Here is a 115,343-nt window from a genome sequence, read left to right as displayed (position 1 = left end):
CTTGTGCAATAGATGAACCATAAGAAGCAACAGCACCAGTAAGCTCAAGGTTTGCACCAATTTTAATTACATCGCTATCTCCACCGTTTGAAGAAGAACCATTGTCTGATGAAGAACTGCTTCCTTGGTCACCCCCAGATCCTCCACTACAACCAGCTAAAGCTCCCACAACTAAAGAAGATGCTAGAAAAAGAGAGGCAAATCTTTTAGTCTTTTTTGATTCCACCATGTAATACTCCCCCCATTTATTTAGATTTTGTAATAAAAACTAATTAGATATTAGATTTTTCAGAAAATAAAAACACTTATTTCAGAATATTAATTTCATAATTTTCTGAAAAGGGTTTCAATCCAATATCTATTTCAAATGTATTAGCTTTCTGTATTGTAAAACATTATTTTTATTTAGTCTAGTGTGATTTTTTTGGAAATTTAAATATTTCGCATTATACAAAATATTTAATTAATAATTAATTGATATTATTATCGATTCAAACTTTTAATATTATCAAATTTTTATATTTTTCCTTTACAAAATTTTCTATAAAAAATTATGAATTTTATCGTGATACTCCCAACCGTTCTCCTATTTCCATGCTTAAATTTTATGCGCCAAAAATACTATGCTCTTTTGAATCATTTGAGTCCCATTTTTTTTCTTTACGCATACACTATTCAAAGAAATGGAGGTATTCATATGAACATGTATAATGGCTATCCCTATTATTACGTATATGTTCCTGTAAATTATTACTACCCTCCCAATCCTTTATATGTACAACAAACACCGCAACAAAGACCAAGTGAGCAAGAATTGATACAACGTATTCGCACAGAGCATAGCAACTTATATACGCAGCTAGAGCAAGCTGGTGTAAATCCCCAAATGATTGATACCCTCATGCTTCTAACAATTTCGTACTTACGTAATCAACAAAATTTAAATCGCACTCCTACCCAAATTTATAATCAGTTCCAGCGTGATAATCCTTGGTTCCCACTTTTTATCCGTTCAATGAATTTCCCAGAAAGCACAGTAAATCGCATATTAATTCGAGCTATTGAATTGGCTTTAGCTTATATCCGCGGTGAACGACCGGCTCCAGAACCTGGACCTAGGCCAGAAGAGGGTTGGTCCGATTGGGAAAGTTTAGGTGGAACATTATTAAGCGCTCCTAGTGTAAGTTCTTGGGGACCCAATCGATTAGACGTATTTGCAAGAGGTAGTGACAATGCGTTATACCATATTTGGTGGGATGGTAGCCGTTGGAGCAATTGGGAAAGCCTCGGAGGCGTATTAACATCCGCTCCTGGCTCTGTTTCTTGGGGTCCAAACCGAATTGACGTGTTTGTAAGAGGGACAGATGATGCCATGTACCATAAATGGTGGGATGGCACTCGCTGGAGCAGTTGGGAAAGTCTTGGAGGCACATTAACAAGCGGTCCTAGCGCATCTTCTCAACGTGAAAATCAATTAGATGTATTTGTAAGAGGCGCAGGAAATCGATTGTATAAGAGGACTTGGAACGGTTCTTATTGGGAACCTTGGGAAGATCTCGGAGGAAATTTAAATTCTGAACCAGCTGCGATTTCTTGGGGACCAAATCGAATAGATGTTTTTGCTAGAGGAGTAAATAATGATTTAATTCATAAATGGTGGGACGGAAACCGCTGGAGCGATTGGGAAAGCCTTGGCGGTACATTAACAAGTGCGCCAACCGTTTCTTCTAAGCGTCCAAACCATCTTGATGTCTTTATAAGAGGCGTAGGAAATCGATTGTTTAAGAGAACTTGGAATGGCACTCGTTGGGAACCATGGGTAAGCTTAGGCACTACTCAAATTACAAGCGCACCAGCAGCAGTATCTTGGGGACCAACTAGAACAGATGTATTTGCCAGAGGACAAAACAACGATTTAATTCATCGTTATCAAGGAAATTAAATAAATTAGGTTTGTCAAACTCCCTATTAGGTAGATAAACATTCCTAATAGGGCTTTTCTTTATACCTACCATTTGGCAAATATTTTTACCAGTATAACTATTATCACGTTTTTGAAAAGTGAATTTTCCTAGTTACCATTATTGCATTATTCCATCAGTATTACCTGTATATATATTGGATAACGTGTTTAAATTTTGATTTATTGGCTATTATAATTTGCAATTCTAAAATGGAAATCATATAGTTCACTCACCCGATATTTTCTGTAACATAATTACATACTTTATGACTCAACTGAAAGAACAATATATAATAAAAATTACCATGCAGAACTGAGTCTAGGAGTGAAGACATGACAACAAAAATTTATTTCAATAACGAAAAATTTATTGCTGGCATCACGTTAAAAAATGAAAAAGAGTTAGAACAGCATAACATGGCCCTTCATGTTTGCGATAATGAAGAAGATGTCGTTCAAAATCGTCAAAAGCTTGCTGCATACATCGGTTGTGATATCGAACAATTTGTATGTGCCAATCAAACCCATAGCGATAACATATATAAAGTTACAAAAAAAGATTGCGGACGAGGAGCACTTTCAAAAGATACTGCCATTCCAAATACCGATGCCCTTTATACAACAGAGTCCCACATCGTCCTTTGTACTTTTACAGCTGATTGCGTTCCAATTATTTTTTATAGTGAAAAAAGCGGCATTATAGGAGTGATTCATTCTGGTTGGCAAGGAACCGTGAAGGAGATAACTAGAAAAGTATTTGAACACATCCAAAAGAACGAACAATGTGATATTAAAGATTTCCGTGTTCATCTCGGTAGTGCAATTAGCCAAGAAAAATTTGAAGTTGATGAAGATGTGTATGCTAAATTTAAAAATTTAGGTTATGCAAATGAATTTATTTATTTTAACGAAGAGACGGGTAAATATCATATCGATAATCAACAAACGGTTAAAAAACAATGCGAACTTAGTGGTATACCGTCTGAACAGATTACCATTGACTCAACATGCACCTATAAGCATCCTCAAGGATTTTCTTATCGAGAAGATAAAAAGGCTGGACGTCATTTAAGTTTTATTATGAGAAAAGTATAAATAAAAAATAAAGCATACCTCTCTATCCGAGAGATATGCTTTTTTACTTACGTCAACTCTGGTTTTCCACCGATTGTTTCTAACTCTTTTTCTACGACTTTATTTTTCGCTTTTCTGCGCTTGAAGATTCTTCTTTTCGGTTTACCAGTCTTATCTGAATCATCTTTGTTAAAGATGTTTTTCACTTTTTCTGATATGTTATCAATCACGACATACATAACTGGAACGAATACTAAAGTAAAGATTGTAGAAGAAGTTAATCCGAATACAACTACTACAGCCATTGGTTGTTGGTTTTCCGCACCTTCACCAATTGCAAGGGCTAGCGGAATCATCGCTAAAACCGTAGTGAGTGTTGTCATTAAGATTGGACGCATACGGCTTTTTCCTGCTTCTACAATAGCCTCCATTCGCTCCATTCCATTTCTTCTTAAAATATTAATATATTCAACAAGTAAAATACCGTTGTTTACAACAATCCCTGCAAGCATAATTAGACCGATAAAACCTGGTAAACTTAACGGTAATCCTGAAATGAGTAGCCCTAATATTACCCCAATCACCATAGTAGGCATGGAGAACATGATGATAAATGGATAAGTAATGGATTCAAATTGAACAGCCATTACCATATATACAAGGAATATACCTAAAACTAATGCTAATGCTAATTGGACGAAAGATTCCATCATCGTTTCTACTTCTCCACCCATGGAAATTTCATATCCATCAGGTAAATGGATTTGTTTTAATTTCGCATCAATTTCCTTTGAAACCGTTCCTAAATCTCGTCCAATTACATCACTCGTTACGTTAATTGTACGCTCTTGATTATTTCGAGTAATTTGAGAAGGCCCTTGTACTGGCACTATTTCAGCAACTGCAGATAACGGGATATCTTCCCCTTCATTATTCCGAACGACAAATGTTTCTAGATCACGAACAGTCTCCGTTTTATCATCAGGTAAAGCAACCGTTACGTCATATTCGTTACCATCTTCTTTATACCTAGTCGCCACTTGACCGTTAAACGCTACATTGATTTCATTCATAATTTGTTGGTAACTTAACCCAAAAGCAGAAGCCAGTTCACGATTTACAACCACTTGCAATTCTGGACTTCCTTCTTCAACCGAACTTTTCACATTCAATGTTCCATCGATATCCTCTAAAATCCAAACAACTTGCTGTCCTAAATCAGTTAATACATCTAAGTTATCCCCTGAAATCGAAAGCGAGATTGGTGAACCAGTGGACATTCCATGGCTATTTTCCGATATAGTAATTTCTGCCCCAGGAATATCGCTTACTAAATCGTTTAATTGAGCAATGAATTGATCAGTAGTAATATCCCTTTCCGATGAACTAACTAGTTCAATCCTATAGGACGCCACATTTTTACTTCCTGCAGTAATACCATTTGTAGTACCACCAATACTTACATAATTCACTTTAATTATATCTTCAAAGTTTTTTAACCGTTCATTAATTTCCTCTACGATAGATTCCGTTTCCTCTAACTTCGCACCGTTTTGCAACTGTGCAGTAATTGAAACTTGCCCGCTATCTGTTGCAGGCATTAGCTCCATACCCACAACTGGCATTAAAGCTAAACTTCCCACAAAAGCAGCAGTTACGATGGCAATAACTGTTTTCCTTCTACGTAAGGCCTTTTCTAGTACATTTCCATAGAAATTTTTAATTTTGTTTAAAACACGATTAAAGAAGTATTGTCCATTATCCTCATCTACTGAGATTTGAACATTACGCATAAATTGCGTTGATAGCATTGGCACCAATGTCATGGCAGCTACTAGCGATGCTGTCAATGCAAATACAACCGTCAATGCTAACGGACGAAAAATTTGTGAAGCAAGCCCTTCTACGAATACGACTGGAACGAATACAGCTGCAGTCGTCAGTGTAGAGGCAATAACAGCAGGGCCTAATTCCGAAGCACCATGGTATGCTGCCTCTTTAATCGATAATCCTTCCGAACGCTTCTTGTATATGTTTTCTAATATAACGATGGAGCTGTCAACCATCATCCCGATACCGAGAGCCAGTCCACCCATCGAAATAATATTTAATGTTTCTCCTGTGAAGTACATTAACGTAAATGTACTAATAATGGAAATCGGCATTGAAACGGCAATAACTAACGTCGCTTTTAGACTCCTTAAGAAGAGTAATAGGATGATTGCAGCGAGTGATCCCCCTACAATCATGTTATCTAGAACTGAGTCAATTGATGCAGTAATATACACCGACGTATCCATAATCGTTTTTACTTCTAATCCTCGTTCGGTATATTTTTCATTCAATTTCTCAATAACTTTTTTAACTTCTTCTGCAGTTTCAACGGTGTTCGCATCCGACTGTTTCATAATGGTGAAAATTAATGTATCTTTACCGTCCACTCGAGAAATTGACGATACTTCTTTAAATGTATCTTCGACATCCGCCACGTCTTTTACGCGAACGGTATCACCATTATTTAAAGTGATGAGCGTATTTTCAATATCACTAACGGATGTATATTCTCCAACGACGCGTAGTTGCACATCTTGATTTCCTTGTTCAACCGTTCCTGCCGAGATTGTACGATTCTCCGCTTGTAATGCAGCAATCACTTGTGAACCTGTTAGTCCATAGTTTTTCAGCATTGATTGATTCAAATTGATGCGAATTTCGCGTTCTTTTCCACCAACAATGGTAGCAGAGGCAACACCAGGCGCTCGTTCAATTGCCGGTTGAATATCACTTTCTGCAATATCTTGTAATTTTTCCAAATTATCTCCTGAGAGGCTTGCAATCACTACAGGTGTCGCATTTGGATCAAGTCGCATTACCATCGGATCATTTGCACCATCTGGAAGCATCCCCGATATTTGATCGACTTTTTCTCTAACATCGATTAACGCATCATCAATATCCCGACCATAATCAAACATCATTAGTACTAGAGAAGCTCCTTGACTGGATACTGACTGAATTGTATCCATGCCTTCTACCGTACTTACAGCTGATTCAATCGGTTTTGAAATCAATTCTTCTATTTCTTGTGGAGCAGCTCCTTGATAACTTGTAGCAATAACCGCTATTGGCAAATCAATTTTCGGGAATAATTCTACCTTCAATTCCCTTAAAGAGATAAAGCCCAATAGAATAGCACAAATAACAAACATGATAACGCCGACTGGACGTTTAATTGAGGTGTTTACAAGTTTCAATGTCTACTCCTCCTCCATTATACGGACTTTATTTCCATCATCGAGGAGGTTCTGTCCACTGATTACAACTTGTTCGTTTTCTTTAAGTTCTCCCACGACAGCCACCAAATCTGTACTGTATTTGAGAATTTCTACTTCTCTTTGTTCTGCTTTTCCTTCTGAAACGATGAATACAACGGTTTTCCCTTCTTTTTGTACGATCGCTTCAACAGGAATAAGAAGCGAGTTGGCTTGTTTAATTTCTTCCACAATGACGGAAGCAATCATGCCTGGTCGAATTTTTTGTTCTTTATTATCGATATTAATATCAACAGTAAATAGTCCAAATCCTGAACTCACTGAAGAAACATAGGCAACATTTCCTTTAAATGTTCCTTCTAAACCGGCAACTTTCACATCTAATACATCCCCGACTTCGAAGGAAGATAGTTGGTTAGCCGTAATTTTCACACTTAATTTCACTGAATCTTTGGCTACAATCGTTGCAAATGGGTTGGCATTAGAAGCCATTTCCCCTACTTCCCCATTGATTTCTGTAATTTCTCCTGCAATCGTCGCTTTAATCACTTTATCATCTAAACGATCCTTAGCAGCATCTACAGCAAGTTGAGCTTGATCTACTTGTATTTGCGCCTGTTCCACTGCAATTTCCGCATCTTTCATGGAAGTTTGCGCCAGCTCCACATTGATTTGAGCTTGCTCTACAGCTACTTCTTGCATTCTAATGCCTTCATTTTCCGTTGTTTTTTTCGATAGTTCCGCTTGGTCTAAAGCAATTTTTGCGCTTCTCTCAGCATTTTGAGCATTTTCATAATCTTGTAGAGAAATCAAACCAGCTTCATATAAAGCTTTCATTCTGTCTAAGTTTCTTTTAGCTTGTTCCCAAGAATTTCGAGCATTTTGAATTTGAAAATCTAAATTTTTTAAATTCTCTTTTGCTTGTTGTAAAGAAGCTTCAGCTGATTTTAGTGAGGCCTGTGCTTGTTTATAACTGTTTTCAGCTCTTACCTTGCCATTTTGTGCGCTTTTCAAACTAGCCTGTGCTTGCTCTAAGCTTTTTTGCTGCTGTTCCATCGCATTTCTTTCAGCTGTATCATCAAGCTGGGCTAGAATATCGCCCTGCTTTACTTTATCTCCTTTTTTTACATAAATTGCTTTAATTTCTCCAACAGCTTTCGGTAAAACTGCAACCTCATTTTCAGGTAAGATGGTGCCCGATAACTCATTATCATCTGTTAAAGCACCGAAAGTCACTGTCGCAACTTTTACTGGTATTTCTGCTTCAGGAACCTCTGTTTCTTCTGTCGAATTATTACAACCTACTAATAGGATGATAGATGTTAACAATAGAAGGGTCCCTATTATTCCTTTCTTAGTCATCTATTTAAAGCCTCCTTAGCAAAGGAAAAATCCAAAGCCCTGATTATCAATTTCTAACAATAACACCTTTATCCATTAACTCTACTTGTTTTGTGAGTAAATAATATTGGTATTTTGCGTTGTTATAGTTAAATTCCGCTTGTTTTATACTTGTATTGGCTGCATCAAATTCTTGTTTTGAAAGTAAGCCTAAATTGTAGTAAAGCTGTGTATCAGCATAATCAGTTTTTGCTTGTTCTAGATCTTTTTTCGCTTCATTTAACGCTTCATATTGTTTTTGTACTTGATGGAAGGTATTTTTTATAGCCTTTTCTAATTCTACTTGAAGAGCTTCAATTTGCAATTTAGCTACCTCAACATCATTTTCAAGCATTTTTTCTCTTTCTCTTGTACGATTTTCTTCATCATCAAAATCATCTAATGCTTTTTCTTTAATTCGTAAATTTGTTCTTGCATTCACCATGTCAAAGCTATTTTTAATAAGTTCTTCTGTTGATTTTTCCTGTTTTATTAACGCCAATTCCCCTAAGTCCGGTCTTATCAATTTAAAATCTTCATCATATGTAATGCCAATTGTAGTAGCAAATACCGCCTTATCATGTTTAAGTTGCTTTTCAAGTTCAGCAATTTGCGTTTCTAAATCAGATATGTCTCTTTCTGTTTTTTCATAGTCTTTTCTCGATACTAATCCTAGTTCATAACGTGTTTTCATCCCGTTTAATTGGCTTTGTTGTACTTCGAGTGTATATTTCATAAAATCAATTTGCTCTTCAGTTAAAAGCAAGCTAATAAAATCTAATATGATTGGTAGCTTTAATTGTTCACGCATTTGCACACGGTTATTAAACATTTGAGTTCGTTGAATATCTAAAGTATCAAGCATGTTTTTATACTGATTCACTTGGAAATAGAGGTTGCTTAAATTGCTTTTTAGCACATTCAATTGCTCTTTTACTAATTCTCTTTGCTGATATTTTTCATATTCATCCACGTATTTCATGGCATTTTCCAAAAAATTGATTAAATATCTTATTTGTGTTTTAACGATTACATTATCAGAGTCTGAAGGATCGATATCTGGTTCAAGGTCTTCCGGATTGATGTCTAATAATTCTTCTAAAGATCGCTTGAGATTAGTTACTTCTTTCGCTAAATCAACTGTCACAGTATCTTTTGAAGTAGATTCTAAATATTTATTTAACTCTTCTATTTTTCTCTGAGTACTCTCATAAGAACTTTCTGCAACATCGAGAAGATCCTCATACATATCTTCTTGTAATTTTAAGTTTTCAATAGTATACTCCAACTCAATTAAAGAATAGTTACTGTTTAATCCATATCGAATCGCTTCTTCCAACGTTAACTCTTGGACTTTCACTTTTTCGACAAAAGATTTTTCTTCCTCTTTTTTGTTTTTCGTTTTTGCAAATACATGATCAGGAGAATTTGGAGCAGCGGCGACGACTGCTGGTGTAATACTACTTGCCGCAAGAGCGGCAGCTATACCAATAGTCAAACTTTTCTTCACAGGAAAAACCTCACTTTCTAATCATTTATTTTCTATATAAGACATCCACCATCTTCCAAAACAACCGTTAAGCGATAATCCATTTTATTTCCCTCAAACCATTTTATACCGATGGTTCAATTTTTACAACATTATTGCAAAAACTCTACTAGACATTGATATTTCAATTTTAATTATTTTATACTTATAGTATAAAATGTTGTTTTTCTTGCGGAAAGGGTGGCGAAATGAACAAACGTAAAAGGCAAATTATTCAAGCAGCTCGCGAATTATTTATTAAAAAAGGTTTCAACAATACATCCATTATGGATATTATTGAAGCTGCTAATATTTCCAAAGGAACATTCTACAATCACTTCACTTCTAAAAATGAATGCTTAATCGCTATTTTAGAAGAATCAAGAGAAGAGTTAGTCAATGCTCGCTATCAAATAGCTTCAAATAAAGATACCTCTGATATCAATTTACTAATTAATCAAATTGCTATGGGCTTTCATTTAAGTAGAAAACAAAATTTTAATGAAATCTTTTCAACAACCTTTGACTCCAATGATAAGGATATAAAAGAGATTATTGAAAAACACATGGTCATTGAAATAGATTGGTTAGCAAATCGTTTTGTCGATATTTATGGAGAGAAAATCCGTCCTATCTCTTATGAGTGCGCCATCCATACTTTTGCTATCATCGTATTTTCATTGCATTTTATTCATATCGCAACTGGGGTTAAAGTTGCACCTGAATCGATTATCAAAACAGCACTCAATCGCGTCATTGCCATTATTCCAAACATATTAGAAACTGGTGATGTCGTATTTAATGAAGAAATCGTACACGCTTTAAAAGTAAAAGTTAATTCAAAAAAAGTATCTAAAGACTTCATTGTCAAACAGCTTGAAGGATTTGTGAATCAATTAACTAAAAATGATTCAGAAAAAGGAGTAGAATTAGCCAATTATTTACTCGATGAATTGAAAAAGCCAGAAGAAAAATTATATGTTCTAGAAGCACTCATATCATCTTTTAATAGTGCATTTAATAACACATCACATCAAAAAGAGGCGAAAGAAATTTCAAATGCCATTTGGAATTATTTAAATTCAAAAAAACCAACTTCGCGCAATTAATGGATATAGGTAAATTTTCCCCTTAATTTAGTACGTTCCAATATAGAAGTAAGTTTCAAAAAAAAGAGAAAGTCTTCAAAAATGGAAGACTTTCTTTTTACTTAAGCATATGAATTAGCAGTGTGGAACATATAGTGCATTATAAGAATTAGGAAGGAGGCATTCGTCTGAGAATTCATGTCGTGCAGCAAGGAGACACCATTTGGAAATTGGCAAGTATATATCACACAAGCATGAATGCCATTATCCAACTAAACCAACTTCCCAATCCCCGAGAATTACTCATAGGCCAAGCAATCGTGATTCCAGATACAACAACACCACACATCATTCAATTTGGAGAAACATTGTGGTCGATTGCAAGCAATTATGAAGTTTCCGTTCAAGCTATCCAACAAGCAAACCCTACCATCAATCCATATAATTTAATCCCCGGTACAACAATCTATATCCCTCCGCGCTTACACTTGGTTCAACCAGGAGAATCGATGTGGCAAATTGCAGCGTATTACGGAACAACGGCAGAATCCATTATTAAACAAAATGGTCTGCGTAATCCAGATAACATCTACCCAGGGATGGTGCTAATCATACCTAGACCGAAACCATCTATTGAAATCAACGCCTATTCATATCAACAAGATGAAGAAGGGGCAGAGTCTGTTAATGCAGTAGGTAATTTACTTACTTATTTCACACCTTTTTCTTATATGATTAAAGAGGATGGTACGTTAGAACCTTTTGCTGATGAATTAATGCTTAATGCTGCAAAATCTCAACAGGCTATACCGATGTTAGCCATCTCTAATTTTTCATCTACAAGCACTGGCTCGAACCTAGCCCATGTGGTTTTATCCAATCAAGAATTAAGGGAAAAATTAATCAACAGCTGCCTACAAGTAATGGAAGAAAAGGGTTACCGTGGATTGAATATCGATTTTGAGTATGTGCTTCCAGAAGATCGGGAGAATTATAATGAGTTTTTACAGCTGACAGTCAATCGCCTTCATGAAAGGGGATATTTCGTATCTACCGCGGTCGCACCAAAAACAAGCGATGAACAGGAAGGTTTACTATATACTGCCCATGACTATGAAGCTCATGGCCGTTTAGTAGACTTTGTTATTCTAATGACTTATGAGTGGGGATGGAGGGGAGGTCCACCACGAGCCATCTCTCCAATTAATCAAATAAGACGTGTAGTAGAGTATGCATTAACAGTTATACCTGCTCAAAAAATATTTTTAGGATTTCAAATATACGCAAGAGATTGGAAAATTCCTCACGTAGAAGGGGCAATTGCCGAGACATTTAGTCCACAGGAAGCTATTCGCCGTGCAACCCGTTATAAATCTGAAATCTTTTATGACGAAAATGCTCAATCTCCGTTTTTCAGATACGTGGATGAAAGCGGGCAAGCTCATGAAGTATGGTTTGAAGATGCAAGAAGCGCTCGAGCAAAATTTAATTTAGCGAAAGAATATAACTTACGGGGCATCAGCTATTGGGCTTTAGGTTATCCATTCCCACAAAACTGGGCATTATTAAACGATTATTTTGATATTATTAAATTGAATCGTTAACATACTTACATTTGCAGTGCAAACGAAAAATAGATTGTTTGTGCTGCTATTTTTTATGGAGATTTAAGACATAAAGATTCAGTAGATTCAGTACAATTACAAAACTTCTAAACTGTTAACATAAATTTTGGGAAATTTCATGAATTTTGTTTCTTTTTTTTGCGTAAAAAAATAAATAATCTTATAATTAAGTTAATACTTTAACCCTTGGTTTAGTTAACAATTGAATATTTCACCTATCGAACATCTTTTACTTCATTGTATTGGACTCTACCATTACTTCAAGAAGCAACAAAGATGTTTTTTGTTTATTCTTCGGTAAATGGAGGGATTGTACATGAAGAAAATAGCAATTATTTATTGTGAAGGCCAATTTGGTTCAATGGATGGAAAAACCGCTAATGGTCTGATTCGTGAGCCAGGATATTATGAAATAACCGCAGTAATTGATAGTACAAAGAGTGGTTTGGATTCTGGTGAATATTTAGATGGTGTCAAAAATGGAATCCCTTTATGTAAAAACCTCGAAGAAGCATTAACAATTTCCAAAGAAAAACCAACAGATTTTATCCTCGGAATTGCCCCTAGCGATGCCTTTTTAAAAGATGAAGAAAGAGCCGTCATTTTAGAAGCGATGAAGGCTGGCTTAAACATCATTAACCCACTGCAAGAATTTCTAACTGAAGATGATGAAATGATGAATAATGCAAAAAAATATAACGTAACCATTCGCGATATTCGAAAGCCAAAACCGAAAAAAGAGTGGCATTTATTTACTGGTGGAATTTTAAAAATCAATACACCGATTATTGCAGTACTCGGTACAGATGGTGCTTGCGGAAAACGTACAACTGCGAAAGTGCTTGAAAAAGGTTTCAGAAACCGCGGATTCAATCCAATCTTTATTGCCACTGGACAAACAGGTTTAATTCAGGGTGCAGAGTATGGTTTTGCAATGGATGCTTTCCCACTCCAGTATTTAATTGGAGAATTGGAGGGGGAAATATTGCGTGCCCACAAAAATGAAAACCCTGACATTATCATTGTGGAAGGGCAAGGTGCGCTGAGCCACCCAGCCTATGCTAGCTCATGCGGTATTTTAAGAGGTGCAAGACCACAAGCAGTCATCTTGCAACATCCGCCAAAACGAAAAGTGTTAGGAGATTTTCCATTTATGCCAATGCCGGATGTTCAAGAAGAAATTAACTTAATTGAACATTATGGAAATACAAAAGTGATTGCCATCACATTAAATCACGAAAATATGACAGATGAGGAAATCGATCAAACAATTGTAGAATACGAAAATAAATACCATGTACCTGTTAGCGATGTGTTGAAAAAAGGTGATGAAAAAATCATCAATGCAATCATTGACTTCTTCCCATCCTTAAAAAATAAGGATAAGGTCGTGAGTTCAATATGAAACTAAAACCCATTCCTCGAATTGAAATCAATCTTGATAAAATTCAACACAACGCAATCGTTCTAAAACAATTATGCGAAGCAAAGGGGGTGGAAGTGACAGGAGTAGTCAAAGGCGTTTGTGCAGATTTGCAAATTGTCAATGCCTTTGTCCAAGCAGGGATTACGAGACTGGCCGTTTCAAAAACCATTCATTTAGAAAAGTTAAAAAAGGCGAAAATCAACGCAACCCTGATGATGCTTCGGACCCCTGGGATGTCGGAAGTTCCGAGTGTCGTCAAATATGCGGACATCAGCATGAACACTGAACTTACCATCATTCGTGCATTATCAGAAGAAGCTATTAAACAAGGAAAAATCCATAAAATTATGATTATGGTAGAAATGGGTGACCTTCGTGAAGGTGTCATGCCAAAAGATCTACCAGCATTTATTAATGAGGTAATAAAACTCCGAGGTATCGAAATTGTTGGTTTGGCAACAAATTTTGCTTGTTTTGGTGGCGTCATACCGACAGAAGACAAGATGCGAGAGTTCTCTTCTCTTGTTCAGCAAATTAGGCAACAATTCTCTTTACAACTCCCTATCGTATCAGGCGGAAACTCTGCAAATATTAAATGGCTAATGGAAACGAAAAATATTGGTGTAATCAATGATGTACGTCTTGGTGAATCGATTCTATTAGGAAGAGAGACGACTAAAGGCGAAGTCATACCGAAACTTTATCAAGATACATTTAAATTTGTTGCAGAAGTAATAGAGGCGAAACAAAAACCTTCTGTCCCTTATGGTAATCGTGGCAAAAACGGCTTTGGTGAATCAATCGAATTCCATGAACAAGGTTGGATTAACCATATTCTCGTTGGAGTAGGAAGGCAAGATGTATCTGTTTCGGGCTTAACACCAACAATGCCTGTGAAAATTCTTGGTTCAACCAGCGACCACATTGTGTTAGATGGAAAAAAAATACTTTTCAAACCTGGCGACGAGATAACTTTTATCCCCAACTATGGAGCGTTACTTTCCATTATGACCTCTCCATACATTCATAAAACTTATATTGAATTTAAAGGAAGTAAACATGAGAAACAAAACAATGTATACAGTATTTATAAACAAAAAATTATACCACGTCATTAGTTGACTTTTGGGATGCTACTTATTCACGAAGCATCCCAAATATATTGCCCCAAATTGTTGTGCACCAATATAAGCCTCTCAATAAAACTTATTCTTTTCATTCCTCCAATTAATGCTTTTCAATGTGATAAAAAAATCGCATCTTGCCATATTAAGATTAACTATCAAGAAAGGAGATCTAATATGGGAAGAGATAATAAACAAGGCCAAACCAATAATGCAAGTTCTTTGCCACAAACACCAAAACAAGAAAAAATCTCTGCTAGAGCCGCGCAAGAAGAGTTTTCTCGTGAACTATCCCAATTAGAACAGTTAGTGTTGGAAAGAAAAAGAAACAAAAAAAATAAATAACATTGTATGGTGGAATTCACATCATAAAGCAAGGGAATTGCTTATATCTATGTGAATTCCACTTTTTTTAGAAAGTTGCTTAAATGGTTATACTATTGAAAAAATCTATAAGGTGTATTGAATGAAAAGAAACAAGCAAATTTTTATATTGAGTTTATTGGTTGCAATCTTAAACATATTTGATGGTATAGCCACACATTATGGTTTAATGAATCATTTCATAAAAGAAATAAATCCTCTGATGAGATTCTTTTTTGAAGCAAATCCATATTTATTTCTAGGAATTAAATTCAGTCTTTCCGTATTCATTTTTATTGTTTCTAATCTTGTTATTTTAAAATGCATAAAATCATTTCAACGGTTCTATCTTTATGCTTTAACAGGTATTTCAATCTTATATTCTGGGCTTTTTTTCGTACATCTATATTGGTTATGGATGAGTAATTATAGTTTCTAGAATGCATCAAACTTCTCATTCCAAACTTCTCTTAAAGTCTCACGAAATAGCTTATCTAACTGGACAGTTGGATTATTCTTTTCTCCATACAGATTTTTTATATAGTCCTGCAATGAATACAATTCATGTTCGATATAATCATTGAATATTGGAATAGGCCGAATGGTTTCCCGTTTGTCGAAAACTTTAGATTTCACCAACTGCTCAATCTCATTTCTCAATTTACCATCAACCTTCATTTGTGAAAGCAAATGCTGAAAATGTATCGGTGGGATTTCATTGAACTGTTCAATCCATTTACAAGCGAACAATGAGCGCAAAGCGTATAAATAGCTTTTTACCTTCACATTCTCTCCTTGGAGAGATGCATAATTTTGTTTGGCAATTTGTATGTAATGTGAAAGCATCGATTTCGGATTAAAAACCTCATCCTCCAATAAGCGCAACTTAGAAATAAAGCTATATGGTTGTAAATAAATGGGGCTACTTCTCATCCATTCTAAAATAGAAGGATTACATTTTCGGAATAACCTTAAAGCTTTTGTAACTTCCCAACCGCTTATATCAAGATGATCGTGAATCGGTAACTCGATGACATCTCGTTTTTTTCCAATTCCTTGGGGATCGATTGTAAGATACCAGTCTACTGGATGGATATAAATAAAGCGAACATCGTAATCACTTTCTTTTGAGGCAATTCCCCATGCTCTACTACCAGATTCAACAGCAAATAATACTTTTACATGATGACTGCGTTCAATTTGTTTCAGTTGATTGACAATGACTTCATACATTCATTACAGCTCCTCAAAAAATAAGGGACTAAATAGATTAGTCCCCGCAATTTCTCAATGATTGGCCTGCCCATACTTCCGAAAGTCTACTTTTTAGGTCTAAACGTTTTACAGCAAGTTTCTTCTGATGATTTAGCCCTTTCCTCAATCTCTCGGAAGTCTACTTCTGAAGCAAACTCTGACGACTTATCTTTGGAATCTGAATCCGTATCAATTAAAATTTTCTCCGCACCACAGATATTTCCTTTTCTGTGGAAATAGCAATTGGAGACGGTACAGTTTACTTCTACATTCGGCATAGCAATCCTCCTCATTGAGATAAAATGAGAAACAGCATGACTATTTCTCAAATTGTATTTTGCTCATTTTTTCAACCATTTATTTTGAAAAAAAATAACTAAGAAGTAAATAATTGAAGCGCATTATTTGTTTAAAGGGTGCAAAAAAAAGTGTCTAGAAAGTCTAAACTTTCCAGACACTCTTATATAATCAACCTTTGCTCCTTGAGGTAGTTGAAACAAGTATCCTCGTCGCAAAGTGCCGTTTCAAAATGGCTTTTTCAGACGGCCAATTCTAAGTTTATACTTGGGATATTATGGCAGATATTAATTCGTTAATAATTTTTCTAAATCATCTAACATCAAGTTTGCTGAAATTACACCGCCGGAAGTGTTCCAAATTGCATCGCTCACTTCAAAAGCATTACCGTTTTTAACGGCATTTAGATTTTGCCATAGAGGATCACTTGTCCATTCCTTTGCTGTATTTAATGCCTCTTGATCTCCCTGGGGAGCATAAGTGAAGTAGAATAGGTAATCTGCATCCATTTTCGGAATAACTTCTTTTCCTACTTCAACAGCTAAATTGCCAAGTTTATTATCTGAAGTAAACAACTCTTCCTGATGAGCAACACGCTTGAAACCTAATTCATTGAAAATAACCCCTGAAAATGAATCAGTGTAATAAATACGGGATTTTCCAGCCATAAAGCGAACAACAGAAATTTCTTTGTTCACTTTGTCACCAAGTTTTTCTTTCACGTCGGCAACGTGTTGATCGTAATGACCTAATACCTCATTTCCTTTTTCTTCGAGATTTAACGCTTTAGCATATAACTTAAAGTTTTCTTTCCAATCACCACGTAAAGTTTCAGAAAAAACAGTAGGTGCAATGGCATTTAATTGATCATAAATTTTTTCTTGGCGAAGCTTGTTCCCGATAATTAAATCAGGTTTTAACGAAGCAATTTTCTCCACATTTACTTCACTCTCAGTCCCAACAACTTCGACGCCTTCCATATCCTTGCTAATATGTTCATACCAAGGATCACCAAGCCAAGATTGAACCGCACCAACTGGCTTTACTCCTAGAGCCAATAACGCTTCGGTTCCTTCGTTTGTAAGAATAACAACTCTTTTTGGAGTACCTTTGATTTCTGTGGATCCCATTGCATGTTCAATTGTATACGTACTTTCTTCTGTCGTTTTTTGATCTGTTTTTTCAGTTGCTTTTTCTTCTTTGCCGCCACATGCCGCCAGCAATAAAACGGCTATAACAGAGAAAAGAAGCAAAAATGTTTTGAACAGTTTCACTTGTACTGTATCCTCCTTAACCAATTGTAAATGATAATCAATTTCAACAAGCTAATCATAAAGTAACCTATACACCTCTGTCAATATACAATTGAAAATGATTATCAAAGTCATTGACAGCTATGTTTAGTTGTATATAGACTTAAAATAAAAAAGAGAGGTCTTCAAAAAGATGTTGTTGAAAAGGACTTCTTATAAATGGATTGGCCTTTTTGTTACTTTTCTATTAATGATTGGTTTTATGTGTGCCAGTGTTATCTTTGGATATGCAGATACTACGTGGAGAACAGCCATTGATTCTTTTACCCATTACAATGGATCGAATGAACATGTTATTATTCAAAAAGTAAGAATCCCAAGGGCATTAATAGCTGCAGCAGTTGGAGCAAGCCTAGCGATTGCCGGAGTTCTAATGCAGACGTTAACAAAAAACCCGTTAGCTTCACCGGGAATTTTTGGTATTAATGCGGGAGCAGGCTTTGCAGTTGTTGTTGCTATGACAATATTTTCTGTTCATAATATGCAAAGTTTTAACGTACTTGCGTTTCTTGGCGCTGCTCTTGCTGCCTTTAGCGTTTTTATTATTGGTTCTTTTGGGCGTGAAGGGCTGACACCGATGAAGTTAACCCTAGCAGGCGCAGCGATTTCTGCGATGTTTGCTAGTTTTACCCAAGGATTGCTCGTTCTTGATGAAGCACTCCTTGACCAAGTATTGTTTTGGCTGGCAGGGTCTGTTGCAGGGAGAAATCTTGAAACGCTTATTTCAGTTATTCCTTATATGACGATAGCCTGGCTTGGAGCAATATTCATTTCGGGAAAAATGAATATTTTTGCTATGGGTGAAGATGTAGCCAAAGGATTAGGTTTAAATACTGGTTTCATAAAAATTGCGATTGGAGTTTTGGTTATATTATTAGCTGGATCTTCTGTCGCTGTTGCAGGACCAATAGGCTTTGTGGGAATTATCGTCCCACATCTTGCAAGAGCAATTGTAGGAATGGATCACCGCTGGGTTATTCCAATGGCCGGAGTTTTGGGGGCAATTTTATTATTAGCAGCAGATATTGCTGCCAGATACATAGTAATGCCATCAGAAGTCCCTGTTGGTGTGATGACCGCCGCAATTGGAACTCCATTCTTTATCTATATTGCAAGAAGGGGGTTCAATGCGCGATGAGTAAATACAAAAATTTACGTCTCTTTAACGGCAAGATGTCATTACTAATTGATCGAAAAGCTGCATTTATTTATACAACCTTAGCTATTATCGCATTTGTTGTTTTTGTAATAAGCACGGGTTTAGGGGAAATGAAGATCAACCCGTTGACAGTTGTTAAAGTGCTACTTGGTTTAGGTCCAGAGATGGAAACATTGGTTATCACATCATTCCGTCTGCCAAGAATTATCGTCGCCTTAACTGTCGGTATTTCCCTAGCGATTGCTGGCGCCATTTTACAAGGAATGGTAAGAAACCCACTTGCATCACCTGAAGTTTTGGGAATTTCTGGCGGTGCGGCAGTAGCCGTTGTCGGTTTTATGTCCATCTTCAGCGATCAGAACCATTCTTTAACGGTCAGCATAGCTTGGTTGCCATTAGCTGCATTTATTGGTGCTAGTGTGGTGGGGGTCTTAGTTTATTTCCTTTCATGGAAAAATGGGGTATCCCCTATTCGCCTTGTGTTGATTGGCATCGGGATTTCCGCACTTATGCAGGCGTTCACCACATTTTTAATGGTAACTGGACCAATCTATCAAGCAAGCCAAGCAAATATTTGGATTACGGGCTCAGTTTATGGATCGAATTGGACAAACGTTGCAATTCTTGTTCCAGGGGCGGTTATCTTAATTATCCTCGCCATTCTTGCTACTAGACTGCTTAATATTCAGGAATTAGGTGATGATGTAGCAACTGGGCTAGGCGATAACGTTCAAAAACATAGGTTTCTATTATTAATGTTAAGTACAGCGTTAATTGGCATTTCAGTAGCTTTTGCCGGCACGATTGGTTTTGTTGGGCTGATGGCTCCCCATATGGCAAGACGGCTTGTTGGCTCATCCTTCGAGGCGTTGATTCCTACATCCGCATTTATTGGAGGAATACTTGTAATGCTTGCAGACTTAATCGGCCGGACCGTCTTTTCACCTTTAGAGGTGCCTGCAGGCGTATTCACTGCAGGAATTGGAGCGCCATATTTTATCTATCTGCTTTTTAAAACAAAAAATTCTTAAAATGAAGTGAATGAGTATCAGAAGAGATATTTTCTTTGAAAGTGCTTGGAACGAAAGTATTCGAAAACTAAAAATAAAAAGGAGCTAGCAAGATGATGAGTGCGATTGAGACGAAAAATTTATCGATTTCCTATGGAAAAAACCTCATAATTCACGAGTTGGATTTAAAAATACCAAAGGGTGAGATTACCGTATTTATTGGGGCAAATGGCTGCGGAAAATCGACGCTTCTTCGTTCGATCGCCCGTCTGCTGAAGCCAACATCTGGTACGGTTATTCTTGAAGGTAAAGCAATCGCTAAGCTTTCTACCAAAGAAGTTGCTAAACAATTGGCAATCCTTCCTCAATCACCATCTGCACCGGAAGGCTTAACAGTTTTGCAACTGGTAAAACAAGGACGCTATCCTCATCAAACTTGGCTACGTCAATGGTCAGAAGAAGATGAAGAAAAAGTAAACAATGCTTTGAAGGCGACACGACTCGAAGAATTAAAAGAAAAACCGGTAGATGCTCTTTCCGGTGGACAGCGCCAGCGTGCTTGGATTGCCATGACTTTGGCTCAGGATACGGATATCATTTTATTAGATGAACCAACCACTTATTTAGACCTGACCCATCAAATCGAAATACTTGATTTGCTTTTTGAATTAAACGAAAAGGAAAAACGTACGGTGGTAATGGTCCTACACGACTTAAATCTTGCTTGCCGATATGCCCATCATATTGTGGCTATCAAGAATCAAAAAGTTTTTGCCCAAGGGAAGCCGGAGCACGTCATTAATCGAAGTCTAGTAAAAGCTGTCTTTGACATGGATTGTGAAGTAACACCAGATCCTTTGTTTGGAACGCCGCTGTGCATCCCACATGGCAAAGGTAGATGCATTTTAAAAGAGGTAGTTATTTCCCATGGTTAATACATTAACAGAGAAAGAATTACAGATATTGCAAAAATATAGATTAACATCTGAATCGATGCATACTTTCAATGTTTATCAATTAATGGATGAAATTTATCTTAAAGAATTCATTTCAAAAATTGCCGAGATGATTGGTGCCCCTTCAGAAAAAGTTGCAGCTTCCATTTTTATGAAGAGATTTGCTTTCGTTGCAGTTATTTCTTTATTTGCTATGTCTGTTTGGAACAAAAAACTCAATGTTGAACTGAATATGATTGAAATGGAATGGCCAGAGAAAGGGGAAAACTGGATTCCAATAATTAATCTTAAGGATTTAAGCTTTGAGGAATTGAATCAAAACTGTCAAAGCCGTTCCTTTTGGCGGCAAGAGGTTATAAAGGATTTATTTTTAAAAAATATTTCTCCACTCATCGCCATGTTTGAAAAAACGATTGGCATTTCCAAAACGATTTTATGGGAAAATATTGCTGTGTACGTATTTTGGCTGTATGAAATGGAGTTAAAGGAGAATCATCAACAAGCCATTGATGACTTTCACTACATCATTTTTGAAGCAGATGGGTCATTATTTGGTTATCATCATAAAGAAAATCCACTGCGAAAATATTATGGTAAGAAAACATTTATAGATAATGGAGCAGAGCTCAGAATTAGAAAAACATGTTGTTACAACTATCTCCTTGATAGTATGAAGCGATGCAAAACATGTCCTTGCATTTCTAGAAAGATGGAAACAAAATCATTTAAAAAACATTTAATAGAGTGATCGATTATACGCTTTACAATTGAAGTAAAGCGTTTTTTATGGTAATACTTTCACTTAAAAAAAGCTATGGAAAAGTATCCATAGCTTATAAATACTCAATAATTCAAATGGTCAGTCTTAATGCCATGCTGTTCTTTCACTGATTGGTTGTTGTATACGCCCTTTTTCCTTTTGGGAGGTTGTTTCAATTGCCATATCAGAAGCAAATTCTGTTGATTTTTGATTAGGGGATTGGTGAAATTGAAGCTTATTTTTGCGTTGGAACTCGCCTTTATGTTTATTATCCTCAATCGACATAACCATCCTCCTTATTGAGCAAATTGAACAAATCTAATTTGTTCATTATTAAATTGTCCTAAATTCTTCTTTTTATGTAACAATCCTTTTTCATATTAATTCAACGGGAATTCGATTACTGATTACCATACATTGTTCACTTACACTTGTTTCGTAAGCTAAAATTTGCACTCCTTGTTTTGAAGCTTGGCGTAACGCATTTGAAAAGGACGGGTCTGTTTCATGATTAGGTACAAAAAGGCGGCAACCCTCCATTTGAATAATAAATAATATGATTCCTTTATAACCTTCCTCCACAGCTTTCACTAATTCTAGAACATGTTTTGTCCCTCTAGAAGTGGGTGCATCAGGAAACACCGCTACTCCATCTTTCTCTAACGTTACGCCCTTTACTTCAATAAACCCTTTTTCTTCTTGCGTTTCAAAGTATAAATCAAATCGGGAATCTCCATATTTCACTTCTTTTTTTAATTTTTGGACGGTTCCAATTTCAGCAATTTTCCCATCTAATATCGCTTCATAAGCAACAGTATTTGGTGCCTGGGAATCGATATTTACCCACCGTTCGCCTTTTTTCACAGCAATGAGCGAATATTTTGTTTTCCGGTTCGGATCATTACTTTCTTCTAGTAACACTTCTGCATTTTGTATCAACAATTCCTTTAAGCGACCAGTGTTTTTAACATGGACTTTTTCTTTTTGACCATCGATATAAACTTCAGCAACAAAGCGGTTCAATCGTTGATAAAAGATTCCCCTAACCATATTGATGTATCTCATTTATTTCACATCCATATCCTGTTATTTTGCAAGTAATAAAAAACATACCAGATTCCCTTTATGGAGATCTGGTATGTTAAGATTTCATGATTGAATTGTTTCTAATTCTTTCTCTATATTTTCTTTTCCTAAACCTAAAATTTCATCAGTAGAAGCTTGTATTTCTTTGAATAGATCTGGGTTGTCTAGTAATTTTTGACCATAGGATGGGATCATTTCTTTAATTTTTCCTTCCCATTTTTTCATTTCTTCTGGGAAACAGCGATTAATTACATCAAGCATTACTTTAACCGCTGTTGAAGCACCTGGTGACGCTCCTAATAATGCAGCGACAGAGCCGTCAGATGAAGTAATGACTTCTGTACCGAATTGCAATGTACCTTTACCGCCAGTTTCAGTATCTTTAATTACTTGTACGCGTTGTCCAGCAATAATAATTTCCCAATCTTCAGCTTTTGCATTAGGAATAAATTCACGTAATTCTTCAATGCGTTGTTCTTTCGTTAACATAAGTTGTCCAATTAAGTATTTTGTTAACGGCACGTTTTTCGCACCGCAAGCAAGCAAAGTAAATAAGTTATTCGCTTTGATGGAAGCAAATAAATCCATGTAAGAACCAGTTTTCAAGAACTTAGGTGAGAATCCTGCAAATGGTCCGAACAATAAAGATTTTTCACCATCGATATAACGAGTATCTAAGTGCGGCACAGACATTGGAGGTGCTCCAACTTTTGCTTTACCATATACTTTTGCATGGTGTTTTTTAACGATTTCAGGGTTTTTACATACTAAGAATAAACCACTTACTGGGAACCCACCAATGTGCTTACTTTCTGGAATTCCTGTATCTTGAAGTAAATGTAAGCTTCCGCCACCTGCACCAATAAATACAAAATCAGCAGAAACGTATTTCATTTTAATGCTGTCTAAATCGTGGACTTTTAATTCCCAACGGCCGTCTTTTGTGCGTTTAATGCCTTCAACCATATGTTTGTAATGTACTTCAACACCTTGATTTTGTAAGTGTTTCACTAAAATGCGCGTTAATTCACCAAAGTTTACGTCCGTACCTGAATCAATTTTTGTAGCTGCGATTGGTTCTGTAATAGCGCGGTCTTCCATCATTAATGGAATCCACTCTTTTAATTTTTCCGGATCGTCAGTGAATTCCATACCTTCAAATAGATGCAATTTTGACAGTGCTTCAAAACGCTTTTTCAAGAAGGAAACATTATTTTCACCTGTAACGAAACTCAAGTGTGGTAACGGCATTATAAAATCTTGCGGATTCTGAATTAAATTATTTTTTACAAGGTAAGCCCAAAACTGCTTAGAAACTTGGAATTGTTCATTTACATTAATTGCTTTGGAAATGTCAATGGAGCCATCTGGTTTTTCAACTGTGTAGTTAAGCTCACATAGCGCGGCATGTCCTGTACCCGCATTGTTCCATTCATTTGAACTTTCTTCGCCAGGCTTATCAAGTTTTTCGTAAATCGTAATATTCCAATCTGGAGCAAGCTCTTTTAGTAACGTCCCTAAAGTTGCACTCATAATACCGGCGCCGATTAGAACGACATTTTTCTTAGTTTGACTACTACTCATTTTATAACCATCCTTATCTCCCCTATTTTTTCCATAAAGATGTAGACTATTTTTTGTCAACATCTTCTTGTACATTTTGACCTTATTATAGTATAACACTTTTAATTTGAGATTTAAATATTATATCTATGCTCTGATAGCAAGTTAAAATGTACATTTATGGAAAATATTTTTTTGATACATTCATGTGTATAAAAGGTATCATTACTTTCTTTTCTATATTGATTTATATTATTTACCGTATTTGGTGAAATTATTTTCGAATGCATGATGAATAAAAAATGAAATATTTGGATTCATTACAATTATATTGATATAACATCTTGAGCACAAAACAAATGATAAGTGCTAGCAAATTTTTTATTTAAACAACTGTGATATGCTTCGTAATCATTTCTATAATTTTACCATTAGAGAATATCTTATTTATTTTTCAGTATTTCAACAAAATGTTTTAAAATTCTCGCCGTTAAACCCCAAATGGTATACTGCTCATAGTCGTAAAACCATTCTTCCATTTCTCTTGTTCTCCATTGATAATCCCTACCATTAATAATTTTTTCATAAGGAAAATCTGATGGCGGAATGATCTTTATTTTTACTAAATGAGAATATGGCTCATAATTGAGAAGCCACTTTATTGGAATCGTAAAGATTTCTTCTACTTCTTCTTTATTATAAGAAGGTTGAATAACTTGATTATCAATTGTTGCAACATATGGATAAATGACAAAGGAAGGGGAAGTTATTAACGGACTTAGTTCACCTATTACTTTAATTGTATTGGGGTGAATTCCCAATTCTTCATGGGTTTCCCTCAAAGCTGCTTCTAATGGAGATGCATCTGAATCTTCGACACGGCCTCCCGGAAAACTAATATCTCCTGGCTGTTTTCTTAACGTAAATGAACGCACTTCAAAAAGAATATGCCATTCTCCTTCTATTTGAATGATGGGAATCAACACTGCAGAACGAAAAGCTGTTTCTTCACCAATAAATGTTATTTGCTGTGTATTTAACTTTCTCTTCAATTGTTCCAAAAACACTAAACTCCACTCTCCCCTCTATGAAACCTTTGTACTCTATCCTAACATAAACATTCATTATAGATAGGAGTTTGTTTCTTGTATTACCCATGCGCATCTTCTAAAATAAATATATAGTGAATAATGGAAAAGTTTAGTTTGTTCGTCACTTCAATTCATTTTCCATTTTTATGTATATATATGTAGTCTAAAATATAGACTAATGTTTGAAATGTTTAATATATTCCATTTGACAAAAAAAGATATGTATATAATAATTAATTCTAGCTAATAATTATTATCAAAAAGTTTTTATATTAAAAATAAGATTTTTGGAGGTAATGAATATGTCATTAATCGGAAAACAAGTACAACCATTTACTGCTCAAGCTTACAAAAATGGTGAATTCATCACAGTAACTGAAGAAGATTTCAAAGGTCATTGGTCTGTAGTTTGCTTCTACCCTGCTGACTTCACATTCGTATGCCCAACTGAATTAGAAGATCTTCAAGAACAATATCCAAAACTTCAAGAATTAGGCGTTGAAGTATTCTCAGTTTCAACTGACACTCACTTCACTCACAAAGCATGGCACGATACTTCAGAAACAATTGGAAAAATCACTTACGCTATGATTGGTGACCCAACTCACGTTCTTTCAAAACAATTTGAAGTGTTAAGAGAAAACGAAGGTCTTGCTGATCGCGGTACGTTCATTATCGATCCAGATGGTGTAATTCAAGCTGTTGAAATCAACGCTGAAGGTATTGGCCGTGACGCAAGTGCTTTAATCGACAAGATTAGAGCTGCTCAATACGTCCGTAACAATCCTGGTGAAGTTTGCCCAGCAAAATGGAAAGAAACTGGTAAAACACTTAAGCCAAGCCTTGACCTTGTTGGTAAAATTTAAGGAGACGATTCAACATGGCATTAGATGCAGAAATAAAATCTCAACTAAGTCAGTATTTACAGCTGCTTGAAAACGATATCGTTTTAAAAGTAAGTGCTGGTTCTGACGAGGTATCTGAAGAGATGCTAGCTTTAGTTGATGAGCTAGCATCCATGACACCAAAAATTAAAGTAGAAAAAACAGAACTAAAAAGAACACCAAGCTTTAGCGTAAACCGTGTTGGCGAAGACACTGGTATCACTTTTGCCGGTGTTCCATTAGGACATGAATTCACTTCATTAGTATTGGCATTATTGCAAGTAAGCGGTCGTCCTCCAAAAGTTGAGCAAAATATCATTGATCAAATTAAATCTATCAATGACGAATACCACTTTGAAACTTACGTTAGCTTAACTTGCCACAACTGTCCTGATGTTGTACAAGCACTTAACATCATGAGTGTGTTAAATCCTAACATTACACATACTATGATTGATGGCGCTGCGTACAAAGAAGAAGTGGAAAGTAAAGATATTTTAGCTGTACCAACAGTTTTCTTAAACGGTGAACCGTTTGCTAGTGGCCGCATGACGATTGAAGAGATTCTTGGAAAGCTCGGTAAAGGCTCAGATGTGGAAGAGCTATCCAATAAAGATCCGTTTGATGTATTAGTAATCGGCGGTGGGCCTGCGGGAGCTAGTGCAGCAATTTATGCAGCTCGTAAAGGTATTCGAACAGGTATTGTCGCAGAACGCTTTGGTGGGCAAATTTTAGATACATTAACAATTGAAAACTTCATCAGTGTAAAAGAAACAGAGGGACCTAAACTTGCAAAAGCCCTTGAAGAACATGTGAAAGAATATCCTGTTGATATCATGAATTTACAACGTGTAAAACACCTTGAAAAGAAAGGCGATCTAATTGAAGTAGAACTTGAAAACGGCGCCGTTCTGAAAAGTAAAACAGTCATTATTGCAACGGGTGCACGTTGGCGTAACATTAATGTACCTGGTGAACAGGAATTTAAAAACAAGGGTGTTGCATACTGCCCTCACTGCGACGGACCATTATTCGCAGGAAAAGACGTTGCGGTCATCGGTGGAGGCAACTCCGGTGTGGAAGCAGCGATTGACCTTGCTGGAATCGTTAATCATGTCACAGTGCTCGAATTCAATGAGCAATTAAAAGCTGATGAAATCTTACAAAAACGTCTACATAGCTTGTCTAATGTGACGGTTATTACTAATGCTGCTACAAAAGAAATCACTGGTACAGACAAAGTCAACGGACTTACATATGTAGACCGTGTTACTGGTGAAGAAAAACATATTGAATTAGCAGGTGTATTCGTTCAAATCGGTCTTGTTCCAAATACAGAATGGTTAGAAGGTACACTTGAACGTAATCGCATTGGTGAAATCATTGTAGATAAAAAAGGCGCTACGACAATCCCAGGTGTGTTTGCAGCAGGTGACTGTACAGACGGTCCATATAACCAAATTATTATTTCCATGGGCTCTGGCGCAATTGCAGCATTAAGTGCATTCGACTATCTTATTAGAAATTAATATTAATCGAGTAGGAGGGAGCGATTAACTCCCGTCCTCTCACACCACCGTACGTACGGTTCCGTATACGGCGGTTCAATTAAGATAATTGACGCAAGTTTTCATAACTTCCGTGAATAGCTTGTCTTCTTATGCCAGTGGTCACTCCACCCTCCAAGAGGTCTCCCACGGGATTCACCGCTTCCTTCCTCAAGTGAGGTACTACGTTTTCTGTGTTCATCATGACTCACTGAATGCCAAGGGCTATTCTCTCTTAATTGTTCGGTCCTTCTCAGTTGTTCTAGACCAACTAATACTATGACCTCTGCTGACTTCTGACGGTTCAGCTACTTATCACTAAGTAGGTTATGAAGCGTACTTCACCTATCCGCCAGACCTCCCCGGGTAAGTACATGCACTTTCACACCATCTATCCGCCTCATTTACTCGATATGACCTTCGACAGAAAGAGCTTTGTTTTGTTTGGCAAACTCACTCAATCATACCTAGCCTTATATGAGGTTCGTGTTCCTCGGACCGGTGTTTTGCCTCCAGCTTCCTTCAGATTCCGCGTCACCACGGACACCCTTGCTCTTGGCTAACCTCTACTTCTGTCTTCGGGGTTCGGGACTTACACCCTATAGTTCATGTACATGCCGGGCGCACCAATAAAGCAGTCCTTTTTTGGACTGCTTTTTTATTTTCACTTGCAATTTTTATTCAATGTTTAGTTACTTACTGTAATGATGTTAAATAAAATAACTTATTTTGTTTTTATAAGCGACTTTTTGATAAAATACTTAATTAGAGAGGTGTTGTAATTGGAACAGCCAGCGATTTGCCCAAAATTTGAAAAAGCAATATCCATCTTAAGTCAGAGATGGACTGCATTAGTGATATATCAATTACTTTCTGGACCAAGACGTTTTAGTGAAATACAGTCAACTATCGGTATTAGTGGAAAGGTTTTATCTGACCGCTTAAAAGAATTAGAACAAATGGAGATTATTAATCGAAAAGTGATCCCTTCTACTCCCGTCGTGATCGAGTATTCATTGACGGAAAAAGGTCGTTCGATGGAACCCATATTGAAATCAATTGAAGAATGGTCTCAACAATGGATTTCCGTTGAATCTGTTGAATTATAAGAAGCCAAGGGGGCGTCTGAAAAGTCATTGTGAGACGCCCCCTTTGCGGCTGTCGCTAGTGCTTTCGCCGCAGATAAATTGCGGCTGTCGCTAGTGCTTTCGCCGCAGATAAATTGCGACGAGGAGGCGCGTTTGATGTGACCACCGCAGGAGCAAAGTTTTTAAGAGAATATTACTATAAGAAGTAAGGCTGTTCACTTTGAACTGCTCCCTGTCAAGTAGACAGTGTAAAAAATAAAAATGTTACTAAGCGGCTTGAGCCCTGTATTCTAAGGGACTTAAGCCGTTTAATTTTTTCTGATAACGGAAATGGTTATAAAAATAAATATATTCATCAATCGATTGTTTCAGTGCTTGATATGAATCATAGGTATTCAAATGATATTTTTCACATTTGAATTTACTCCAAAAGGATTCAATTGGAGCGTTATCGATGCATTGACCCACACGAGACATACTTTGTGTTAATTGTGCCTCGTCTATGATCTCCTTATATTTTTTGGACGTATATTGGAATCCTCGATCGCTATGTACGAGTGGATGTTCATCAGGTTTCAGGGTTTGGATTGCTTTTCGTATGGTTTTAAAAACTAATTGATTATTATTGGAATGACCCAATTCATAACTCACAATAGAACCATCATACAAATCAATAATGGCACTTAAATAGGCTTTTTTTCCGTTCCCATATTTCAGCTCCGTTACATCTGTACACCATTTCATATTGGGCTTTTCTGCAGTAAACTCGCGATTTAATCGATTTTCAGCTACGTGTTGAACAGGTGATTTCTTATATCGTTTTCGTTTTCTTCGAATCACTGCTTGAATCTTCGCAATTTTCATCAAACGATAAATGCGTTTTTCATTGACAAGGGGCTCATTCGCCATTTTTCTGTATCGATTAATGGTGATGGTCATGCGACGATAACCATAGATTCCATTGACTTGTTCGTGAAGTGTTTTAATGCCCTCTAACAGTGATTCATTCAATTGTTCACGCGCTGATGGAGTGCGTTTCAGCCATTTATAATAAGCTGCTCGTGAAACGCCTGCGATGTGACAAAGTAAAATGATAGATAAGTGTTCGGTTTCATGTAATTCTTGAATGGCCTCATATCGAGTTTGTAATCGTACTTGGGTTAACAACACTTCCTTTCGATTTCCTCTAACTTTTTTAAAAATAGATTTTCTGCACGTAAACGTTCATTCTCGCGTTCAATTCGTTTGATTTCTAATTTAAATTTTTCTTCCGTCGTTAATTCTGATTTTGTGCGTCCACGGCGATCTTGTAGCCCTTCTTCTCCATGTAACTCAAATTTTTTCACCCATTGGTATACCTGTTGATAAGAAACTTGATAAGTTTGGGCTGCTAATTGATAATTTTTATGGTGCTTTAAGCAAAAATCGACTATCTCCATTCGTTCTAGTAGGGTTGTTTTTCTACCTTTTGTCATTGTTTTACTCAATCCTTTACCCGAATCTTTTATATCACAATGACTAGTATACTTTTTCACCCACTTCATTAAAATAGTTCTACCTGAAATTTGATGTTTTTTCATTAATTCGAGTAAAGAATATTCACCAGATAAATAATCCTCCACCGCTTGAATCTTCTGTTCTCTTGTATAGCATCGTGGAGAAAAGTTAGAGTGAAAGACCGCTTCACCAAAGGCTTCATACTTTCGAACCCATTCTTTTAAAGTACTTTGGTGAATTTTATATTGACGAGCAAGCTTTTCAAATGAATAATCACCCGTTAAATATAAATGAATCAGTTTTAACATGAACTCTTTAGGATACTTGTAAAAGGTCATAATGAAAGCCCCCTATTAGGTTAGATGAATTTTTATTTTTTCATCTGTCTACCTAATAGGGAGCATATCAAAGTGTTCGACTTTCTGAACAGCCACTTTTTTATCAAACTGAACTTGTGGCAGAAGCAATTCTTTGATCTTCCTTCACACAATCAATGGCAATTACAAGAGCAATAATGATGGTTTCCAACTCTTCTTTTAAGATTTGTGCTTTATAACTGTCTCCCCAAGTAAACCATTCTTTGCTTACTTGACCTATTTTTTCACCATGTTGGAATACTTGAAAATCCATATCCCACCAATTACCACGTACTTCTATTCCAGCTGAATCTATCGTATAGCGCGATTTAAAAAAGGTAAATTCCTTTATGATTGTTATGACGTGCTGCCCTCCAACTTCAACAGTAAATTTTGGCAATACACCAAATACTTTTTTTGTAATAAGGGCTACTTGTTGCCCCTCCATATTATAAATTGAAAAGGTTTTTGGAATTTTTAAGAAGCTCCCTTTTACATAGTACACATCATTCTCATGTTCATCTTTGATCGTAAATTTATCAGTTAAGCTAAAAAACTTTTGTTTTATATACAGTTGTTTCATTCAGAATCTTCCTTTCAAAAAGGTTACAAACCTTTTAAGACAGTTTTCGAATGATGAAATCGATAAAATAACGACTAGCAATTGGCAACGTTTTTTTATTTTTATAAGCAATGCCAATTGTTCGAATTATCGGAGGGTTCACTTCTTTTATGACAAATCGGTTACGAACTTTTTTCATCACCATTTCCGATAGAATTGAAACGCCGAGTCCACTTTCGACCATTGACATTATTGTATAATCATCAATTACTCTATATTGAATATTAGGATGCAATCCTTTTTTCTTAAAAGCATTTAGCGGTTCATTTAGTTCTCCTTCTTCAAGTAATATAAACGGTTCCTTTGCTAAATCTTCTAATGTGACTGTTGAATCGTTTGCAAGAGGATGATTTTCTGGTAAGATTGCGACCATATTATCCTGCTTTAAAACAACTGTTTCTAAGTCTTCTGCCGCATCAGGATTGACAAACCCGAAATCCACACTGCCTTCTTTAATATATTTGACGATACTTGTATATTCTCCTTGTTGCAGGTGAAATTGCACGGATGGGTAAAGGTGTTTAAAATCTTGCATTAAACTTGGCAACCAATTGCTTGAAACGCTTGTAAAAGTTCCAATTCGAATATGCCCGTTTGCTAATCCTTGCATTTCCTTCGCTTTTTCAATCAGTTCTGCATGAGAATTTGCAACTCTCGTAATAAAAGGCAAAAATTCCTCTCCATCCGTCGTTAATGTAATGCCTTTTCTTGAACGGTATATCAACGTTGTCCCCATTTCTTCTTCAAGAGCTTGAATCATCTGACTGATAGCAGACTGAGTATAACCAAGTTCTGCCGCTGCTTTTGTGAAGCTCCCTCTTTCAATCACTTTTAAGAAAGCATAGTATTGTTTCATTTCTTATAAAACCCCTTCATAGACTTGCCTATGTAATAATTATAAACATTAATTTTACTAGATTCTTCCCTAATATGTAAAATGATGGGATGAAAACTGATATTCCAATAGCAATGGCTTATTTTATAATTTCTATTGATATTACTTGTAATTAAATCCTTTTGAAGCAGTAGTGATGTCTGCCGCAAATTGAATTTTAACTGGACATTTATGCTAAAAGTGGGCTTCTTCACTTTAATGAAATCAAATTCATCAATCCATTCATAATTCATAAAAAATCGTATTATGATGAAATAAGTAAAGGAAAAAGGAGGAACAACAAGCTTTAAGTAAAAGGAAATGGCGACGTTAGTAGGAGCATGGAATAATGACAACAAGGAGTGTATACATGAGGGGATCCATTTGGATTAAGCTTGCAGTTCTTTACTTGATTTTTGGAATTTGTGTAGGATTATTTATGTCGATGACGCTTAAACTTCAATGGGGTTCTGCTCATGCACATGTAAACTTAGTTGGTTTTGCAACAACGGCTATTTTCGGAGTTATCTATAGCCTTTATCCAAGAGCTGCAATCAATTCATTAGGTAAAACACACTTTTGGCTTCATCAATTAGGGGTCCCGGTTTTCCTACTTAGCGCCTTTTTAGTTCAAGTCCCTGGTATGCTCGATACAGCACATATTTTCACATATCTTGGCGGTGGAGCATTTTTATTAGGCAACATCCTCTTTATCATCAACGCTTTTAAAAATATTAATGAATCTAATATTAGTAGGAAATCATTATAAAATTTAGTATGCATCAATAAAGGGGGCGTCTGAAAAGCCCCCTTTTCGACGAGGAGGCGCGTTTGATGTGACCACCGCAGGAGCAAAGTTTTTAAGAGAATATTACTATAAGAAGTAAGGTTGTTCAGAAAGTGTTCGACTTTGAACTGCTCCCTTTTTTCCCTTACAAACTAATTTTGTGAGTACCTACCAAAAGGCAAAGGGTGCTTCCTTTTCTTTTACGTTCATTACTCTCCCAACTTATGTACAATTTTCTCTTCATCACTATATCCTTCATTTATTTATCTTATTTCAATAGTGAAAATTTAAAATTCAAATTCTAAAAATTTCATGACAGAAATACCATTTATTAAGGAGGGACACTTGTTTGAAAAACTTTTTGAAAGCGATTCCATTGTCTTTGCAGCATTTGTTTGCTATGTTCGGTGCGACGATTTTAGTTCCAGCACTCACCGGATTAGATCCAGGTAGTGCACTTGTTGCTAGTGGTTTAGGGACTTTAATATTCCATTTGATTACGCGTGGAAAAGTTCCTACTTATTTAGGCTCGTCTTTCGCTTTCATTGCGCCTTTAGCATTGTATGTAGGGGAATTGAATTCGCCGGGCGAGGCAGTTGCAGGACTTATTAGTGTTTCAATTGTTTATGGAATTGTTGCACTTCTTATTACTTTTATTGGTTTTGATAAAGCACGGAAAGCAATTCCTCCAGTAGTTGTTGGCCCTGTTGTGAGTATCATTGGGTTAGCATTAGCAACGACAGCTGTTACAAATATGGCTAGTGTAAATTGGGATGTAGCAATCGTCAGCCTCCTTGCCGCAATTATCGCGACACTTGCAGGAAATAAAATGGTTCGTTTACTACCAATTATTATTGGCCTAGTAGTTGGATACATTTATGCCGCAATTCGTGGAATCGTCGATTATAGCCCAATTGTAGATGCTCCAGTATTTGCTCTTCCTCATTTTGTCATGCCTGAATTCACATGGATTGTCATTTTCGGAATGGCACCTATTGCATTAGTTACAATCATCGAAGACTTAGGACATATGTTCGTATTAAATGAGATTACAGGTAAGGATGTAACGAAGGATCCAGGATTCTCAAGCATTCTTTGGGGAAACGGTCTCGCTACATTTATCTCTGGTTTAATTGGAGGTCCTGCACAAACAACTTATGCAGAAAACCTTGGCGTATTAGCAATTACTCGTCAATTCTCTAGCAGAATTATTCAAGGTGCGGGTGTCATTGCCATCTTATTAGGTTTATTCGGAAAAGTAGGGGCTGCAATTCAATCTATTCCTGTTGCTGTTATGGGTGGTATTTGTATCTTGTTATTTGGTATGATTGCTGGGATGGGAATACGCCACATGATCGAAGAAAAAGTGGATATGACGAACATGAAAAACTTAATTATTGTAGCAGTTATCTTTATTATCGGTATTGGATATGCAAACGGGATCGCTTATGCAACAATTGCTGGATTGCTTATTTATTGGCTTATTCCTGATTTTACAACAAAGAAGCAAAATTAAAAATCGAGTAGGAGGGAGCGATTAACTCCCGTCCTCTCACACCACCGTACGTACGGTTCCGTATACGGCGGTTCAATTAAGATGATTGACGCAAGTCTTTATAACTTCCGTGAATAGCTGTTCTCTTTATGCCAGTGGTCACTCCACCCTCCAAGAGGTCTCCCACGGGATTCACCGCTTCCTTCCTCAAGTGAGGTACTACGTTTTCTGTGTTCATCATGACTCACTGAATGCCAAGGGCTATTCTCTCTTAATTGTTCGGTCCTTCTTAGTAGTTCTAAACCAACTAATACTATGACCTCTGCTGACTTCTGACGGTTCAGCTACTTATCACTAAGTAGGTTATGAAGCGTACTTCACCTATCCGCCAGACCTCCCCGGGTAAGAATGTAATCTTTCCTTCCATCTATCTGCTTCATTTACTCTGTACCACCTTTGGCAGAAAGGACTTTGTTTTGTTTAGCAAACTCATCCAATGATACCTAGCCTTATATGAAGTTCGTGTTCCTCAGACCGGAAGTTTGCCGCTCGCTTCCTTCAGATTCCGCGTCACCACGGACACCCTTGCGTTAAGCTAACTGTTACTTCTGCCTTCACAGTTCGGGACTTACACCCTATAGATTACACCCATGCCAGGCGCACTAAAATGCCGTTCCACATCTTGTTAAATGTGGGACGGCAAATTTTTTCCCAAACTTATTACAAGTTGCTTTGCAGTCTTTTTAAAATCCGTAAATAATCATCCCGGTCAATTCCAGGAGCAAATTCTTCTGGAAGTTCAGGAAAATCTGGTACCGGTGCTCCTTCTGGCATTCCGTGAATCACTCTCAACTGTTCGCCCGTTTCAGGATTCTTCCCTTTCCAAATTTGATTAATATCGCGATAATCTTCTTCTCCCCATGTATACAATACATTATATAATCCCTGTTCCATAAATGGTCTTGCATAATCAAATTTGTTATTATCAAGACTTGGTACTGGGAGCATTTTTCCAACATCTACTCCTGTTGCCATTTCGATTGCTTTTGCATAAGCAATAATGTGTGTGCCACCTCTAACGAGTAAGTATCCAATCATCGTTAATGCCGTCGGGTGAGTTGTCATCTCATAGACCCTCATTTTATGAGTTCTTGCACCAATTTCTAATAAATAATTAAAAAGAAGATCTGCTACAAGGTTGCCTGAATTTGTGACATATTCACCAGTCCACGGTCTCCCCATTGAATCTCCTGGATAGGCTGCTTGTGCGGTCGTTGTAAAGTGGAGGGAATAACGTGCGTCTTTTCCGTTTTGGAGTGGAGCGGTATCAGGACCAGTTGGAACTGTGTTGCCAATAGAGAGCAGGTTGATCGTATTCGCCACTAATTCCACATGACCAAATTCTTCTGCTGTAATACTTGCCACTAAGTCATAAAAAGGTTTAAGCTTTTTTTTGCCGCGGAAATTAAAGGATTGGAACATATAATTATTTAATGTAGACATTTCACCGAATTTACCACCGAGTAATTCTTGAACGGCTGCAGCCGCATTCATATCGCCATGGTCCGGAATCGGTAAATCAATGAGAATTTTATTTACACGTTTAAACATAAGAGTGAGTGAGCCTCCATCCATAATTTTTAACCGTTTCTATCTTATGATGGACGGTGCTTGACCTATGCATTCATATTGGTTGAATCCAAATAATTTGTTCAGTACGAACAAAAAATGGCGATCCACCCATATGAATGACAATATGATCTGGCATCACGGTTTTCAATTCCCCACGTAGACTGCCCCGAATTGTTTGAACTGCAATGGATTGATTTAAAAGTCTTTTTAATGATTCAAATACATACGGGTCACTAAGCTTCCAGTTTCCATTCATATTTCAACACCCCTTTTTACGAATCCATTGCAATATATGCAATATTAGACGAAAATGTGCTATTATCTACGGAGTTTCAAATTTTATAATAATCCAAAATTTTCTTCTTAATGTAAAAGCAACAAAAAAAGTGCTGCACTCTTGAGATGATTACGTAAAGTGCTGCACTTTCTTAAAAGTATTTTATTCATTTCGCTTGTTTTTTTCTTCTACGGAAGTGAAATCAGCTTCTTCTCCAAATTCCGTTCCGTAATTGATATTGTTTTGTTGGCTTCTAGGACGAACCGTTTCTTGTCGCTCCATATCTTCCCATGGTTGAAACAAGAGTGTTAAACAAAATAGTCCGCTTAAACCAACTAGACTGTAGATAATACGTGATAAGGCTGTATCTTGTCCTCCAAATAATGTCGCTACTAAATCAAAATTAAAAAATCCAATAAGACCCCAATTAATAGCTCCGATAATTGCTAATACTAAAGCTATTCTTTGCAACGTTCTCATGCAACATACCTCCTTTATTCTCCATTTACAATTCATTGGTATTTGAATTGTATTTTTATCATTTGTTTCAAAGGAGGTTTTCATACGTTTAAAGTTGGGATTTTTCATAATGAATGGTTTCTGAATTTGGGGATTATTACCGATATTTAAATTTATTGATATTCCGGATTTTGTTAAGAATAAACTTTTCCTTTGTTTAGCTTAATGGAAGACAGAAAATAATACTTACACTCTAATTCAATTTATTTTAAGTGTTCATTTAAAATGTTCTCTTCCAAAACTCCATCTGTACTACCATACACTTTGACGATATGTTTTTCCCCCCAAGTTCATAGAGCATCTAGAATCCCTTTCAAACTCCAACCATATTCACTTAATTCATACTCAACCTTCGGAGGAACTTGATGCAATTCGTTTCATAACTCCATCTTGCTCCAATTCGCGTAATTGTTGAGTTAACATTTTCTGTGTTATATCTGGCATTAGACGCTTTAATTCGCTTGGACGCTTTCTAAATAAGCTCCTCCCTACAAAAAACCTCCTATCCGATACTTAATAGTTATTACCTAATTTTTTCGTAAAAAAACATGTTCGTTCCGAAGACTCACAAAGTTCTCGCTCATTAATAAAAGCCCCTTTTCTCTTAAAATGAATGGTACGAGAAAAGGGGGCTTTTATTCTAACTAACAAAGCACCACTTCTAATCTAAAGAATTACACAACTTCTTAAGAATTAATAGTAGTTTGAGCTGTTGGAGCGAAGTTAGTTACCACAAGAACTACTGGTGTATTTGCAATAATATCTGAATTTTCAGGAACAGTAATGACAAGTGATCCTGTACCAGTTCCACCTGGATTATATGTCACTAAATCTTGCATTACTTGTACACCGTTTACATATACAATTAAATAACTATTCTCATCTGATAATGCTGGAAGTGTAACACCTGTTGCTCCAGTATCATCCATGAAATCTTCTGCGTTAATTGTTAAAGTAGATGCCCCAGTTACAGGAGTATCTACTACATAAAAAAATTTTTGTACATCTGGATTAGTAAGTACAGTTGTAGCGGCATTAATTGCAAGCTTTAAAATTTCTAATGCCATCCATTTTCCTCCTTGAAGCTAATTTCATTTTATTGTATGGAGAAATTTTTTGTGTACTTAGGCATATTATAGTAGAAATTATTAGTAATTAATTGGAAGGAGCGGAATGATGGAAAATAAAAAGTGTGCTAATAACTTACCTAAGCCATTTTTAAAAATCCCTCATTTACCACCGACAGAGTTTTCCTTTCACCTTCCAAAAAAGGTTGAAGTTTTTGAGTACTATACAAATTCAAACGGAAAATCAAGAATTTATAGAGATCAAGATGGCTTTACGAAAGGAAAAAATCAGAAAATCATTGACCCAAGTACCGTCTCCTATATGAATTTATTTATTAATGGTGTGCTACAACCTAAAGAAAATTACGAAGTCCAATGCGGTATGATTAAGTTAAAAACGAAAGACCTGCCACCAAAAGGAGCTCCAATTATTCTTCAAATGTTTAAGTTTTGAAATAGTATATTTCATAAGCATGTCTATCCTAAATTTTTTGAGGCGAATATTTGGAGATTTAATGAAGATTTCCGAATATAGCTAAAATCGACGAGTTTGGAAACTTTGGAAAAGGGGCCTCGTGTATACTTTACAATTCCTACTCCACCATAAGGTCGTTTAGTTGAGCATACAAGTCCTGTTATAGTCAAAACAAAAACATACTAAGATTAGTAGTACAAACCAAGGCCAAGGTTTGTGCTACTATTTTTTAGAAAAGTCGACCAGTCTCAGGGATCTTTGAATCCGTATTAAAAACTGGCTAACTTCACACCCTTATGCGAATCAGTTTAGTATGTTGGGTCCATAGAGAGCGTGTATAAGAAAGTGGAAGAAAGAACCTATATTTATGGTGTGTGCCATGATTATGAAGAAGAAAGATAAACTGAATCATTTTGTAGATTACTATTATAAATTAAAAACACAACCTCAGAGAAAGCCTCATAAGGTTGCGATTATCGCCTGTATCAATAAATTTTTAAAAGTGACGTTCCAGTTACTGACAGAACAGGTAATTCAAGAAATAGCTACTGAAAAAATTTATTTAAGAGATTATCATACCCAACCCATTATAGATATGCGCCACGCGGAGGAAGGTTTTCAAGAAAGAAATGATGATTATAATTCAATCATTGATCGTATAAAAAAAAACATCATTTTCTTCAAGGAGAAAATGATGTTTTTTTAGATTTGTTCCAACCTCTTATTTATTCGATTTCGATTAATAGGTCGCCTGTAGAAATAGAATCGCCCTCTTTGACGTAAATTTCTTTTACCACACCGTCTTTTGGCGCCTGCACAGTTGTTTCCATCTTCATGGCTTCCGTAATTAATAAATGGTCGCCCCGCTTGATCGGACTGCCTTTAGATACTACCACTTTCAAAATTGTACCCGGCATCGTTGCACCGATTTGATTTGGATTGGATGGGTCCGCTTTGACGGCTTTATGACCCGTTGCCTCTACCGTCATATCTTGTACGACAATTTCCCGAGGTTGACCGTTAATTTCAAAGTATATCACTCGTGTACCATCATGTTGCGGCTCACCAATGGACACTAATTTAATAATCAATGTTTTTCCTTTTTCAATTTCCACTTCAATTTCTTCGCCTAGGCGCAAACCGTATAGGAATGTCGGCGTATCTAATACAGAAATGTCACCGTATTGGGCACGCACTTTAGCGTATTCTTCAAATACTTTTGGATATAGTGCATAGGCGATTAAGTCTTTCTCAGTCGGTTTGAATCCGACTTTTTCTTCCAGCTTAACAGCAAGTTTACTAAAATCAACCGGCTCAAGCAGTTCACCAGGGCGCACCGTAATTGGCTTGCGGTCTTTTAGTATAAGCTTTTGCAGTTTTTTCGGGAATCCGCCATAAGGCTGTCCTAGATAACCTTGGAAAAATTCAATGACGGAATCAGGGAAGTCAAGCGTTTTCCCGCGCTCAAAAATATTTTCTTCATCTAAATCATTTTGCACCATAAAAAGCGCCATATCGCCAACAACTTTTGATGATGGCGTTACTTTTACAATATCGCCAAACATTAAATTGACGCGGGAATACATTTTCTTTACTTGCTCCCAGCGGTCCCCAAGCCCTACTGCTTTCGCTTGTTGCTGCAAGTTGCTGTATTGTCCGCCAGGCATTTCGTGTACATACACTTCTGAATGAGGGGCATTCATGCCGCTTTCGAAATCCACATAATATTTTCGCACATCCGCCCAATAGTAAGATAGTTTTTCAAGGGATTCTATGTCCGCTCTAACTTGCCGTTTTTCGCCGCTTAAAGCATAGTAGAGCGAATTGGCGCTTGGCTGAGATGTTAAGCCAGCCATGGAACCTAATGCCGTATCAATAATGTCCACTCCTGCTTCAATGGCTTTTGCATAAACGAAAATCCCATTTCCGCTTGTATCATGGGTATGAAGATGAATTGGCAAATCTGTTGTTTCCTTCAATTCGGAAATTAAACGATAAGCTGCATTTGGTTTAAGCAGCCCTGCCATATCTTTAATGGCTAAAATATGCGCGCCGGCCTGTTCTAATTGTTTTGCCATTTCCTTGTAATATTGCACCGTATATTTTGCTCTTCCATCATCTAAAATATCGCCCGTATAGCAGATTGCCGCTTCTGCCACTTTTCCGTTGAGGCGAACTTCGTCAATGGCCACTTCCATCGCTTTTACCCAGTTCAATGAATCGAAAATGCGGAATACATCAATACCGGACTGAGCTGATAATTTTATAAACTCGCGGATGACGTTATCCGGATAGTTGGAATACCCTACCGCATTGCTTCCTCTAAATAACATTTGGAACAAGATATTTGGAATTTTTTTGCGTAATGTTTCCAATCGATCCCAAGGGTCTTCTTTTAAAAAGCGATACGCTACATCGAAAGTTGCACCTCCCCACATTTCAAGGGAGAAGAAATCGTTCATCAATTGGCTTGTAGCATCGGCAATTTCAAACATATCTTTCGAACGAACGCGTGTGGCAAGGAGCGATTGATGGGCATCCCGGAATGTTGTATCGGTAAGCAGTACATCATCTTGGGCTTTAATCCATTGGATAAGTCCAGCCACGCCTTGTTCATCTAAAATTTGTTTTGTACCAGTTACCTTTTTTTCAGGTACAGTCGGAATATGAGGCTGAACAAAGATTGGTTTTGGCCGCTTTTCGATTCCAGGGAAGCCATTTAATGTCACATTGCCGATATAGTTTAACAGCTTTGTCGCACGGTCTTTCCGTTCTTTAAATTCAAATAATTCCGGTGTTGTATCAATAAAGCTTGTATCGAATTGGCCGCTTAAAAATTTCTCATGGTTTACGACATTTTCTAAAAACGGAATATTGGTTTTCACACCTCGAATACGGAACTCCCGCAAATTGCGATCCATTTTTTGCGCTGCTTCTTCAAAGGTTCTTCCCCAAGTCGATAGTTTCACAAGCAGCGAATCATAGTGAGGAGTAACAACTGCGCCTTGGAAACCGTTCCCTGCATCTAAACGGACACCAAAACCGCCGGATGAGCGATACACCATAATTTTTCCTGTATCCGGCATAAAATGGTTTTTTGGATCTTCCGTTGTAATCCGTGATTGAATGGCATAGCCAAATAAAGGAATCTTTTCTTGCTCAGGAATCCGAATTGCTTGACTGTGTAGCTCATGACCTTCCGCAATTTTAATTTGCGCCTGAACAATATCAACTCCTGTAATCATTTCGGTAATGGTATGTTCCACTTGAATGCGCGGGTTTACCTCAATAAAGTAAAAATTATCGCCCGTTACTAAAAACTCCACTGTCCCTGCATTCACATACTGCACATTTTTCATCAATTTTACAGCTGCTTCGCAAATGCGGCGGCGCAACTCTTCTGAAATTGAGATAGATGGCGCAATCTCTACCACTTTTTGATGGCGGCGTTGAATTGAGCAATCCCGCTCATATAAATGCACAATATTGCCCGCTTCATCGCCTAAAATTTGAACCTCTATATGTTTTGGTTTCACAATGGCTTTTTCCACGTAAACCTCATCGGAACCAAAGGCCGCTTTTGCTTCAGATTTTGCCCGTTCATAAGCCTCTTTTAAATCGCTTGCCTTTTCCACAAGGCGCATTCCCCTGCCTCCACCACCAAGGGCTGCTTTAATCATAATAGGGTAGCCGTATGTATCTGCAAACTGTTCAACTTCTTCCAAACTTTTTACTAGCCTATCTGTACCTGGAATGACAGGAATTCCAGCAGCGATGGCTTGTTCGCGAGCCTTTACTTTATCCCCAAATATGCTTAAATGTTTTGATTTTGGTCCAATGAAGATGATTCCTTCTTCTTCGCAACGGCGAGCAAACTCTACATTCTCTGATAAAAAGCCATATCCCGGGTGAATAGCATCTACATTTGCATCTTTTGCTATTTCTAAAATTCCTTCAATATCTAAATAAGCATCAATTGGCTTTTTCCCTTTGCCTACCAAATAGGATTCATCCGCTTTAAAACGATGAATGGCACCGCTATCCTCATGGGAATAAATTGCAACGGTTTTTATTTTCAATTCAGTACATGCGCGGAAAATGCGGATGGCAATTTCGCCGCGGTTTGCTACTAAGACTTTTTCAATTTTTTTCATAAGTTTTCCCCCCATTACTCAAAATTGTTAGCAGCATCATCTATAACAGACGATACTGCCAAGACTTCAAAACTTATGGAATCATCCATGTAAGTACGGTGCTTTGCAAAAATGTAATGATACACATGCAGACAAGTAAAATGACACTGTATTTTAAGGCAAATTTTAACAACTCTGATTCTCTTCCGATTAATCCCACCGCTGCAGCAGCTACAGCTAATGTTTGCGGCGAAATCATTTTTCCAGTCACGCCTCCCGATGTGTTGGCAGCCAACGCAAGAACCGGATCCATGCCGATGGATTCAGACGTAACTTGCTGCAACTTGGCAAATAATACGTTGGAAGAAGTATCGGAACCTGTAACAAACACACCAATCCATCCAAGCACCGGCGAGAAGAACGGGAATAAAGCTCCTGTTTTTGCCAATACTAAACCTATAGTCGTCATCATGCCGGCTGTGTTTGCCACATAAGCATAACCAACAACGCAGCAAATAGTTAAAAGCGGGAATTTAATTTCGTTGATAGTTTCGCCAAAAGTTTTTACCCATTTACCCCAAGAAACTTTTAATAGAAACTTAGAGAGTATAGCAGCAAATAAAATGGCTGTTCCCGCAGCACCTAATAATTCAAATTTATACACTGCTGCAATTTCCTTACCTGTTGAACCATCGATTACCTGATTGTGTAAAAACGGGACTTCTGGATAGAACGTGAGCGCACCACCAATGTTATTCACAAAGGTTAAAAATGCGTTTTCACCATCATATGTACCTAATAACGCCTTTTTGAAGGATGGAATTCCCCAAGCAGATATAAATAGCGTTAATACAATAAATGGAGACCAAGCTCTTAAAATTTGCCCACCCGTATAGTGATTTTTTGTATCCTCCACTTGGCCATCCGTTTCAAAACGATAAATATGTTTTGGCTGCCAAAAGCGCAAGAAAATCGCTAAAGCTACTAAGGATACTAAGGATGAAATAATATCCGGCAATTCGGCGCCCAAATAATTGGAACTTAAAAATTGCGCCACTGCAAACGAAATACCGGATACTAAAATTGCAGGCAGCACTTCAAAAGCCCGTTTAAAACCGACCATAATCACCACTAAAACAAATGGAATAAATACGGCAATAATAGGCAATTGACGGCCTACCATTTTTGAAATTTCTAAAGCAGGAATCCCTGTAATCCCTTCCATTACGGTAATCGGTACCCCAATAGCCCCGAAAGCTACAGGAGCTGTGTTTGCAATTAAACAAAGGCCCGCCGCTTGCAACGGTTTAAAACCCAACCCTACTAGCAACGCCGCTGTAATGGCAACCGGAGCGCCAAATCCTGCTGCCCCTTCCAAAAATGCCCCAAAAGAAAAGGCTATCAATAGAGCCTGAATACGACGATCTTCAGTAATAGATAACACCGATGAACGAATAACATCAAAGTGTCCGGTTTTTACCGTCAAGTTATATAAAAATACGGACGTAATGATAATCCAGCCAATTGGAATGATTCCATATACAGCCCCTTGCGAAGCAGATGCTACTGCTGTCAAAACTGGCACCTTAAATGCTAAAACTGCAATGACGATAGCTATAATTAAAGTGGTTAGCCCCGCCATATACCCTTTCATTTTTTTAATAGCAAGCGCCCAGAAAAAATATAAAATAGGAATTGTTGCAACCAGGGCTGTCCACCCTAAACTGTTTCCAACTGCTGTAAAATTTTGAGTAAATGTCATGCTCTTTCCCCCAATGTTTCAAAATATCCCCTATCAAGTCATCTGATGACCTTATGATTTAGATTATAAATTGAATTTTTTTAAAATTCAATGTTGTTTTACTTGAGTTACACTTTTATCTTCTCTGAACGAGAAGATTTTTCATTGTACTTTCGGTATAATGTATAATTAATTTACCGATTTTGCTTGAAAAACGAGGTGGACTATTTGAAACTTGCAAAAGTAAAAACGAAAAAAATTTACGAAGAAGTTTGTGAAATTCTTTATGAAAAGATCCGTACAGGCGAACTAAAACCAGGTGACCGTTTAGATTCTGTTGAATATTTAGCAGAGCAATTACAAGTCAGTAGATCCGCTGTTCGTGAAGCATTATCAGCCTTAAAAGCAATGGGGCTGATTGAAATAAAACAAGGCTCTGGCACATTTGTGAAAAACTTCCCTAAACAAAAACTGGAATTTCCTCTTTCTACGGCCATTATTACATACAGAGAATACGTCCCTCATTTGCTTGAATTAAGAAAAATTCTTGAAGTTGGGACGGCAAGAAGCGCAGCGAAAAACAGAACAAAAGAAGATCTTGTCATTTTAGAAGGAATCCTTGAGGAAATGAAAAACGTAGAAGGGAATGAAGAGCTTGGTGAAAAAGCGGATTTCGAATTCCATAAGGCCATTGCAAATGCTTCCCACAACCCTCTGCTACCTAATTTACTAAACCAAGTATCTGGGCTTACGATTGAATTAATGCGAGAAACAAGGCGCATTTGGTTATTTTCTAAACAAACCACGATTGAACAATTATATGATGAACATATGCAAATTTATTTAGCTATCAAACAACAAAATCCCGAACTAGCAGAACTCGCCATGTATTCCCATTTAAATAACGTAGAAGAAATTTTAATGAAATATTTCGATATGGCTGAATAAGGAAAAGTGTAGAAGTTTAATCAGCTTCTGCACTTTTTTATGTTTTGTATTTTCAAAAAATTATAGTAGAATTTAAAAAAATGTGTTACTATTTAAGTCATCTGATGACCTGTCGATTTATGTAGGATTATAGGGGGATTCATAATGAAAGTCTCATTATTTGCGACATGCCTTGTCGATATGTTTCAAGGGAATGTAGGAAAAGCGACTGTTGAACTTCTTGAACGGCTTGGTTGTGAAATCGATTTTCCTACATCACAAGTTTGCTGTGGTCAGCCGGCTTATAACAGCGGATATGTAGAAGAATCAAAAGGTTCCATGAAAAACATGATTAAAGCATTTGAACATGCAGAATATGTTGTTACGCCATCAGGTTCTTGCGCATATATGTTTAAAGAGTATCCGCATATTTTTAAAGGGGATCCGGAATGGGAACAAAGAGCGCAACGTTTAGCAGATAAAACCTATGAATTAACCGACTTTATTGTAAATATTTTAAAAATTGAAAATGTCGGAGCCCGGTTAAAAGGCAAAGCTACTTATCATACATCATGCCATATGACGAGACTTTTAGGAGTAAAAGATGCACCCATCCGATTACTTCAAAATGTTGAAGGACTGGAATATGTTGAACTTCCAGGAAACGAGCGCTGCTGTGGATTTGGCGGTACATTCTCTGTGAAAATGGGGAATATTTCCGGAGAAATGGTGGATGAAAAAGTTCGCAATATCGAAGAAACAGGAGCGGATATTTTAGTTGGTGCAGATGCCGGATGCCTTATTAATATTGGAGGAAGAACCAGCCGCACCGGAAAGCCGATTCGCGTTATGCATATTGCAGAAGTGTTAAATAGTCGCTAAGGGGGGATTCATGATGGCTATGAAAACAAGTGATGAACAATTTAAAGAACGCGTGGAGACGAACTTAAACGATACCTTTATGCGAGGCGCTATCTCCGCTGCCCAAGCCCGATTTCAAACCCGCCGTCAAGCTCGCGTGGAGGAATTAGGAAATTGGGAAGAATGGAGATCTCATGGAGAAGAAATTCGAAAACATGTTTTAGAAAATTTAGATGCATATCTTTATGAGTTGAGCGAAAATGTGGTCAAACGCGGCGGCCATGTATTTTTCGCGAAAACAAAAGAAGACGCATCGAACTATATAAAAAACATCGCCATTCAAAAAGAAGCGAAAAAAATTGTTAAGTCTAAATCGATGGTGACAGAAGAAATCAATCTAAACGCAGCGTTGGAAGAAGCCGACTGCAAAGTGGTGGAAACCGATTTGGCAGAGTTCATTTTACAATTAAATGACCATGAACCACCTTCACACATCATTGTGCCATCATTGCATAAAAACCGCCATCAAATACGGGAAATCTTTTCAAAAGTTGGCTACGACAAATCAGAACAACCTGAAGAAATGGCGCTGTTTGCCCGCAAAAAGCTGCGCGAGGAATATTTAACAGCAGACATTGGCATTACAGGATGCAACTTTGCCATTGCCGAAAGCGGCACAGTGACTTTAGTGACAAATGAAGGAAATGCAGACCTTGTCTCAGCTCTGCCAAAAACTCAAATCGTGGTAATGGGGATGGAAAGAATTGTACCAACCTTTGAGGAAATGGAAGTTCTCGTCAGCCTATTAACTCGCAGCTCGGTCGGCCAACGATTAACAAGCTATGTCACATTGCTGACAGGACCAAAAGGAGAAAACGAAACTGACGGTCCGGAAGAATTCCACTTAGTCATTGTAGATAATGGACGCTCGAAAATTTTAGGCACGGATTTCCAGCCTATACTACAATGCATCCGCTGTGCAGCATGTGTCAATGTTTGTCCAGTGTATCGCCATGTAGGTGGCCACACTTACGGGTCAATTTATTCTGGCCCAATCGGCGCTATTTTATCTCCGCTCCTTGGAGGATATGAAGATTTCAAAGAACTGCCGTATGCATCAAGCCTTTGCGGTGCTTGTACAGAAGTTTGCCCTGTAAAAATTCCATTGCATCAATTATTGCATTTGCATCGTCAAAAAATTGTGGAACAGGAAGGAAAAGCCCCGATTTCAGAACGTTTAATTATGAAAGCCTTTGGGCTAGGGGCATCAACTTCGCCGCTCTTTAATATGGCAACAAAAGTCGCTTCACCTATCATGTCTCCTTTTGTAAAAGATGACAAAATCACAAGCGGACCAGGCCCATTAAAAGCTTGGACGGAAGTGCGGGATTTTCCTGCCCCAAATAAAGAAAGCTTCCGCCATTGGATGAAGCAGCGTCAGAAAGGAGAGCAATCATGACGATTCAAAATCGCGATGAATTCCTAAATCAAATTGCCCAAAGCCTCGGCCGCCCTGTTCGAACAAAAGTGGAACGTCCGGTTTGGAAATATTGCCCCCAACATGAAGTGTTAAAAAATGCATCCCAAGATGAACTAGTGGAAGTGTTGAAACAGCAATGCGAAAACATCCATACAACGTTCGTCCAAACAACAACCGCGGATTTGCCGAATGTACTTCATCAAGTGGTGAACGATTATGGAGGTGAATCGGTCATCACATGGAAAGACGACCGCTTTGAAAAATTCGGGGTGAAGAAATGGATGGAAAATTTGCCGGAAAACGGCATCCACTTTTACGAGTGGAATCCGGACACCCCTGAGGAAAACATTCGCCAGGCCGAAAAGGCGAATATCGGTATAACGATTAGCGAAATGACATTGGCCGAATCCGCCACCGCTATGCTTACCAGTCATCCAAACCGGGGACGCACCATGAACTTTTTGCCGCAAAAAGTGATCGTGCTTATTCCGAAAAGTTCCATTGTCCCTAGAATGACGCAAGCTGCCCAAAAAATCCGCAAGCAAATCGAAAAGGGTCAACAAGTGCCATCCTGCATTTTATTTATGTCAGGACCAAGCAATTCAGCAGATATAGAATCCGTATTGATTGTCGGCGTGCATGGCCCCGTCAAAGCAACTTATATTGTCATTGAAGATCAATAAACATTTTCTATGAAAACGGCAGGATGTTGATTACACAACATTTTGCCGCTTTTTTAGTGCTCCAAACTAGGCAGCTTGCTAGCGTTTCAAATCTCTCAATTCTATTGATTCACAAGGGAGATTTACCGTCGAACGGAAGGGGGGAGCGCTATGAAAATAATTGTCTTTGGAGCAACTGGCGCTGTGGGACGTCATGTCGTAAAACAAGCATTAGAAAAAGGGTTTGAAGTCACAGCCTTTGTCCGCAATGGTCTCTTATTTTTATTGTTTTTTAATCCATTCTTTTTCATAAGATGTATCCTGTTTAATTTTTTCAATTTCTTTAAACGCCTCATTGATTAGAAAAACAAATGGATAGTTCGAAGGATTTAAAAAATAAGACTAATTACAAAAAATCTTACAGACTATGATGAAATGAACGTCAATATGTATTGGGAATGTGTATGGCAAAATAAAAGTGCAGAGCTTTGCAAAGGAAAAATGCAGAGTCCTGCACTAAATTTCTGTGTATAAACAAAAAAGACTTGCCAGTCACCCCAAGTCCCACTACAGTAATTGTGTCAAGCAATTGGTAGTGGAGGTAAGAAAGGATGCTAGCAATGTCTGATATTAATTGTATCAAACATTTAAGAAATAACAAAGGTTTATCTATTTCAGAAATACAAAGAACAATGGGAATTAATTGGCGAACAGCTAAGAAGTATGCGGATGAAGATCAACTCCCTAAACAGAAATCATTTAAAAAGAAAGGGATGATGTATGAGGAAAAGTGGGGAGTAATTGTTTCAGATTGGCTTTTTGAGGATTTAAAGTTAAGGAAAAAATTAAGAAGAACAAAGAAACAAATATTTGAAGAACTAAAGGAAATGGGTTTCCAAGGTTCTTATCGTACTGTTTGTTACTTTATCTCTGAATGGATGAATACTCACCAAGAAGAAAAGGATAAAGGGTATGAAAGATTAGAACATCCTCCGGGTGAAGTTCAAGTAGACTTTGGAGTAATGGAAGCTGTACAAGATGGAGAAATTGTGGATATTCATGCTTTAGTTATGACGTTTCCTCATAGTAATGCTGGATTTGCAGTACCGTTACCAGCTGAAAATCAAGAATGCTTCTTACATGGTCTCAATATTCTTTTTAAACAGGTTGGGGGAGTACCTAAAAGGATAAGAATCGATAATTTGACCCCCGCTGTGAAGAAAAAAAGGACAAAAAATGAAGAAGCACAATTAACTGATGAATTTGTTCAATTTCAGCATTATTATGGCTTTGATGTGCAGGTATGCAATCCAAGAAGTGGCCATGAAAAAGGAAATGTTGAGAATAAAGTTGGATATATACGCTATAACTTTTTTACTTCAGCTCCAATAATGGACAGCTATGAGGGTTTAACTGATCAATTATTTCATAAATTAGAGGCGGACAGAAATAGAATTCATTATGCCAAAAACGTACGTATTGAGGACTTATGGCAGGAAGAACGGGATTATCTTCTAGCATTACCGGAAAAGCCCTATCCTGTATTTAAAGAGCATCTTGTTAAAGTAAACAAATATAATGAAGTGAAAGTGGATCAGACGTTGGTTCATGTCCCTAAGGGTGGCAACTATAGTCAATTACAAATGATATTAACATGGGATCAATTAAAGATTGTTTCACCTAATGGGGAGATATTATTGGATGACTATCGGCCATATATGAAAAAGCGAAAAGCATTACCATGGCTTTCAATAATTAAAACATGGATTCATAAACCAAGGGTTGTAGAATATTCGCGCTATAATAAGTATTTACCGGGAAGAATTAAAGAATTTTTGTTGGTAGATAATTTAATTAATCGACGAAAACGATTAGAAGCTCTAGCTAGTTTATTAGTTTCTCATGACATGAAGGAGATTAATGAAGAGTTCTATGAATTAATTGCACAGGATAAGCTACCTAGTGATAATAATCCTTATGAAGTGGACTGGAGTAAATACGATTCATTAGCTCCTAGAGAGGAGGCTGTCAATTGAAACAGGACATTAAAGAATTGTGTAAGTCATTGAGGTTAGCTTATGTTGCGGATGTATACGAGCAAATACCGTTTGAAACTCCGAAACAATTCTTATATGGGCTACTTAAGGAGGAAATAAGATTAAGAGAAAAAGCGAGAGCAATCCGCTTGATAAAAAAGGCGAAGTTCTTAGATAAAAAGAGTTTACATGATTACGAGTGGACCGAACAACTTCGGTTCCCTCCTCACTTAACCAAAGAGGATTTGTGTAGCCTACAATTTATTGAGAATCGAGAAAATGTAGTTTTAGTTGGTTCACCCGGGACAGGGAAGACTCATTTAGCCACAGGACTAGGGAAAAAAGCTTGTGAACTAGGTTATGAGGTTCGTTTTTACCGTGTTGCCCACCTAGTTGAGGAATTAGAGCAAGCTTTACGTAACAACCGTTTATCAGCATTTAGAAAACGGATGGAGAAGGTTGATTTGGTCATTTTAGATGAAATGGGATACTTACCATTTAGTAAAGAAGGAGCTGAATTATTATTCCAAATTATATCGGAGTTTTATGAACAGAAAAGCGTAATTATTACATCTAACTTAGAATTTAGTCAATGGAACCGGATCTTTACAGATTCTCGTTTAACAGCAGCGTTAGTGGACAGGCTAATTCATCACGCCCATATCATCTCTTTTCATGGCGAGAGCTATAGACTGTCCCACGCATTGTCGAAAAGGAATTAAATGGGTGGCAAACCTCTGCATTTTTAATTGCATTTCTCTGCACTTTTCTATTGCAAAATACAACTATTAACAAAGCAGATAGAATTAAAGAATAGCAGTGACTTATTACCATTAATTAACCACATTGCTAATGATTTTAATTCATTTTATAACCTATTAGACGATTATGATAAAAAAGAATTACTCCGATTTCTTAAGTAATTCGAGTTAATTTCATAATTCTCACCCCTTGATTTTCAAGGGATTCAAGACAATAAAAAATGGGCACCTCCCCAAATTTCGTTATAATGGTAGGTAACCAAACAAACCATCCGAAAGAGGTGAGTACCCTATGACTATTGTAAAACAAATTTCTCTTTTTGACATCCATCAATTATTAGAAATGGAAAGTTCCCATCGTTATGATGCCATTTTTAGTGCAATCGACATTCAGCCTATATTTCAATTGTTTTCTAAAAAGACATTGAAAGGTGCACCACGTGAATTGAATTATGGTGCAATGATTCAATCGCTGATTATACGTATTGTCGAACGTATTCCAACTATCAAGGATTTAGTCAAACGTTTGGTCCATGATCCTTTATTTCGTTTCGACTGTGGATTCCTTGTGTCTGATGTCGTACCATCTGAAAGCTCTTATTCACGCATGATTCAAGTCATTAGTGAATCAGATGTGCTAGATAAAATGAACGATACACTCATCAAAACAGCGATGTTGGAAGGCTTTCTAAATGATGAACATGTCGCCATCGATGCGAGTCACTTTGAAGCTCGTGATGCTTTCACACCATCAGAAAAGAAAGCACCTAAAACTCCTAAAAAACGTGGTCGTAAAACTAAAGCTGAACGAGCTGTTTGGTTAGCCGAACAAGTAGAGAAAAAAGGAAATCAATCAACCTATGAAAAAGAACTGAAAGAACAGCTGGATATCCCATTAGAAACCCTTTGGAAGGATGTACCGATTGAGCCAAAATGGGGTGTGAAAAAGAATAGTAAAGGAAAAAATACATTCTGGTTTGGTTATAAAGCACATTTAGCTGTTTCGACGAAAAGTCAATATATCATCACTCGTTTGATGTCCTCAGGTAATTTAAGTGATTGTAAAGCTGCGATTCCATTATTGAAAAAACTTCATCACTTAGGAAACGGTCAATTTACAATAGCTATATTTGATGCTGGTTATGATGTTGAACCTATTTACCGTCAAGCCGTATCACAGTCCATGCGAGTCGTGATTCCTTACAACGTTCGCCGAGAAGGAGAATATATAGGATTCGATGAACATTTTCGTCCAACCTGTGTGCGTGAACATAGTTACCAATATGACAGCTTTGACGCTAAGTACAATACATTAAAATTCACACGTCCAAAGGAATGTGCAACTTGCCCATTACGAGAAGACACCCTTTGCCAAAAAGTTTTCAAAATCAAATGTGATATAGATATCCGTAAATTTACCTATCCAGCACGTGGGACAGAACGATGGAAACAGCTTTATCAAGAACGTACAGCAGTCGAACGCGTTAACGCTTATTTAAAGGAATACTTTCAATTAAACAATGTCCGTCATCGTACAGGAAAGAAAGCAAAAATGCATTTCAATCTGGTGACGTTAATTTATAATACCTGCAAACTAGCAGTTGATCGAATCAATGCTTTATTACAGCAACAAAACCAAGTTGCATAATTTAAAAAAAAAAACAAAGTTTTTAGTATAGGGGTACTCTATACTTCAGAAATACTATGATTTATGAAATTGATTCATTCAAGTAAATAATGGAGAAAAACCTAAAGATCGAACGATCAAGAGAATAGTTTACGAGTTTGATGAAGATTTATTTGAGGAGATAAGTCATGAACTTATTTAACAACTTGTTGGCATTTTACTGTTAAATTTGTATTCTTTCTTAGTCTGAAGCTAATTAGCAGTCTATTTTTAACGAATAGACTGCTAATTAATACTCCAGTTATTTATCCTGTTCTGAAAATGTAATAGTCGTTAGAATAGTTGGCTTTAAAGCAGGTTTAATATCATTTAGTATAACTAAGTCTATTGGTTTCTGAATATAATCCTCAAACTCACCTGATAGTTTAAGAAGAAAACTTCATAATCTCTTTACACTATTCGATCGAACAATGGCATAATATGCTTTCTAATCAATTCAATTCTATCCTTGGCACGTGGCATAAAGCGAGAAGCAATAGTAACTACTATTTTCTTTTTAGGATTTATGAAAATTATATTTCCGCCATCACCCAAAGCTGCATAGCCATCATCAACAATCCACCACAAGTAACCATATGACAACTCTCCCCATCGGCTCTTTTCACTTGTGCTGTCATCTATCCATTTGGAAGATAAAATTTGCTTACCGTCCCATAAACCACCATTTAAATATAACTGACCTATCTTCATCATATCCCTTAGCGTTAAAGTAAGCCCCCAACCGGCGGTATTTACACCTTTAGGGTCTGCCATCCAACCAGTTACATATTTATCCTTGAGAAAAGCTAAATAATCTTCTTTGTTTTGTATAAATGCATTATTTGGCTCCTTTATTCCAAGAGGTTTAAACAAGTTTTCTGTAGCGAAATTAATCACTGACTGACCAGTTGCGTTTGTAAGAATACCAGACAAAATATTAATTCCAACGGTAGTATATTTAAACTCCCCAATATCGCTTTTTCCCCCTAGTAAATCTAATGCGGCTTTTACCCAATCATCACTCGAATAGACCTTTGTATACGGCTCCGACTTGTATTTAAATGGTGCAGTCATCGTCAATAAATTTTTAATAGTGACATTTTGTATTGTTTTTTCGCCACGCTTAATCGTATAATCCGGGAAAAACTCTAATACTTTCTGTTCTATATTTTTAACATATCCTTTATCTACTGCAATGCCAATAAGAGCTGATACTATACTTTTTGTTACAGAAGCCACATGCAATGCATCATCCTTGGTATACTCATGAAAATATTGCTCAAAAACCATACTTCCATTTTTTGAAATAGCAATGCCTGCTATATTTGAATAATCATTTTCTATTAAATACGTAAAATTAGTAATTGGATTATTATTCATACTTACCTTTTCGTATTAATACATTGACGTCAAATATATCAATACATTCCTTTCATTAAAGTGATTGATCAATATTGATGTAATAAAGAATAATCTATTATAAAATTATTCTCAATTCTTTTTTTGAACTTTTCTCAACAACCTATCCTTCCTGTTATTATAAGTTTGCTTTCTACAACTCCGTTTTTACTCAACATCATATTAATAATTCCTTAAACATATCTATTTTTTTGGTTACAATTTATTTTTACTAGGTTTGCTATAAACAAATAGAAACTTGAATCCTTTTTCCCTTTCCAATATTTTCATAGTATTATAAAGGCAAAGGAGGATAAATATGACACCAGAAATAAAAAGAGTAGCAATCTACGCCCGCGTTAGTACAGAAGAACAAGCAAAAGAAGGTTTCAGTATAGCAGCACAACTTCAAACACTTCGGCAATATGCTCAAGTTTATAAATGGGAAGTAGTCGATGAGTATGTCGATGAAGGAATTAGCGGTAAATCGGTAAATGGACGTCCTGAAATGCAGAGGCTAATTAAAGATGTTGAAAATGAGAGATTTGATGCCGTTATAGTATGGAAAATATCTCGACTCTCTAGAAATATGTTAGACACACTCATGATTCTAGATAAGTTTGAAAAATACAACGTGAAATTTATATCCTATTCGGAGAACTTTGATACCAGTAGTCCAATAGGTCGCCTAGTACTTCAAATTATGGCTTCTATTGCTGAAATGGAGCGTAATACTTTATCCGAAAATGTAAAACTAGGAATGAAACAACGAGCATTAGAAGGTCGATGGAACGGCGGAGTTGTATTTGGATATGACACTGTTAAGAAAGAGCTTGTTATCAATGAAGAGGAAGCTAAGATAATACAGCTAATCTATCATATGTATGCAAATGGGAAAGGCCTAAGAGCAATTTCTAACTACTTAAATAAAGCAGGATTTAGAACGAAGCGAAACCGGCATTTTTCTATTAACGGTGTAGCACAAATCCTAGACAATGTTGTATATAACGGTAAAATCAGTTGGCTAAAAGTTGAGAATTGGGACACCAAACGGAGAAAAGGGAAAAATCCAAACCCCATCCTAGTTGAAGGAAAACACGAAGCTATAATTTCGGACGAACTATGGAACGTTGTACGAGCAAGGAGAAAAAGTAAATCATTTAAGCAGCGTCAATCAAACGAACCATTTTTACTTAGTGGCCTTTTACGCTGTCCTGATTGTGGTCAAGGAATGGTTCCATCCATTACAACACATACAAGAAGAGATGGAACGAAACGAAAACACCGTTATTACGTCTGTAGCGATTTTCATAATAAAGGATCCGCTGCTTGTAAAGCAAATTCCATTAAGGCATATGAAGCAGAAGATACAGTTATCAAGAAAATTGAACAATTCAGTTCTAATAAGAAAAAGTTGTATAAGACTCTCCTAGACATTAGTTCTAGTTCTGCTAATTTAATAAGCCAACTTAATAAAGAACTAGTAGGGATTGAAAGGCGATTAAAGGAAATTGAACAGTTACAAACAAAGTATATGGAAGCCTTTGAGAAAAACACTCTCCCTGTGGATATACTGCAAGAAAGATTACAAAAGGTCTCCAATGAAAAGAGAGAGTTAGAACTAAAGAAAAATGAAATTATAATACAATTAGGTTCTATCGATTCAAAAGTAATCCAACCAGAGTTGATCGAAAATTTACTTATAAAATTCCTATCTGTTTACAAGAAGACATCTAGGGAAAATCAAAAACAGCTACTCCAGCTGTTAATTGAAAATATAACAATCAAGCAAAAAGATAGAACCAGAACCATAAAAAATATAGAACTTGAATTTGATTTTACTGAAATGAATATATCGAAAACTTTTACACTAATCCACTTGTTATATCGCGAAACGGATAATGAACACACCTTTTCAATACCCGCTTCCGATAAAGAATTACCAACTTACCTACAACAATTTTTGCCTCTATTTATGGTACGGTTCGCCGTACCTTCCTCAACCCTAAAATCAGAAGGAGATTTATCATTATTTTCATCTATAGCTATTTTCAAGCCTTTTGAAAACTTGAAATAAATTTCATGAATATGATTATCTTTAACTGTAATTTTCTCAACAACTTTCCGTATTAATGACTGCTGTCTGGGTTTATCTAACAATGTAATCACTTTACCAACATTCTCTAAAAGCATTTTTATTTCATCAATATTCAATTGAGACTCGTTTATTTTTTTCTTTTTATTTTCAAGTTCTCGTATTTTCTTTTCTATGGATGCATTTTCTTTTATAAATTCACCAATTTTTTTCATGAATAAATTATTTGTTTCTTGGTCTACTTCACCTTTAGCTAATAAGTTTATTAAATTATCTCTCTTTTTTAATAGCTCACTACTTTCCTTTTTTAAATGACTGATTTCTTTATCTATACTTTTTATTTGTGCATCTGAATTGTTTAGGCTACTTAACATCATATTCATAATTTCTGGTTGATTCATTTTGTTTTGAAATACCTCTAAGAATTCCGATTCAATTTTTTCTTTTCTTATCCCATTTCCTGAACAACTTTTATTATTTTGATATTGATTACAAACATAGTATTCGTAGACTTTTCCATTTTTTGTTGTTCTATGAATAGACATGCTGTATTCCCCGCAATGTGGACACTTTAATAATCCACTCAATAGATGATGACCATCAAACCTTTTTACATGATGTCTTGGGTTCGTTTCTATTTTTTCTTGAACTAAATGGAAAGTTTCTTCTGAAATAATCGCCTCATGTTTTCCTTTTTGTAAAATTGGGTTTTCACTATATTTACGTTTCCTCTTGCCACCAATTTTCTTTCCCCAATCTTCACGATAGCCCCAGCGAATCATGCCACAATAGATTGGGTTCCTCAAAATATCCTTAACAGCAGTTATGCTAAATGAGTTACCACGCTTTGTTTTATAACCTTGTTTGTTAAGATTCTCAGCAATAGTTTTATAACCATTTCCATTTAAATATGATTGGAAAATTGTTTTTACAATCTCTGCCTCTGCTTTGTTAATAATTAAATTTTTCATATCTAAATCGTAACCTAAAGGAGGTTTCCCACCATTCCATTCTCCTTCTCGAGCCTTTTGTTCCATACCTCCTTTTACTTGAATTCTAAGATTTTCTCGTTCCATTTCTGCAAAAATTGCACCTAATGTTAGGAAATATATCCCCATACTCGTCGAGGTATCGATTCCATCTTTAATTGCCAATATATCACAATTATATAATTTCAACTGCTCAACGATATTTATAGTATCAGCAATACTACGACTTAATCGACTTATTTTAAAAATGACTACATAATCAATTTGGTTAACCTTTACAAATCTTAGTAAATCCCGTATCCCGCTTCGTTCGTTAATCGAAGCACCAGAAATTCCTTCATCCTTAAAAATTCTCTCTAATTCCCACCCCCTATAATCACACTCTCTTTCAATTAGTAGTTTCTGATTTTCAAGACTATAACCTTCCTGCACTTGCATATCAGTCGAAACTCGAATATAACCTACCGCTTTTTTCATTTTTGCCATATAAAATCCCTCTTTCACTTATAATTTTTCAATTTGTTTCAAGATGTTTTCTTTTCCTCTATCTTCTATCAATCTCTCTAAATCAAACAATAGATCGTTAACAAAATCAGAGAGTATCTGTTTTGCCTGATCCTCTTCAGTGTATAATAATGTCTCGGTATTTTTTAGCATGTCTGATCACCCTTACAGCGTATTGACAGCTATTCAACTGCCTACGCTTATAAAGAAGATCAGGTGAAATTTCTACATTTTTAAATTGGATCAACAGTTATTTTTCATATGAGACTGTTTGATCAATGTCTCTCCTTCAAATCTGAGTGAATCTCATATTCTTTCAGCTTTTTATAAAAAGTTGATTTTTTCATATTGACTGCTTTCATAAAATCGACCGTTCGAATTTTACCTTGCTTCCAAAGTTTATATTGCTCAGTCCAGTTTTTTGGTAATGGCATTATAGGTCGACCTAAGTGTTTTCCTTTTTTCCTTGCAATTTCAATACCTTCTCTTTGACGTTGTAATATATTAATTCTTTCTTGTTCAGCCATTGAAGTGACAACTTCTATTATAATGTTGTTAATCATTTCAGTAATCCATTCTTGTCCTTTGGGAAATTCCTGCATAGTTGTCGGAATGTCTATTATTTTTACCTGTATTCCTTTTTTGCGGAATTTCATCAAATACTCTTTGATTTGATGTTTATTTCTCCCTAATCGATCGATGGACTTAATATACAAAGTATCACCTGAACGCATTGCTCTGTACATTTCTTGAAAACCTGTTCTATCCATATCTTTTCCACTAGCTTTATCTGAGTACAAATACGGCTTTCCATTTTCATCCTTTGATACAAACTTTAACAATGCTTCTTCTTGTCGATCGAGATTTTGTCCAGTTGTACTAACACGCATATAACCAAAATTTAACCCCATACGAACAACCCCCTTTTTTAGTTGTTCGTATGTTAACGTATTGGTCTATAAAGTTCAAATTATTTTTAGAAGTCCGTTATTCTTTAAGTTCTTAATTTTTAGACATCTTTTTCGGCATTTTTTCAGCGTCTATATAGGTATAACTTTTTAGACATAAATTTATTTAAAATAAATTACTTCAACAATTCACACAGGAGGGTTAAAGAGATGAGTAAAAAGCTACACTCGCTAGTATCGGCAATGTTAGTTTTTTCATTGATGACATCTACTGCTTTAGCACAGACCGATGTACCGCCTGAACTGCCGATTCAAGCGGTCACACCTTCCGCTTTTGCCGAGACGGAGATTCCGCAACAACAGGAGACACAGCCTGACTCCAACGTATCGTCAACGGAATCCCCGCTTGAGCAATCTTCTACTAACCAAGATCATAAAACTATCCAGATACTTCGTCCAGATTAATCGTTTAACAGTACACAGGGATCAACGCTATGAAGAATATATAAATTAAGAAGCTGAAAGAGTTAGTGGGGGAATCTACCGTCATTTTTTTGTGTTATTATTGAAAAATAGGTAAAAATTATCATTTTTTTATGCTATTATTGGGTAAAGAATAATTAAGAGAGGTGAGCTTATGCCATTCATCAGTAAGTATAATGTTAAAAAAATATTTTTTACTTCGGTATTAGTGAGTATTCCTTTTATAAACATTGATGATATTGGGAAAGCAGAAACAATAGAACAACCAATTAGTGTATCAGAATCTTTTACAACACATCCAATAAAACTCTTGGTAGCTAATACAACTATTTATGACGACTTCAATCCAAACGAGTACTGGGCAGACAATATGTTGTGGATGATAAATAAGGGGTATATCACGGGGTATATTAAACAAAAGCATCCGACAACGGGTAAGTATGGAACGTGGCTCAATCCGTATGGTAACTTAACGGAATCTCAAATGCTTAGCGTACTATTACGATACAAATTAGGGTTGCAGGGGTACGATGCGTTAATGGCAAACACGTCAGCACCTGCAAACTTCTGGAGTTTCCCGTTATACCAGAAAGCTCAGCAATTAGGAATCGTAACCAAAGGCAGTACGTCCAACAAGAACTACCAAAGTACTCAAGTGACACGTGGTCAGTTAGCTCAAGCCTTAGTATCGATGCACTATGGAAAATCCGTAACGCTTGAAGAAGCGGTGCAATTCATGTTTGACAATAACATTACTACGGGTACTAACCCTGCAAAGGGAGCAACAATGGAGAACTTTGCCCCTAACACCAAACTGGCTAGAGCCCACATCGCTTCTTTCTTAAAGCGGTACGATGACGTAGTGAAGCAAGGCAACATCAAGGACTTACCGAGATTCAAGAATGGTAATAACACTAATAGTGGGGGTACTCCAACAAGTCCAAACCCTACCGAAACCCAATATGAGACGCACCCGAACACCATTGGAAAAGACCCGAATATTTACACACTCAAAATCAAGAAAGGGAATTCGCCAGACGTAGTAGGTTCCAAAATCAAGACAAAATTCGGTGAACGGGCATACGGTGCTAGAACTCAAGAAGAATACGATAAAACCATGGAAATTGTCGAAAAAGAATTCAAAGACGGGAAATACGATTTAAGTAAATATGGGAGAATAAGTGATTTACAGCAGAAAGCGAGAGAAGATTTCTTCATCCATGGAAAAACAGCAATTAAAGATAAAATGCACCCAGAATACAGAACTCAATACAATCAAACTCTGCTAGGGACAGAGATAATGTATGGTGTTTTTAAAGATAAAATAAAAACTATTGATGAAGTAAACACGTTAACAGCTATAACCCAACTTTTTGGTAGGATTGGACTATATATAAATCATGATGCCTATCAGAATGCTAACTATGGTTATGACCCTGTGTCTGCGTATGACCTATTAGTGAAAGGTTTGTGGGATTGTACTTCAGGGTCGTATTATATTACAGCTATGTTAGACCAAGTAGGGATTGATTCATTTGTATTACATTCCCCAGGACGGGTTCACGCCTACATCGTGATAAATGTATATGGAGACTGGTATGTAAAAGATGATGGACCTGGGGGTACTGAGGGGTATGTAAAAATGTCACCTGAATTTCTAAGACCCCATGATGCTATCTTAGAAGCCCCAAACGTAGGTATTGATGCGTTACCGAAATTCCTGCAAGACATCTACAGACCAAGTAATTAACATCCTCTATAACGGAGGGGGTATCTAACCCCTCTGTTTTCTTTTTCTTTCGGATATTTCTACACAATAGGATGAATTCAAAGATACTAAATTATATTACATAGAGTGGAAAGCACTCAATAAAACAGTATAGGAGGGTTAAAGAGATGAGTAAAAAGCTACACTCGCTAGTATCGGCAATGTTAGTTTTTTCATTGATGACACCTACGGCTTTAGCACAGACCGATGTACCGCCAGAACTGCCGATTCAAGCGGTCACACCTTCCGCTTTTGCCGAGACGGAGATTCCGCAACAACAGGAGACACAGCCTGACTCCAACGTATCGTCAACGGAATCCCCGCTTGAGCAATCTTCTACTAACCAAGATCATAAAACTATCCTCTTATACAATGACAGAAAAGAACCTCTTACTGAAGAACCATATACAGCAGAGCATATATCAATTAAGCGATGGAAGATTCTCTTTATTTACTCCTGAAAAAAACAGAGAAAGTAAGAATGGAAACATCCCCACTTTCTCTTTCTAATTAAACTAGAAATCCATCATCATCTTAATCTTCATACTCATCTTGACTAACAATAAACTTTGGATTTAATACAGCTTCACCATCAATTGTGATAATAAGCGGATATTCTTTTAAATATTTATGGTAATGTATAGTATTACCACTATAAGTAGTTATCTCAAGATTATCAGAGAAGTTATCTAATTTTTTTCCATTTAAATGGTTAACGCAGTTTGGAATTTTTATCTCTGCTAGTGCTGACAAAGCAATTACTCCGAATTTAAATAATGCTTGTAAATGGTGGTCACGGATAATAATTTTTTCAAAATCACCATTTGCATAAAGAGTAAAACATTTGTATTTCCCATCGTTGCCACTTCTTTGACAACTTTGCATTAACCAATTACCTTTAGAAGGGTAAAAGGTTTTATTATTGTAAACTACCATTTGATTCGCAGGATTTTTAATTTCCTGTAACACTAGTTTCTTATTCAGTGTTATTAATTGGTATTTATCATTCCTGAAACGAAATACCCCTCCACATCTTAGACTGATTAACAGTGAGTATCTACCATAAGTAGAGAGATAAATATCATCGAATAGCTTTACCCCTCTTGATAAAATACCTAGAAATGCAAGGGTTCTTTTGCAATCAGGCGTAATTAATTCTAATACCTGTTGCTCTTCGGGAGTAAATGCATCCCTATTGTACGCTGTAGGATTTTTGATATAAATTTTAATTTTTTCTGACATTATTAATTATTCCTCCTAAGTAAATTATTTACAGGCATTTAAATGGTGACCGTTATTCTGGCAACTTAGACTTCAAAACCTCCTTGCTTTTTTTTAGTGAACTGCTGCCTGTACCCCAATATAGTTTCAAATCAGTACCCCAAAAATTTTTCTTTAAGTTTTTCTAATTTTCAAAAAAATCAAGTTGATATCTCTGTATTTATAGTGAATCAAGGCTTTAAACTAGAAATTTTAGATCTGAAGTAATATAGATAAGAAAATATCCATGGAAAAATGAATAGATGCTAAAAAATAAAAAGAGCCTAGAGGTGCTCCTCAGACTCTTTTAGGTTCTTTATTCAAATATATTAAATTGTGGAAGTAAATAATCGGGAATCGGGAAGTTCGACCAAATAAATTCTTGCTGTATGCTACCCCTTTTTGCAGATGAAGATTTTGCTATAACTCCTAACGAATACTTGTTCCAACCGCTGTTGACCAATATCTCTTCATAAATCGGATTATCGAAATTAGATAAAATAATATACGCTGATGACTCTACTATACTTTCCGCTAATTCGACATGGTCTATATTATTTTCATAAGAATTAGTCCCATAATAAGGTGGATCTAAATAAATAAGAAAATCTGAACGATTTTTATATAACTCCAGTACGTTTTTATAATCTGTGCATAAGACTGTCGTGTTACTCATCGAGGGGTACAATTCTTTAAATCTTTGTAAAGATTCATAAGAAATACCCCTCTTTGCATCTGATTTGGAATAATTTTTCCTGTCTGCTGCTCTACTAAATGACTGCACAATAATTGTCAATGCAGCCGAATCCACTATCGAAATGCTGGGATTGAGTCGAAGTCTGCACGCATATTCAAATTTTTCCTCTGTATCAATATTAAATTGATACTGATATGCTTTATCGATCATTTCTTGAAGTAAGTCAATATTGGAACAGCACATCATGACATTACTAAAGCCGCGATCGATATCATTGTAAATGGTTTCATGTAAATAACAATGAAGATTGGGAATGATTTTATTACCCCCGCCAAATACATCTATGAAACCTACTAATCTATTGGTTTCTATACAATTTATCATTATCGGAATTAGAAATTTTAATAGTCGAGATTTTCCTCCAATCGTAGATAAGGTTTTTACCATTTTACTCTGCATTAAAACTCTTCCTCTAGTGAAATTTTTAAAATATATGCTCTTTTCGGGGGCATTCCTTTTTTTAGTTTAACTAATTTATCCTTACGTTTTTCAACAGAAGAAGGATCAAAATACATATACCCCTTATCTATCCAATAATCAAATACTGCTCCTAACCTTTTTGTACTTGAAATGTCTAATACGTCTCTCAGGTATTCAGGAATAATTGCTACTGTTGGACCACCGTATTTTTTTATACCCCTAGAATCGACAATATATACTCCTTGGGAAATCCCTTCTACATATCCCTCATTTGTTGCATCATCAGTTTCAATTTTACGTATTGGGAATAATTCCCTGTTCTCGTATATATATTCTAGTAAATGATTAAAATAGCTCTCAGCTTCCTCTTTAAAAAAAGGAGTCAGCCTCTGATTATCATCAATTGATAGTAATTCCGTAACATCTCCAACCTCGATATAGTCACATTCCCTCCTTAATCGTTCAATATATGCAATAATTTTAGGAAAATCATTACGACCTAGGCCGCCTCTATTCATTAATTCAAGTTCTATTTGTTTTGCCTTTTTTGTATTTGTGCTCATGATATCAGCATACTTGTAATAACTCGGTGTAGATTCATCAAGACTACGAATTGCTACTACATATTGAGTAAAACCATCTAACTTACCTTTTAAAATATTTATCGACCATACAGATTCAATCTCTTGTTTTAAATCAAAAACTCTCGTATTTAGTGGTTGAGACAGTTCATTCTTCTTTAACAGATGTAAGTGATTTTTGGAATTTATTGACATTTTAAACACCTAACCTCAAAAAATAGAATTAAATGTAAAGGTTATCATCTCAATAAATTTATCATATCAAAAAATTTTGAAAATATCTGCCCATTAATGCAAATTGATTGAGTTATTATCATGTGACCGATGACAAGAAGTCAGATTAACAAAAAAATTACCTCACTCCTTAAAAGTGAGATAATCTATATAAACAAATTAAATAGTCATAAAGTAGCCAAATGTGAATCAGCTATATTACAAATTTAGAGTATCTGACTGGTTTGACTGGTTTGACTGGTTAACCTGTTTTAATAAATAATCTTTCTCAAACATTCTCTTTCTTTCTATTCTCCTCATATTAAATAAACCGTCTCGATTAAATACTCTCTAATTTATAATTGATCGATAATTTTATTCGAATTACCATATTTTGTATTTTTTAGGTTGTAAGTTTATTTAATGCTACTTTGACTTGCTCTGAACTTTTTAATACTCCTTTATTTTGATCAAGAAAATCACCATTAAATAGGTTTAATAATACTTCTTTTTCTATTGTAGGTTCATTACTCATTAATATTCCCATGATATGAGCTAATTTCTGTTTATCTAATTTACTTAAATAATAATGAATGTTTGAATTCGATAGTGAAGTTAAAAATACTAATTCTTTATAACACTCTTCCAATAAGATGAATCGATTTTGTTTTGGTTTTGGTAGTAAACGTGTGACCCCCATTAAAAAGGGAGAAACAAATGGTTTACTATCTGTTCTCAGATAAAATTTTTCCATAATTTTGTTTAGTTCTTGTTCATCTACACTTCGCAATATTTGTTTAATGGTATCCCTACCTATTTTCTCTTCTAACTTCTTTGAAGCATAATGAATAGCAACTCGAATTGTGTTATGTTTCGCATTATAATGATCTGCTGTTTTTGAAATACTACATTGATTTTTTAGATAGAATAAAATACGTTCTTTTGTACGTTTTTGAGTAATCCATTCCATATCTTGTACATAGTTTTTTATTTCAAACAACGCTTTTAATTTTTGCCACTCTAATGAGTTATCTAATTGTTGTTCTTGATGAATAATTAGAGATTGTCTTACTTGTAAAATACTATCAACTAATTCTCTAAAAAGATTCATACTAATACTTCCTCTAAATCTTGAACTGTCTCTCTAACTAGATAAATCATTTGAGCGAAATTAATTTTATTTTGTAAGTATAATGATAAGCCCTTTCTTGCTTTTGCAAAGTATTCGTCTTCAATATCGACAATCGATGATAGTGCATATTTTAGATATTTCTTTTCTTTTCCGTAATTAGGACTCCATCTTTTACCTTCTAAATGAAATAGATAAAAGAATTGTTTTGGATTTGCAGTCACAACTTTCTGATCCAAAATTGAAAATACATCTGTTAGGTGAATCTGCATATATTTATTTGTGCTCCGTACATTTATACCTGCAAAGATGAGTAAGTCGACTAAGTAACTTCTCTTGATATAACGTATCCCTGATGTTTCTCTGAAAAAATGTACGATTTTCAATAATTCTTCTTGAGTAGCACATGAATGTATTTTTTGAATGGTGCTAACTCCAATTTTTTCGATCATTTCTTTTTCCACACGTTCCTTTGTCATTTTTCTAGCACTTTTATTTGGTGCTGATGACAGTGGTTTGCACCAGTCGTTAAAACGATTTTCTGCATTTCTGGTTGACCTTGTCCAAAGAGGATACATATTAATAAAATTAGTTATTTCCAGTAATGCGTTCACCTTCATTAATACCAACATTTTTTCTCTACCTTTAATTAATCCTTTATCTAGCAATTCACCTTGAGTGTTGACAGAGCGTGTAAGTTGAGCTGTAATGCCATTTAATGAAATATCATTCATGTAAATCACCTCAAATTTTTTATTAAGCATTGTTAAAAGGAGTTAGGATTTTGAAGTTAGGATAAAATAATTCCTTATCTCCTAGAGTTTATTTTTTCTAGAAATGCGATGTTTCTAGCATGTTAATCAACCTTTTCCTTATTCATAGAGAAAAGGAAATACAAAATCCTAACTAACTAAGAACAACCTAATATTTTTCCTTTTAAAAATGCTCACTTCTAATAATTTAGGTCACGTGCATTATCTGAAAAAAAATATGTATCCGCACAGTATTAAAAAATATCTAAAAATGCATTTCTCTCTGCATTGGTTTTTATAAAAAATGTTTAATAACGTATTTTTATAAAACATATTAGAAAACAAATTTTTTATAGTAAATAAATGTATTAAGGATTTTTATGCGATGTTATAAACCAAAAATTTCCATTTATTTTATACTTAAAATAGGAAAATAATTGTAGAAGAATAAATTTTATTTTTAGCTTGTAACGAATTTGTAGAGCCTGTAAAGCGGCTTAAAAATACTATAGAATAATTTATAGGGGGAAAGAAATAAATAGGCTAAAAACGAAAATAAAGCGATTAAATTTCAAATAATTTACAATATGAGGTTTTAAAAATGAATATAAAAATTTTTATTGTTGCTAATAAGCTGGAAAAATTCATTCTTGAGGGATTAAAAGAGTATGAAAAGCGATTAAGTAGATACTGTAAAATTCAATTTCAGCTATTTAAAAATGAAGATCAGCTTTATAAAAGGATTCCCAATAAATCATATGTAATAAAGCTAACTACTGATGGTAATATATTATCTTCTGAAGAATTGTCCGAGAAAATTAATACGCTTGGAATAAGCGGAAAATCAGATATCATCATGCTCATCAACATTTCCCAAATACCCGTAGATGAAACCATTACAATCAGCCCTATGAATATGGATGTAGGTATTCAGACACTTTTACTATTCGAACAAATATATCGAGCTTATCGTATCATCCATAATGAACCCTATCACAAATAATGTTTAGGTAAGATATCAGACGCTTAAAGATAGAGTAGTTAAAGGCTTTCTATTTATGGTAAAAGTCTAGGTACTAATATGGTAAAATTTACATTATATTAAAACTACTTTAAAAGGAAGTGTTTGAAATTGCCATTTTCTTTTTCTGTCTCATTTGAAGATGGTCAAACTTTAGTAATCAGTGACATAATTCAATTTGAAGAAGAGCAAGTTGGATATATGTAAGCGTAAAATAGTCCACACCTACCTTTAGATGTGGACTATTGTTATGATTTATTTAGCTTTATTAGGAACACGACATTCTTCTGGAATTGTTGTGGACCAAGGAAGGAGTTGATCTAATTTTTCTTTGTCAGTCAGATTAATATTTGGAAGCTGTTCAAATAAATATTTAAGGTAATTGAATGGGTTTAATCCGTTTTCCTTCGCAGTCTCCACAATGCTATAAATGATTGCGCTGGATTTAGCTCCCTTTATGGTATTGCTAAACAGCCAGTTTTTCCTCCCGATTACAAACGGTTTAATGGATCGTTCTGCGCGGTTGTTATCAATTTCTAAACGACCATCCTCTAAAAAAGCTACTAAACGGTCCCATTGATTACGACAATATTTAATGGCTTGCCCAAGTGCACTTTTTGGCAACACTCTTGTGGCTTGTTCACGAAGCCATGCCAAAAAAGCCTCCAATACCGGTTGGCTGCGTTCTAAACGTTTCTTATAACGTTCTTCAGGACTAACGTCCTTTAGATCCCGTTCTATCGAGAAAAGTTGGTTACAGAATGCAAGACCTTCTTTGGCTTTAACGTGAGTAGTTTTAGCCGATTCAGGAAGAGCCTGCAAAGCTTCTGTGAATTTACGTCTGGCATGAGCCCAACAACCGACCAGACTGACATCGGGGATTCCGTTATAACCGGCATACCCGTCCACATGTAAATATCCACGGAAACCTTCCAAAAATCGTAAAGGATGTTTGGATGCACGGGTTCGCTGGTAGTCATACAATACAATTGGAGGCCCCATTCGTCCTGTCCGATAAAGCCACATAAATGATTTGGAAGTCGCTCGTCGGTCAGGTTCTGAAAGAACCTGTAAGGTGGTCTCATCCGCATGGAGGATATCCTGATTCAATAGATGGTTACGCATTCGGTCGTAAACAGGACTCAACCAGGTGTCGGCTCCATACAAAATCCAATTGGATAAGGTTTGCCTGGAAATGAATATGCCAAATCGCTCCAGATGTTTTTCCTGGCGATACAAAGGCATACTTTCAACGTATTTCTGCGTCATCGTATAAGCCATTGACGATGGAGATGCCAGACTTCCCGGAAAAACAGGAGCCGGCATTTTCGCCGTGACAATAGGCGTCTCGAGTTCATGGCGTTCACAATGACGGCAACTATAAACATATTGGACATGCTTTTTCACTTTTACTTGTGCTGGAATAACTTCTATTTCTCTGCGTACCTGCGTACTCATTTCGTGTAGCGGTCCAGCGCAACACGAACAAACCTGTTCCTCAGCTGGCAAACGGTATTCCACCGTTTCAGTAGGCAGGTTGTCTAGTTTTTCATCTCGACGATTTCGCTTCTTCTTGCGTGTATATGTAATGGTTTCAATCGTCGGCTCTTCTTCATCAGGATTTGCGGTAGCTTCAGCTTCATTGAAAAGAGACAGTTGGTCTGAATTGATCTTCTCACTGGAAGAACCAAAACGACGTTGTTGACTTAACCGAAATTGCTCCTCATACCATTTTAGCTTTGCTTCCAAAGCTTCCTTTTCTATTTCAAGCTTTTCGGTACGCGCTTTATAGTATTCAATTGTTTCTTGAGTTTTCATGTCCATGTTTTTCATAGTTCCAGTATACGCAAAAGAATCCGGCTTGACCAGTCGGATTCTCAAATTTTTTAATTTTAAAGAATGGTACGAGCTTTCACTGCGGGATGCGCTTGTTTTTGCTCAATAGATAATCCGTCCAATAACCAACGAAGTTGGCGTGGACTAATATTCATTGGTGTCCCATCCTGATCGGATGGCCAGTCGAATGTTCCTCGCTCTAATCTTCGATAATGGAGCCAAAACCCATTATTATCCCATTGTAGGATTTTAAGTTTATCCCTTTTCCGATTACAGAAAACGAATAAACAAGGGGAAAAAGGATCCAAATCGAAGCATTCTTTGACGATGACTGCGAGACCATCTATCGATTTCCGGAGATCTGTGCTTCCACGCGCAAGGTACACTCGTTCAAAATTTGCGTTGGATATCATCGTTTTTGGATCACACGCACTACATCAGAAAGTAGATTCAAATCGGTGCCCGGACGTACTTCGATGGACAGAGCACCGTAATGAATAAGCACAGATTCCTGACCCGTATGATGGGAGGAGATATCTTGGACATCCACCGTCAACCATTTTGTTTGATGCTCATTCGTAGAAATTTCTTCCTCTCTAAACTTTCGTATCCAGTAGTACATTTGATGCTTTTTTACATCGTTGATGCGAGACCACTCAGCAGCACTCAACCCACTTGTTTTCCAAGCATCGTACCTAGATTTCCATTCTATTCTTTTGTCAGCATCATTCATAGCATAACCTCCAGCATTTTTTCTAAGGAGATTATCTCACGGAACATTCACAACTAGAAGGTGCTGAGTATTTGACGCTTACGGATATATAAAAAATATTGCTTCAAAAACTACTCAGCAATTTTTAATGGATCAAAGATATGGAGAAGATATTTATATAACTGATGGACAAAAAAGGGTTGTAATTTCAGAAAAAAACTCAATAGTCGAACTTGGTACTTCTGAGTATTTATTAGACAATAAACTGGTACGAATAGGAAAACATTCCTTGAAAAGAATACTTCAACGTGTCGGCTCAGATTCTTTTGAAACCCTTATAACTATAATTGATAGAATAAAAATAATGAATCACGTACATAAAGCACAATGGAAAGGATATCCACAGTTATCATATACTTTAAAATTAGAAAATGACCCAAATAGATTTAAAATTTCAATAAGTTTTGAACCATCAGAAATTGAGAATCATACTTTAAAAGTAATAACTGTAAGTAATGTAAGATCTTCTGATTTTTCATCTATACCTAAAGAAAATATGGAACAAAGGATAAATGAAAATCCTATTCTAGTTGAAAAAATGGAAAAAATCAAAGAAAGACTAAAAAAATTATGATTTTCATTGAAATTCTTGAATATATCATTTATAGGGTTTAACATAACATTAATTAGGGTAATTATACATAAAGGAGGGCAAAATGTGATGAGTACAGCGTACAAGGAGGTACCAGAGATGGTACAGAAAGTACAAAAAAAGGATTTAGTGTGGAATATTAACGGTACAGAATATAAAGTCCTCAATGTCCCAACTTATAAAATGAATGCTGAAGAAGAAGAATATTATGACATGGAAGTCTCAATTAAACTTTCTATGATAAAAGATTTAATGTTCGCAAAAGAAATCCCTAATATTGTTGACTTTAATGAAATTGCAGATATATAAAGCTCTAAATATATGATAATCCCCCTAAGCGATTTTACTAGGGGGATTTTTTTATACTTAAGACAACATCTAGGTCAAATACTTATACAAAATCCACACTTTACACTGCTCTTTTTGCTCCCGTTATGTTGCCTCTTTCCATACATACAACAAAGGAAACAAAATCAACCAAATGTATGGGTGATATTTTAGGATAAAGTACGGTACGGTTCACCCTTCATTATCCGGAAACTTCGGTAGATTTGTTCTAATAATACAAGCCGCATGAGTTGATGGGGAAAAGTCATGCGGCCGAAGCTGATTTTTTCATTTGCCCGATTTAATACATCTTTATGTAAACCGAGGGAGCCGCCGATGACAAAGGCGATTTTGCTTGTACCATAGGTCATCAGTTTTTCCAAGCCTTCTGCAAATTCTTCGGATGTTTTCATTTTTCCTTCGATGGCAAGGGCGTACACATATGTACCATCTGGAATTTTAGATAAAATCCTTTCTCCTTCCTTCTTTTTCACCAACTCCATTTCCGCCTCGCTCAATTCTTCAGGCGCTTTCTCATCCGGCACTTCAATCAATTCGATTTTTGCGTAACCGGAAAGGCGCTTCACATACTCATCCATACCCATTTTTAAATATTTTTCTTTTAACTTTCCGACTGAAATAATTGAAATATTCATCTTCTCACCTTTAACTTGATTCACACCAATTGTTTAACAAATCATATAATTTAGAAATTCACAGCCAATCCACATCGGATTTTTATTTATAAACAAGTTATCCACAAAAGTTTTACACATATCCACAACCAAAATCTATATTTTGTGTAAAGTTATTTTCTTGATACAATATATTTCGCTTCGTTTTCACAGTAATCGCACTTTGTGGATAATTGTTGTTCCTCATCCACTTTCTCTAATATCGGATATTCTTTTGTTTCAGCAACCATCATGTCCAATGCATGATTTACGTGCGTTTCACAGCAAAATTTTTTCATTTCCAATCCCTCCTTCTTGATTCATTTTTCCACAAAGTTATTCACATTTTTCTTATTTTATCCACAAAACATTGTAACAAACAAAAAAAGAGTAGGAAATAACAGACTTTCTTTTCCCTACTCTTTTGTGGAAAAATCATGTTGATAACTGTCATTTATCCACAATATTATAACTGACTACCCTCAGTTAATTTTAATTGCAACTCCATCATTTTTCCTGCGCGATACACTTTCATCTTTAATGTGTCACCAATTTCCGTTTCGTTATATAAATGTTGACGTAAGTCGATGGAGTTTTCAATTTTTTGCCCATCCATTTCTACAATGACATCATATTGTTCTACACCTGCACGGTCAGCAGGAGAACCTGGCACCACTTCTGTCACCACAACACCCGTTGTGACTTCTTCAGGCAATTTTAATGTTTGTTTTTGATAGAATGCTGGTACGTCCGTTAAATCTAATAAACCAATTCCCATCGTCGGTCTTTTTACTTCACCATGTTGCTCAAGTTCTTCAATGATTGGAATGACTGTATTAATCGGGATTGAGAAACCTAATCCTTCCACCGTTGACTCTGCAATTTTCATTGAGTTAATTCCAACTAATTCACCAGCAATGTTCACTAATGCGCCCCCACTATTTCCCGGGTTGATGGCTGCATCTGTTTGCAATACTTCTGTTTCCCAGTCGACATAACCATCACCATTCAAATCGACAGGTACGGAACGCTCTTTTCCTGAAATGACTCCTGTTGTAACCGAACCGTAAAAGTCTAATCCTAGAGGGTTACCAATGGCAATGACTGTCTCTCCTTGTTTTAACACATCGGAATCGCCAAACTCTGCAACGGCTTCAACATTTTTGCTTGGAATGGAGACAACCGCTAAGTCTGTCCAAATATCGCTACCAATCAGTTCTGCATTTTCTTTCGTTCCATCAGCCAAAGTTACTTCTAATTGTTTGGCATTTTCGACAACGTGATAATTCGTGACAATATAGGCTTTATTTCCAACAACTTTATAGATCACCCCTGAACCGCTACCAGCTTCAGTCTCTCTAGATTGACGCGTCCAGAAGTCCGACACTTCTTGAATGTTTGTAATCCCTACGACCGCTTTCGATACTTTTTCCACTGCCTTTGTAACATCTGTTGTCACTTCTGTAGCCGTTTGCGTAATTGTTGGAGTGTGATGAGTTGTACTACTTGGCAATCGGTCTACCATAGAGGGAAGCAACAACCAAACTAATAATGCTCCTACAATGACTCCCACAAATCCGCTAAAAAAATAGCCTAAAACCCCTTGTCTTTTTTTATTTTGCTGTTTCTTATATTCCTCTTCTTCTCGTCTTAATTGTTCTTGTAAAGGAGAGTATGAAAAATCCTTATCCGATTCATTCCGATGTTCATCATTTTGATAAAAACTCATGACCCTTCTCCTTTCTTTCTTTCATCGTCATTTATGATACATTCCAAACATTAAAATTACATTAAAATGCAATAAAACCAAATTAAAAATTCATAATTCCAGTATGAACGTCGTATTCAATTTTTAACAATATTTGCATTTAATTTAATTAAAAAAGAACTCTGTATAACATACAAAGTTCTCATTAAATCTAATTTTACACCGTCACAAGTAATGTTGGTTCTTCTGCATCGGTATCATGTAAATGCAAAAATTCCCCTTCTTTAATGCCATAGGACTCTAATATTTGCTTTACTGTCATGCGAGCAAGTTCTTTCATGTTGTTTTCCTTGCTTAAATGAGATAAATAAACATGGGTAGGTTTTGCTTCAACCACTTCGCTGATGGCTACAGCAGCATCTTCATTGGATACATGTCCAACATCGCTTAATATGCGACGTTTAATAGACCAAGGATATTTCCCCATTTGAAGCATATTAATATCATGATTGCTTTCAAATACGAATGCATCTGCACCGCGTATAATTCCTTTCATTCGATCACTCACATACCCTGTGTCCGTGATGATTACTAATTTCCGTCCATTCTCATGAAATACGTAAAACATCGGATCAACCGCATCATGCGATACAGCAAAGGATTCAATATCTAAAGAACCAAAGGATTGTACCGACTCCATGTTAAACAAAAAGCGCTGCTCAAGTGGAATATTGCCAACATGCTCTTCCATCGCTCTCCAAGTTTTCTCGTTTGCATAAATCGGCAGCTTATATTTTCTTGCGACTACACCAAGGCCTTTAATATGGTCACCATGTTCATGTGTCACTAAAATCCCTGATAAATTTTTCATGTCGCGACCAATTTTTGCAAAGAGCTGCTCCATCTTTTTTCCGCTCAAGCCTACATCCACTAAAAAGGCATGTTCATCCGTTTCGACATAAATGGCATTGCCTGTACTGCCGCTAGCTAAAACACTAAATCGCATTTCGTACACCCTATTCTTCTTCTAATTCTCTTAACAGTTCTAATTCATCTGTTTCATCTTCATCAACTGTTAAATCTGACTGAACATCAATGATTTTACCTTCTACAGCATTCACGAAAAATTCTTCTTCTGCTCCATCTGCATCCTTAACGCTTACTTTCCAAGTAGGAACGAATACTTGCGTTTGCGTTAACTGAACAAGAGTTGAATACCCTAGTTTTATTTCTGTAATATGAGATCTTGGTTTCAATAAGTCCCTGGAATATAATATTTGAATAATTTGATATGGTGGGAGAAGGTTTTCTTCTTCTTCAAATTTTTCAAAATCATTCAGCATTGTTTGCTCATATCTCGTTACTTCTAAATCTTCATTCCAATAAATTGTAATGATACCATGAATGTTATAGTAAATTGTTTTATCTTCAAATTTTTGAAAGAAAATAGCTGTTCGTTCATCTTCATTAATTTTCCATACTACATATGATGAGCCATTGTATACGTTATTTCGAACAAACTCGTTAAATGATGATTTTTCTTTTACATTTCGAAGTTTCACTGGTTCATCTAGTGTAACGATGAGTTTATTGTTATTTTCGATTGTCATTTGTTGATAGTTTTTCAGTTGCAAATTTTCTGCGCTAAAATCCTTTACTTTTGCCGAAATATATGGAGCAGATTCTATATTTGGCAGTAGATTAAAGGTAATTTGATCGTCTTTTAACCTGGACTCAATCGTTTTTCCACCGGACACTTTCACTTGTTGAGCTTCAATATGGCGATTTAAATAGAGAGAGAAAAGGAAGACATCTAAAATTAAAAACACAATAATGAATATGGTTTTTGATCTACTCCAGTCCACTATTTCCCCCTCCTAGTACATCCGGTGTAATGCGAATCCAGCTTCCTTGACTGACTGCAAACCAACTCGGTTCTAATGTAAATAAAAGATTATTGTCATTTTGTTTTAAATAATATCCAAGAATGATATCATCCACTTCATTTAACTCAAGTTGCTTTCTCTTCTCAATGAATTCAATAACCTCAAGACCTGAAGATAGTTTTCTTTCAAATTTTTCAGAGTTTATATCTAAATCCAGTAAAAAATAAGGTCTCTTATAGCGGAATATTTGATTTTCTCCCCAAGTCGTAGTAATTCTTGTTGTCGTATCTGTACTTACAACAGGTAATCCTTGTTTATACAATTGGTATTCGATAATGTGCTTTTGCTCATTTACAGAGATCAAACGATAATCCCCAGTAAAGCCCCCATGTTCATTCACAAATTCAAAGCTATCTAAAAGTAAACGGGATGGAGGTAATTCAACGATACTTTCTGTAGACGGATTTACATAATTCAAATAACGATATTTTACATCTACTGTCATTAACGTCATACCGTCTGTATACTTTAAGGAATCTTGATTTTCAACATTTTTACGGACAATAGTTGAATCATAAAACAATATATCTCTAAATGTATCCGGATGAATTTCATCAATATAGTAAGTGTATTGAACTAATTTGACTTCTTCAGCTGGTACGTATAAAGACGGGGCATTTGGACGCTCTATTTCTTTATAAAAGGCCAATTCTTCCAATGCTTGTAAAACCGTTGACTGAAAATAATCTTCACTCATTTTTACTTCAGTACTATAAATATTGCGATGGGATTCACTTAAAAAATAAAGAGTTACCGCATTATTCGTGGTAACCTTGCTCCAATCAATTACAAGTCGATTGAAGCTGATTTCTGGCAAGTCATCTTGTGTTAATGGAACAATCGAGTGAAATACCTTGATTGGCACTTCTACAGAAAAAAACAATGTTATCCGATTGTTTGCTCGTAAAAAATCATTCATTTTATCATTCGAAAAATTACTTTGAACATAAGTAAGAGCCGAACCTTTCCAATTCACCATGATTTCCATCAAATCGTTAATTGCTCCAGAACCGATCGTACCTTTCCATTCATCTTGCTCTCTTACTAAAATGCGATAAGGTTTTATGATTTCCTGGAATTTTTTTTGTTTACCCACAACTAATTGATCAACTTGTGTTTCTTCAATCACTTGAAGATTTGGTGTATATGTCCAAATTGAAAAGGTTAGGACGATACTTAAAAGGACTAGGAAAAGAAGAATTATGGATTTGATATGTTCGATATACTTCATTCCCAATCACCAGCCCCATCTATTTCGTACGGTAACGTAAAGAAGATTGTCGTTCCTACACCTTCTTCACTTTCTGCCCAAATTGTACCATTGTGAGCTTTAATCATTTCCTTCGCAATGGCAAGACCTAAACCAGTTCCCCCCATGGCGCGAGAACGTGCTTTGTCTACGCGATAAAACCGATCAAAGATCTTTCCAAGATTCTCTTTTGGTATACCCATTCCATCGTCGGAAATCATTACTTTTAACATATTTCCTTGAACGGTAAAGCCAAATCGAATGTTGCCGCCATCAGGGGAATATTTTATTGCGTTAGAAATAATGTTATCGATTACTTGTGTCAATTTATCTGTATCAATTTCCACAAAATATGGTGTCTCCGGAATATAGCGAATGAATTTAACGTTTTGTGATTTTGACATTTCAAACCGATCAATAATTCGATGGAAGAAACTATTAAATTCAACAACTTCTTTATTCAATTTATAATCCCTGCTATCCATTTTGGATAAATTCAATAAATCATTCACAAGGCGAATCATTCGCTCTGTTTCCGTTTGTGCTACATTGAGAAAATGCGGAGCGATATTTTCATCTCTCCACGCACCATCTGCAAGAGCCTCTAAATAGCTTCTCATCGTTGTTAAAGGCGTCCGTAATTCGTGAGATACATTCGCTACGAATTCACGGCGTTCCATTTCAATTTTTTCTTGTTCCGTAATGTCGTGTAATACAGTGATTAAACCGTTGACAAATCCCGTTTCCTTTTGGATGACAGAAAAATTTGCACGCAAAATGAAAGGAGCTTCTTCTGTACTAAAATTCAAATTTAGCGGCTCTTTCATATGAATTAAATCTTCAAAGCTGTAGTTTTCTTCAATTCCTAGGACAGAAGCAATTGGTCGGTTTAACGTTTCTTCCCTTGTCACATTTAACAAACTTAATGCAGGATCGTTAATTAAGATGATTTTCCCTTTGCGATCTGTTGCAATAACACCGTCTGTCATATTTGCTAAAACTGATGCTAATTTTCTACGCTCTGCTTCTGTTGAAGATTGCGCTTCTTGCAATCGATTCGTTAAATGGTTAAAAGCAATTGCTAATTGACCAATTTCATCGTTACCGTACACTCTTACTTTTCTTGAAAAGTTTCCTCTTGACATTGCTTGAGCCTGCTTGCGCATATCCATAATAGGTCTAGTGATTGTTCGAGCTATAAGTATTCCTAATACGACTGTGATGACTAAGGAAATTGCTGTACCAACAGCAAAAATACGATTAATATCGTCCATTTGATCGTATACTTTTTCAATATTGGACTCTATATAAATTGCTCCGATTACTTCACTATTTGGACCAACCATACTTAAAATTGGCGTTGCAATGACCCAAACTCTCGTATTCGTTTCCGCATCAAGTGCAATTTCTTCTTGATACGTTTCAGAAGAAATTACTTTTTTTACAATATCATCATTCGAACGCTGTCCAATAATGGATTGATTTTCTGAGTCGGAAGTTGCTAATACTCTATTACGGTTATCAATAACCCGAATCTCATTGATATCACCTGTAGCAAACTCCCGTAATGCAATGACCAAACTTTGCTCTAAAGTCGGTGTAGTTTCATCTCGTTCTTTCATCAATTCTTCACGAATACTGTATTGAATCAAATCGATTCTTTGAAGAATGGAATCTTCGAAGTTGGATTTTAAACTATCTTCCAACTTATTAGAAAAGTAAATCCCAATGATTTGTAATGCAATAATAATAAGCAGCAGGTAAATTAATACGAGTTTTACATGGATTGAACGAAAAAAGCTAACTTTCTGCATTCATTCTACTCCTGTTCAGGATTTCGCAAATAATATCCGACCCCTCGGCGAGTAACAATCCAAGATGGGTGGCTTGGGTTATCTTCAATCTTTTCACGAAGACGACGAATGGTTACATCCACTGTTCGTACATCTCCGAAATAATCATATCCCCAAACGGTTTGCAATAAATGCTCCCGCGTCATCACTTGTCCAATATGTTTTGCTAAGTAATGTAGCAATTCAAATTCTCGATGAGTCAATTCTATCGTTTCCCCACGTTTTTGAACGATATAAGCATCTGGCTGAATAATTAAGGAACCAACCGTAATGTGATTCGATTCCTCTTTCGTTTCTTCAGATTGTGTAGAAGCTTTTAATCGTCTCATATTCGCTTTTACACGAGCAATTAATTCCCTTGTACTAAAAGGTTTCGTCACATAATCATCGGCACCCATTTCCAGACCCAATACTTTATCAATTTCGGAGCCTTTTGCTGTTAGCATAATAATAGGGAAATCATATTTTTTTCTAACTTCACGACAAACTTCCATACCATCTCTTTTAGGAAGCATGATATCAAGCAACATTAAATCCGGTTGTTGTTCTTCTATTATTTTCAACGCTTCTTCTCCATCGTAAGCGCAAATAACTTTATATCCTTCTTTTACTAAGTTAAATTGCAAAATATCTGCAATCGGCTTTTCATCATCAACTACTAAAATTGTTTTACCGTCCATGTTCATATTCCTCCTTAATATGAAATAAATCTATCTCAATGCATCTATTCTTCTATTGATGTATAGCTATAATTAAATCTATCACGGTTTTTGCTTTCATGCATTTCAAAACCATTATAACAAAAATCAAATGTCCTATTGTTGTTATTTTTGAGCATATACTATTAGGGAATTTTATGGTCATTATTTTCCGGGAAATATTTCGACAAATTTCTCATTGATGGAAATTTCCCAAGATGTAATAAAAAGAAAAGAGGTAATGACATGTAATGATGCCACTACCTCAATCGAAATTAATCTAATACTGCTAATGGATTAATCAGTGATCCATTATTGCTTACTTCAAAATGCAAGTGTATTCCTGTTGAATTTCCAGTCGTTCCCATTTTACCAATAACAGAACCTTGAGGCACTACTTGTCCAACGGAAACATATATTTCTGACAAATGGGCATATAGAGTAGTATATCCATTATTGTGATTGATGACTATTTTATTTCCGTAAGACCCATCCCATCCAGCAAAAGTTACAACGCCATTGTCACTTGCTTTAATGCTGTAATTCGATGGACGAGCAATATCAATTCCTCGATGGTAGCTGCCCCAACGAGACCCCATATGACTTGATATATATCCACCGCTTGTCGGCCAAATAAATTCACCCGTACCACGTGATGAAATTACCTTTGTTCCCACTTTTTCAATATGTTTCGTAGGTTCTACTAACACTTTTTCTTCGGTAATCGTTTTCTTCACGATATTCCCGTTTACTTCTGTAATTAAGTAAGATACTTCTTTTTCTCCTGGACTACCTTCTTGTATAATTTGTTTTTCCCCTTTATACATTGAAGCGTCTTCTTCAATTACTTTTTCATAATCAATTTTTTCTTTATTCACTTTTTCGTATATCACTTGTACGTTAATTAAAGGCTTTTCTACTGTAACGTTTATTTCTTTTCCAATTGGTAATAATGTATCAATCGTTATATCAGGATTAAGTTCCAATAACTCTTTCGTTGTTAAACCATGATTTTTAGCGATTTTTCCAAGGACATCGCCTTTTTTCACAACATATACTTGCTTTTCAATCAATCCAGTTTTAATATATTGTACCGCTTCATCAGGTGTAAGAATTTTGGCAGGGCTTACTTTTGTTTCTTCACCTGAAACATCTTCTGAAAGAAAAACATCGATGATTCTTGATTGATTTGCCTCTAATTTCGGCAATTGTTTATTTGAGCTTTTTGATTGTTCAAGCTCTTTTAGTTTTTCTTTCGGAACATATTGAAGCTTTAGTTTTTTAATAGTTTCTTCGTAGTCTTTTTTATTTTTTAAATAAAGGATTGGTTCTCCATCAACTTGTAAAGCAAATGCATCTGTTTGTGGTTCTAATTGTTTACTTAATGTTTTTAAAGTTTCTGAATCATTGGTTTTATAAGAAAATACTTGTTCTGGAACAATCGTTACTAAAGAATCTGCATCTATTTCATAATCCTTATATTGCAAACTTACTTCTTTTTCTTTATCTTCAATAATTTTTCTCACTTTGTTCTCATCTGAAACTGAACCGATATATTCGTCTTCTAAATAAACATGGTAAATTTTGTCGATAGATTCTATATTCCCTTCATTAGCAAAAGCTAAGTTAAAGGAAACAGTCAAAAGCAACACTGCAGCAAACAAAACTTTTTTTAGAATGCCATATTTATTATTTTGATTTAGAAGACTTAGATTATGACTACCGTCTCGACCAGTATTCCATTTCGTATTCATAAACAAGCCCCTTCCAAAATCGTCCGCAAATAGGATGCTTTTTCATACTCACACCTACTTACTGTATCATAATGTGTATTTTGAATGAACATTTTAAAATTTTTGTAATGAAAATGTATTATTTAAGCAATTTTTGTTACAAAATATATAATGATGGAGAATGATGAAAATTTTTATATATTATGATCAAATTTTGACGAATTTATTCATCATTCTCTTATTTTGTACAACTATAAAATAAGAAATGAATAGTTAATCTTATATGATAGTCTCACATACTCTACTGGAATTCTTATTGAAAGAGGAAGGCGCTTAGAGAAATATTAAAAAGTCACCATTTTCCTTTTGATGAAAAATGGTGACTTTTATTTTTCGCTTTCGCACAGAACAAACATAGTTAAAATATTAACTTCTTTGATTGAGGTTTTACTGATGAGATAGTATTATTTACTCCCATATATCATTCACTATGTTTGTTTGTTGCTGTCGCTTTGCTTTCGCACAGAACAATTGTAGTTAGAATATCGTTTCTAAATAAACTATGTTTTTATTGTTGAATATCCTTATTCCCAAACATCATTCACTACATTTGTTTGTTGCTGTCGCTTTGCTTTCGCACAGAACAAACATAGTTAAAATATTAACTTCTTTGATTGAGGTTTTACTGATGAGATAGTATTATTTACTCCCATATATCATTCACTATGTTTGTTTGTTGCTGTCGCTTCGCTTTCGCACAGAACAAATGTAGTTAGAATATCGTTTCTAAATAATCTATGTTTTTATTGTTGAATATCCTTATTCCCAAACATCATTTACTACATTTGTTTGTTCCCGGGCTGGGCCTACAGAGAATGTCATTAAAGGAATACCTGTTAATTCAACAATACGATTGACATAGTTTTGAGCATTTGTAGGCAGTTCATCGAAGGAACGTACACCTGTAATATCTTCAGTCCAACCAGGAAGTTCTTCATATACAGGTTCACATTCTTCTAATACATGTAAACTTGCAGGATACTCCGTAATAATTTGATCTTTATATTTATAAGCCGTACAGATTTTTACTGTTTCTAAGCCAGTTAATACATCGATTGAGTTTAAAGCTAAATCTGTAATACCAGAAACGCGACGAGAATGGCGTACCACTACTGCGTCAAACCAACCTACACGGCGGGGACGACCAGTCGTTGTACCGTATTCTCGACCTACTTCACGAATTTGATGGCCAACTTCATCAAACAATTCCGTTGGGAACGGACCGTCGCCTACACGAGAGGTATATGCTTTTGAAACGCCCACTACTCTCGTAACGTGAGAAGGACCAATTCCTGTACCTGTCGTCACACCACCAGCCACAGGGTTGGAAGATGTAACAAACGGATATGTTCCGTGGTCAACATCTAACATAACGCCTTGAGCACCTTCAAATAATACACGTCCGCCCTCATCTAAAATATCATTTAATACCTTTGAAGTATCTGTTACATATTGAGCAATTTCTTGACCGTAGCCATAATACTCTTCAAAGATATCCTCGAATTTTAAACCTTCTACTTCATAATATTTCTCAAATAAACGGTTTTTCTTTTCTAAGTTCTCGCGCAATTTTTGTTCAAATATTTCTCGATCTAGTAAATCTGCAATGCGGATTCCCATACGAGCAATTTTATCTTGGTAGCATGGGCCAATTCCCTTGCATGTTGTTCCGATTTTTTTGTCGCCACGAGCTTCTTCTTCTACTTTATCTTGATAAATGTGATATGGGAGAATGACATGAGCACGATTTGAAATACGTAAATTAGATGTATTAATGCCACGAGCTTGTAAACCTTTTAGCTCATTTACTAATGATTTTGGGTTAATTACCATACCATTCCCCATCACAGATGTTTTCTCTTTATAGAAAATCCCAGATGGAATCAAATGTAATTTGTATGTTTCTTCACCAATTTTAATTGTATGTCCAGCATTGTCACCGCCTGAAAAACGAGCGATCACATCCGCTTTTTTAGAAAGGAAATCCGTAATTTTCCCTTTTCCTTCGTCTCCCCATTGAGTTCCAACAACAACAACTGAAGTCATTTCTGCACCTCCGCGCACTATGCGTCCTTTATCAAACAGATTAATTGTACAGTGAAATAGAGCATTCGTCAATGCATCAAACAAAAAAACACGAACAAATAAATATTTTTTATGTACAATTGTTCGTGTTCTTCAAAGTTTATTTTATTATGTTACTTTTCTCTTCGTGTTATGCATGCATTGGTTCTTGTCGTTGAGACCAATCAATATTCAAAAATTTATTAAACTCTTTTTTAAACGCAAGGGTCACAGTTCCCGTTGGACCGTTCCGTTGCTTTGCAATAATAATTTCAATCATGTTTTTGTTCTCTGTTTCTTTATCATAATAATCGTCACGATATAGGAAAGCTACGATATCCGCATCTTGCTCAATACTTCCAGATTCACGAATATCACTCATCATCGGACGCTTATCTTGACGTTGCTCTACCCCGCGGGATAGCTGAGATAAGGCAATAACCGGCACGTGTAATTCACGAGCTAATGCTTTTAATGAGCGAGATATTTCAGAAACTTCTTGTTGACGGTTCTCCCCGCGTCTGCCGCTTCCTTGGATTAATTGTAGGTAGTCAATTAAAATCATCCCTAATCCCTTTTCTTGGGCAAGTCGACGGCACTTCGCTCGAATTTCATTAACGCGCAAGCCCGGCGTATCATCAATATAAATCCCCGCATTCGAAAGGGTACCCATTGCGATTGTTAACTTGCTCCAATCTTCAGCAGTAAGCGCCCCTGTTCTTAAAACTTGAGCGTCAATATTTCCTTCTGCACAGAGCATACGCATGACTAATTGTTCAGCACCCATTTCGAGCGAGAAGATCGCAACATTTTCCCGAGCTTTGACCGCGACATTTTGCGCAATGTTTAACGCAAAAGCTGTTTTCCCTACAGATGGACGGGCGGCTACAATGATTAAATCATTTCGTTGAAAACCCGCTGTCATGCGGTCTAAATCCGTAAAGCCCGTCGGAATTCCGGTAACGTCTCCTTTTCGATTTTGAAGTTGCTCAATATTATCGTAAGTTTGAACAAGAACGTCTTTAACATGTTTGAAGTCGCCAGCGTTTTTTCGATTGGCTACTTCCATCATCTTTCTTTCAGCTTCGGATAATAATTCCTCTACTTCATCTTCCCGTATATAGCTATCTTCAACGATTTTTGTTGCCGTGCGTATTAATCTTCTTAAAATGGACTTTTCTTCTACTATTTTTGCATAGTAACTAACATTAGCTGCTGTAGGTACGGCATTTGCTAATTCCATCAAGTAGGATAGACCGCCTACATCTTCGAGTTCTTTTCTTACAGATAACTCTTCTGTAACAGTAACAACATCAATCGCATTCCCTTTGTCACTTAAATCAAGCATCGTTTGGAATATTTTTTGATGGGCAATGCGATAAAAATCTTCCGGAACTAAAATTTCCGATGCAGTAATTAATGCTTGAGGATCAAGAAATATCGCACCAAGAACTGATTGCTCAGCTTCATGGTTATGCGGTGGAACGCGATCGATTAGATCACTCATTTTATTTCGCTCCTTATTCTTCCTTTACATGGACTTTTAAAGTCGCTTTTACTTCCGGATGTAATTTCACTGGAACATTTGTGACACCTAATGAACGAATACCTTCATTGCATTCCATTTTTCTTTTATCCACTTTAATTCCATAATTTTTTTGTAAGCTTTCTGAAATTTGTTTTGTTGATACAGAACCGAATAGACGTCCGCCTTCTCCTGCTTTTGCTTTAATTTCTAACGTAATATTTTCTAATTTTTCTTTTAACTCTTTTGCAGCTTGAAGTTCCTGTGCTGCAAGTTTCGCTTCATGTTTCTTTTGTCCTTCAAGACGACTTAATGCTTCTTTTGTAGCTTCTACAGCTAAACCTTTTTTAATTAAGAAATTTTGTGCATAACCATCAGCTACATTTTTCACTTCGCCTTTTTTCCCTTGACCTTTTACATCTTTTAAAAATACAACTTTCATTCTTCCATGCTCCCTTCTAACGTTTCAATAATAGCATTTTGTAATAATTCTAAAGCTTCTTCTATTGTATCGACTTCAAGTTGGCAAGCCGCATTTGTTAAGTGGCCACCGCCTCCCAGTTTCTCCATTATCAATTGTACATTGATTTCTCCTAATGAACGGGCACTGATACCCATTAAGCCATCTTGTCTGCGGGCGATGACAAAAGAAGCATTTACGTCTTTCATTGAAAGCAAAATATCTGCCGTTTGGGCAATTAAAACAGAATCGTACTCTTTTTCTTCTTCTGCATGCGCAACCGCAATTCCTGGATAGGTAAATCGAACATTTTGTATGATTTTTGAACGCTCAATATACGTATGAATATCTTCTTTTAATAAACGTTGCACAAGCACCGTATCCGCCCCGTACGTTCTTAAATAGGATGCTGCTTCAAAGGTTCTAGCACCTGTTCTTAGCGTAAAGCTTTTTGTATCTACAATGATTCCAGCGAGCAAAGCTGTTGCTTCAAGTTTCGAAAGTTTTTCATTATCGGGCTGATATTCTAAAAGTTCCGTTACGAGCTCTGAAGTCGAGGAAGCGTACGGTTCCATATAAACAAGTGTTGAATTGTTAATAAACTCTTCCCCTCGTCGATGATGATCAATTACAACAATTTTCTCGAAACGTTTTAACAATGTTTCATCTACTACGAGGCTCGGGCGATGGGTATCCACAACGACTAATAATGATTTTTCAGACATGATGCTTAAAGCTTCTTCTGATGAAATAAAATATTCCTTTAAATCGGATTGTTGTTTAATTTCATCTATTAGTCGCTCAACACTGCCGTTTAATTCATCAAAATCTAATACGATGTAGCTATCCACTTTATTCATATGAGCCATTTTCCGAACACCAATCCCTGCTCCAATTGAATCCATATCGGGATTTTTATGCCCCATAATAAAAACGAGATCGCTATCTTGAATTAAATCTTTTAAAGCATGGGAAATCACGCGTGCTCGGACTCTCGTACGTTTTTCGACTGGATTTGTTTTTCCACCATAAAATTTAATTTTTCCATTCGATTGTTTAATAGCCACCTGGTCTCCGCCGCGCCCTAATACTAAATCTAAGCTTGATTGAGCTAATTCACCTAGTTCAATTAAGGATGGCGAACCAGTACCTATTCCGATACTCAATGTAAGTGATAAATTTTTCTTAGCCGTCTTTTCTCGAATATCGTCTAGAATCGAGAATTTCTTCTTTTCCAATTCATTTAAAGTTGATTCATTTAATATCGCTAAAAATCGATCCGTATCAATTCTTTTAATATAAATGTCATATTCCTCTGCCCAATCGTTGATGATGGATGTAACGGTTGAATTCGTCATGCTTTTTGTTTGGTCATCCATCCCTTGCGTAATATCATCATAATTATCGATGAAAAGAATAGCAATGACTGTTCGATCATCATAATATTGCTTTTCAATTTTTACTTGTTCAGTTACATCGAGAAAATATAATAGTTTTTCTTCTTGTTTATAAATGACTTTAAATTTCCTATCTCGAATGGTTACGATGCTATCAGTTTTTTCATCAGATTTTCTTATTTTTTGTAATTCATCCGATAAAAGGAACAAATCCTGACCTGTTAAAGTTGGGATATCCAAAAGCCTCGTCATGTAGGGATTAGCCCATTCAATTTCATATTTATCATTGATTAATACAATACCAATCGGCATTTCTAAAAGAACTTCCTGCCCAACTTTTTTCATTCGAAACGCTAAAGATTCTATATATTTTTCTATTGCAAAATAAGCAATTCTTTCTGTTTTCCAATCATAAAATATAATCAATGCAACAAGTAACGCGAAAGCTGCTCCAACCCATATATTCAATAAAAACAATCCAACAATACCCACTAATCCGAAAACCGCCAAATGTAAAAGCGGGTAAAGTATCCTCCGCTTCCTGTAAGTATCCATGAGATCAGCCCCTTACTTTCGAATCTTTCCTGTCACAAATGAGCGAATATCGAAACCTAAATCTAAAATTCCTAAGAGCATCACAAAGTTATACAAAGGAATTGCAAAAATTGTCGCTAATCCCTTTAAAAATTTAGGCGCTCGATAAGCATCCAACACAAAGTGCAGGAAAGAAATTCCTTGAATTGTTAACAACACCCATAAGACTAATGAAAAATTAAATGTGATTACATATAGTGATGTTCCTAATTCAGGGCGTACAAACAATTGAATCGTTAAGACGATTAAATAAATCCATAAAATGGTACGAGGTAAGCGTAAATCTTTAAAAGCTTGAAATTTTGGAACAGTAATACCTAATCGTTTTAGGATTGGCAGATTTACTGTAATTAAAAGAAACGATAGGAAGAATGCAGCTAATGTAACGGTTGCAGGAATGGCTATCTCTATATGTTGAAACATTAGATTGAACGCTTCTTCAGTCATTGGCTGTTCGCCAGTTAAACTTTCAGCGAATTCAAAAGAAGCCATATAACTTTCCCGCATCAGTTGGAAAGATTCCTTAATAAAATCTGTTTCAAACAGTTTAATAGAAATTAAATATTGAATTGCAAAAGTAATTAACACTGAAATACCAGTTGCCATGAATAAGTAAGCTTTACTTTTATTCGTGCGCAGTGCATCTCCCATCACGACACCGCATACCGCAAAAATCATGGAAAATGGTAAAATTAACAATCCCCCGAAGAAAAAGGTGATAATACACCCAATAACTCCTAAAATAATGGAAGATGATCGGTCATACTTTGCGCTAAACCAAGCAATAGGTAATGGGGCAAATAATGTCGCCACTAAGCTGATTATTGGTACATAATATGCAATTGCAATGAGAATAGCAAATATTGCAATCATCATTGCGCCATGTGTAAGCCTTTGTGTTTGATTGTTCGGCATGAGAAACCTTCCTTTATTACAATTCAATAATTCTTTACATTCGTATATTGTACCATTTTTTATAAAGTAGGACAAAAATACGATAAAGCAAAACGATAAAAGAATGTCGGAAGAAAAAACATAATCATCTAACCTAAAAGATTAGATGATTATGTTTGATGTGATGAATTTTTACTTTTATTAAAAGTTAAAAAATAAATAAATTCACCGCAAAACTAGTAGTAAAGTCTTCCTGAATGGTTTTTATCGTGCATAAATTCATTGTTGGCAACAAGTAGAATTACTTTGTTCAGCTTCATCGTTATCAAGCTTTTTTAACGCCTTAATCTTGTTGAGATTCTTTATATAATTTGATGGCTTATTTCCCATGCAATGATGTTTTGCTGTACATTTTGTTTACTATTTCAAATTAGGGAAGAATGTCGCTGATTCTCTCTTTCCAGAGTACATTTAATTATTGCTGAAGTAAAAAAGCAACAAAGGCTAAATTTTGCCTTTGCTGCTTTTTATAACATTCATTATTTATCTTCCGCTACGAATGGAAGAAGTGCCATAATACGAGCGCGTTTGATTGCTGTAGTTAATTTGCGTTGATATTTTGCACTTGTTCCAGTTACGCGACGTGGAAGAATTTTTCCGCGTTCAGAAATGAATTTTTTTAGTAAATCTACATCTTTGTAGTCGATGTGTGTAATGTTATTTGAAGTAAAGTAGCAAACTTTGCGACGTTTGCGACCTCCGCGACGTTGTGCCATCGATTTTCCCCCCTTTTTTTATTATTTCTCCGTTATCCGAATACCTTAGAACGGTAAATCGTCTTCTGAAACTTCAATTGGACCTTTGCTTGATGCAAATGGGTCTTCATCTACACGTGTATAATTCGGCTGATTTTGAGGAGGTTGACTTGGGAATGGTACACCAAATGGATCTTGCGTGCCACCGTATGGAGGTTGACTTGCACCGTACGAAGGTTGTCCCCCATATGGCCGTTGCCCCTGTGCACTTCTTGGTTCTAAAAATTGCACGGAATCTGCTACGACTTCTGTCATGTAAACACGTTTGCCATCTTGACCCTCGAAACTACTAGTTTGGATGCGTCCATCAATACCGACGAGACTTCCTTTTCTCATGTAATTTGCGAGGTTTTCAGCTTGTTTTCTCCATGCTACACAGCTAATGAAATCCGCTTCTCTTTCACCTTGTTGATTCGTAAACGTTCGATTTACAGCAACTGTAAATCGAGTTACCGGTACTCCATTTGGCGTGTATCGTAGTTCAGGGTCTTTTGTTAGCCTACCTACTAATACGACACGATTGATCAATTTGACAACCTCCTCTTCAGCATTAATGTTCAATAAGATTATTCTTCTTCACGAACAGCGATATGACGAATAATGTCTTCGTTAATGTTTGCTAAACGATTGTATTCATCGATTGCTTTAGCTGGAGCATTAACTTTCACGATGTGGTAAATACCTTCGCGATAGTCTTTGATTTCATAAGCAAGACGGCGTTTGCCCCATTCTTTTGACTCGATGATTTCCGCACCATTTGAAGAAAGAATGTCATCAAAGCGTTGAACTAAAGCTTTTTTCTCTTCTTCTTCAATGTTTGGACGAATAATATACATTAATTCATATTTTCTCATCGCTTTTTGCACCTCCTTATGGACTTTGGCTCTCCTTTATTTCAAGGGAGCAAGGAGTAAATTTCTATTACTCACATCTTTGAATTGTAACATATACTTTTAACAATCGCAACTAGCATTCAATGAGGAGTATAAGATTTTCTAAAATCTGTTATTTCGATATAATGGGAAAAAGGGGGTGAATAATTTTGTTGGAAGAGAAAGATCCACTGATTATTGAATTAGATATGAAAAAAATTGCAAAGTTGAATTTTTGGATGACCCTTCTTTTGTGCATTCTTTTTTTAGCATTCAATACAATCATCCATCGACAGTTTCATTTTGAAATGGCCATTACGCTATGGAATTTTCTATTATTTATTGTAGGCTATTGTGCACTGATTATTTTGCATGAATTGTTTCATTTAATTGGGTTTATGATTTTTGGAAAAGTGAAGTGGAGTCAGCTGAATTATGGTATAAATGTGAAGCTAGGAGTTGCTTATGCAACAACGTCAAAACCGTTACCAAATCATGCAATGAAAAAAGCGCTAATGCTTCCCTTTTGGACAACAGGGGTCCTGCCAACAATAATTGGATTTGTTTTCGATAATCAATTAATGGTTTTATTAGGTGCTTTTTTAATTGCAGGGGCTGTCGGGGATTTTTATATGTATAAAGAACTCCGCAAATTTCCTAATCATGCGCTTGTAAAAGATGACCCCCAATTACCAAAATTGTATGTATATCAATAAAAAGAAAAAGTGGAATTTACGTAAATATATTTAAAACATCTTGGCGTAAATTCCACACTTTTTATTATGCCTGATTATACATTGAATCGGAATAGCATAATGTCGCCGTCTTGTACGACATAGTCTTTACCTTCTAAACGAACTTTCCCTTGTTCTTTTGCTTGTTGCATAGAGCCAGCCGCTAATAAATCTTCAAAGGAAACTGTTTCAGCTCGAATGAAGCCTCTTTCAAAGTCAGAGTGAATAATACCTGCACATTCTGGAGCTTTCATCCCTTTTTTGAATGTCCAAGCCCGCACTTCTTTTTCTCCTGCAGTAAAGTAAGTAGCAAGGCCAAGCAAATCATATGCAGCTCGAATTAGTTGGTCCAATCCGGACTCTTTAATGCCCAATTCTTCAAGGAACATTTTCTTTTCCTCATCATCAAGCTGCGCAATTTCTTCTTCAATTTTTGCACATACCGTAATCACCTTTGAGCCTTCTTTTTCTGCATATGCACGAACTTGTTTTACATACTCATTTTCATCTGCATTTGCCACTTCATCTTCCGAAACGTTTGCAACATAAAGCATTGGCTTTAATGTTAATAAATTTAATCCTTTGATTACTTTTTTCTCATCTTCCGTTAATTCAACAGAACGAGCAGGCTTTTCATTTTCAAGAGCTTCTTTAATTTTGATTAAAATTGGCTCTTCAATCATTGCATCTTTATCTTTTTGCTTTGCTATTTTGCTTACTCTTTGAAGACGTTTATCTACTGATTCTAAATCAGCTAAAATTAACTCTAAATTGATGACCTCAATATCTGCTATTGGATCAACTTTACCTGCAACGTGTGTAATATTTTCATCATCAAAGCAACGAACCACTTGGCAAATCGCATCGACTTCTCGAATATGAGAGAGGAACTTATTCCCTAAACCTTCTCCTTTTGACGCGCCTTTTACGATTCCAGCGATATCCGTGAATTCAAATGATGTTGGAACTTTCTTTTGAGGTTTTACAAGCTCTGTTAATTTGTCTAATCGAGAATCTGGAACGTCTACAACGCCTACGTTTGGATCAATCGTTGCAAATGGATAATTAGCAGCAAGGGCACCTGCTTTTGTAATTGCATTAAATAGTGTCGACTTTCCTACGTTTGGAAGACCTACAATTCCAGCTGTTAGTGACATTGACTCACTACCTTTCTTATGTGAAACATAACTATTAGTTTTTGCACTAGTGTTAATTATATGGATTTCCACATAAAAAGTCTATTTTCCATTTATTTTTGTATGAACAACAAAAAATCCCCACATTCATACAAAGTACTGTGTGGGGATTACATAACAATTATTCTTCCGCTTCTTGTATAACTTTTTTCATTTTTTTCGTAAACTCCCTACGAGGTAGCAAGACACTATGTCCACATCCTTGACACTTAATTCGAATATCAGCGCCCATTCGAATAATTTTCCAAGCATTCGTACCACATGGATGTTGCTTTTTCATTTCCACAATGTCATTCAATTTAAATGTTTTTGTCTCCATCAATTCTCATCTCCCCTAGACATTACTTTACTAGAATCATATATCATCATTTTTGGATAAGCCATTGGTATATCATTTTTCTCTAAAATCTTTTTGACATCCCTTCGAATGATTCTTGCAATTCCATAATGCTGTTGAGGTTTTGTTTCTGCAACAATTCGAATTGTTATTTCAGTACCAGTAACATTTTGAACTCCAACAAACTTAGGTACATCGACAAGCTCCTCATATTGTTTCGGTAATGTTTTTAAATATTCCGTCATTAAATTTTCAATTTTTTCAATATCCGCTTCAATTCCAACTTGCATATCTATGACTGCTTTTGAGTTATTTAGTGAAAAGTTTACTACTTCGGTAATTTGCCCATTCGGAACAATATATACTTCTCCAGTTGTCCCAACAATTTTGGTCGTTCTTAATCCTATTTCAGTTACTGTACCTTCTGCTGCACTTGATGTATTAATTCGAACATAATCTCCAACACCAAACTGATCTTCGAAAATGATGAAAAAACCCGTAATGACGTCTTTTACTAAATTTTGTGCACCAAAACCAATTGCAAGGCCTGCAATACCTGCTCCAGCAAGTAACCCTGCAACATTAATATTTAAGGAAGATAGTGCTCCAATTATCGCCGAAAAGTATACGACGTATGATAATACACTTTGCGACAATTTTAATAGTGTTTGTTGCCTTCTTTCTGAATATTTTAACGGAGATTGCATTCTTAGTTTAAAGATACGAGCAATAATTCGCTTCCCAATAAATACAATAAGATAAGAAAGTAAGAAAATTGCAATGATTTTAATGGAAGCTCCAACAATAAAATTCCAAAGATCCTCCCTTGAAAAATACTCCCATATCTTCTCCGATATATTGATAATCTCTTTCGTTTCTTTTTCCACAACATGAATCGCCATTTTTCCACCTCTAGTATAGAAAAGTAAACAAATGGATATAATTCTAAAAAATAATTATAGACATTCTATTCTAAAATCATAAAAGAAAGTGGGAATCACATGCAAAATATTTTTCAAGAACCATTTAAAATGTCCGTTCATCATGAAGAAACAGGTGCAATATGGCGTTTAAGCGAATTATTTTTACAACATATTCCCTTTGAACATAACAATCTTGTTTTTTGTTGCATCGGTACAGACCGTTCTACGGGAGACGCTTTAGGTCCTTTAACCGGAAGTTTATTATCCAACTATCAGTTTCCTTTTCGAATCATTGGAACGCTAGAAGATCCTCTTCATGCTATCAATTTAGCACTTACTGTCGAAGAATTACAACAAATGTCCACTTTCCCTTTCGTTGTAGCTATTGATGCATGTCTTGGAAGAGAAAAAAGTATTGGTCAAATTATTGTCCAAAACGGACCTTTACTGCCTGGAAAAGCAGTGAATAAAGAGCTGCCACCCATCGGCGATATTTCCATCAAAGGAGTTGTCAATGTAGGTGGATTTATGGAAATGCTAGTTTTGCAAAACACTCGACTTCACGTAACTTATTCGATGAGCAATAAAATTGCCCGTGCACTTTTGCTTGCGTATCAACGTCATTTATTGAAAAGGAAACATGATTACAATTATTCCAAGAACAACAACAATTCCTGGCAGCAAATTGGCTACACGAATTTTAGTTAATCCTGCAATATTTAAACCAATCGCTAATATCATAACGCCGCCGGTTGCTGTCATTTCTTGGATAAAGAGATTCATTGCCTCTTCAGGTATGTATTTACTAATCAGTCCTGAAAATATAGCAATCATACCTTGATAAATCAATACGGGAAATGCTGATAATAATACACCTATACCTAACGTAGATGTCAAAATAATGGAGGTAAAGCCGTCTATAATTCCTTTTGTAATAAGAACAGCATGATCATTTCTTAACCCGCTGTCTAACGCACCGATAATTCCCATTGAGCCAATAACAAAAATAAGGGACGCTGTAATAAAACCTTCAGCAATATTACTATTTGAATCTTTGCTTTTTATTTTTGATTCGACCCATTTTCCAAAACGATTAAATAATGAATCTAAATCAATCCACTCACCTATAATCGCCCCAACTACTAAGCTAACAATCAAAATAACAAAATTATTCGTTTTTAATCCCATTTGAATACCTAACAATGCAACTGCAAGTCCAATAATTGAAAGTACGGTATTTTTCATTTTTTCTGGTAAATTCTTTAAGAAGCGTCCAATGATCGAACCGATGATAATCAATAATGCATTGATAATTGTTCCGAATAATATCATAAGTTGTTATCCTCTTTCTTTGGTTTCAAAAATAGAGCGCCTTAATTGGCGCCCTTTTTATACCTCATCATGTTCTAAATTTAATATTTCTAATATACGCTCCAAATCATCTTCAGAATAAAATTCAATTTCAATTTTCCCTTTATTTTTTGTTTTCTTTATTTGAACATTTGTACCAAAGAATTCCCTTAATTGTGATTCAGTTGCTTGAACAAAAATATCCTTATTTGTTGAGTTTTTCGTTTCACGTGAAACATTTTCGTTTAGTTGTTTAATTAATGCTTCCAATTGACGTACATTTAATGATTGATTCACTACTTTTTTTGCTACTTCTATTATTTTTCTTTTATTTTTTAATCCAAGTAATGCTCTTCCATGACCCATTGAAAGAGCTCCATCATTTACCATTTGACGAACTTCTTCTGGTAATTGAAGTAATCGAATCATATTCGTGATATGCGGACGGCTTTTCCCCAATCGTTTTGCTAAATCATCTTGAGTGAAATTTAATTTTTCAATTAAATTTTGATATGCTTCAGCTTCTTCAATTGGAGTTAAATCTTCTCTTTGTAAATTTTCTAGGATAGCAAGTTCCATCATTTGTTCTTCTGTCATTTCTTTAATTATTGCCGGAATTTCCTCTAACTTCGCCAATTTAGCCGCGCGATAACGACGTTCTCCCACGACTATTTCGTATTTTTTTCCTTTCTTTCTGACAACGATTGGTTGAATAATACCATGTTCTCGAATGGATTGAGCTAATTCTTCAATTGTTTCATCATCAAACTTCTTCCGTGGTTGAAAAGGATTTGCGACAAGTTTTTGCAACGGAATTTTTTCTACATGTTCTTCATTCTGAATAGTTTCTTGAATGGACTCTAATGTTTCTGTAGGAAATAGAGCACCAATCCCTTTCCCTAAACCCCTAGCCATTTTTTACCACTTCCCTTGCTAACTCTAAATACACTTCAGCGCCTCGTGATTTCGGATCATAGATGATAATTGGTTCTCCAAAGCTGGGTGCTTCACTTAAACGTACATTTCGAGGAATAATTGTTTTGTAGACTTTATCTTGAAAATATTTTTTTACTTCCTCAATCACTTGAATCCCCAGATTTGTACGAGCATCTAACATCGTTAAAAGTACACCATCAATTGATAAAGTTGGATTTAAATGTTTTTGTACCAATCTCACTGTTGATAATAGCTGACTAAGCCCCTCTAACGCGTAATATTCACATTGAACAGGAATAATAACTGCATCCGATGCAGTTAAAGCATTGATCGTTAACAGTCCTAATGATGGTGGGCAGTCAATAATGATGAAGTCATAATCATCTTTAACCTCTTCCAATGCATGCTTTAAACGCACTTCCCGTGAGATTGTAGAAACTAATTCAATTTCAGCACCTGCTAATGAAATAGTAGCTGGTATGACATACAAATTTTCTACTTTTGTTTGTTGAATAACGTTTTTTACATCTTCATCATCAATAATCACGTCGTAAATACAGCTAGATGTTTCTCCTTTATTTATGCCAACTCCACTAGTGGCATTTCCTTGGGGATCGATGTCAATTAGCAATACTTTTTTTCCTAAATAAGCAAGGCAAGCGCTCAAATTTACAGATGTAGTAGTTTTTCCGACACCGCCCTTTTGGTTGGCGATTGCTAAAATTCTTCCCAATTTTGTGCACCTGCTTTCATCTTTTCGAATAGTTAAAAGCGTAATTTTTTATTCAAATAGAATTTATTTACTTCTTTCATTCTATCAAATTTATAATATAGTTGTATTCCATAAACCAAATTTCTTGAAAAAATAATATAGAAAAAGCGGTCGTCTCTGTACGTGGCAGAGACGACCACTAGTTTCACGTGAAACAATTTAAGACTTTTTCTTTGGTATTTTTACTGTGATTTGATAGTAATCTTCCGTATCTTCTTCTTCCGTTTTTATATTAATTCCGCTTTTTGATACCATCGATAAGGATTGCTTAATTGTATTTAAAGCGATGCGAATATCTTTACTAATAGCCTTGCGTTTTGGTTTTGTTTTTTTCTCTTCTTCCGTTTCAACAGGTTTTGTTAGTTGTTGAATATATTCTTCAAGCTGACGGACGTTCCAGTCATTTTCTTTTATCAATTCAACTAATTTTATTTGTAATTCTTCGTCCTTCACACTGATTAACGCTCGTGCATGACGCTCAGTAATTTCACGTCTTAAAATTGCATCTTGCACATATTTTGGAAGTTTTAACAATCTTAATTTATTAGCAACGGTGGACTGACCTTTTCCAAGGCGTTGAGCGAGTGCTTCTTGTGTTAAATGATGCAGCTCAATTAGTTGTTGGTAAGCTAATGCTTCTTCGATAGCTGTCAACTCTTCACGCTGCAAGTTCTCTATTAACGCAATTGAAGCTGTCTCTTTATCATTTAAATTCCGTACAATTGCAGGTACTTCCGTCCAATTTAATTTTTTAATCGCCCGATAACGTCTTTCTCCTGCAATGATTTCATAACGGTTATCTTCTAAACGACGAACAACAATCGGCTGTATAACACCATGAGTATGAATGGTTCTAGATAATTCTTCAATTTTTTCTTCATCAAAAATTGTGCGTGGCTGATATCGGTTCGGTACGATTTGATCAATTGGAATTTTTATCACTTCTTCAGAGTGTTTTCTCTCTTTCTCTTCCGTTTCTATTTCACTTTTTTTTTCAGAAACTAGTTTTTCGCCGCCCCCAAAAAATCGCGAAAAAGGACTTTTCATTCAATGGCACCACCTTTTGGAAACTATCTGCACTATATTTTATTATTTAATATTCTATATGAAATGTACAGAGTCTTATAGAAGTAAAATCTATGAAATTGTCATAATTATAATATAATTCTATTATCAAAAGCATATTTCTATTTGAGTTTCACGTGGAACTCCAAACTGTTTTTAGATAGAAGTGATTTCATTTTGAAGGAATCGTATACTGATAATCTTAATAAATGGATTGTTACAATTTTTTATTATACATGAAAAAGTTGTAACAACGGAATTGTTTTGCAAATAGTAAAGAATAATGCGCTCAAATTTGATTGAGCGCATATTGATTATTTAATTGGTGTTTTATTTGGTACCCCAGGTTTTCTAGGATATTTTTTGGACGTCTTTTTTGTTTTTTCAATGACAAAAATTGTTCGTTCACTATTTTCTATAGGCAAATGGTAATCAAATTGTTCTTTTAAAGCTCCACCTAAAACCTGAATGGCCTTTTTTGCTTCTTTATATTCTTCATGGGCAGCTGCGGCTTTTAATGCAATAAAATTACCCTCTATTTTAACTAAAGGAATGCAAAGTTCCGCTAACACATTTAATCGTGAAACAGCCCTTGCCATAACGACATCAAATTGTTCACGATATGCTGAATTTTGACCAAAGTCTTCTGCTCTTGCGTGAACAAAATGGCAGTGGGTCAAATTTAATTGTTCACTTAAATGATTTAAAAATGTAATACGTTTATTTAACGAATCAACAATTGTAATTTTTAAGTGTGGAAAACAAATTTTTAACGGAATGCTTGGAAACCCTGCACCTGCGCCAACATCACAAAGAGTTTCAACTTTTGAAAAATCAAAGTAAAAGGCTGCACTGATTGAATCGTAAAAATGTTTTAAATATACGCCTTCTAAATCGGTAATGGCTGTTAAATTCATTTTTTCATTCCATTCAACGAGAATTTCAAAATATTTCCGAAATTGTTCTATTTGCGTCTCGTTCAGTTCAATCCCTTTATCTTTTAAGCTTTGAATAAAAAGTTGTTCGTTCATTTTCTACTCCTTTACATAGAGTTTATATATAGTTTGATATAAGAAATAAGCGTTCGAGATCAATGTTGCTCGAACGCTCCTTTTTTTAAGAATTACTACTGATTTTCGCAATTTTTCCTTGTTCAATATATACAAGCAAGATTGATATATCCGCAGGGTTTACCCCGGAAATTCGCGAAGCTTGAGCAATTGTTAATGGACGTACTTCTTTTAACTTTTCACGTGCTTCGGAAGCTAGGTTTGGTACATCATCATAATCGATATTTTCTGGTATCTTTTTGCTTTCTAACTTATGAAGTCGCTCTACTTGTTGCAATGCTTTTTGAATGTAACCTTCATATTTAACTTGAATTTCCACTTGTTCTTTTACTTCTTCACTTAAGTTTTCTTCTGGTGGTGTTAAGGATGCAACTAAGTCATAACGCATTTCAGGTCGTTTCAGTAAGTCGATTGCACGTATCCCATCTTTAAGTTCTGCTCCACCAACTGAACGAACTACTTCTTGCGTTTTTTCGTTTGGTTTAATGATTACTTCGCGAAGTCTCGCTATTTCATTTTCAACTTGTTCTTTCTTTTTCAAGAATTTATTATAACGTTCTTCTGAAATTAAACCTACTTTATATCCGATATCTGTCAAACGTAGATCTGCGTTATCATGACGAAGTAGTAGGCGATATTCGGCACGGGATGTAAGTAGACGATAAGGTTCATTAGTTCCCTTCGTTACTAAATCATCAATTAAGACGCCAATATATGCTTCAGAACGTTTTAATATGAGTTCTTCTTTTCCAAAAATTTTAGCAGCCGCATTGATTCCTGCCATGATTCCTTGTGCTGCCGCTTCTTCATACCCGCTTGTGCCATTGATTTGTCCAGCAGTGTATAGATTTCTAATACGTTTTGTTTCAAGGGTTGGCCATAATTGAGTCGGAACAATGGCATCATACTCAATTGCATAACCAGGTCGCATCATTTGAGCATTTTCTAAGCCAGGGATTGAAGCAATCATTTTTAGCTGAATATCTTCTGGCATGCTCGTAGATAACCCTTGTACGTACACCTCATCCGTTTCTCGTCCTTCAGGTTCTATAAATATTTGATGGCGAGGTTTATCATTGAAACGAACAACCTTTGTCTCAATGGAAGGACAATATCTTGGGCCAGGACCTGTAATTAATCCTGTAAACATTGGAGCCTTATCTAAATTTCCATTGATAATTTCATGGGTTTCTAAGGAAGTATAAGTTAACCAGCAAGGAATTTGATCCATAATAAATTCTGTCGTTTCATAACTGAATGCTCGAGGTACATCATCCCCGGGTTGAATTTCCATTTTGCTGTAATCAACAGTTTTTCCATTCAACCGAGGAGGTGTTCCAGTTTTAAAACGAACAATTTCAAAACCTAAATCTTTTAGTTGGTCCGCTAATGTAATGGACGGCTGTGAGTTGTTAGGGCCGCTTGAATATTTGATATCACCAATGATAATTTCACCGCGCAAATACGTTCCAGTTGTTAAAATTACTGCTTTTCCGCGGAAAACTCCACCGGTTTTTGTGATGACACCTTTTACTTCTCCATCTTCAATTATTAATTCTTCTACCAACGCTTGCTGAATATGGAGATTATCTTGTTGCTCCAAAATTCGTTTCATTTCCCGTTGATATAACACTTTATCTGCTTGTGCACGTAATGCACGAACAGCTGGGCCTTTCCCTGTATTTAACATCCTCATTTGAATGTGGGTTTTATCAATAACTTTTGCCATTAATCCCCCAAGTGCATCAATTTCACGAACAACAATCCCCTTTGCAGGACCTCCAATGGATGGATTACATGGCATAAATGCAATATTTTCCAAACTAATTGTCAACATGAGGGTTTTTGCCCCCAATTTTGCAGCGGCATGTGCTGCTTCAACGCCAGCATGACCTGCACCGACTACAATGACATCATACATTCCTGCTTCATAATTTGTCATGCCGAAAAAATCTTCCCTTCTATAGTAAGTTTCATTTATTTTCCTAAACAGAATTGTGAGAATAACTGATCAATGAGACTCTCGTGTACCGTATCACCTATGATTTCGCCTAGTAATTCCCATGTTCTTGTTACATCGATCTGAACAATATCTACTGGCACTCCAGCTTTTGCAGATTCAATCGCTTCTTCAATCGCATCTAAAGCTTGTTGCAATACGGAAATATGGCGGGCATTCGAAACATATGTTAAATCCTCTGATTCAATTTGGCCCTCAAAGAATAAATCTGCAATTGCCTCTTCTAATGCATCAACACCTTCTTCTTTTAATAAAGAAGTGGTCACAATCCGTCTACCATTTGCTAGAGACTTCACTTTTTCTAAATCGATTTGCTGCGGTAAATCCGTTTTATTGACAACTACAATAAAATTCATGTTTTGTATCGTTTCAAATAATCTTACATCTTCTTCTGATAATGGTTCTGCTGCATTTAACACGAGCAATATTAAATCAGCCTCTTTTAATACTTGGCGAGATCTTTCTACCCCTATCCGTTCAACGATATCTTCCGTTTCCCGAATACCTGCTGTGTCCACTAAACGTAAAGGAACACCCCGAATGTTGACATACTCTTCTATAATATCACGTGTTGTACCTGCTATGTCTGTAACAATTGCTTTATTTTCTTGCGCTAAACTATTTAATAACGATGATTTCCCGACATTTGGTCTTCCTAATATCACCGTTGATAAACCTTCACGCAAAATTTTCCCTTGGCTCGATGTTTGAAGCAATTTTTTTATTTCCTCACGAACCCAAGTACATTTTTCTAATAAGACTGGAACCGTCATTTCTTCAACGTCATCATATTCTGGATAATCAATATTTACTTCCACATGAGCTAAAGTTTCAATTAATGCTTGACGCAAGTCTTTAATTAACTTAGACAATTTCCCGTCCATTTGATTTAGGGCAACATTCATAGCTCGATCCGTTTTCGCACGAATTAAATCCATTACCGCTTCCGCTTGAGATAAATCAATTCGACCATTTAAGAAAGCACGTTTTGTAAATTCACCTGGTTCTGCAAGCCGTGCACCATTTCTTAAAACAAGATTTAATACTCGATTTACAGATACTAGTCCCCCATGACAGTTGATTTCCACTACATCCTCACGAGTAAATGTTTTTGGTGCCTTCATCACCGACACCATTACCTCTTCCACTATCTTTTCAGTTTTAGGATCAATTAAATGGCCGTAATGAATTGTATGAGTTGGTTGGTCTTGTAATTTTTTATTATTTGGTGATTTAAATATTTTATCCGCTACTTGTATTGCATGATCTCCACTTAAACGAACGATGGCGATTGCTCCTTCCCCCATCGGTGTGGATATCGCAGCAATTGTATCTGTTTCCATTCATTTCACTCCTTTTATTATCCACATGTGGATAACTTACCGAACATTCTCACTAACAAAATAGATTAACACAAATTATTACAAATCGAAAGTATAGGAACTTTTCCACATGTGGATATTTCTGAATTCATCTCAAAATGCTAAATCGAGTAGGAGGGAGCGATTAACTCCCGTCCTCTCACACCACCGTAGTATACGGCGGTTCAATTAAGATCATTGACGAAAGTCTTTATAACTTCCGTGAATAGCTATTCTCTTTATGCCAGTGGTCACTCCACCCTCCAAGATGTCTCCCACGGGATTCACCGCTTCCTCCCTCAAGTGAGGTACTACGTTTTCTGTGTTCATCATGACTCACTGAATGTCAAGGGCTATTCTCTCTTAATTGTTCGGTCCTTCTTAGTAGTTCTAAACCAACTAATACTATGACCTCTGCTGATTTCTGACGGTTCAGCTACTTATCACTAAGTAGGTTATGAAGCGTACTTCACCTATCCGCCAGACCTCCCCGGGTAAGAATGTAATCTTTCCTTCCATCTATCTGCTTCATTTACTCTGTACCACCTTTGGCAGAAAGGACTTTGTTTTGTTTAGCAAACTCATCCAATGATACCTAGCCTTATATGAGGTTCGTGTTCCTCAGACCGGAAGTTTGCCTTCAGATTCCGCGTCACCACGGACACCCTTGCGTTAAGCTAACTGTTACTTCTGCCTTCACAGTTCGGGACTTATACCCTATTGATTACACCCATGCCAGGCGCACTAAAAAAACGATCTATCTTTTCGATAGATCGTTTTCATTTTACTTAACCGGTTCAATTACTAAATGACGATTAGGTTCTACACCTTCTGAATATGTTTCAACATCCAATCGATTTGCTAATGCATTATGAATAATTTTTCTTTCATATGATGGCATTGGTTCCAATGCAACTTTTTTTCCTGTCCGTATCGCTTTATCTGCCATTCTCTCTGCCAATTGCTCCAACGCTAGTTGGCGACGCTCACGATAATTTTCAACATCCAGCCTAACTGTGACATACGATTTTGCAGTTTTATTTACAACTAGTTGAGTTAATTGTTGCAACGCATTTAAATTTGCACCACGTTTTCCAATAATCAATGCTGCTTTTTCGCTCTCTAATTTGAAAAGAATCGTTTTTCCTTCTTTTTCCGTTTCAATTTTTAAGTCATGAATATCCATCGCTTTTGCAATGTTTGTTAAGTATTGTACAGCACTTTCAATTGGATCTGGTTGTTCTTCTTCTTGAACTTCTTCATCGTTTGATTGTTCTGATTGTGGTTCTATACTTGCCTTTACCTCTTTAGGTGTCCCATCTTCTGCTAACTTTTCTTGCCCTTTTTCCTTTTCTTCTGTTACTTCTTCAATAATCGTTACTCGAACTTCCGCAGGGCGAGCACCAAATCCTAAAAAACCTTTTTTTGCTTCTTGCAGAACTTCAATTTCCACTTGTTTGCGTGATACGCCAAGCTTTTGTAACGCTAAAGCAATTGCTTCTTCCTTCGTTGCGCCTGTTTGCGTAATTTGCTTCACTTTTTCGCTCCTCCAGTTGTCGCAGGTTTTTCAGTTTCATTCTTTTGCCAAGGTTTCTTATATATAAATAGATTTTGGATTACCGAAATAATATTTCCGACTACCCAATATAATGATAAGGCTGCCGGTAAAACCATCCCAAATCCTATGATCATAAGAGGCATAATATACATCATCATTTTCATTTGAGGGTTGTCCATCGCTGGGCCTGTCATTAATACAATATATTGAATTAAACCAGCTGCAATTGCAAGAATTATACTAGGTTCCGCCAATGGGAAGATTAGAAATGTTCCAAGCTCAAATTCTGGCGTAACATTCATGCGGCTAATCGCATGATATAGTCCAATGATAATTGGCATTTGAATTAAAGCAGGTAAACATCCCATCATCGGGTTAACACCAGTAGATTGCATTAAAGCCATTAATTCTTGTTGATATTTTTGCTGTGTTACTGCATCTTTAGAACTATATTTTTGTTGAAGTTCCTTTATTTTTGGTTGAATTTCTTGCATTTTCTTTGAGCTTTGTACTTGTTTAATTGTTAGTGGAAGTATTGCCAATCTTATGATAATTGTTACCGCGATTATACCTAATCCATACGATCCTAATAAATCAGCAAAGAATTTTGTAATGGAAACGATTGGCCAAACAATAAATTGATTCCAAAACCCTTCACTTTCAGCAGAAATCGGTTGATTATATTCAGTACATCCGCTAAGAAGAATAACTGCTGAAGCTAAGGTCAGTATAATCCCAAATTTTTTTTTCAACTCTGTTCCTCCTAAAGTTCTACAGTTCTTCGAATTCATTTTTTAGCTATTTTACCATGTTTTGATATAGATACTCTACCTCGAGTTTCATTTCAATTTACTTTTATTTATTAAAATTGATGACGCTTACATTCAAACAATCAAGAGTTCTTTTTTCGTTTAATAACTTTTGCAATTTTCAGCACATGCTCTAAACTTTTTTTCGTTTCATGATAATTTAAGTTGGCCGCCGATACTCTGGCGATAATAACATAATCCATATCTTGTCTAAGCTCTTCTTTTATTTCAAAAAATACTTGTCGAATATAACGTTTCACTTGATTCCTAATCACAGCATTTCCTATTTTTTTCCCTATGGATAGCCCAATTCGAAATTCCTTTTGTCCTTCTTTAGGCAAACAATAAACGACAAACTGGCGATTAGCGTAAGATTTTCCTTCATTAAACACCTGTTGAAATTCTTTGTTTTTCTTAATTCTTTGGCGCTTCCTCACTCGATCAATCACCCGCTTTTTCCTTAAATTACAACGAGAAAAAAAAGACCACTGAAAATTCAGTGGACTTATGCTGATAACACTTTTCTTCCTTTACGACGACGTGCAGCTAATACTTTACGTCCATTTTTTGTGCTCATACGTTTGCGGAATCCGTGTACTTTGCTGTGTTTTCTTTTTGATGGTTGATATGTGCGTTTCATCTATATTTACACCTCCAAAGTGATTATTCAGTATCTAATCATACATATAGACCTGAATATTATATAAAAAGACCCTTCTTATTGTCAAATGACTCTTTGATTACAAGTTTAGGAATGCTGCTCTTATTATTCAAAATTTTTTAAAAATATCCACAGAGAAATTGTAGATATTCACAAATATTGTGGATAATATTTTTTGTAATTTTTTTATCCACAACTGTTATCGACATCTTTTTCACAAACCCAACCCCTGTGGAAAAACATATTGTGAATGAAAATGAACATTGTGGATAAGTTTATCAAGCTATTGAAACAACGATGTTTTTTTGATAGGATAATTGTGCTTTAATTTGTGGAAAACAATTTTGGGAAATATTTTATCCACAATTGTTAATAACTTGTGGATAAAATAAATCACAACCTATGGAAAAAAGTTATCCACAGGTTGTGATTTTGTGTTTTAATAAAATTGGAGAATTGTTTTTGAATGGAATTATTCAAATTAAAATATGAAGTAAAGGAGTCACAGGCTTGGAACATTTAGATGAGTTATGGAACAAAGTCCTGGCCCGAGTCGAACAACAAATTTCAAAACCAAGCTTTGAGACGTGGTTAAAATCTACAAAATTGCTCTCATACAAAGGAACAAACGTAACCATTGCTGCGCCAAACTCGTTTGCTCGAGAATGGCTGGAAAACCACTATGTACATCTAATTGCAGGGATCTTATCTGAATTAACTGGAGAAGATTTGTATATTAAATTTGTTGTACAAAAGGACCAGGACAACGAAGATTTTGATATTCCGGCGCCGGTTATTCAAACAAAAACAGCTGAGCCTTCTGAAGGCCCTCATAGCATGCTTAATCCAAAATACACTTTTGATACGTTTGTTATTGGCTCGGGAAACCGTTTTGCTCATGCTGCTTCCCTTGCAGTTGCGGAAGCACCGGCAAAAGCTTATAACCCTTTCTTTATTTATGGGGGAGTAGGATTAGGGAAAACCCATTTAATGCATGCAATTGGACACTACGTACTTGAACATAATCCAAATGCAAAAGTAGTTTACTTGTCTTCTGAAAAATTCACGAATGAATTTATTAATTCAATCCGAGATAATAAGGCGGAAGAATTCAGAAATAAATATCGTAACGTGGACGTTTTGTTAATTGATGATATTCAATTTTTAGCTGGAAAAGAATCAACGCAAGAAGAATTTTTCCACACTTTTAATACTTTGCACACTGAATCAAAACAAATTGTTATTTCAAGTGACCGTCCGCCAAAAGAAATTCCAACATTAGAAGATCGATTACGATCTCGATTTGAATGGGGATTAATTACAGATATTACCCCACCTGATTTAGAAACGCGAATCGCTATCTTGCGTAAAAAAGCGAAAGCTGATGGACTAGATATACCTAATGAAGTAATGCACTATATTGCTAATCAAATTGACACAAACATTCGTGAATTAGAGGGAGCGCTAATTCGCGTTGTCGCGTATTCATCATTAGTAAATCAAGACATTACGGTAGAACTAGCACAAGAAGCTTTAAAAGATATTATGCCTAATTCCAAACCGAAATCCGTGACAATTCAAGATATTCAAAAAGTAGTAGGGGAACATTACAACATTCGATTGGAAGACTTCAGTTCAAAAAAGCGAACAAAATCTATAGCCTTTCCTCGTCAAGTAGCGATGTATTTATCGAGAGAACTTACGGATTTTTCTTTGCCAAAAATCGGGGAAGAATTTGGTGGGAGAGACCATACAACGGTAATTCATGCCCATGAAAAGATTGAAAAAATGTTAAAGGAAGATAAACAATTACAGGAAGAAATAAAACAGATTCGAAGCATGCTTGGAAAATAAGATTGTGGATAACTTACTTTTTCTTTAACAGGGATATACACAAAATATCAACATGTGGATATGTTGTTTTTTATAGTTAAAACTATACTTATCCACAAATCCACAACCACTAATACTATTTCTATTAATTATTTAAAAAAATAATAATTTAATAAGTGAGGTATGACGATGAAATTTGAAATAATGAGAGATCGGTTGTTGGATGGACTAAATGATGTAACAAAAGCGATTAGTTCGAAAACAACAATCCCAATCTTAACAGGAATCAAAATTGACGTAACAGATAATGGAGTATTACTTACAGGATCTGATGCGGATATAACAATTCAAACGTTCATTCCTGCTGAAGAAGATGGCAATCAAATTATTAATATTGTTGAAACAGGGTCCATCGTTTTACAAGCTCGAATGTTTAATGAAATTGTAAGAAAACTGCCTACAAATGATGTTGAAATTGAAGTGAAAAATGAATTACAAACTCATATTCGTTCTGGTAAAACAGAATTCCATTTAATCGGTTCAGACGCATCTGAATATCCGTTATTGCCAGAAATCTCTACTGAAAATCGATTTGAAATCCCTGCTGATTTATTAAAATCGGTTATTCGCGAAACGGTGTTTGCTGTTGCTGCTAGTGAAAGCAGACCTGTACTAACAGGAGTTAACTGGAATATAGAAAATGATGAATTAATTTGCGTTGCAACTGATAGCCACCGATTAGCAAGAAGAAAAGTAAAATTAGAAAATCTACCAAATGGCATTGAATCTGTTGTTATTCCTGGAAAAAGCCTGAACGAACTAAATAAAATTTTGGGTGAAACAAGCAATCCTATTGAAATAACGATGTCCAATCAACAAATTTTATTCAAAACAGATCATGTTTTATTTTTCTCACGTTTGCTAGAAGGGAACTATCCAGATACATCTCGTTTAATTCCTAATGAGTTTAAAACAAACATTAAGCTGGATGGAAAAACATTTTTACAAGCAATTGATCGTGCATCATTAGTTGCTAGAGAAGACCGAAATAATGTTGTACGATTTGAAACATTAGAAGATGACGCTGTGAAAATATCGTCCAATTCCCCAGAAATCGGAAAAGTAGAAGAACAAATTCCAGTTGAATCGATTGAAGGAGAGAAATTGGTCATTTCCTTCAGTGCAAAATACATGATGGAAGCGTTAAAAGCAATCGATGGACAAGAAGTAATTATTCAATTTACAGGTGCAATGCGTCCATTTATCTTACGATCAGTGCATGATGATTCCATCCTTCAATTGATTTTACCTGTAAGAACATACTAAATAGATTGAAAAAGTGTAGATTAAGTCGAAATGTAGGCTTGTCTACACTTTTTTGCTTAAAAAGATGGATTCCATTATAAAAACTGGACTAACTAATTTAGAAAAGGGGGCACTAGGTTTATAGATTCTTGAGAAAATGATATGTTTTTTATTTTTTTTTATGATAAAAAATGTGAATAATTTCGTGTTGAATTTTTAATAACATTCGTTTTTTAATCAAATTATAAAGACGCTAGAAAATGCTAAAAAGGGTTTGAATTATATGTTTTTCGTCAAAAATTATGTTAGGCTTCTATTGCTTTTCTAGCTTATTAGCGATAATTAAGGTAAGATTAAATGATAGATGTTCGCTAAACGGAGGCTGAATTTGTTTGAATGAAATAGTAATTGATACTGAATTTATCACCCTAGGACAAGTACTGAAAGTTACGAATGCTATTAGTTCTGGTGGTATGGCAAAATGGTTTCTAGAAGAAACGGATGTTTATGTGAACGGCGAAATAGAGAAACGCCGAGGCAAAAAATTAAGGAATGGTGACGTTGTTAATATACCTGGTATTGGAAGATATGTAATTGTAAACAAGAACGGAGAAAAGGAATGATTATTGAGCGTTTACAACTTACCAATTACCGTAATTATGAATCTCTCAACTTAGAATTTTCTCCACAAATTAATGTTTTGATTGGAGAAAATGCTCAAGGAAAAACAAATATATTAGAATCTATTTATGTATTAGCTATGGCTAAGTCCCATAGAACGAGTAATGATAAAGAATTAATACGTTGGGAAACAGACTATGGTAAAATAAAAGGTGAAATCAAAAACCGATACGGTAAAATCCCCTTAGAATTGTTAGTTACTAAGAAAGGTAAAAAAGGGAAAGTTAACCATATTGAACAATTGAAACTGAGTAATTATATAGGGCAAATTAACGTCGTGATGTTTGCGCCAGAGGACTTAAACATAGTGAAAGGAAATCCTCAAGTGCGCAGACGTTTTATTGATATGGAAATTGGGCAAATCTCTCCCGTTTATTTACATGAATTATTGAATTTTCAAAAGCTTTTAAAACAACGAAATCAGTTGTTGAAAAATTATCAGGGGAAACCGAAAATCGATGAAGTACTGTTTGACATTTACACTGAACAATATATTCAATCCGCAGTACAAATTATTCGTAAACGATTTGAATTTGTTGATTTATTACAAGAATGGGCAGAAAAAATCCATTCCGGCATATCCCAAGGAATTGAAAAGTTAAAGATTAAATATCTCACAACAAAAGGGATTGAAAAAGATTGGACTGCTAATGAAATAGCTACATACTTAGCAGAAAAATTTACTCAAGTGAAAGAGAAAGAAATGGAAAGGGGCCTTACTTTAATTGGACCTCATCGTGATGACTTGCAATTTTTCGTAAACGATTACGATGTTCAAACATATGGTTCGCAAGGACAACAAAGGACAACAGCCCTTTCATTGAAGTTAGCAGAAATTGAATTAATAAAACAAGAAACGGGAGAAGCCCCTATTCTACTATTAGATGATGTGTTGTCTGAATTGGATGATTTCCGTCAATCTCATTTGCTGAATACGATTCAAGAAGAGGTACAGACATTTGTAACAACTACGAGTGTTGATGGAATTCACCACGAGACGATACAACATGCGAAATTGTTTCACGTGAAACAAGGGAAAGTGGAGATTTGATTAGCGTTTATTTTTTCGCATTTTAAAATAAGAATTTCAAATAATGCATACAAGGGTATGAAAGAGTAGGTGAACGTGGTGGCTTTAGAGGAAAGTAAAGTTCAGGGAAACTATGATGCTGACCAAATACAAGTTTTAGAAGGATTAGAAGCTGTCCGCAAACGTCCAGGAATGTATATTGGAACAACAACTTCAAAAGGTTTGCACCATTTAGTATGGGAAATTGTAGACAACAGTATTGATGAAGCGTTAGCTGGCTATTGTAATAAAATTAATATAACGATTGAAAAAGATAATTGGATTCGAGTAGAAGATAATGGTCGCGGAATACCAGTAAGCACACATGAAAAAATGGGTATACCTGCTGTTGAAGTCATTATGACTGTGCTTCATGCCGGCGGAAAGTTTGGTAGCGGAGGATATAAAGTATCAGGTGGTTTACATGGTGTTGGAGCTTCTGTTGTAAACGCGTTGTCTTTAGAAACAGAAGTTTATGTGAAACGTGATGGTCATATTTATTACATTAAGTTTTCCCGTGGAAAAACTGTAGAGCCGTTAAAAATTATTGGGGATACTGACGAAACTGGAACAACTACTCGCTTTAAAGCGGATCCAGAAATTTTCCGAGAAACTACTGTGTATGATTATGAAACGCTAGCAACCCGCATTCGTGAATTGGCGTATCTAAATCGCGGCATCATCCTTACTTTAACGGATGAGCGTGGAGATGAGGTCCGTTCTGATTTTTATCATTATGAAGGCGGAATTAGAGAATATGTTGAACATTTAAATGAATCCAAGGAACCGATTCATGAAACGATTGATATTGCGGGTGAAAAAGATGGAATTTCATTAGAAATTGCACTGCAATATAATTCGGGATATTCAACTGATATATATTCATTTGCTAATAATATCAACACATATGAAGGTGGTACCCACGAATCAGGATTTAAAACAGCCTTGACACGTGTCATAAATGAATATGCACGAAAAAACGGCTTGTTAAAAGATAATGATGCAAACTTAACAGGAGAAGATGTCCGAGAAGGATTAACTGCGATTATATCTGTTAAACACCCTAATCCTCAATTTGAGGGTCAGACAAAAACAAAATTAGGAAATTCTGAAGTAAGCACAATTACAAATCAAATCTTCTCGGAAACTTTTGAACGTTACTTATTAGAAAATCCATCGGTAGCTAGAAAAATTGTTGAAAAGGGAATTATGGCTGCTCGAGCTCGAATTGCAGCCAAAAAGGCACGTGAATTCACGAGAAGAAAATCAGCGTTGGAAATTTCAAACTTACCGGGTAAACTTGCAGACTGTACTTCAACAAACCCAGCAGAATCAGAAATTTTCATCGTCGAGGGGGATTCAGCAGGCGGATCTGCGAAATCTGGCCGAGATCGATATTTCCAAGCTATTCTTCCTTTGCGCGGAAAAATTTTAAACGTTGAAAAAGCCAATTTAAACCGCATTTTATCCAATACAGAAATTCGTGCGATGATTACTGCATTTGGTACGGGTATTGGTGATGAGTTTGATTTAGAAAAAGCACGATATCATAAAATCATTATCATGACCGATGCCGATGTCGATGGAGCGCATATTCGTATTTTATTGCTAACGTTCTTCTTCCGCTTCATGCGTCCGCTTATTGAAGCAGGATATGTATATGCTGCTCAACCACCTCTATATCAAGTGAAACAAGGAAAATATGTTGAATATTGTTATTCAGATGAAGAACTTCAAGAAATATTAAATCGCCTTCCAGACAATCCAAAACCTACAATTCAACGATATAAAGGTTTAGGAGAAATGAATGCAGATCAGTTATGGGAAACAACGATGGATCCAGAAAGACGTACGTTGCTTCAAATCCAATTGGATGATGCCATTAAAGCCGATCAAATCTTTAGACAACTAATGGGCGATGAAGTAGAGCCCCGTAGACAATTTATTGAAGAAAATGCAGTATATGTTGAAAATCTAGACATTTAATATGCATGAAAGGAGGGCTCATCCATGGCTGAAAATATTAATTCAGAAATCAAACAAGTGAAAATTAGCGAAGAAGTTCAAAAATCCTTTTTAGATTATGCAATGAGCGTCATTGTTTCCCGTGCCCTGCCGGATGTGAGAGACGGCTTGAAACCTGTTCAACGCCGTATTCTTTACGGCATGTATGAATTGGGAAACCATTCAGATAAACCGTATAAAAAATGTGCCCGAATCGTAGGAGATGTAATGGGGAAATACCATCCCCACGGAGACTCTTCCATCTATGATGCACTTGTGCGGATGGCGCAGGACTTTAGCTATCGTTACGTTTTAGTGGATGGACATGGCAACTTTGGTTCAGTTGATGGAGATGGCGCTGCTGCCATGCGTTATACGGAAGCCCGCTTGTCAAAAATTGCGATGGAGATGCTTCGGGATATCAATAAAGATACGATTGATTACGATTCAAACTATGACGGAACTGAAAAGGAACCAAAAGTATTGCCTTCTCGGTTCCCTAACTTGCTCGTAAACGGAGCTTCAGGAATTGCTGTTGGTATGGCAACAAATATTCCTCCGCATCAATTGGGAGAAACAATTGATGCGGTTATCGCAGTAGCTGAAAATCCTGAAATTACGACAGAAGAATTGATGGAAATTATTCCAGGGCCAGATTTCCCAACAGGTGGAATTATTTTGGGACGAAGCGGAATTCGTAGAGCTTATGAAACTGGTCGGGGTACAATTGTTGTCCGTGCAAAAGTCGAAATTGAAACGAGCTCAACTGGTAAAGAAACAATCATCGTCACAGAAATCCCTTACCAAGTGAACAAAGCGAAATTAATTGAAAAAATTGCTGAGCTGGTTCGAGACAAAAAAATTGAAGGAATTTCGAATCTTCGTGATGAATCTGACCGCCGTGGAATGCGGATTGTCATTGAAATCAGAAAAGACGCTAATGCAAATGTTGTGCTAAATAATTTATATAAACAGACAGCAATGCAAATGAATTTTAGCGTGAATATGCTTGCGCTAGTAAATGGACAACCGAAAGTATTAAGCTTAAAAGAAGTACTCTATCAATATTTACAACATCAAAAAGAAGTTATTACACGCCGCACACAATTTGAACTTCGAAAAGCGGAAGATCGAGCTCATATTTTAGAAGGTTTGCGCATTGCTCTAGATCATATCGATGAAATCATCAATATCATTCGTTCTTCCCGCACTGGTGAAGAAGCAAAACCAATTTTAATGGAACGTTTCAACTTAACCGACAAACAAGCACAAGCGATACTAGATATGCGTCTTGTTCGCTTAAGCGGACTTGAAAGAGAAAAAATTGAAAATGAATACCAAGAATTACAAAAATTAATTGGCGAGTTAAGAGCGATTTTAGCGGATGAGGCAAAGATAGTAGATATTATTAAAAGAGAATTGCTAGAAATAAAAGAAAAATATAATGATGAACGCCGGACTGAAATAGCTCCTGGTGGCCCTGAGATGATTGAAGATGAAGATTTAATCCCAAGGGAAGATTCTGTTGTTACACTAACTCATAGAGGTTATATAAAAAGACTTGCTTCCAGCACGTATCGCAGTCAAAAACGTGGTGGTCGTGGAGTTCAAGGAATGAATACTCATGAAGATGATTTCGTTGAACATTTATTGTTTACATCTACTCACGACGTCATTTTATTCTTTACTTCTAAAGGAAAAGTATACAGAGCAAAAGGTTATGAAATCCCTGAATTTGGTCGCACGGCAAAAGGTTTACCGATTGTAAACTTATTAAACCTTGATAAAGAAGAGAAAGTAACAGCGATGATTCGAGTAAAAGAGTATGACGAAAATGCCTTCTTCGTCTTTACAACAAAAATGGGGATTGCGAAACGTACATCTTTATCACAATTTGCCAATATCCGAAATAACGGCTTAATTGCTATTCATTTACATGAAGACGATGAATTGATTTCTGTTCGATTAACAGATGGTTCTAAACATGTCGTTATCGGCACAAGAAATGGCATGTTAATTCGCTTTGAGGAACAGGATATTCGTGAAATGGGCCGCACAGCAGCTGGTGTGCGCGGTATAAAACTTCGCGACGGTGACTGGGTAGTTGGTATGGAAATTGTAGAACCTGGTCAAGATATTTTAGTTGTGACAGAGAAAGGTTATGGAAAACGAACTTCTGAGTCAGAATACCGTTTACAAAATCGCGGTGGAGTTGGAATAAAAACGATTCATATCACCGAGAAAAACGGTCCAATGTGTGCGGTGAAAACGGTAGATGGTACAGAGGATATCATGTTAATCACGAATAATGGTATTTTAATTCGCATGGATGTAAATGATATTTCTTGCATTGGACGAAATACTCAAGGCGTTCGCTTAATTCGATTAGCAGAAGATGAGCACGTTGCGACGGTAGCAAGAGTGAAAAAAGAAGATAATTCTGATGATCATGATTCAACTACAGAAGTAGAAAACGAAGTTAAAGATGAAGAAAAAGAAACTTCAAATGAAGTAGAAAACAAAGATTTAGATGAATAATCTTAATTTCGAAAAACAGAAACATTGCTTAAAGTAATGTTTCTGTTTTTTCGTGCGCCCGGCATGTACATGAACTATAGGGTGTAAGTCCCGAACCCCGAAGACAGAAGTAGAGGTTAGCCAAGAGCAAGGGTGTCCGTGGTGACGCGGAATCTGAAGGAAGCTGGAGGCAAAACACCGGTCCGAGGAACACGAACCTCATATAAGGCTAGGTATGATTGAGTGAGTTTGCGAAACAAAACAAAGCTCTTTCTGTCGAAGGTCATATCGAGTAAATGAGGCGGATAGATGGTGTGAAAGTGCATGTACTTACCCGGGGAGGTCTGGCGGATAGGTGAAGTACGCTTCATAACCTACTTAGTGATAAGTAGCTGAACCGTCAGAAGTCAGCAGAGGTCATAGTATTAGTTGGTCTAGAACAACTAAGAAGGACCGAACAATTAAGAGAGAATAGCCCTTGGCATTCAGTGAGTCATGATGAACACAGAAAACGTAGTACCTCACTTGAGGAAGGAAGCGGTGAATCCCGTGGGGGACCTCTTGGAGGGTGGAGTGACCACTGGCATAAAGAGAACAGCTATTCACGGAAGGAGAATAACGATGCTTTTGAATCAAATCCTGTCACGGGAGAACATGCTTCAAGCATTAAAACGTGTAGAACAGAATAAAGGAAGCCATGGAGTAGATATGATGCCCGTACAAAACTTACGACAGCACATAGTCGAAAACTGGCTATCTATTAAGGAGGCAATTCTCAAGGGAACTTATGAACCAATGCCAGTCCGCAGAGTCGAAATCCCGAAACCTGACGGCGGTGTTCGTTTACTAGGAATCCCTACCGTAACAGACCGTTTGATTCAACAAGCAATCGCCCAAGTACTTTCAAAAGTGTATGACCCTACATTCTCTGAAAACAGCTACGGATTTCGACCAAACCGAAGTGCTCATGATGCGGTGAGGAAAGCGAAAGAATATATAAGAGATGGACATCGATGGGTTGTAGATATGGATTTGGAGAAATTCTTTGATAAGGTCAACCATGACAGATTAATGGGTACACTCGCGAAGAGAATCCAAGATAAACCATTACTGAAATTGATTCGTAAGTATTTACAATCGGGCGTCATGATTAATGGTGTGGTGTCAAGCACATTTGAGGGAACTCCACAAGGAGGACCATTAAGTCCGCTACTATCTAACATTGTACTAGATGAACTAGATAAAGAATTGGAAAGAAGAGGACACAAATTCGTTCGATATGCGGATGACTGTAACATTTACGTGAAAAGTAAACGAGCAGGACTTCGCACAATGGCAAGTATCCAGCGATTTATTGAAGGAAAACTACGACTGAAAGTAAATGAAAAGAAATCAGCGGTCGACCGTCCATGGAAACGTAAGTTTCTAGGATTTAGCTTTACCTATCATAAAGAGCCAAAGGTTCGTATCGCAAAAGAAAGCCTTAAACGAATAAAGAATAAAGTTCGTGAAATCACATCACGCAAGATGCCCTACCCGATGGAATACCGCATTCAGAAACTGAATCAATATCTAATGGGATGGTGTGGATATTTTGCGTTAGCAGACACCAAATCTATATTCCTTGGATTAGATAAATGGATTCGTAGAAGACTTCGAATGTGTCTATGGAAGAACTGGAAGAAACCGAAAACAAAGATACGCAACCTTATTCAACTTGGCATACCACAATGGCAAGCGTATGAATGGGGAAATACTCGGAAGAGTTATTGGCGTATTTCAAATAGTCCAATATTACACAGAACCCTTGGTAACTCCTATTGGAGAAACCAAGGGCTGAAAAGTCTTGAAGCTCGTTATGAAAACTTGCGTCAATGATCTTAATTGAACCGCCGTATACGGAACCGTACGTACGGTGGCGTGAGAGGACGGGAGTTAATCGCTCCCTCCTACTCGATTTTTTAGAAAAGTACTAAAATATTGACTAAATTATTGTATAATTTTACATAGAGAATTCTTTTTGAAAAAAACAAAAAGGGGTTTTCAGTGTGAAATTTACAATGGTGAATGTAAATA

The 115,343-nt window shown here is 36.0% G+C and carries 108 protein-coding genes and 3 pseudogenes (2 of these 111 running past the window's edge); 44 read left to right on the top strand and 67 right to left on the bottom strand.

Annotation, left to right across the window (positions count from 1 at the left end):
- Positions 1-229 carry the 5' end (the start) of an ABC transporter substrate-binding protein gene (locus tag UtA1_RS03280; RefSeq protein ID WP_016838510.1) on the bottom strand. Its footprint begins 1,001 nt before the window's first position, so the window shows 229 of its 1,230 coding nt (coding positions 1-229); it begins with the start codon at positions 227-229; the stop codon falls past the left edge of the window.
- 468 nt (positions 230-697) lie between these two features.
- Here UtA1_RS03280 and UtA1_RS03275 point away from each other — a divergent pair, with 468 nt between their 5' ends.
- A complete protein-coding gene (locus tag UtA1_RS03275; RefSeq protein WP_096550041.1) occupies positions 698-1,942 on the top strand; it encodes a DUF346 domain-containing protein in 1,245 nt (414 codons plus the stop codon).
- Between the two features lie 354 nt (positions 1,943-2,296).
- Positions 2,297-3,058 (top strand): peptidoglycan editing factor PgeF, encoded by a 762-nt coding sequence (pgeF, locus tag UtA1_RS03270; protein WP_016838508.1) that lies wholly within the window; start codon positions 2,297-2,299, stop codon positions 3,056-3,058.
- 47 nt (positions 3,059-3,105) lie between these two features.
- On the opposite strand, the gene UtA1_RS03265 is transcribed toward pgeF, so the two are convergent.
- Genes UtA1_RS03265 through UtA1_RS03255 form a run of 3 tightly spaced genes read right to left on the bottom strand, consistent with a single transcriptional unit; the run spans position 3,106 to position 9,199 of the window.
- A complete protein-coding gene (locus UtA1_RS03265; protein WP_096550040.1) occupies positions 3,106-6,291 on the bottom strand; it encodes an efflux RND transporter permease subunit in 3,186 nt (1,061 codons plus the stop codon).
- A 3-nt stretch (positions 6,292-6,294) separates the two neighbouring features.
- Positions 6,295-7,671 (bottom strand): efflux RND transporter periplasmic adaptor subunit, encoded by a 1,377-nt coding sequence (locus UtA1_RS03260; RefSeq protein ID WP_096550039.1) that lies wholly within the window; start codon positions 7,669-7,671, stop codon positions 6,295-6,297.
- Positions 7,672-7,717: 46 nt separating this feature from the next.
- Positions 7,718-9,199, bottom strand: a complete 1,482-nt coding sequence (locus UtA1_RS03255) for a TolC family protein (RefSeq protein ID WP_096550038.1) — start codon at positions 9,197-9,199, stop codon at positions 7,718-7,720.
- 227 nt (positions 9,200-9,426) lie between these two features.
- On the opposite strand from UtA1_RS03255, the gene UtA1_RS03250 reads away from it, so the two are divergent.
- From UtA1_RS03250 to UtA1_RS18010, 6 genes are all read left to right on the top strand, one after another.
- The gene (locus UtA1_RS03250) at positions 9,427-10,326 is read left to right on the top strand and encodes a TetR/AcrR family transcriptional regulator (RefSeq protein ID WP_096550037.1); all 900 of its coding nucleotides are present in this window, start codon (positions 9,427-9,429) and stop codon (positions 10,324-10,326) included.
- Between the two features lie 167 nt (positions 10,327-10,493).
- Complete coding sequence (locus tag UtA1_RS03245) at positions 10,494-11,909, top strand: LysM peptidoglycan-binding domain-containing protein (RefSeq protein WP_172597902.1); 1,416 nt, start codon at positions 10,494-10,496, stop codon at positions 11,907-11,909.
- 337 nt (positions 11,910-12,246) lie between these two features.
- Positions 12,247-13,335, top strand: a complete 1,089-nt coding sequence (locus UtA1_RS03240; protein WP_096550035.1) for a DUF1611 domain-containing protein — start codon at positions 12,247-12,249, stop codon at positions 13,333-13,335.
- On the top strand, positions 13,332-14,474 hold the full coding sequence (locus UtA1_RS03235) for an alanine/ornithine racemase family PLP-dependent enzyme (RefSeq protein ID WP_096550034.1): 1,143 nt from the start codon (positions 13,332-13,334) through the stop codon (positions 14,472-14,474). Before UtA1_RS03240 ends, UtA1_RS03235 begins: the two co-directional genes overlap by 4 nt.
- A 183-nt stretch (positions 14,475-14,657) precedes the next feature.
- Complete coding sequence (locus tag UtA1_RS16970) at positions 14,658-14,825, top strand: YfhD family protein (RefSeq protein WP_016838500.1); 168 nt, start codon at positions 14,658-14,660, stop codon at positions 14,823-14,825.
- 121 nt (positions 14,826-14,946) lie between these two features.
- Entirely contained in the window at positions 14,947-15,282 is a 336-nt protein-coding gene (locus UtA1_RS18010; protein WP_096550033.1) for a DUF5658 family protein, read from the top strand.
- Here UtA1_RS18010 and UtA1_RS03230 read toward each other — a convergent pair.
- From UtA1_RS03230 to UtA1_RS03220, 3 genes are all read right to left on the bottom strand, one after another.
- A complete protein-coding gene (locus tag UtA1_RS03230; RefSeq protein ID WP_016838498.1) occupies positions 15,279-16,076 on the bottom strand; it encodes a nucleotidyltransferase domain-containing protein in 798 nt (265 codons plus the stop codon). The genes UtA1_RS18010 and UtA1_RS03230 overlap by 4 nt on opposite strands.
- 86 nt (positions 16,077-16,162) lie before the next feature.
- Entirely contained in the window at positions 16,163-16,375 is a 213-nt protein-coding gene (locus UtA1_RS03225) for a DUF1540 domain-containing protein (protein WP_016838497.1), read from the bottom strand.
- Positions 16,376-16,681: 306 nt separating this feature from the next.
- Positions 16,682-17,668 carry an ABC transporter substrate-binding protein gene (locus UtA1_RS03220; protein ID WP_096550032.1) on the bottom strand — a complete coding sequence of 329 codons (987 nt, stop codon included), beginning with the start codon at positions 17,666-17,668 and terminating at the stop codon, positions 16,682-16,684.
- 172 nt (positions 17,669-17,840) lie between these two features.
- On the opposite strand from UtA1_RS03220, the gene UtA1_RS03215 reads away from it, so the two are divergent.
- From UtA1_RS03215 to fhuF, 4 genes are all read left to right on the top strand, one after another.
- Positions 17,841-18,845, top strand: a complete 1,005-nt coding sequence (locus UtA1_RS03215; RefSeq protein ID WP_096550031.1) for a FecCD family ABC transporter permease — start codon at positions 17,841-17,843, stop codon at positions 18,843-18,845.
- Positions 18,842-19,897, top strand: coding sequence for a FecCD family ABC transporter permease (locus UtA1_RS03210; RefSeq protein WP_096550030.1), 1,056 nt, complete (start codon positions 18,842-18,844; stop codon positions 19,895-19,897). Before UtA1_RS03215 ends, UtA1_RS03210 begins: the two co-directional genes overlap by 4 nt.
- 95 nt (positions 19,898-19,992) lie before the next feature.
- Positions 19,993-20,811, top strand: coding sequence for an ABC transporter ATP-binding protein (locus tag UtA1_RS03205; protein WP_096552381.1), 819 nt, complete (start codon positions 19,993-19,995; stop codon positions 20,809-20,811).
- Complete coding sequence (fhuF, locus tag UtA1_RS03200; RefSeq protein WP_096550029.1) at positions 20,804-21,580, top strand: siderophore-iron reductase FhuF; 777 nt, start codon at positions 20,804-20,806, stop codon at positions 21,578-21,580. The genes UtA1_RS03205 and fhuF overlap by 8 nt, the downstream gene beginning before the upstream one ends.
- Before the next feature lie 117 nt (positions 21,581-21,697).
- Here fhuF and UtA1_RS03195 read toward each other — a convergent pair whose 3' ends face one another.
- The 4 genes from UtA1_RS03195 to UtA1_RS03180 all read right to left on the bottom strand — a co-directional run bounded on the left by UtA1_RS03195 (position 21,698) and on the right by UtA1_RS03180 (position 25,308).
- Positions 21,698-21,877 carry a hypothetical protein gene (locus tag UtA1_RS03195; protein ID WP_096550028.1) on the bottom strand — a complete coding sequence of 60 codons (180 nt, stop codon included), beginning with the start codon at positions 21,875-21,877 and terminating at the stop codon, positions 21,698-21,700.
- A gap of 90 nt (positions 21,878-21,967) precedes the next feature.
- Complete coding sequence (sfsA, locus tag UtA1_RS03190; protein ID WP_096550027.1) at positions 21,968-22,657, bottom strand: DNA/RNA nuclease SfsA; 690 nt, start codon at positions 22,655-22,657, stop codon at positions 21,968-21,970.
- Positions 22,658-22,741: 84 nt separating this feature from the next.
- On the bottom strand, positions 22,742-24,262 hold the full coding sequence (locus UtA1_RS03185; RefSeq protein ID WP_096550026.1) for a malate:quinone oxidoreductase: 1,521 nt from the start codon (positions 24,260-24,262) through the stop codon (positions 22,742-22,744).
- Between the two features lie 422 nt (positions 24,263-24,684).
- Positions 24,685-25,308 carry an NUDIX hydrolase gene (locus tag UtA1_RS03180; protein ID WP_096550025.1) on the bottom strand — a complete coding sequence of 208 codons (624 nt, stop codon included), beginning with the start codon at positions 25,306-25,308 and terminating at the stop codon, positions 24,685-24,687.
- Between the two features lie 326 nt (positions 25,309-25,634).
- On the opposite strand from UtA1_RS03180, the gene ahpC reads away from it, so the two are divergent.
- Complete coding sequence (gene ahpC, locus UtA1_RS03175) at positions 25,635-26,198, top strand: alkyl hydroperoxide reductase subunit C (RefSeq protein ID WP_016838485.1); 564 nt, start codon at positions 25,635-25,637, stop codon at positions 26,196-26,198.
- Positions 26,199-26,212: 14 nt separating this feature from the next.
- Positions 26,213-27,745 carry an alkyl hydroperoxide reductase subunit F gene (ahpF, locus tag UtA1_RS03170; protein ID WP_096550024.1) on the top strand — a complete coding sequence of 511 codons (1,533 nt, stop codon included), beginning with the start codon at positions 26,213-26,215 and terminating at the stop codon, positions 27,743-27,745.
- A gap of 79 nt (positions 27,746-27,824) precedes the next feature.
- Here ahpF and UtA1_RS16965 read toward each other — a convergent pair whose 3' ends face one another.
- Positions 27,825-27,968 carry a hypothetical protein gene (locus UtA1_RS16965; RefSeq protein WP_172597780.1) on the bottom strand — a complete coding sequence of 48 codons (144 nt, stop codon included), beginning with the start codon at positions 27,966-27,968 and terminating at the stop codon, positions 27,825-27,827.
- Between the two features lie 577 nt (positions 27,969-28,545).
- Between UtA1_RS16965 and UtA1_RS03165 the strand changes: the two genes are divergently transcribed.
- Positions 28,546-28,872 carry a winged helix-turn-helix transcriptional regulator gene (locus UtA1_RS03165; protein WP_096550023.1) on the top strand — a complete coding sequence of 109 codons (327 nt, stop codon included), beginning with the start codon at positions 28,546-28,548 and terminating at the stop codon, positions 28,870-28,872.
- 246 nt (positions 28,873-29,118) lie between these two features.
- Here the strand turns inward: UtA1_RS03165 and UtA1_RS18005 are convergent.
- The 3 genes from UtA1_RS18005 to UtA1_RS03145 form a co-directional block, all read right to left on the bottom strand.
- Positions 29,119-30,686, bottom strand: a protein-coding gene (locus UtA1_RS18005; protein ID WP_408647313.1) for an IS3 family transposase whose coding sequence is annotated in 2 segments (ribosomal slippage) — positions 29,119-30,050 and positions 30,050-30,686 — 1,569 coding nt in all. Because the reading frame shifts where the segments join, the coding sequence is not laid out codon by codon here.
- A gap of 103 nt (positions 30,687-30,789) precedes the next feature.
- Positions 30,790-31,287, bottom strand: a complete 498-nt coding sequence (locus UtA1_RS03150; protein ID WP_096550020.1) for an LURP-one-related/scramblase family protein — start codon at positions 31,285-31,287, stop codon at positions 30,790-30,792.
- Positions 31,288-31,321: 34 nt separating this feature from the next.
- Positions 31,322-32,182 (bottom strand): LysR family transcriptional regulator, encoded by an 861-nt coding sequence (locus tag UtA1_RS03145; protein ID WP_096550019.1) that lies wholly within the window; start codon positions 32,180-32,182, stop codon positions 31,322-31,324.
- Positions 32,183-32,570: 388 nt separating this feature from the next.
- Here UtA1_RS03145 and UtA1_RS03140 point away from each other — a divergent pair, with 388 nt between their 5' ends.
- Positions 32,571-32,969, top strand: a complete 399-nt coding sequence (locus UtA1_RS03140; protein ID WP_096550018.1) for a hypothetical protein — start codon at positions 32,571-32,573, stop codon at positions 32,967-32,969.
- 367 nt (positions 32,970-33,336) lie between these two features.
- Complete coding sequence (locus UtA1_RS03135) at positions 33,337-34,503, top strand: uracil-xanthine permease family protein (protein WP_096550017.1); 1,167 nt, start codon at positions 33,337-33,339, stop codon at positions 34,501-34,503.
- A gap of 76 nt (positions 34,504-34,579) precedes the next feature.
- On the opposite strand, the gene UtA1_RS16960 is transcribed toward UtA1_RS03135, so the two are convergent.
- The 6 genes and pseudogenes from UtA1_RS16960 to UtA1_RS03105 all read right to left on the bottom strand — a co-directional run bounded on the left by UtA1_RS16960 (position 34,580) and on the right by UtA1_RS03105 (position 37,977).
- Positions 34,580-34,723, bottom strand: a complete 144-nt coding sequence (locus UtA1_RS16960) for a hypothetical protein (protein WP_172597779.1) — start codon at positions 34,721-34,723, stop codon at positions 34,580-34,582.
- A 479-nt stretch (positions 34,724-35,202) separates the two neighbouring features.
- Complete coding sequence (locus tag UtA1_RS03125; RefSeq protein WP_096550016.1) at positions 35,203-36,093, bottom strand: manganese catalase family protein; 891 nt, start codon at positions 36,091-36,093, stop codon at positions 35,203-35,205.
- Positions 36,094-36,166: 73 nt separating this feature from the next.
- Complete coding sequence (locus UtA1_RS03120; RefSeq protein ID WP_096550015.1) at positions 36,167-36,370, bottom strand: YuzF family protein; 204 nt, start codon at positions 36,368-36,370, stop codon at positions 36,167-36,169.
- 183 nt (positions 36,371-36,553) lie between these two features.
- Positions 36,554-36,871 carry a DUF378 domain-containing protein gene (locus UtA1_RS03115; protein WP_016838886.1) on the bottom strand — a complete coding sequence of 106 codons (318 nt, stop codon included), beginning with the start codon at positions 36,869-36,871 and terminating at the stop codon, positions 36,554-36,556.
- A gap of 242 nt (positions 36,872-37,113) precedes the next feature.
- Positions 37,114-37,384 (bottom strand): annotated as a pseudogene (locus tag UtA1_RS03110) (winged helix-turn-helix transcriptional regulator); the annotation flags it as partial.
- A gap of 212 nt (positions 37,385-37,596) precedes the next feature.
- A complete protein-coding gene (locus tag UtA1_RS03105; RefSeq protein WP_096550014.1) occupies positions 37,597-37,977 on the bottom strand; it encodes a DUF4183 domain-containing protein in 381 nt (126 codons plus the stop codon).
- A 106-nt stretch (positions 37,978-38,083) separates the two neighbouring features.
- Here UtA1_RS03105 and UtA1_RS03100 point away from each other — a divergent pair, with 106 nt between their 5' ends.
- Together UtA1_RS03100 and UtA1_RS17595 are read left to right on the top strand one after the other, a co-directional pair.
- Positions 38,084-38,431 (top strand): DUF4183 domain-containing protein, encoded by a 348-nt coding sequence (locus tag UtA1_RS03100; protein ID WP_232019890.1) that lies wholly within the window; start codon positions 38,084-38,086, stop codon positions 38,429-38,431.
- Positions 38,432-38,837: 406 nt separating this feature from the next.
- Complete coding sequence (locus UtA1_RS17595) at positions 38,838-39,158, top strand: hypothetical protein (RefSeq protein ID WP_232019963.1); 321 nt, start codon at positions 38,838-38,840, stop codon at positions 39,156-39,158.
- A gap of 19 nt (positions 39,159-39,177) precedes the next feature.
- Here the strand turns inward: UtA1_RS17595 and pyc are convergent, their stop codons facing one another.
- Complete coding sequence (gene pyc, locus UtA1_RS03090; RefSeq protein WP_096550012.1) at positions 39,178-42,606, bottom strand: pyruvate carboxylase; 3,429 nt, start codon at positions 42,604-42,606, stop codon at positions 39,178-39,180.
- Positions 42,607-42,679: 73 nt separating this feature from the next.
- A complete protein-coding gene (locus UtA1_RS03085; RefSeq protein ID WP_096550011.1) occupies positions 42,680-44,347 on the bottom strand; it encodes an L-lactate permease in 1,668 nt (555 codons plus the stop codon).
- Positions 44,348-44,554: 207 nt separating this feature from the next.
- Here UtA1_RS03085 and UtA1_RS03080 point away from each other — a divergent pair, with 207 nt between their 5' ends.
- The 8 genes and pseudogenes from UtA1_RS03080 to UtA1_RS03045 all read left to right on the top strand — a co-directional run bounded on the left by UtA1_RS03080 (position 44,555) and on the right by UtA1_RS03045 (position 52,701).
- On the top strand, positions 44,555-45,274 hold the full coding sequence (locus UtA1_RS03080; protein ID WP_096550010.1) for a FadR/GntR family transcriptional regulator: 720 nt from the start codon (positions 44,555-44,557) through the stop codon (positions 45,272-45,274).
- Between the two features lie 144 nt (positions 45,275-45,418).
- Positions 45,419-46,135: a (Fe-S)-binding protein gene (locus tag UtA1_RS03075; RefSeq protein WP_096550009.1), complete on the top strand. Its 717-nt coding sequence runs from the start codon at positions 45,419-45,421 to the stop codon at positions 46,133-46,135.
- A 13-nt stretch (positions 46,136-46,148) separates the two neighbouring features.
- The gene (locus UtA1_RS03070) at positions 46,149-47,573 is read left to right on the top strand and encodes a LutB/LldF family L-lactate oxidation iron-sulfur protein (protein ID WP_096550008.1); all 1,425 of its coding nucleotides are present in this window, start codon (positions 46,149-46,151) and stop codon (positions 47,571-47,573) included.
- Positions 47,570-48,277, top strand: a complete 708-nt coding sequence (locus UtA1_RS03065) for a LutC/YkgG family protein (RefSeq protein WP_096550007.1) — start codon at positions 47,570-47,572, stop codon at positions 48,275-48,277. Before UtA1_RS03070 ends, UtA1_RS03065 begins: the two co-directional genes overlap by 4 nt.
- Before the next feature lie 150 nt (positions 48,278-48,427).
- Positions 48,428-48,523, top strand: a pseudogene (locus tag UtA1_RS03060) (NAD(P)H-binding protein); the annotation flags it as partial.
- A 344-nt stretch (positions 48,524-48,867) separates the two neighbouring features.
- Entirely contained in the window at positions 48,868-50,292 is a 1,425-nt protein-coding gene (istA, locus tag UtA1_RS03055; RefSeq protein ID WP_096550006.1) for an IS21 family transposase, read from the top strand.
- On the top strand, positions 50,289-51,014 hold the full coding sequence (istB, locus tag UtA1_RS03050; RefSeq protein WP_096550005.1) for an IS21-like element helper ATPase IstB: 726 nt from the start codon (positions 50,289-50,291) through the stop codon (positions 51,012-51,014). The genes istA and istB overlap by 4 nt, the downstream gene beginning before the upstream one ends.
- 331 nt (positions 51,015-51,345) lie before the next feature.
- A complete protein-coding gene (locus UtA1_RS03045; protein ID WP_096550004.1) occupies positions 51,346-52,701 on the top strand; it encodes a transposase in 1,356 nt (451 codons plus the stop codon).
- Between the two features lie 429 nt (positions 52,702-53,130).
- On the opposite strand, the gene UtA1_RS03035 is transcribed toward UtA1_RS03045, so the two are convergent.
- Positions 53,131-54,099: a serine hydrolase domain-containing protein gene (locus UtA1_RS03035; protein WP_096550003.1), complete on the bottom strand. Its 969-nt coding sequence runs from the start codon at positions 54,097-54,099 to the stop codon at positions 53,131-53,133.
- A 337-nt stretch (positions 54,100-54,436) separates the two neighbouring features.
- On the opposite strand from UtA1_RS03035, the gene UtA1_RS17590 reads away from it, so the two are divergent.
- The gene (locus tag UtA1_RS17590) at positions 54,437-56,194 is read left to right on the top strand and encodes a recombinase family protein (protein ID WP_096550002.1); all 1,758 of its coding nucleotides are present in this window, start codon (positions 54,437-54,439) and stop codon (positions 56,192-56,194) included.
- A 488-nt stretch (positions 56,195-56,682) separates the two neighbouring features.
- Here UtA1_RS17590 and UtA1_RS17585 read toward each other — a convergent pair.
- The 3 genes and pseudogenes from UtA1_RS17585 to UtA1_RS03020 all read right to left on the bottom strand — a co-directional run.
- Positions 56,683-57,639 (bottom strand): annotated as a pseudogene (locus UtA1_RS17585) (recombinase family protein); the annotation flags it as partial.
- 66 nt (positions 57,640-57,705) lie between these two features.
- Positions 57,706-57,858 (bottom strand): hypothetical protein, encoded by a 153-nt coding sequence (locus UtA1_RS16955; RefSeq protein ID WP_172597818.1) that lies wholly within the window; start codon positions 57,856-57,858, stop codon positions 57,706-57,708.
- A 122-nt stretch (positions 57,859-57,980) separates the two neighbouring features.
- A complete protein-coding gene (locus tag UtA1_RS03020) occupies positions 57,981-58,616 on the bottom strand; it encodes a recombinase family protein (RefSeq protein ID WP_096550000.1) in 636 nt (211 codons plus the stop codon).
- 207 nt (positions 58,617-58,823) lie between these two features.
- On the opposite strand from UtA1_RS03020, the gene UtA1_RS03015 reads away from it, so the two are divergent.
- From UtA1_RS03015 to UtA1_RS03005, 3 genes are all read left to right on the top strand, one after another.
- Positions 58,824-59,078, top strand: a complete 255-nt coding sequence (locus UtA1_RS03015; protein WP_096549999.1) for a hypothetical protein — start codon at positions 58,824-58,826, stop codon at positions 59,076-59,078.
- Positions 59,079-59,250: 172 nt separating this feature from the next.
- Positions 59,251-60,846 (top strand): hypothetical protein, encoded by a 1,596-nt coding sequence (locus UtA1_RS03010; RefSeq protein WP_096549998.1) that lies wholly within the window; start codon positions 59,251-59,253, stop codon positions 60,844-60,846.
- 146 nt (positions 60,847-60,992) lie between these two features.
- Positions 60,993-61,325 carry a hypothetical protein gene (locus tag UtA1_RS03005; protein WP_096549997.1) on the top strand — a complete coding sequence of 111 codons (333 nt, stop codon included), beginning with the start codon at positions 60,993-60,995 and terminating at the stop codon, positions 61,323-61,325.
- A gap of 73 nt (positions 61,326-61,398) precedes the next feature.
- On the opposite strand, the gene UtA1_RS03000 is transcribed toward UtA1_RS03005, so the two are convergent.
- The 5 genes from UtA1_RS03000 to UtA1_RS02980 form a co-directional block, all read right to left on the bottom strand.
- On the bottom strand, positions 61,399-62,106 hold the full coding sequence (locus UtA1_RS03000) for a hypothetical protein (RefSeq protein ID WP_096549996.1): 708 nt from the start codon (positions 62,104-62,106) through the stop codon (positions 61,399-61,401).
- 334 nt (positions 62,107-62,440) lie between these two features.
- Positions 62,441-63,280, bottom strand: a complete 840-nt coding sequence (locus tag UtA1_RS02995; protein WP_096549995.1) for a DNA adenine methylase — start codon at positions 63,278-63,280, stop codon at positions 62,441-62,443.
- Positions 63,280-64,077: a hypothetical protein gene (locus UtA1_RS02990; RefSeq protein ID WP_096549994.1), complete on the bottom strand. Its 798-nt coding sequence runs from the start codon at positions 64,075-64,077 to the stop codon at positions 63,280-63,282. Before UtA1_RS02990 ends, UtA1_RS02995 begins: the two co-directional genes overlap by 1 nt.
- A gap of 421 nt (positions 64,078-64,498) precedes the next feature.
- Positions 64,499-65,206 (bottom strand): ATP-binding protein, encoded by a 708-nt coding sequence (locus UtA1_RS02985; protein WP_096549993.1) that lies wholly within the window; start codon positions 65,204-65,206, stop codon positions 64,499-64,501.
- On the bottom strand, positions 65,203-65,958 hold the full coding sequence (locus UtA1_RS02980) for a hypothetical protein (protein ID WP_096549992.1): 756 nt from the start codon (positions 65,956-65,958) through the stop codon (positions 65,203-65,205). The genes UtA1_RS02985 and UtA1_RS02980 overlap by 4 nt, the downstream gene beginning before the upstream one ends.
- A gap of 619 nt (positions 65,959-66,577) precedes the next feature.
- Here UtA1_RS02980 and UtA1_RS02975 point away from each other — a divergent pair.
- Positions 66,578-66,979, top strand: coding sequence for a 23S rRNA (pseudouridine(1915)-N(3))-methyltransferase RlmH (locus UtA1_RS02975; RefSeq protein WP_096549991.1), 402 nt, complete (start codon positions 66,578-66,580; stop codon positions 66,977-66,979).
- Between the two features lie 273 nt (positions 66,980-67,252).
- Here the strand turns inward: UtA1_RS02975 and tnpC are convergent, their stop codons facing one another.
- From tnpC to tnpA, 3 genes are read right to left on the bottom strand one after another with little or no spacing between them, the layout of a single operon-like run.
- A complete protein-coding gene (gene tnpC, locus UtA1_RS02970) occupies positions 67,253-68,830 on the bottom strand; it encodes an IS66 family transposase (RefSeq protein WP_126434373.1) in 1,578 nt (525 codons plus the stop codon).
- A gap of 59 nt (positions 68,831-68,889) precedes the next feature.
- On the bottom strand, positions 68,890-69,246 hold the full coding sequence (gene tnpB / locus UtA1_RS02965; protein ID WP_096549687.1) for an IS66 family insertion sequence element accessory protein TnpB: 357 nt from the start codon (positions 69,244-69,246) through the stop codon (positions 68,890-68,892).
- Positions 69,243-69,566, bottom strand: a complete 324-nt coding sequence (tnpA, locus tag UtA1_RS02960) for an IS66 family insertion sequence element accessory protein TnpA (protein ID WP_096549686.1) — start codon at positions 69,564-69,566, stop codon at positions 69,243-69,245. The genes tnpB and tnpA overlap by 4 nt, the downstream gene beginning before the upstream one ends.
- 127 nt (positions 69,567-69,693) lie before the next feature.
- Here tnpA and UtA1_RS02955 point away from each other — a divergent pair, with 127 nt between their 5' ends.
- Together UtA1_RS02955 and UtA1_RS02950 are read left to right on the top strand one after the other, a co-directional pair.
- Complete coding sequence (locus UtA1_RS02955) at positions 69,694-70,179, top strand: hypothetical protein (protein ID WP_096549990.1); 486 nt, start codon at positions 69,694-69,696, stop codon at positions 70,177-70,179.
- 117 nt (positions 70,180-70,296) lie between these two features.
- Positions 70,297-70,506 (top strand): hypothetical protein, encoded by a 210-nt coding sequence (locus UtA1_RS02950; RefSeq protein WP_126434395.1) that lies wholly within the window; start codon positions 70,297-70,299, stop codon positions 70,504-70,506.
- Between the two features lie 188 nt (positions 70,507-70,694).
- On the opposite strand, the gene rlmH is transcribed toward UtA1_RS02950, so the two are convergent.
- From rlmH to rpsF, 17 genes are all read right to left on the bottom strand, one after another.
- A complete protein-coding gene (gene rlmH, locus UtA1_RS02945; protein WP_096549988.1) occupies positions 70,695-71,180 on the bottom strand; it encodes a 23S rRNA (pseudouridine(1915)-N(3))-methyltransferase RlmH in 486 nt (161 codons plus the stop codon).
- Positions 71,181-71,332: 152 nt separating this feature from the next.
- The gene (locus UtA1_RS02940) at positions 71,333-71,497 is read right to left on the bottom strand and encodes a CxxH/CxxC protein (protein ID WP_096549987.1); all 165 of its coding nucleotides are present in this window, start codon (positions 71,495-71,497) and stop codon (positions 71,333-71,335) included.
- A gap of 167 nt (positions 71,498-71,664) precedes the next feature.
- Entirely contained in the window at positions 71,665-72,927 is a 1,263-nt protein-coding gene (locus UtA1_RS02935) for a S1C family serine protease (protein WP_096549986.1), read from the bottom strand.
- A 196-nt stretch (positions 72,928-73,123) separates the two neighbouring features.
- Entirely contained in the window at positions 73,124-73,912 is a 789-nt protein-coding gene (locus UtA1_RS02930) for an MBL fold metallo-hydrolase (protein ID WP_096552379.1), read from the bottom strand.
- 10 nt (positions 73,913-73,922) lie between these two features.
- Complete coding sequence (locus UtA1_RS02925; protein WP_096549985.1) at positions 73,923-74,771, bottom strand: two-component system regulatory protein YycI; 849 nt, start codon at positions 74,769-74,771, stop codon at positions 73,923-73,925.
- Positions 74,758-76,083, bottom strand: coding sequence for a YycH family regulatory protein (locus UtA1_RS02920; protein WP_096549984.1), 1,326 nt, complete (start codon positions 76,081-76,083; stop codon positions 74,758-74,760). The genes UtA1_RS02925 and UtA1_RS02920 overlap by 14 nt, the downstream gene beginning before the upstream one ends.
- Positions 76,080-77,915 carry a cell wall metabolism sensor histidine kinase WalK gene (gene walK, locus UtA1_RS02915; protein ID WP_016838906.1) on the bottom strand — a complete coding sequence of 612 codons (1,836 nt, stop codon included), beginning with the start codon at positions 77,913-77,915 and terminating at the stop codon, positions 76,080-76,082. Before walK ends, UtA1_RS02920 begins: the two co-directional genes overlap by 4 nt.
- Before the next feature lie 5 nt (positions 77,916-77,920).
- Positions 77,921-78,634, bottom strand: a complete 714-nt coding sequence (yycF, locus tag UtA1_RS02910; RefSeq protein WP_016838907.1) for a response regulator YycF — start codon at positions 78,632-78,634, stop codon at positions 77,921-77,923.
- Between the two features lie 293 nt (positions 78,635-78,927).
- Positions 78,928-80,406, bottom strand: a complete 1,479-nt coding sequence (locus UtA1_RS02905) for a peptidoglycan DD-metalloendopeptidase family protein (protein ID WP_096549983.1) — start codon at positions 80,404-80,406, stop codon at positions 78,928-78,930.
- Positions 80,407-81,204: 798 nt separating this feature from the next.
- Positions 81,205-82,491 (bottom strand): adenylosuccinate synthase, encoded by a 1,287-nt coding sequence (locus tag UtA1_RS02900; protein WP_096549982.1) that lies wholly within the window; start codon positions 82,489-82,491, stop codon positions 81,205-81,207.
- A 169-nt stretch (positions 82,492-82,660) separates the two neighbouring features.
- Positions 82,661-84,016, bottom strand: coding sequence for a replicative DNA helicase (dnaB, locus tag UtA1_RS02895; protein WP_096549981.1), 1,356 nt, complete (start codon positions 84,014-84,016; stop codon positions 82,661-82,663).
- A gap of 13 nt (positions 84,017-84,029) precedes the next feature.
- Complete coding sequence (gene rplI, locus UtA1_RS02890; protein ID WP_016838911.1) at positions 84,030-84,476, bottom strand: 50S ribosomal protein L9; 447 nt, start codon at positions 84,474-84,476, stop codon at positions 84,030-84,032.
- Positions 84,473-86,446 carry a DHH family phosphoesterase gene (locus UtA1_RS02885; protein WP_096549980.1) on the bottom strand — a complete coding sequence of 658 codons (1,974 nt, stop codon included), beginning with the start codon at positions 86,444-86,446 and terminating at the stop codon, positions 84,473-84,475. Before UtA1_RS02885 ends, rplI begins: the two co-directional genes overlap by 4 nt.
- Positions 86,447-86,458: 12 nt before the next feature.
- Positions 86,459-87,400, bottom strand: coding sequence for a YybS family protein (locus UtA1_RS02880; protein ID WP_096549979.1), 942 nt, complete (start codon positions 87,398-87,400; stop codon positions 86,459-86,461).
- A 518-nt stretch (positions 87,401-87,918) separates the two neighbouring features.
- The gene (gene rpsR, locus UtA1_RS02875) at positions 87,919-88,155 is read right to left on the bottom strand and encodes a 30S ribosomal protein S18 (protein ID WP_016838914.1); all 237 of its coding nucleotides are present in this window, start codon (positions 88,153-88,155) and stop codon (positions 87,919-87,921) included.
- 45 nt (positions 88,156-88,200) lie between these two features.
- Positions 88,201-88,722 (bottom strand): single-stranded DNA-binding protein, encoded by a 522-nt coding sequence (gene ssb, locus UtA1_RS02870; protein ID WP_096549978.1) that lies wholly within the window; start codon positions 88,720-88,722, stop codon positions 88,201-88,203.
- 38 nt (positions 88,723-88,760) lie between these two features.
- Entirely contained in the window at positions 88,761-89,048 is a 288-nt protein-coding gene (rpsF, locus tag UtA1_RS02865; protein WP_016838916.1) for a 30S ribosomal protein S6, read from the bottom strand.
- A gap of 188 nt (positions 89,049-89,236) precedes the next feature.
- Between rpsF and UtA1_RS02860 the strand changes: the two genes are divergently transcribed.
- Entirely contained in the window at positions 89,237-89,782 is a 546-nt protein-coding gene (locus UtA1_RS02860; protein ID WP_172597817.1) for a DUF3267 domain-containing protein, read from the top strand.
- Between the two features lie 74 nt (positions 89,783-89,856).
- On the opposite strand, the gene ychF is transcribed toward UtA1_RS02860, so the two are convergent.
- The 3 genes from ychF to UtA1_RS02845 form a co-directional block, all read right to left on the bottom strand.
- Entirely contained in the window at positions 89,857-90,957 is a 1,101-nt protein-coding gene (ychF, locus tag UtA1_RS02855) for a redox-regulated ATPase YchF (RefSeq protein ID WP_096549976.1), read from the bottom strand.
- Positions 90,958-91,117: 160 nt separating this feature from the next.
- Positions 91,118-91,315 (bottom strand): DUF951 domain-containing protein, encoded by a 198-nt coding sequence (locus UtA1_RS02850; RefSeq protein ID WP_096549975.1) that lies wholly within the window; start codon positions 91,313-91,315, stop codon positions 91,118-91,120.
- Positions 91,315-92,235, bottom strand: a complete 921-nt coding sequence (locus UtA1_RS02845) for a mechanosensitive ion channel family protein (RefSeq protein WP_096549974.1) — start codon at positions 92,233-92,235, stop codon at positions 91,315-91,317. The genes UtA1_RS02850 and UtA1_RS02845 overlap by 1 nt, the downstream gene beginning before the upstream one ends.
- A 99-nt stretch (positions 92,236-92,334) precedes the next feature.
- Here UtA1_RS02845 and yyaC point away from each other — a divergent pair, with 99 nt between their 5' ends.
- Complete coding sequence (gene yyaC, locus UtA1_RS02840) at positions 92,335-92,964, top strand: spore protease YyaC (RefSeq protein WP_096549973.1); 630 nt, start codon at positions 92,335-92,337, stop codon at positions 92,962-92,964.
- Here the strand turns inward: yyaC and UtA1_RS02835 are convergent.
- From UtA1_RS02835 to rpmH, 12 genes are all read right to left on the bottom strand, one after another.
- Positions 92,881-93,588 carry a DUF554 domain-containing protein gene (locus UtA1_RS02835; protein ID WP_096549972.1) on the bottom strand — a complete coding sequence of 236 codons (708 nt, stop codon included), beginning with the start codon at positions 93,586-93,588 and terminating at the stop codon, positions 92,881-92,883. The genes yyaC and UtA1_RS02835 overlap by 84 nt on opposite strands.
- 57 nt (positions 93,589-93,645) lie before the next feature.
- Positions 93,646-94,521 carry a ParB/RepB/Spo0J family partition protein gene (locus UtA1_RS02830; RefSeq protein WP_096549971.1) on the bottom strand — a complete coding sequence of 292 codons (876 nt, stop codon included), beginning with the start codon at positions 94,519-94,521 and terminating at the stop codon, positions 93,646-93,648.
- Positions 94,514-95,275: a ParA family protein gene (locus UtA1_RS02825; protein WP_016838924.1), complete on the bottom strand. Its 762-nt coding sequence runs from the start codon at positions 95,273-95,275 to the stop codon at positions 94,514-94,516. Before UtA1_RS02825 ends, UtA1_RS02830 begins: the two co-directional genes overlap by 8 nt.
- A 198-nt stretch (positions 95,276-95,473) precedes the next feature.
- Complete coding sequence (gene noc / locus UtA1_RS02820) at positions 95,474-96,361, bottom strand: nucleoid occlusion protein (protein WP_096549970.1); 888 nt, start codon at positions 96,359-96,361, stop codon at positions 95,474-95,476.
- Between the two features lie 332 nt (positions 96,362-96,693).
- On the bottom strand, positions 96,694-97,410 hold the full coding sequence (gene rsmG, locus UtA1_RS02815; protein WP_096549969.1) for a 16S rRNA (guanine(527)-N(7))-methyltransferase RsmG: 717 nt from the start codon (positions 97,408-97,410) through the stop codon (positions 96,694-96,696).
- Positions 97,411-97,495: 85 nt separating this feature from the next.
- Positions 97,496-99,391: a tRNA uridine-5-carboxymethylaminomethyl(34) synthesis enzyme MnmG gene (gene mnmG, locus UtA1_RS02810; RefSeq protein ID WP_096549968.1), complete on the bottom strand. Its 1,896-nt coding sequence runs from the start codon at positions 99,389-99,391 to the stop codon at positions 97,496-97,498.
- A 35-nt stretch (positions 99,392-99,426) separates the two neighbouring features.
- Entirely contained in the window at positions 99,427-100,812 is a 1,386-nt protein-coding gene (gene mnmE, locus UtA1_RS02805; RefSeq protein ID WP_096549967.1) for a tRNA uridine-5-carboxymethylaminomethyl(34) synthesis GTPase MnmE, read from the bottom strand.
- Positions 100,813-101,025: 213 nt separating this feature from the next.
- Positions 101,026-101,163, bottom strand: a complete 138-nt coding sequence (locus tag UtA1_RS16950) for a hypothetical protein (protein WP_172597781.1) — start codon at positions 101,161-101,163, stop codon at positions 101,026-101,028.
- A gap of 451 nt (positions 101,164-101,614) precedes the next feature.
- Positions 101,615-102,367 (bottom strand): RNA-binding cell elongation regulator Jag/EloR, encoded by a 753-nt coding sequence (jag, locus tag UtA1_RS02800; protein ID WP_016839589.1) that lies wholly within the window; start codon positions 102,365-102,367, stop codon positions 101,615-101,617.
- Positions 102,364-103,140 carry a membrane protein insertase YidC gene (gene yidC, locus UtA1_RS02795; RefSeq protein ID WP_096549966.1) on the bottom strand — a complete coding sequence of 259 codons (777 nt, stop codon included), beginning with the start codon at positions 103,138-103,140 and terminating at the stop codon, positions 102,364-102,366. The genes jag and yidC overlap by 4 nt, the downstream gene beginning before the upstream one ends.
- Before the next feature lie 140 nt (positions 103,141-103,280).
- Positions 103,281-103,634, bottom strand: a complete 354-nt coding sequence (gene rnpA / locus UtA1_RS02790; RefSeq protein ID WP_096552378.1) for a ribonuclease P protein component — start codon at positions 103,632-103,634, stop codon at positions 103,281-103,283.
- A 68-nt stretch (positions 103,635-103,702) separates the two neighbouring features.
- The gene (rpmH, locus tag UtA1_RS02785) at positions 103,703-103,837 is read right to left on the bottom strand and encodes a 50S ribosomal protein L34 (protein ID WP_016839592.1); all 135 of its coding nucleotides are present in this window, start codon (positions 103,835-103,837) and stop codon (positions 103,703-103,705) included.
- 531 nt (positions 103,838-104,368) lie between these two features.
- On the opposite strand from rpmH, the gene dnaA reads away from it, so the two are divergent.
- From dnaA to UtA1_RS02745, 8 genes are all read left to right on the top strand, one after another.
- On the top strand, positions 104,369-105,712 hold the full coding sequence (gene dnaA / locus UtA1_RS02780) for a chromosomal replication initiator protein DnaA (protein ID WP_096549965.1): 1,344 nt from the start codon (positions 104,369-104,371) through the stop codon (positions 105,710-105,712).
- Between the two features lie 168 nt (positions 105,713-105,880).
- On the top strand, positions 105,881-107,017 hold the full coding sequence (dnaN, locus tag UtA1_RS02775; RefSeq protein ID WP_096549964.1) for a DNA polymerase III subunit beta: 1,137 nt from the start codon (positions 105,881-105,883) through the stop codon (positions 107,015-107,017).
- A gap of 371 nt (positions 107,018-107,388) precedes the next feature.
- Positions 107,389-107,619, top strand: coding sequence for a S4 domain-containing protein YaaA (yaaA, locus tag UtA1_RS02770; RefSeq protein WP_016839595.1), 231 nt, complete (start codon positions 107,389-107,391; stop codon positions 107,617-107,619).
- Complete coding sequence (recF, locus tag UtA1_RS02765; protein WP_096549963.1) at positions 107,616-108,728, top strand: DNA replication/repair protein RecF; 1,113 nt, start codon at positions 107,616-107,618, stop codon at positions 108,726-108,728. Before yaaA ends, recF begins: the two co-directional genes overlap by 4 nt.
- Positions 108,729-108,797: 69 nt before the next feature.
- A complete protein-coding gene (gene gyrB, locus UtA1_RS02760; protein ID WP_408647311.1) occupies positions 108,798-110,732 on the top strand; it encodes a DNA topoisomerase (ATP-hydrolyzing) subunit B in 1,935 nt (644 codons plus the stop codon).
- A 24-nt stretch (positions 110,733-110,756) separates the two neighbouring features.
- Positions 110,757-113,288 carry a DNA gyrase subunit A gene (gyrA, locus tag UtA1_RS02755; protein ID WP_096549962.1) on the top strand — a complete coding sequence of 844 codons (2,532 nt, stop codon included), beginning with the start codon at positions 110,757-110,759 and terminating at the stop codon, positions 113,286-113,288.
- A 600-nt stretch (positions 113,289-113,888) separates the two neighbouring features.
- The gene (gene ltrA / locus UtA1_RS02750) at positions 113,889-115,145 is read left to right on the top strand and encodes a group II intron reverse transcriptase/maturase (protein ID WP_096552374.1); all 1,257 of its coding nucleotides are present in this window, start codon (positions 113,889-113,891) and stop codon (positions 115,143-115,145) included.
- Positions 115,146-115,315: 170 nt separating this feature from the next.
- Positions 115,316-115,343 carry the 5' portion of an HD-GYP domain-containing protein gene (locus tag UtA1_RS02745; RefSeq protein WP_096549960.1) on the top strand. It continues 1,073 nt past the right edge of the window, so 28 of the gene's 1,101 nt are visible here — the first part of the coding sequence; it begins with the start codon at positions 115,316-115,318; the stop codon falls past the right edge of the window.

Origin of the sequence: Ureibacillus thermosphaericus (assembly GCF_002370195.2) — a bacterium.
GTDB lineage: Bacteria > Bacillota > Bacilli > Bacillales_A > Planococcaceae > Ureibacillus > Ureibacillus thermosphaericus.
This window is presented reverse-complemented; position numbering and strand designations above follow the sequence as displayed.

What these genes read in the sequence shown, in the direction of transcription:
- UtA1_RS02995 (WP_096549995.1), bottom strand. Translation starts at nt 63,280, where the DNA reads ATGCAGAGTAAAATGGTAAAAACCTTATCTACGATTGGAGGAAAATCT.
- UtA1_RS03005 (WP_096549997.1), top strand. Translation starts at nt 60,993, where the DNA reads ATGAGTAAAAAGCTACACTCGCTAGTATCGGCAATGTTAGTTTTTTCA.
- UtA1_RS16970 (WP_016838500.1), top strand. Translation starts at nt 14,658, where the DNA reads ATGGGAAGAGATAATAAACAAGGCCAAACCAATAATGCAAGTTCTTTG.
- UtA1_RS03260 (WP_096550039.1), bottom strand. Translation starts at nt 7,671, where the DNA reads ATGACTAAGAAAGGAATAATAGGGACCCTTCTATTGTTAACATCTATC.
- UtA1_RS02955 (WP_096549990.1), top strand. Translation starts at nt 69,694, where the DNA reads ATGGATCAAAGATATGGAGAAGATATTTATATAACTGATGGACAAAAA.
- UtA1_RS02835 (WP_096549972.1), bottom strand. Translation starts at nt 93,588, where the DNA reads ATGATATTATTCGGAACAATTATCAATGCATTATTGATTATCATCGGT.
- recF (WP_096549963.1), top strand. Translation starts at nt 107,616, where the DNA reads ATGATTATTGAGCGTTTACAACTTACCAATTACCGTAATTATGAATCT.
- UtA1_RS02845 (WP_096549974.1), bottom strand. Translation starts at nt 92,235, where the DNA reads ATGGCGATTCATGTTGTGGAAAAAGAAACGAAAGAGATTATCAATATA.
- UtA1_RS03140 (WP_096550018.1), top strand. Translation starts at nt 32,571, where the DNA reads ATGAGGGGATCCATTTGGATTAAGCTTGCAGTTCTTTACTTGATTTTT.
- UtA1_RS03020 (WP_096550000.1), bottom strand. Translation starts at nt 58,616, where the DNA reads ATGGGGTTAAATTTTGGTTATATGCGTGTTAGTACAACTGGACAAAAT.
- UtA1_RS02885 (WP_096549980.1), bottom strand. Translation starts at nt 86,446, where the DNA reads ATGGATACTTACAGGAAGCGGAGGATACTTTACCCGCTTTTACATTTG.
- UtA1_RS03065 (WP_096550007.1), top strand. Translation starts at nt 47,570, where the DNA reads ATGACGATTCAAAATCGCGATGAATTCCTAAATCAAATTGCCCAAAGC.
- UtA1_RS03115 (WP_016838886.1), bottom strand. Translation starts at nt 36,871, where the DNA reads ATGAGAACGTTGCAAAGAATAGCTTTAGTATTAGCAATTATCGGAGCT.
- pyc (WP_096550012.1), bottom strand. Translation starts at nt 42,606, where the DNA reads ATGAAAAAAATTGAAAAAGTCTTAGTAGCAAACCGCGGCGAAATTGCC.
- UtA1_RS16955 (WP_172597818.1), bottom strand. Translation starts at nt 57,858, where the DNA reads ATGCTAAAAAATACCGAGACATTATTATACACTGAAGAGGATCAGGCA.
- UtA1_RS16960 (WP_172597779.1), bottom strand. Translation starts at nt 34,723, where the DNA reads ATGATGAACACAGAAAACGTAGTACCTCACTTGAGGAAGGAAGCGGTG.
- UtA1_RS03105 (WP_096550014.1), bottom strand. Translation starts at nt 37,977, where the DNA reads ATGGCATTAGAAATTTTAAAGCTTGCAATTAATGCCGCTACAACTGTA.
- UtA1_RS03195 (WP_096550028.1), bottom strand. Translation starts at nt 21,877, where the DNA reads ATGTCGATTGAGGATAATAAACATAAAGGCGAGTTCCAACGCAAAAAT.
- UtA1_RS02900 (WP_096549982.1), bottom strand. Translation starts at nt 82,491, where the DNA reads ATGACTTCAGTTGTTGTTGTTGGAACTCAATGGGGAGACGAAGGAAAA.
- UtA1_RS16965 (WP_172597780.1), bottom strand. Translation starts at nt 27,968, where the DNA reads ATGATGAACACAGAAAACGTAGTACCTCACTTGAGGAAGGAAGCGGTG.
- UtA1_RS17595 (WP_232019963.1), top strand. Translation starts at nt 38,838, where the DNA reads ATGAAGAAGAAAGATAAACTGAATCATTTTGTAGATTACTATTATAAA.
- UtA1_RS02975 (WP_096549991.1), top strand. Translation starts at nt 66,578, where the DNA reads ATGAATATAAAAATTTTTATTGTTGCTAATAAGCTGGAAAAATTCATT.
- UtA1_RS03010 (WP_096549998.1), top strand. Translation starts at nt 59,251, where the DNA reads ATGCCATTCATCAGTAAGTATAATGTTAAAAAAATATTTTTTACTTCG.
- UtA1_RS03045 (WP_096550004.1), top strand. Translation starts at nt 51,346, where the DNA reads ATGACTATTGTAAAACAAATTTCTCTTTTTGACATCCATCAATTATTA.
- UtA1_RS17590 (WP_096550002.1), top strand. Translation starts at nt 54,437, where the DNA reads ATGACACCAGAAATAAAAAGAGTAGCAATCTACGCCCGCGTTAGTACA.
- mnmG (WP_096549968.1), bottom strand. Translation starts at nt 99,391, where the DNA reads ATGACAAATTATGAAGCAGGAATGTATGATGTCATTGTAGTCGGTGCA.
- noc (WP_096549970.1), bottom strand. Translation starts at nt 96,361, where the DNA reads ATGAAAAGTCCTTTTTCGCGATTTTTTGGGGGCGGCGAAAAACTAGTT.
- UtA1_RS03250 (WP_096550037.1), top strand. Translation starts at nt 9,427, where the DNA reads ATGAACAAACGTAAAAGGCAAATTATTCAAGCAGCTCGCGAATTATTT.
- UtA1_RS02940 (WP_096549987.1), bottom strand. Translation starts at nt 71,497, where the DNA reads ATGAAAAAATTTTGCTGTGAAACGCACGTAAATCATGCATTGGACATG.
- UtA1_RS03120 (WP_096550015.1), bottom strand. Translation starts at nt 36,370, where the DNA reads ATGAATGGAAACTGGAAGCTTAGTGACCCGTATGTATTTGAATCATTA.
- UtA1_RS03015 (WP_096549999.1), top strand. Translation starts at nt 58,824, where the DNA reads ATGAGTAAAAAGCTACACTCGCTAGTATCGGCAATGTTAGTTTTTTCA.
- UtA1_RS03100 (WP_232019890.1), top strand. Translation starts at nt 38,084, where the DNA reads ATGATGGAAAATAAAAAGTGTGCTAATAACTTACCTAAGCCATTTTTA.
- ahpC (WP_016838485.1), top strand. Translation starts at nt 25,635, where the DNA reads ATGTCATTAATCGGAAAACAAGTACAACCATTTACTGCTCAAGCTTAC.
- mnmE (WP_096549967.1), bottom strand. Translation starts at nt 100,812, where the DNA reads ATGGAAACAGATACAATTGCTGCGATATCCACACCGATGGGGGAAGGA.
- UtA1_RS02930 (WP_096552379.1), bottom strand. Translation starts at nt 73,912, where the DNA reads ATGCGATTTAGTGTTTTAGCTAGCGGCAGTACAGGCAATGCCATTTAT.
- yycF (WP_016838907.1), bottom strand. Translation starts at nt 78,634, where the DNA reads ATGGACGGTAAAACAATTTTAGTAGTTGATGATGAAAAGCCGATTGCA.
- UtA1_RS16950 (WP_172597781.1), bottom strand. Translation starts at nt 101,163, where the DNA reads ATGATGAACACAGAAAACGTAGTACCTCACTTGAGGGAGGAAGCGGTG.
- UtA1_RS03070 (WP_096550008.1), top strand. Translation starts at nt 46,149, where the DNA reads ATGGCTATGAAAACAAGTGATGAACAATTTAAAGAACGCGTGGAGACG.
- UtA1_RS03230 (WP_016838498.1), bottom strand. Translation starts at nt 16,076, where the DNA reads ATGTATGAAGTCATTGTCAATCAACTGAAACAAATTGAACGCAGTCAT.
- tnpC (WP_126434373.1), bottom strand. Translation starts at nt 68,830, where the DNA reads ATGAAAAACATGGACATGAAAACTCAAGAAACAATTGAATACTATAAA.
- rpmH (WP_016839592.1), bottom strand. Translation starts at nt 103,837, where the DNA reads ATGAAACGCACATATCAACCATCAAAAAGAAAACACAGCAAAGTACAC.
- UtA1_RS03000 (WP_096549996.1), bottom strand. Translation starts at nt 62,106, where the DNA reads ATGTCAGAAAAAATTAAAATTTATATCAAAAATCCTACAGCGTACAAT.
- UtA1_RS03215 (WP_096550031.1), top strand. Translation starts at nt 17,841, where the DNA reads ATGTTGTTGAAAAGGACTTCTTATAAATGGATTGGCCTTTTTGTTACT.
- yyaC (WP_096549973.1), top strand. Translation starts at nt 92,335, where the DNA reads ATGCAAAATATTTTTCAAGAACCATTTAAAATGTCCGTTCATCATGAA.
- UtA1_RS18010 (WP_096550033.1), top strand. Translation starts at nt 14,947, where the DNA reads ATGAAAAGAAACAAGCAAATTTTTATATTGAGTTTATTGGTTGCAATC.
- UtA1_RS03225 (WP_016838497.1), bottom strand. Translation starts at nt 16,375, where the DNA reads ATGCCGAATGTAGAAGTAAACTGTACCGTCTCCAATTGCTATTTCCAC.
- rsmG (WP_096549969.1), bottom strand. Translation starts at nt 97,410, where the DNA reads ATGAACGAACAACTTTTTATTCAAAGCTTAAAAGATAAAGGGATTGAA.
- UtA1_RS03150 (WP_096550020.1), bottom strand. Translation starts at nt 31,287, where the DNA reads ATGAAACAACTGTATATAAAACAAAAGTTTTTTAGCTTAACTGATAAA.
- dnaB (WP_096549981.1), bottom strand. Translation starts at nt 84,016, where the DNA reads ATGAGTGATCTAATCGATCGCGTTCCACCGCATAACCATGAAGCTGAG.
- UtA1_RS02990 (WP_096549994.1), bottom strand. Translation starts at nt 64,077, where the DNA reads ATGTCAATAAATTCCAAAAATCACTTACATCTGTTAAAGAAGAATGAA.
- rpsR (WP_016838914.1), bottom strand. Translation starts at nt 88,155, where the DNA reads ATGGCACAACGTCGCGGAGGTCGCAAACGTCGCAAAGTTTGCTACTTT.
- UtA1_RS03145 (WP_096550019.1), bottom strand. Translation starts at nt 32,182, where the DNA reads ATGAAACAATACTATGCTTTCTTAAAAGTGATTGAAAGAGGGAGCTTC.
- UtA1_RS03185 (WP_096550026.1), bottom strand. Translation starts at nt 24,262, where the DNA reads ATGAGTAGTAGTCAAACTAAGAAAAATGTCGTTCTAATCGGCGCCGGT.
- rpsF (WP_016838916.1), bottom strand. Translation starts at nt 89,048, where the DNA reads ATGAGAAAATATGAATTAATGTATATTATTCGTCCAAACATTGAAGAA.
- dnaN (WP_096549964.1), top strand. Translation starts at nt 105,881, where the DNA reads ATGAAATTTGAAATAATGAGAGATCGGTTGTTGGATGGACTAAATGAT.
- UtA1_RS02950 (WP_126434395.1), top strand. Translation starts at nt 70,297, where the DNA reads ATGGTACAGAAAGTACAAAAAAAGGATTTAGTGTGGAATATTAACGGT.
- UtA1_RS03035 (WP_096550003.1), bottom strand. Translation starts at nt 54,099, where the DNA reads ATGAATAATAATCCAATTACTAATTTTACGTATTTAATAGAAAATGAT.
- UtA1_RS03125 (WP_096550016.1), bottom strand. Translation starts at nt 36,093, where the DNA reads ATGTTTAAACGTGTAAATAAAATTCTCATTGATTTACCGATTCCGGAC.
- ychF (WP_096549976.1), bottom strand. Translation starts at nt 90,957, where the DNA reads ATGTCACTAACAGCTGGAATTGTAGGTCTTCCAAACGTAGGAAAGTCG.
- pgeF (WP_016838508.1), top strand. Translation starts at nt 2,297, where the DNA reads ATGACAACAAAAATTTATTTCAATAACGAAAAATTTATTGCTGGCATC.
- UtA1_RS02905 (WP_096549983.1), bottom strand. Translation starts at nt 80,406, where the DNA reads ATGAATACGAAATGGAATACTGGTCGAGACGGTAGTCATAATCTAAGT.
- UtA1_RS02935 (WP_096549986.1), bottom strand. Translation starts at nt 72,927, where the DNA reads ATGAGTTTTTATCAAAATGATGAACATCGGAATGAATCGGATAAGGAT.
- rplI (WP_016838911.1), bottom strand. Translation starts at nt 84,476, where the DNA reads ATGAAAGTTGTATTTTTAAAAGATGTAAAAGGTCAAGGGAAAAAAGGC.
- ltrA (WP_096552374.1), top strand. Translation starts at nt 113,889, where the DNA reads ATGCTTTTGAATCAAATCCTGTCACGGGAGAACATGCTTCAAGCATTA.
- walK (WP_016838906.1), bottom strand. Translation starts at nt 77,915, where the DNA reads ATGCAGAAAGTTAGCTTTTTTCGTTCAATCCATGTAAAACTCGTATTA.
- gyrA (WP_096549962.1), top strand. Translation starts at nt 110,757, where the DNA reads ATGGCTGAAAATATTAATTCAGAAATCAAACAAGTGAAAATTAGCGAA.
- ahpF (WP_096550024.1), top strand. Translation starts at nt 26,213, where the DNA reads ATGGCATTAGATGCAGAAATAAAATCTCAACTAAGTCAGTATTTACAG.
- UtA1_RS03205 (WP_096552381.1), top strand. Translation starts at nt 19,993, where the DNA reads ATGAGTGCGATTGAGACGAAAAATTTATCGATTTCCTATGGAAAAAAC.
- fhuF (WP_096550029.1), top strand. Translation starts at nt 20,804, where the DNA reads ATGGTTAATACATTAACAGAGAAAGAATTACAGATATTGCAAAAATAT.
- UtA1_RS03085 (WP_096550011.1), bottom strand. Translation starts at nt 44,347, where the DNA reads ATGACATTTACTCAAAATTTTACAGCAGTTGGAAACAGTTTAGGGTGG.
- tnpB (WP_096549687.1), bottom strand. Translation starts at nt 69,246, where the DNA reads ATGATATCCAACGCAAATTTTGAACGAGTGTACCTTGCGCGTGGAAGC.
- UtA1_RS03240 (WP_096550035.1), top strand. Translation starts at nt 12,247, where the DNA reads ATGAAGAAAATAGCAATTATTTATTGTGAAGGCCAATTTGGTTCAATG.
- tnpA (WP_096549686.1), bottom strand. Translation starts at nt 69,566, where the DNA reads ATGAATGATGCTGACAAAAGAATAGAATGGAAATCTAGGTACGATGCT.
- sfsA (WP_096550027.1), bottom strand. Translation starts at nt 22,657, where the DNA reads ATGAGATACATCAATATGGTTAGGGGAATCTTTTATCAACGATTGAAC.
- UtA1_RS03210 (WP_096550030.1), top strand. Translation starts at nt 18,842, where the DNA reads ATGAGTAAATACAAAAATTTACGTCTCTTTAACGGCAAGATGTCATTA.
- UtA1_RS03235 (WP_096550034.1), top strand. Translation starts at nt 13,332, where the DNA reads ATGAAACTAAAACCCATTCCTCGAATTGAAATCAATCTTGATAAAATT.
- UtA1_RS02920 (WP_096549984.1), bottom strand. Translation starts at nt 76,083, where the DNA reads ATGAAGTATATCGAACATATCAAATCCATAATTCTTCTTTTCCTAGTC.
- UtA1_RS02880 (WP_096549979.1), bottom strand. Translation starts at nt 87,400, where the DNA reads ATGCCGAACAATCAAACACAAAGGCTTACACATGGCGCAATGATGATT.
- UtA1_RS03075 (WP_096550009.1), top strand. Translation starts at nt 45,419, where the DNA reads ATGAAAGTCTCATTATTTGCGACATGCCTTGTCGATATGTTTCAAGGG.
- rlmH (WP_096549988.1), bottom strand. Translation starts at nt 71,180, where the DNA reads ATGAATATTTCAATTATTTCAGTCGGAAAGTTAAAAGAAAAATATTTA.
- UtA1_RS02985 (WP_096549993.1), bottom strand. Translation starts at nt 65,206, where the DNA reads ATGAATCTTTTTAGAGAATTAGTTGATAGTATTTTACAAGTAAGACAA.
- UtA1_RS02850 (WP_096549975.1), bottom strand. Translation starts at nt 91,315, where the DNA reads ATGGAGACAAAAACATTTAAATTGAATGACATTGTGGAAATGAAAAAG.
- UtA1_RS02830 (WP_096549971.1), bottom strand. Translation starts at nt 94,521, where the DNA reads ATGGCTAGGGGTTTAGGGAAAGGGATTGGTGCTCTATTTCCTACAGAA.
- UtA1_RS03275 (WP_096550041.1), top strand. Translation starts at nt 698, where the DNA reads ATGAACATGTATAATGGCTATCCCTATTATTACGTATATGTTCCTGTA.
- UtA1_RS02980 (WP_096549992.1), bottom strand. Translation starts at nt 65,958, where the DNA reads ATGAATGATATTTCATTAAATGGCATTACAGCTCAACTTACACGCTCT.
- istA (WP_096550006.1), top strand. Translation starts at nt 48,868, where the DNA reads ATGCTAGCAATGTCTGATATTAATTGTATCAAACATTTAAGAAATAAC.